This is a genomic window from Sphingomonas sp. BL-S-28, assembly GCF_055521515.1.
The window spans coordinates 2,712,298-2,824,803 of the sequence record NZ_CM145484.1 but is presented as its reverse complement, the minus strand read 5'-3'; the positions used below and the strand labels follow the sequence as shown (position 1 = coordinate 2,824,803).

Genomic DNA, 112,506 nt, shown 5'->3' with positions numbered 1-112,506 from the left:
GCCGAACTAGACCGCAACCCCATCCCGACAGCGGCGGCGGATCGCCTCTCCTGCCGCCGCGCCCGCGGGGCACGTGCAATCGGCCCCGGCCGTGCCCCGCGGGCACCCACCACCTCAGCGCTGCGCTGAGCGCGATGTCGCGCGCTTGGCCCGCTCGCCAAGACAGGACGATCGCACGTGGACGACCTCAACATCATCGATCAGTTCATGACCGCTTTCATCCGCTATATCGACAGCGGCTTCGGGCTGCTTGGCGGCGATGTGCGGTTCCTTACCGCAACGCTGATCGCGATCGATGTGACGCTGGCCGGTTTGTTCTGGTCGCTTGCCGGCGAGGACAATGTGCTCGCCAAGTTCATCCGCAAGGTGCTCTATGTCGGCGCCTTCGCCTTCATCATCAACAGCTTCTCGGCGCTCGCCGACATCATCTTCCATTCCTTCGCGCAGGCCGGGATCACGGCCGGTGGAGGATCGCTCACTGCGGACGATCTGCTTCGCCCCGGGCGTCTGGCCGGCACCGGGTTCACGGCAGCATGGCCGCTCCTTGAGCAGGCCTCGAAGCTCCTCGGCTTCACCAGCTTCTTCAAGAACTTCCTGACGATCGCCGTACTGCTGATCGCCTGGCTGCTGGTGATCCTCGCCTTCTTCATTCTCGCGGTGCAGATGTTCGTCTGCATCATCGAGTTCAAGCTGGTGGGGCTTGCCGGCTTCATTCTCGTTCCCTTTGCGCTATGGAACCGGACCAGTTTCCTGGCCGAGCGTGTGCTGGGGCATGTGGTGAGTTCGGGCATCAAGGTCATGGTGCTAGCCGTGATCGTTGGGATCGGCTCGAACTTCTTCGATCAGTTCACCCAGGCGCTGCAGGGGCAGGAACCCGACATCGGGCAGGCCATGAGTCTGGTGCTGGCAAGCCTCGCGCTCTTCGGCCTCGGCATCTTCGCGCCATCGGTCGCCAGCGGCCTTGCATCGGGAGCCCCGCAGCTTGGAGCGGGCGCGGCTGCAGGTACGGCGCTTGGCGCCGGCGGCATCGCCATGCTGGCAGGGGGAGGGGCCGTTGCCGGCGCGCGTCTCGCCGGCACGGCGCTGGGGGGTATCCGTGCCGGTACTTCGATGGGCAGCAGCGCGGCGGCCGCAAGTTCGGCCAGCCATGGCGGCGGGGCTCATGCAGGGTCGACGGTAAGCCATTCAGCGGTTTCTGGCGCGGCGGACAGTCACGCCGCCCCCTCGACTTCTGGGCCGTCCGCCTCCCCACCTACTTCCAGCGGAGCCGCACCCTCTTCACAATCCGATACTTCGCCGCCTTCATCTTCCGCACCGGGCGCGTCCGCCGAAGGGGGCGAAGGCGTGCCTGCCTGGGCCAAGGTCATGCGCGCCGAGCAGACAGCTCGTCATCGCCGCGACGTCGCCATCCACGCTGTCCAGCAGGGTGATCGCGGTGGCGGCGCAACCACTCCCGACATCAGCGAAAGGAACGACTGACCCATGCGCTTCAAACGCAGCGTCCAGCTCTATGGGCGCACACCGCTTCCCGAAACGCCCTTCCAGCGCGCCGCGCAGCTTTGGGACGAACGGATTGGCTCCGCCCGTGTCCAGGCCCGGAACTGGCGGATCATGGCCTTCGGTTGCTTCGGCCTTTCCTGTGGGATGGCGGCAGGCCTCATCTGGCAGTCGCTCCAGAGCAGGGTGGTGCCTTATGTCGTCGCGGTGGATAGGCTTGGTGAGCCCCACGCTGTCAGTAAAGCCGAGGCTGGTTATCAGCCGACCGATCCGCAGATAGCCTGGGCCTTGTCCAAGTTCATCGGACATGTGCGCGGGCTCTCGCTCGATCCGGTGATCATGCGCGATGGCTGGCTTGAAGCCTATGACTTCTCGACCCAGCGCGGCAGTCGGTTCCTCAGCGAATACGCGAGGGGCTCAGGCGCGCTAACGGGGCTCGGCGAGCGGACAGTCTCGGTCCAGGTCACCAGCGTGGTTCGGGCCTCGAACAAGAGCTTCCAGGTCAAATGGATCGAGAACGCGTTCGAGCGCGGCAGCGCGGCCGGCACCAGCCACTGGACCGCGATCCTGACCATCGTCCAGCAGGCACCGCGCGACAGCGAGACCCTGCGGAAGAACCCGCTCGGTATCTATGTCGATGCCATCGACTGGAGCCGGGAGCTCGATGTGCCTGGTCCTGGCGCCGCAGCGACACCGGCAAGCTCTGTCCGAGAGGAGGCTGCTGCCGCCCCATCCGTTCTTGCCGATCCCAATCCCAATCCGGAACAAGTCAAGGAGGTACTGCCATGAAGACTTCGCTACTGGCTGCGGCTGCCTTTGCCGTGGGCGTCCATCCGGCAGACTTGCCGGCGCGGGCGAAAGCGCCGACGAGTGCCATGAGCCGCTTCAGCGCCGAACCGTCGCCAACTGCCTGGGTCAATGCCCGCCAAGTCTACCTCTGGTCCGACGGCACCGTGTACCATGCCTATACGCAGCCCGGTATGATCACCGACATCGCGTTGCAGGCGGGCGAGGGGCTGATCGCGGTCGCCGCCGGCGACACTGCGCGCTGGGTGATCGGCGATACCTCCAGCGGAAGCGGCGAGGACAAGCGCACGCATGTCCTGGTGAAACCGTTCAGCACGGGCCTCGCGACCAACATCGTCATCACCACCGATCGGCGCACCTACCATTTGCTGCTGACTAGCCGCCCGAGCGCGGGCATGTCCGCGCTCTCGTGGAATTACCCGCTCGATGAACTGGTTGCCGTGAAGGCTGCGCAAGCCGCATCCGAGGCGGCGAAGCCGGTTGCCGCGGGGCTTGGCGTTGAGCAGCTCTACTTCGGCTACGTGATCACCGGCGATGCGCCGACCTGGGGGCCAATCAGGGCTTTCGATGATGGTCGGCAGACCTTCATTGAGTTTCCGTCGTCAATCGGTGTCGACGAAGCTCCGCCGCTGTTCCTGATTGCCGCCGACGGTACGGCCGAACTGGTCAACTACCGCATGAAGGGACGCTTTTATGTGGTGGATCGCATCTTCAACGTCGCCGAGCTTCGGCTTGGAACGAAGAAGCAACAGATAGTGCGCATCACTCGAGGCGGCGAAGGGAGGGCGCGGCGATGAGCGAGGTGCTGGAAGCAGGCGATGCCATACAGGTTCCGCGCCCCGTAGCGATCTCGCAGGAGGTGCAGTCCGGGCCGAGTGAAATTCCGACGTCCGCGCCGAAGCTCGATCCCGAGACGCTGGCAATTCGTGCCCGCACGCCGCGTGTTACTCGCTTCCGCAAGGAAGTAATCATCGGCGGGAGCGTTCTGGCTTCGATTGCCATTATTGGGATAGCGTGGATTGCGCTGAAGCCGAGGATCATGGGGCACGTCGTGGCGGATAGCATGATGTCCCAGCCGGATCGAAAGCCTGCGGACGACGCGCTGGCCGGGCTCCCCAAGAGCTATGGAGATGTGCCGAAGCTTGGTCCGCCGCTTCCGGGCGATTTGGGGCGGCCGATCCTGAAGGCACAGCAGCGACAGTTGGCCAACCCCAGCATGGAGCCGATTGCCGCTTCACGCGTCGACGAAGCTCAGCAGCGACAAGCAGCAGACCTCAAGGCAGCGAGGCAATCCTCGCTGCTCATTCAGGGAGCGCGCGCACCAGCTGGCACGCCAGGCGTTGCCGCCACGACTGCGCCGGAGGTTTCAATCGGCCCAAGACAGTTAGCGAATAGCGATACATCGAGTTCGGCGGCGGACCGCAAAACCCAATTCGCCGAGAAGCTCGACCAGCGCGGCGATGTAAACCCGCACAGTCTGGCGGCTCCGGTTTCGCCCTATATGGTGATGGCAGGCAGCGTCATCGCAGCCAGCCTCGTCACGGGCGTGAATTCCGATGTGCCGGGGATGGTCATTGCGCAGGTCACGCAGAACGTCTTCGACAGCGCGACGGGTCAGACCTTGCTCATTCCGCAGGGTGCAAGGCTGATTGGCAAGTACGACAGCGTCGTGGCCTACGGCCAGAGCAGGGCACTGGTCATCTGGCAACGCCTTGTGATGCCCGATGGCAAGTCGCTTCGGCTCGACAACATGCCGGCGACCGATCCATCGGGCTACTCGGGCCTCTCGGACCGGGTGAACAACCATACTGGACGGCTGCTCAAGGGCGTCGCGATCGCTACGCTTCTTGGCATTGGCACGGAACTTTCGATAACCGGCGAGAGCGATCTGGTTCAGGCGATCCGGGAGTCCGCTCAAACCAGCGTGTCACGCGCCGGGGATCAAATCACGCAGCGCAATCTCGATATTCAGCCTGCTATCGATATCCGGCCGGGCGCGCCGGTAAGACTTGTGGTGCGGCAGGATTTGGTACTGGCGCCTTGGAAAACGGAGGGTGGACGATGAGCACGATCAAGCTGTCGAAACTGCCGGACAAGACGCCGGTCAAACTTGCGATCATGGTCGCGCCCGAACTTCACCACAGCTTGCAGCAGTATGCGAAAGTCTATGCCGCCGCCTACGGGGACGAGGTTCAGATACCGGAATTGATACCTGCAATATTGATGGCTTTCCTCAATGCGGACCGCGGCTTTCAGCGGCTGAGAGGTCGGAGTTGAACGGGTTAGAGTTCTCGAGGCTGGCCCAGGTCAGCACCGGGGAGGGGGGCAACACAAACCATCCCGAAAGAATTCTACGGCTTTCTGCTGTGCTTGAACGCACGGGTCTGACTCGCTCGACGCTCTACAGGAAAATTCAGGCCGGCACGTTTCCACGTCAGGTTCGCGTCGCCGACCGTTGCACGGGTTGGCGCGAAAGCGCCATTACAGGGTGGCTCAATGATCCGCTGTCGTACTGGGATGGCGAGCCCTAAAAGCGTCGAGCGTTGCGTATGAGGGGTTAAGGGAAATTCGGTGGGCGATGAATGATCTCCCTGTCGCCGCTGGTTTCCAAAGCATCTGAGCGACTGCGATTGGGACTTTTGCGACGGTCGGCTTGCGAGGAAGCGCTGCAGGAAAGCGGCCATTCACGGGCCAGCAGGATCCTCCTGCCGAAGGGCGGCAAAGCAAACTTCGTTGCAGTTGCCGAGGCAACGGCGCGCCCTGAAAGCGCACCGTCCGATGCATGTCCATTGGCCGAACGGGAATCGCTTTGGTATGCGGTGAGTGGTAGAAACAGGATTCGATATCCTCACCGCACCGCCCCTGCTACGGTCAATGTTATGAAAGATTCAGGCGGCGACCCGGGAGGGACAATGAACTGATGCTTGATTTAAACCGTGCGAGAACTCTTCGGATGAACCGACTGACGTGTGTATTGTGCCCAGGGTGGCAAGCGGATGCCGTCCGAGCCTGGATGGTGAACAGCCTCCCCTGTCTGGGTTAATTGTCCGCCGTGGACAATTATCTCACTCTGGCAAGCGCAATTCTGAGGGATGCCCGTCGCCCCATGTCGCCCAAGGAGATTCTTCAGGCCGCATATCAGCGCCAGATTGTGCCAGCAGACCTGTATGGGAAGACTCAGCATAAAACGCTGCAAGCCCGACTGTCCGAAGATATATTGCGTCATAAATCTAAGAGCCAGTTCATGCGAACCGGTCCGGGTCGATTTTTTTTACGCTCTTTCGTAACCGATAAAGGAATCCCAAACCGTTATAAGTCGGAATACAATGGCCCTTTTAGGGCTGACCAACTGCGCAGATTTCTTGTTCCAATTGTTTTGCCTCTGAAGACAGCGATAGTCGACGGCTTTCAAGAATTGGGAACATTGGATGAACTGTTACCCAATCAAATAGAATATGCAGAACTCGCCTCCATCTGGAATGATCCGGATATGATTTTTATAAGGGTGATGGTGGTTCTGCGCTACAATGACGGCATATTCCTATACCGCGCGTCACAGCCGCATGGTGACATTATAGAGTCGACGCTGTCACTTGGCGCAGTAGGATTCGTGAGAATTGAAGACAAATCCCTTTTTTCCAATGATCCATTGGGTTTAAATGAATCTGCACATCGGACGCTCATCGAAAGGCTTCAGTTCGGAGCGGCACAGTTGGATGCGCTACAAGCGCCAAATAGTTCCAAAGATGTTCGTCTCATCGTGGGAGCGATTGAAGAGCAGCGAGCAACTCCCATCATTGCGGTCTATACATTTGTCTGCAGCGAAAATTTCTCATTGCCGGAGGCTCTTCCACCGGAGACTTTAGTTTGGCGAAAATTTCCTATCCAGATCAACAATCTGGATGATCTTGATCCTTGGTCTAGATTTATTGTCGCAAACGAACGAATGCATTCAGCGATAGGGGTTTAAACTCGTCCTTATTCCAGCGCTTCGAATAGCTTGTCGACCGGTAGGAAGCGAAGCAACTCTGCAATTGTCCGCATTCCAATCTTCCGCCACGCATCGTCACCCTTGGATGGATCGGCAACGTCCGAGATGACTCGGAGCATGCTGACTTTTACGTTGAAAGCATCCGCCGCCGCACAGACGCCCCCTGCTTCCATCTCAACGCCCAAGAGTTTGTCTGCGTGTCCTAGCAGTGTTTTGCGCCATTCGTCACTTGCGACAACTTCGTCAGCGCTCGCCATTTCTCCATAGTCAACCGAAGGGCGCCTATCAGCTGGCCAGTCAGCTTTTTCAATAGCGGCGGCGATCCAATCGTCCTTCGGAAAAGCGTCAGATTGCAAAAGAGCCGCCAAAGCCCCGCTCAAAGCATAATCGCGCTGGCGGAATTTAGAGTTTGCTGTCCCTTCCGTATTGTCGATCACTTTCCGTGATGCGAGGTCGACGACCTTTTCGACGCAAACCAAATGACCTTGGGTGACATTTTTCTCGGCGAAACCCCCGCCCAATCCGACGATCAGGATCATCTTAGGCTTTGCTTGCCCTCGTTTTTCCAAATAGCGTGTCACTTCAACGGCGGCGCGGACACGTCCCATCCCTTTTGAGCAGATTACTTCGACAGGATGGTCCCCCAATTTGCCGGTCGCATAAGGCGGAACATGATGCTTTTGAAAGCCTAGTTGCTTGGCTAACACCTCAAGCTCCTCATCCAGCGCGACGAAGAGGGCTAGATCGGCGATTGGTTGGGTCGTCACTTTGGCTACTCGCATTTGGGGCTGAGGCTGAGGCTGGAGCTGTGTTGGTACCGTAGTTGAGATCGAGGCTCTTGAAGTCAATCCATGCTGCAGGACAATGGCTTGTGCAACATCCCCCATCGCGTCCGCTAGCTCAAACAACTCGATGTCGCCTGGGAGATTGAAAACGTTATTGAAGCGTGCGGCGAACTCGCCCCACCTGAAGGAAGATTGGGCGGCAGCCCTGGCGGCGTGAAAGCGAAGTGTCAGCAACGACTCCGCTTTCTCAGCAAGCGCTACATAAGCGTCGATGAAGGCGACGAAACCGGGTTTTTTCCGGAGAGATACCAAGATTGATGCGGGCGCATCAATTAACAAATTCCAAAGAGAGAAGCTGTCGAGAAATGCTTCTAGTCTTTCGAAGCAGAAGGATCGTGGCTTCCGTGGAAGTAAAAAATCCTCAATCATATGCGGCAAACGGGTAAGAGCGACTAATTTATATTCTGCGCAATATTGAGAAAAATAAGTGTGCTGCAGAACGCTCCGCAGCTCACGCTTCGCTTGCAAAGCTGACGGATCCAACATTGGTGAGATAGCAGCCCATGTCAAAGCTGTACTTTCCTGGTTAAGAATGCCGGGAATCCCAGTCAGTTGGTCGATGTCTTTAGCCGAGAGAATCTTCTTGACGGGGTGCCAAATCCTGCGGCCGCGCTCTGCGTCGCCCTCCCAGCCGCTTAAGATGCCTTCCGTAATGTGGCTCTTCCGCCGGATTAGACCTTTGGCATTTTCCCCAAGAAAACCCAGCCGACGATCGCTAAACAAACCAGAATAACGGTCGCGCATTGGCATATAATCACTGCGCTTTTTCTCGGCATAGTCGCTGAGGCTTGCCTCGCGGAGAGGAAATCGGATGAGTGCCGTCTCCAGAAACTCCTTGTAAACCTCCGCCCAACGAAAGGCGACCTCATCCTCTAAAATGAAGCCCGGGGGAGCAAAGCAATGATCTTCGCACAGTATAGCGGCTGCATTGATTGCCCGAGATAGAAGGCGTGGATGGATATTTCCGTAGTGCGCGTCAAAAAGGCCGTAGATTTCCCTACTATCTCTATTCAAAAAATGCAGGAATACATTTGACCTCACTTCTGGAATGGGCCGATAATCGCTGAAACGTGGTCAAAGAGGTCGCCCAAGGTCCCATTGTTGACAAGGGTATGATCGGTTACGAACATGTCGAGTTCGGTCTCAGACCTATGGGTACCATTCTGGTATGGATCAAACTGCTGCCCTCGGCGGCCCAGACGAGTTACACGGTCGTCTTCAGAGGCATCGACCCGAATAATCGTACACCCCAGGGCCTTAGCAAGGGCGTGGTCGGTCGCAAAGCGCAGCGAGTCGATCACGATAGACTCACCTTCGGCTAGATCGTGTAGCGCAGCGCGCAAGAAGATACTGGGATCAATGGGTGTTAGAGCATCATCGAGCATTTGGGTGGAGGCCTTGTCCTCATTCCCGAAGAGCATGCGCGAAATTCGGCGGCAGACCGCGCCCGTCTTGACGATGCGGCATCCAGTCAGGCCGTGCAAGATCTTCGCCGCCTCTGACTTTCCCGACCCACTTTTACCAACCAGCGCAAACCGACGCTCTTGCATCATTTCTGACATAGATAGTCCGAGAATTGCCCGACGATATGCGTTTCGACCACTTTATGATCAAGCCCCCGAACTTTTGATACACGATCAATCAGTCTAAATACAAGAACTTCATAATGCTTAATAATAGGAGGAAAGGACTTAACAGCTTTAGCACTATATCTCAGTGAGAAGGCCAGATGCTCGTTGCTCATCCTGCCGTCCTTTTTCGCAACCACAAAAGCAAGCGCTTGGAGCTTGTCCATCGCCTTCACAAACCGTGCTTCTTTGGTGCGCTGATGTATGACGTCATCAAGATAGTCAGCTTGTAAAGCTGCAGCGGTGGGACTTAGATGACTCAGATACTGCTTCATTGCTTCAAGTTCGGCCAAGTCTTTGCGCACTCTCGCATCAACCTGAAAAGCATGCGACGTTTGACCCCGCCCGTCTTTTCCAACTGGGTCGTAATCCCCGGTGATCATCTCTAGTTTGTCGTGAAGGATCGCAAGGGCGAGCACTCGGCCTAGATCAAGATTTGAGAAGTGGCTCGCAACCATAAGCGCTGCGTCAGCGACACTCCAGCTATGAGCCGCTACGTTTTCTAGCTTGTAGCCGGGTTCGGCATCATCGGCGAGATGGGCGGCGCGCGACTCTTCGCCCCAATGGATCTGATCGAGGTACCGTCGAACCAGTTGGAGATTTAATGCCTCCATGATAGCGTCGATGTCGCGCATAGCGTCAGTGAGCGACGGAGATGCGAATCCGATCGTGTCGGCGGGACTTACTTTAGGAAGAGGTAACACAGTCGCCATTGTTCAGCCCATTGGCATCAAATTAGATTTCGATCTGCTCAGACCCGCCGAATTATCACGACCCCTTCTTGCACAGTCAGCTCAGCATGATGACGTTCTCCCCACGGCAAGTAATATACTTATTTTTCGTGCATATAGCAACTCGCTCCCAGCAACGCTCGACAGCGTCGTTTTAGGTCACGAGGGAGCCCTGCGGAGACGGGCGCGCCGCGCGCCATGACGTGGGCCTATGGCAGGGGGGGGCCCAATTAACCCTTCCTGTCGATTTACAATGGACGTCTCCGATGCTTGCCGGGTGGCAGGCCAGCGCTACAGACTTGCTTTCGAGAGCGAACATGCCCGTAAATACCCAGAAATAGGTGAATTTTTCGGCATCCGACACCGAGTGAGGGTCAGCTATTCCCAAATCGGCTATGGACCGAACATTCGCCTAGCGGAAAAGGCGCCCAGACGAAGGAAAGCTGACAAGCCGCAACTGGGAACATGAAATTGACTGCTGAACGACCGGGAAGGGTCGACGGCGGGGCGGTAGCCACGCGCCCATCCAAGCCGCTCAATTGGGAAATGAGCGCGCCTAGGAGCGCTCAGTCCCCTTATGACTGAGGCTGGGACAAATCCGTCGTTCCCGGCTTGCCACTTGAAGGAATAATCCACGCTCCAGCCTTTGCACGGGCGCCATCGTCGATTGACGGAGGTTGGGCCAGGCGCGGAATGTCGAGTCTTGGTGGCGGCAGTGGCTGTGACGCGCAGTCAGTAAGTATAACCCCCAAGAATCCCCCCTGCTTCCGTAATTCACGGCGTAGAGTTGCCATGTTTCATCGAATGTGATGTCTATGCATTTGGCATAACGCCAGGGGGGACTATCATGATTTCGATTCCGCGCTTGATATCGATAACCGCCTTCTCGATTTTAATTTCGAGTAACGCACATTCTCAAGACTACATACCAATGCCAAAACCAGATTTGAATAAATCTATTGTCAGCAATCTGGGGGTTGCCGGAGTTCCAAATATTGCAGCCGTAGCATCTGGGGCATCAATAAACAAAAGCACAGTTACTCCGGATCCATTTACATGCACTACTCCGCCTACCATGCAGGAGCTGACAACAAATACGACCACCAGGGACATGACTGGTTCAATGGCATTTTCGCTTGGAATCCCCTTGGGAGCAGCGTCGGCAAATGCCAAGTCACGGGTTCTTGTTCAGGACTGGACTCGTTCCAAGCCATGCCTGTCTACGGACGGAACGACGCAGCTGATATATGGTCAAGCTGTTCGAGTTATTGTAAGCATTTCAGAAATTGACGCGAAGGCGACCATGGCGACAATCGCTGCGCAAGCAACTCTGAACGGTAAGGCTAGCTCGATTGAAGGAATGTTGGTCGGCATCACAGATCCTACTGCACAAGCTGCCATGACGGGTTTGCTTGGACCTCTTGATGTTGAGAATTTCAAAGACAAATCACTCGTGGTCAAAAGCGTAGCTGATCAAGTTCTGAGCGGAACTGGCGGCACGGTTCAATTTATCGGCGTTGTACCGCGGAAGACTGATCTTAGTGTTGCAGTTGCCTCTAGTTATGCGCTGCAGCAGATAGCCAACCAAAAATCCTGCACCGAGACTAAAGGGAAATTCCCAGCCGCGTCGCTGCCTGTTGCGAGTGGAATAGAAGTTGTTTATGTTTCTCTTACAGGAACTTGTAGCAGCGATAAGCCAGATGCAGTTGCGAAGGCTACGGCTCAGCAAGCGTTGCTAGGGGTAAAGCTCAGCATGTAATCAAGTGCGCGGCGGAGTTACGGTGTCATGCACTTACTTCGCCGCGCGCCTTCTGTTGAATAGCAAACAGAGGTTTCGACGTTGTTAGGTCGGAGCACCAGCGTCCTCTTTGTCGTGCACTGCCGCCCGACCGCTTAATAGAACGGTTGCAGCGGGAACGGTCATTCATGCGCACGCCGCGAAACGTCCAGAGTTGGTCGGTAGCTGGCTCCGAGTGAGTGTCAGCTATTCCCGCTACCCGACTCCGAACCGGACAGTCGCCTCCCGGCCAGTCGTGGGCATCCAAAACGGGAAACCTGCCGGTCCGCACTTGGGAGCGTAAAATTGGGTGCTGAACGACCGGGAAGGGTCGAATCCGTTCGTCCCATACGCCAACCGTCCATCGCCCCTGCGAGGAACTGCAGCCGGCTGCCAAGCTTAAATGACCAGGTGCCGACCGGGCGCCGTTGCTCCATGGAGGACAAGACATGACGCTCGAAGGCAGGAAAATCGCAATTCTTATCGCCCCTCGCGGGACCGAAGAGTCCGAATTCGTCCAGCCCAAGCAGGCGATCGAGCAGGCAGGCGGCACAGTAACGGTTGTAGGTCTCGAGGAGGGTGAGGCCAAGACCAATAACGGCGATCTGGGCCCAGGTGGCAGCTACAAGGTCGACAGAACTGTAGCGGACGTTAGCGCCGACGAATTCGACGGCTTGATCATTCCTGGAGGTACGGTCGGCGCCGACAGGTTGCGTGCCGACGATGAGGTCATAGACTTTGTCAGCGCCTTCTTCCGGCAGAAGAAGCCCGTGGGCGCGATCTGCCACGGCCCTTGGCTCCTCGTCGAAGCAGGCGTAGTCGAGGATCGCGAACTGACCTCCTATTCGTCGATCCACACTGACATCGAGAACGCAGGCGGCAACTGGACAGATCAGGAGGTGGTTGTCGACGAGGGCCTCGTCACCAGCCGCAATCCCCACGATTTGCCTGCCTTTTGCGCGAAGCTCGTCGAGGAGTTCGTCGAGGGCCGCCAAGCTGACGCGTGAAGCAAGCGGTTGGGCGGGCTCGAAAGCGGACCCTTTGCTGGTGCTGTGAATTTAGCTCGGGAACGGCCAGAATGGGTCGGCTACCGACCCAGCTGAGCTCTGGTTAGCAAGGAAGCTTGTTCGTACCCTTCATCGCGAAGCCCGCCAATTCCTTCACCGATAAGATCAGCTCCTACTCGCTCCTCGGGGGCAGGGGGGTGAGCCCCCGAGGATGGCAATCATTCAAGTTTAAGTTCCAAGTTTTTCGGCGTTTTCAAGATAATCCGCCCACCATACCATCATATTGCGACGGTGGGAGAGGTATCTAGCCGAATTGTATGCCGCTCTCACACCTCGCGAGACATGGGCCAATTGGTGCTCGATCCAATCGGGTTCGAAAAGGCCGCTCTCGTTGAGAACCGTGCTGGCAAGACCGCGAAAGCCGTGCACGGTGGCCTTTCCGCGAAGGCCAATGCGGTACATGATGTCGAGCATCCTGTTTTCGCTAATCGTGAGGGTTTTCGAGTTGGCGACAGGAAACAGATATCTACCGAGCTTCATGTCGCCGGCCCTGAGGTAGACGTTCAGGCCTCGGATGTCTTTCAGCAGCGTAATCGCCTGCGGTGGCAGCGGCACGATATGTTCCGATCGCATTTTCATGCGCTCGCTTGGAATTCTCCAGATCGGCTCGCTGCCGTCGAGATCCTCGAATTCCGACCACTCGGCGAATCGGGTTTCTTGCGTTCGAACCATTGTCAGCATCGTCCAGCGGAGAGCGAGATGGCTCATGCGATCCCCTTGATCGAGGTTGAGCTTTGCAAAGAATGCCGGAAGGTCCTTCGCCGCCACCTTGCTCAAATGCTTTACGGGTTTGGGCCGACCCATGCCGGGTGCCAGGTCTCTGCAAGGATCGCTCACGCACCGGCCGTCGGGAATCGCGTAACGAAAGACCTCGCTGCAGTGATTCTTGACCCGATGGGCCATCTCAACCGCACCTCGTGCTTCGATCGCTCTGAATGCCTCCAGCATTTGCCTGGGAGTGAGCGAGGCAATGGCTTCGCCGCCCACGTACGGGAAGATATCGGCCTCGAGGCGGCGCATGATCACGCCGGCATAGCGAGGCGTCCAACCTGGAAGCCGTTTGGCATACCATTCACGTGCGACCGACTCGAACGTTTCGGTCGGGGGAGCGAAGATCGGTGCCTTGATGCCGTGGCCATCTGGATCGGGCGTTGCGGTAGGCGCCATGCCTAGGGTCAGTTGAGCCTTTATGGCGTCCCGCCAGTCTCGCGCCTGCTTCAGGCTCACTTCGGGATAGGTGCCACCAGAAACGAACTTCTGTTTAGAATCGACCCGGAACGCCAGTCCCCAGGATTTGCGGCCATTTGGATGGATGATCAGGAAGAGGCCGCCGCTGTCCGATTTTTTGTACCTCTCGGCCTGAGGCTTGAGCGCCTTGAGGGCAACGTCCGTCAACATCTGTCATCTCCATCGCGCCTCTCAGGATTGTTGGCCAAGTGTTGGCCCGGTGTTGGCCGGCGCGAATGCCGGCCAACAAACAGCCAACATCGGCGGTGGGCTGCAAGTCCACCCCCTGGGAGGCTCTGGGACGAAAAATCGATGAATTACATGTGCTTAAGAAACGCGCTTGGGCCCTCTTGGGACGCTCTGGGATGTCTTGGAAAAGCGAAATGGTCGGGGAGACAGGATTCGAACCTGCGACATCTTGCTCCCAAAGCAAGCGCGCTACCGGGCTGCGCCACTCCCCGACCCTTCGGTCGTCGATGTTCCGGCGGAGCCGGTGTTCGGCCCAACCTCGGTAATGGTGGGCCCGGCAGGATTCGAACCCGCGACCTAGCCGTTATGAGCGGCCAGCTCTAACCGCTGAGCTACAGGCCCCCGTACCGTTCCCGGCGCCATCGACGTCGCCGGGTGAAACGCCCGTTAGCTTGACGCGGCGCACTAGGCAAGCGCTACGGCGTCCATGATTTCACCAACACTGGTTGGACGCACGCCGCGATGGGCCAGATGCGTGAAAAGCTGGCGCCACCAATCGTATAAAGCTTCAAGATCCCCGATGTTCTGGACATAGGGCGTGTGCCCGGGCGCCAGCGAAGGACTGTGGAAAGAAAATACCAGAACGGGCAATCTATCGTCGATCGCGATGTCCACGCCGCGCAGGGCTTCCTCGACGCTGATTCCCTCCGGCGTAAGCGCGATGCGTTCCAGCAGGCCGGTGCGGGCAAGCACGCCGCGCACTTGCGGCGTGCGCCAAAGGTGCGGGTAGATCACGTTGCCCATCTGCCGCAGCGGGCCCCAGTAAACCGTTGTCAGCGGGAGTTCGAGCAGGTGGCGCTCGGCATCGACCCAGTAGGGGCGCAGCGGATGATCGCGGTAGTTCGCGCCGCCGGTGCTGCTGTAGTCAAACCGGGCGCGGACGGAGCTGTCGATGGCGATGCCGTGCTCGGCCAAAATCTCGTGCGTGCGCGGGCCCAGTCCATACCGCCCGGCGCGATAGATTCGCGGCGCGGTGCCGAATGCCTCGACGATACGGGCATGAAGGCGGCCGAATTTCTCCCGCTCAAGCTCGAACGGCAGGTTGCCGGCGTAGGAATTGAATTCGTTCACGTCCTCGTCGAACGGTGGGCTGACCCAAGGGTGCAATTGCACGCCGATATCGGCGCGGCCAGCGCTGATCGCTTCGCCGATCGCATCCGGTGCGCGGGGCGAATCGGCCACGGGATAATCGACGAGGTAGGTGGGCTTTACACCGAACCCCTCGCAGAACTCCTGGAACTGGCGCAGCGCGGAAACCGTGACCGTGCTGTAACGGTCACGATCGAGCGGCGCGTCCCAGTCGAACTCCTCCTCGGTATCGACGGTGACGATGAAGCGCTGGCCGAAATCGTCCCGGAAACGGGCGAAAGCCTGCGGTTCGGGCGGCTGAAGGAGATTAGGCCCCGACAAGACTGAATTATTCCCCCGATCGGGTCGCATCCGGCAGGGCGACAAGGCTCAGAGCGCGCGGCTCTGCGATGAATGGCTATGGTCTGCGTCCGGTGCGGTCAACCCGGGCAGGCACAGTTCCAGGAAGGAGCCGGCGCGGCGAAGGCTACCGCCGGCGGCAGCGGCCTCTGCAGCGGCCAGGCGTAGGGTGAAGCCGATTCCGAACATGCCGGTGGAAAGCGCGCTGCCACGCTCGGCCGACGGCATTTCGTGAAGGTTGTCATCAACGCGCGCCGCCAGCGAAGCGGGCAGCGCGATGGCGAGGACGATGCCCTGGCGATCGGTTCGATATTCCACGGACAGCACTTCCTCGAACGCGGTCGAGCCCGCCAGAGCGGCGAACAGGCGCCAGACCAACCGCTCCGTTTCCGTACGGTCCAGCGGGATCGGCGGGACGTGTGCAGCGGCGGGGGGCAGGGCGAAGCCGCTGTGGCGCGGCTCGGTCCAGGCTTTCAGTCGATTGACCGTTTCGGCCAGCACCGCGGACAGATCGCATTCGCCTGATTCCAGGCCAAGCACGCCGGTCTCCAGGCGGACAAGGCGGTCCAGTTCCTCAAACCCGGCAAGGATATGGGCGCAATCGCCTGCAATCGCGGCGGCGAGCGCGCGATATTCATGCGGTGCGGGGCCGTAGAGTTGCTGTTGGATGATCTCCGCCGCGACCTGTATCGCATTGGCGGGAGTGCGCAGTTCATGCAGGATCTGGCGCAGCCGATCGGCCTCGCCATCGCCTTGCACGGCGGCACCGACGGCGGCCAGCACGGCGGGGCGGCGCAGGCGCCCGACATAGCCGACAAAGCTGCCGCTGGCGGGATCGAAGCGGGGCACGGCGTCCACCTGCCACGAACCGCGGACGGCCGAGGCGCCGCTGATTTCGATCTGCGCGGCCCGCAGCGGCAGGCGATGGCGCATGGCGGAGGCGATGCCGGCCGGAGCCTCCGCCACCGGCGAAGCGGCGGCATGTTCGCTTTGGCCCGAAAGGTCCAGCCCGATCAGTGACGGTGCATGTACGCCGTCCACCCAGGAGACGCGGCCTAGCGCATCGGTGCTGAAATCGATCGCCGCAGGCGCACGCGGCAGGGCCGGCGCGGCATCGCCGAGCGGCAGGCGTGGGGTTTCGAACGCGCCATCATGGCCGGAGTGGCCATTGCCCAGCGCTTCGCGGGCCTTGCGGAATTCCTCGATGCGGCGAACGATCGCGCCGATGCCGGCTTCGGTATTGGTCGGCGGCGGCGCAACGCCCAGCGAGGCGGCGGCCTGTTCGAACTCGGCGAAGGGCGTTGTATCGGCGGCACGAATCGGTGTGACCGTTTCCGGTATGCGCGGCATTGCCGGTGCGAACTGCGCCGCCGGGATCGCTTCGGGCACGGGAGCGGGTTCGGCGGGTAATGTATTTTCTACAGCGGCAGGCGCCTCTACTTCCAGCAGGTCGTCGAGTTCGAGTGCGTCCGCCGGCGGCAGCGCTCGGTCCTGCACGCCCAGCCGGTCCAGCAGGGAATCGACCTTGGCGCCAAGGTCGCGCCGATGGCGCAGGATGCCGCGTGCGCGGACGGGCAGCGCCGGTATCAGCGTCAGCCAGGTGTCTTCGGGCAGCTTGGCGGTGCGCACTGCGGCCGTGGCCACTTGCGGTTCGGCTTCGGCAAGGCGGGCAAGCAGGCGGGGATTGCTGAGCGGCTGCAGCGGCTGAGCAATCAGTCGCGCGCGGTCCGCAGCAGGGATCACCTTGTCCAGTTCTCGCAGTTGCGCAAAGCCGGCAGCTACCGCCCAGGACCGGGCATTGGCCGGAAGCCGGCCGAGAATATCCACCAGTTGTCGGTACTGGATACGTGCCAAGGCCTCGCCCGTAGTCGGCAGTCGCAACACCGTGGCAAGACGATCGTCGAAATGCATTCAAGCTCCAAACCGGTCCTAACCGCCCATCCGCCAATGGGCCGCCGGACCTCAAGACTCACACTGCTTTGCCCCTCCGGCCACATCCTTAAGGTAAATGGCTTAAGGAGAGGTCACCGGACAGCCACCCGCAAAATTGCCGCCAAACCGCGATCTGCCGCACCATTTGGAACGATGTCTGGCAGCCAGCATAACATCTAGCAAACTGTGCAGACAGGGGAAGTGGACGGATTCTAGGCGTTGCAATGCCGGACGATTACGTTAAGGGATAATAATATTACAGGGGCGCAAGCGTTTTCGAGTGGAAGTTACAGGCCGGACGACGCCGGTGCGCCCGCAAGGAAAGATTCGCATGATCAATCTCGATGAAATCGACCGCCGCCTTCTGGCGGAGCTGCAAAGCGAAGGCCGAATTACCAACGTCGAACTGGCGCAGCGCGTTGGCCTGACGGCGCCGCCGTGCTTGCGCCGTGTGCGCAGCCTTGAGGAATCGGGGATCATCCAGGGTTATCATGCTGACCTTGATGCCTCGAAGCTTGGTTTCACGATCACGGTTTTCGCGCTGGTCAGCCTGAAGAGCCAGGCCGAGGAATCGCTGCGCGCGTTCGAGGACCACATGAAGGGTCTGCCCGAAGTGCGTGAGTGTCACATGCTGAATGGCGAGATTGACTTCATCCTGAAGATCGTCAGCCGCGACCTGCAGAGCTTCCAGGAATTCCTCACCAGCAAGCTGACGCCCGCGCCGAACGTGGATAGCGTGAAGACCTCGCTGACGATCCGCACGGCCAAGAACGTGCCCGGCGTGCCGATGGAGGCCTGAAAGCATCCAACTGGCGCCCGCCGGGCATTTGCCGGTGGCGACGACAAGAAAAGAGCGCCGCGTCCTTTTGCAGGGCGCGGCGTTGTTGCTGGTGGCTGGAAACCTCTGATTGCTGAGGCAGGACAGACACACGTACGAACCGGTTTTCGTGCTGGGGCGCCCCTCGGCAACGTTCATGTGCCGATCTTGGAGCGGTGCTCACTTCGCGACTATGCCGCATCGGCATTCATTCAGCACATCATTTCGGTTCGCGCTGATAGGGGCGAGAAGCTGGAGTGCGTGGCCCGCTCTTAAAGTGTGGCGGCGGCTTCCAGAGCAATCAGGTAGCTCTGCGCGCCGAAGCCCGCGACCGTACCCTTGGCAGCCATGCCGACCCAGGACTTGTGGCGGAATTCCTCGCGCAAGTGTGGGTTGGAAAGGTGAACCTCGATCACCGGAACCTTGATCGCGCGGATCGCATCGTGCAGCGCGATCGAAGTGTGCGTGTAGGCGCCGGCGTTCAGCAGCACGGCATGTACGCCGTTGTCCTCCGCCTCGTGCAGCCAGTCGACAAGATGGCCTTCGTGATTCGACTGGCGCAAATCGATCTGGAAATCGAGCGCTTCTCCGCGATCGACCAGCATGGCGGCAATATCGTCCAGCGTCTGCGAGCCATAGATGCCGGGCTCGCGAAGGCCCAGCCGATTAAGGTTGGGGCCGTTCAGAACATAGACCAGCCTGGCTGCCATTTCGCGAAATTCCCTATGATGTCATCGGCGCGCTGGAGGCGCGCTCGGCGGCGTCCGTCTAGCGCAGATGCGCCCGAACTGCCAAGCGGTCGGCAGGCGTTCAGCCGACGGGGGCGGGCTTTTCACCGACGCGGAACGGGCCGTTGTCGATGGGGGTAAGCGGCGTTACCGGCGCCAGGGCGGCCGGCGGAGCAGGGGCGGCGGGGGCGGGACCGGTGTCGACAGGAACGGACCCGGCCTGGGCTGCCTGGTCCTTATGATCCTGCTGATCCTCCGAATCGTCCTCAGCGTCCTCATCTCCGCCGTAGAACTTGGCGAGTTCGGCGGATTGCCGCGCCTTTTTCTCGGCCGAAGTCGCGCGGGCGGCGGATTCGTTGGCCGCCTGCGCCTCAGCCTTGGCTTCGGCAAGCTGCTGCTCAAGCTCCGCCTCGCGGCTCTGGCCGCACCCGGTCAGCACCAGCAACGATGCCGGCGCAAGCAGTATCGATCGCACGACATTCCGAAACACGCAGACGCTCCTCGCAAGGCGGCATCCCAGCCGCTCGCGAGGAGGTCTATCAGGCAAGCGTTAGCGGAATGTTAGCGATCGGAACCCTTGGTCTTGCCCCATTGGCGCATGGCCGAATAGCCGAGGTAGCCGGTGCCGAAGAGCGCATAGAGCGGTTCGGGGATGCCATTGAGATAAGTCGTCATGGCGCCGGCGATGGCTTTTGCAGTCGCAGGGCTGAAGGCGCCGATCAGGCCCATCGGCAGCGACCACAACAGCAGGATATAGATCACGTAGAGAAAACTTGGCCGCGCGCGGCTGGTCCAGGGATCGGCCGCATTGGCTTCGGCGACGATCGCGGAAAGGCTGGTTTGCAGCAGATCCAGTTCCTGCGTGTTCTGCAGCTTCAGGAGTTCCAGCTTGGCGCGGTCACGCGCGTCGGGATCGGGAATGACCTTGTCGATGATCTTGGTGACGGGGGCTATCAGCGAATCGAGCAGGGGCATGGCAGGCACTCCATTCCGGATTGTTGCCTGCATTCAGATAACCAAATCGGTTCATGTAGGAAAATGGCAGACAACGCCGTCGTTGATGCGCGCGAGGAGCCGCTCCCCGAAGGGAAGGATTGCTATTCGACGATTTTGGAAAATTGGTCGGGACGAGAGGATTCGAACCTCCGACCCCCACACCCCCAGTGTTGTGGTCCTGTACAGTGCCGAGCGGGATTGCAAGCGACTCGCCTTGATTTCCCGTCAATCCACTTCCCGGCGTTCCCTTAATGTTCACGGAGGTTCCCGCTATCGTGATTGCTAGGTGATTGCTGGTAGGGTTCGCGGAGTGGCAGAGGGCAAGCTGAACAAGCGAACGATCGATGCGCTTGAGAAGGCCGAGCGGGATCAGTTCCTGTGGGATGAAGACCTCAGCGGATTTGGCCTTAAGGTGACGCCGGCGGGCGCGAAGGTTTTTCTCTATCAGTACCGGCTGGGCGGGCGCGGCAGCAAAACCAAGCGTTGGACGATCGGCCGATATGGTGCGCCTTGGTCGCCGGCCCAGGCCCGCGCGGAGGCTGAGCGGCTTTCGATCCTTGTCGCGCAGGGCATCGATCCGCAGGCCGAGAAGAAGGAGCGCGAGCGAATCAGGAACACGAAGTCGTTCGAGGCTTACGTGGAGACGTTCGCGGCCGGCTATCTGGAGCCGAGCTGGGGCAAGTCGTGGCAACAGGCCAAGCGGATCCTGGAGCAGCACGCGGTGCCTGTCCTGACGGACAAGCCGCTCCCCGAAGTGCGTGCGGAGCATATCCATCAGCTGCTCGACAAGTTGCGCGACCGGCCTGGCCTCCAGCGATCGACATGGGCGGTCCTCAGCTCGCTGTTCCGATGGGCGGAGAAGCGTGAGGACATCGAGAAGTCGCCCATGGGCAAGATCGATCCTCCGGCGGGGGCAAAGGCTCGTAAGCGCGTCCTTTCGCCTGATGAACTCGTGGCGATCTGGAAGGCGAGCTCCAGTCTGGACGATCCCCGCGGCGCGCTGGTCCGCCTGCTGATGATCACGCTCCAGCGCCGCAGCGAGGTGGCCGGTATGTCATGGAGCGAGCTGTCGAAGGCAAAGGCGCTCTGGCACATCGAGGGTGAGCGCACGAAGAACGGCCTCGATCATCTGGTGCCCTTGAGCGGCTTGGCGCTGGCGGAGCTTGAAGCGATCGGCTGGCCGGCGAAGGCCAAGGGGCTAGTCCTGCCGTCCTCGACAGGAATGACGCCGGTTTCCAATTTCAGCGATATGAAGGCAGCGCTCGACAAGGCGATGCTGGGTGTCTTGCAGGGGATGGCCGATTCGCGAGCGGCCGATGAGCAGCCGGCAGAGAAGGTGGCGCTCGTACCGTGGCGCCTTCACGATCTCCGGCGCACGGGGACGACCAACCTCCAGGCGCTAGGTTTCCAGATCGAGGTGACGGAGCGCGTCATTAACCACCATCAAGGCGGTGAAGCATCGGGCATCCGAGGCATCTATAATTTGCATGACTACTACGAGGAGAAGGCGAGGGCGCTCAATGCATGGGCGCAGCACCTTCAGGCTTTGATCGATGGCGCCCCGGTGGCGTCGAACGTGGTTCAGCTCGCGTCCGCGCGGGCGTGAGCAAGGTGGGCGGCTAGGGTAGCTCCCGAACGGCTGGTTTATCCGCCCGGCCTGCCGCCCACGGACTTCAGCGGATCGCACTGGGAGGTGCGGCGTGATCAATTGGAATGACCAAACGAGCTGGGAGTGTGTTGTCCCAGGATATATCGGCGTACCGGATATTTTCGAGGCTCTGGGCCGCAAGATTTTTGCCGATGAATGGAGCGGAATGGAGAGGCAGGTCATTCGTCCAAAACCTCTGCCGAAACCAGCTGAGATTTACGAGCCTGTCGAGGAGCCTCTCTACGAGACGCGATACGATCCATCTGCGAAAGGCTCGACTCCTCCCCCGGCAAAGCACCGCGTCGCCGACTATGTTCTTTACAACACGCATCTCGAGCGCGCTTCAAAGCTCATCGGCGTGAAACACCTCAACAACCACGCGCTGTCCTTCCAGCAGTGGAGTGAAGCTTACCGAGCTTTTGAAAATGAGATCAAAGCTTGGGAACAAGCGGCAGTGCGGCGACGCAAAATCTTCACCTGGATGCACCGGCGAGCGGCGGCGGGTAATCTCGGATTTTGCACATTCGACGAGACAAATGGGACCTTTCCCGAGGTGCCGAGGGATTTATGGAATTGCCGCGAGGAGGTCGCAAATGCGCGGTTTTTGCGCGGGGCCATCAGTTATGTCTTCGCGTTCATGCCCCCGCCCAGCGATCGCAAAGAGCTTAGCTTTTACAACGAAACTTTTGGGTTGGACCTCTATGCGTCGGACGCGAATGTAATCGAACTGCTGAGGAACACGATCGTCGAGAATTTGCCTGACGAGCAGGCTGAGGTCGACCTCTCGAAACTCAGGGTAGAAATGCTGCTCAAAGCTGCAGAAGCCAAAGAGCCATCCGCCGGTACCAGGGAATTCGGTTCAACTCCCAGTTCGGATTCGCCACCGGAGGATTCCAGGGAAGGAGCACCAGATGAACGCCAAGGGGCTTCACCTCGCGGCCGCCGTCGAAAATGGAACTGGGACTCTCTACTGGGGGATTTGATCCGGATCGCTGATGAAGACGGCTTAACGCATTTCGCTTCGCAGGCAGATGTGGAACGCTGGGCCGCGGATTGGTTCGCCGGTCGTAATGATGGAAACGCTCCGTCTGAGTCCAGCATTCGGGACAAAATTGGCCCAATCTTTAGGGCGCGCGACATGAACAACGCTCGCAAGAAGGCCGAAAATTGAAGGCCTGAAATAGCCGCTTTCGAATTACCGGCCTTTCAGGCCGATCTCGATCGAATGCCAAGCCAAACATCCCTCCAACGCCCTCGCAATCACGCAGGGTAATGGAGGCAATATGCTCAAACTGCATACGGAGAAGGAGGAGGCAGCTCGCCTCAACTTGGCGCCAAAGACGCTTGCGAACCAGCGCTGCCGTGGAGACGGCCCCCCGTTTCTCAAGGTCGGCCGGTTAATCCGCTACGATCCGCGAATGACCGATGCATGGCTCTCAGAGCGCGTGCGTCAATCCACGTCGGAAGCAGCGTGACTCGTCATGCGCAGCACCGCACGGGCTGCGTCGCCCCATAAGACGCGAAAGGCCCGCACCGTTGGCGCGGTGCAGGCCTCCACAAATTTCCTCTACAGCAGCACTGATGAGGATAATCTGATCGGCCAGAAGGCGCAACGGCTCGTTCGCCTCTTCGGCCTTACTGACAGCCGCGCGCGCACCCTCGCCGCCCTTGCATGGGGAGGCGCACATGGCTGATACTTTCACCACGCCACGGTCCGCCGCGCTCGCGCTCCTCAACTCCAATCAGCATCTGACGCGCAAGGCAGGCTCGTTCCTCGGCCAAACCGCCGTCGATCCCAAGCCGCTTACCCAGGCGCAGTCAGAATGGCTTGCGACGCTTTTGGAACGTGCCGGGCTTCCGGGCCTCGGAGAAGGAGATCGTTCGTGATGCACGATCCCATTTACCCGGACACCCCAGGCCACAGGGGCATCGATACGTCCGCGGAGGCGGCTGATGCGATCGATATAGCAATTGGACGACTTCAGCGGATCGCTTTGACCGCCATCCGCGCCGCCGGCGGGCGCGGGCTCACCACCAATGAGCTAGTGCGTGTCGTCGGCATCCATCGAGACACAATTCAGCCGCGGACGAGCGAACTTCGCGAGCGAGGGCTGATCCGAGACAGCGGCGCCCGTCGCAGGAACCTGAATGGCAAGAAGGCGATTGTCTGGGTGGCCAACCCCGCACGCAAAGGGGCGGCACGATGAGTGAAAACAACTTCGTTCATGGTCGCGCCTCTCGCTCAGATCTTGATCGAGCAATGGCAAACGCGGCGCCGCATCTTAAGCCAATCATCAAAGCGGTTCGGGATGCGGGCGCGGGTATGATGTTCGTACCGCAAGGCACATGCGCATTCCGCCTGCCCGGGAAGGGTCGGCAAGCCGCAATCACGATAATTGGCGACGACATGCACCAAGCATTCGGCCCCGAGGGTTTCCATATGCCATCGCTCCGCCGCGCCATCCGCAGCGCTGAATTGTTTGCGGTCGTTTCGAGCGCGCCACCTGCGAAGCTCTATGAGGCCGTTGCGATCACCACGACGGCAACCCGTCGAAATGCACTGCTTGTCGAGACGCGCCCAGAGCACGAAATCCAGTGGGTCAACCTGATCCGCAAGCTGGCACCAGGTCGTCCGCTGTGCCTCGCCACTATACAGGGAGGTCACGCATGAGGTCTGCGGAAAACACCGGCGGAGCCCGCGGTGGTCAGCATGACATCGAAGCGATCAAACGCGATCACGGCGTCAAGGCCGTCGCTGAATGGGCGGGCGTCAAGCTCCTGAAGTCGGGCGATGAATGGAAGGGCCTGTGCCCTTTCCATCAGGAGCGCTCGCCGAGCTTCACGATCTACGAGGACGGCGATCGCTGGCATTGTTTCGGCTGCTCAAAGGGTGGCGATGTCCTCGATTTCGTGCGGGAGTGGCGCGGCGGCGATTTGCGAGACGCCGTGACATTCCTCGCGCCATCTGCGGTGCCGGTGCCTCACACCGCTCGCGCTGCGCCGGCGGAAAAGCACGCAGTCTTCCTCAAATCCGGGCAGGCGATCGTCTCGACGTTCGAATTCTTCGATGCCGCAGGTGAACTTGTTCATCGCAAGCACAGAATCGAACCAGCAGCCGATGGTCGAGACAAGGAATTCCGCTACGATCGGCCTGACGGCAACGGCGCGTGGATTGCCGGGCAAGGCGAAGCGCGGGCGCCATATCGGCTACCTGACCTAATTTCGGCACCCACTGGCCTGCTATTCATGGCGGAGGGTGAGGCGAAGGCTGACAAGTTGGCCTCATGGGGGCTGTTGGCCACATCCTTGAAAGACTGGCGCGTGGACTTCGCACCCTTTGTCGCGGGGAGGCGCGTAATCGTCCTGCCCGACAACGACAACACGGGAGAGAATCTGGCCGGCCGCACAGTCGCGATGCTTGAGCAAGCCGGGGCGCGCCCAGCAATCCTTCGCCTGCCGGACCTTCCGGCCAAGGGCGACATTCTCGACTGGCGTGGCACTCCCGACGAACTGCAGCAACTGGCCGCCTCGCTGCTTGATGAAACTGAAGAGTGGCCCCAGCCAGTCGACCTGTGGGCGCGTTTCCAAGAGCCTCCACTCCCGACCGGCCTGTTGCCTGAGTTGATCGAGCAGTTTGCCGTGCGCCAAGGCGCTATTATGGGAGCCGATCCGGCTGGTCTCGCAATGGCCGCGCTGACCGTCTGCGCAGCCGCCATACCGGACAGCATCGGCTTGCAGGTGAAGCGCAACGACCCGACGTGGCGAGAGAACGCACGGCTATGGACCGCACTCGTTGGGCCGCCAAGCCGCAAAAAGACGCCGATTTTCAAGGCGGCCCTCGCACCTCTGCGGTCGATCGATAACGGCCTCATGCGATCCTACATGCAACAGAAGCAGGACTTGGACGCATTGCCGGCCGCTGAACGGAAGGTTGCGCCCCAACCCAAGCAGCGTCGCGTGCTCATATCCGATGCGACGGTGGAGGCAGCTCAGGAAGTGTTGCGAGATTCCCCTGACGGGGTTTTGTCGGAACAGGACGAGCTCTCGGGCTGGTTTGGCAGCATGGACAAGTTCACGCCCGGCAAGGGCTCCCAGGCAGACCGTGCATTCTGGCTGAAGGCTTTCAACGGCGGCGCCTACAACATCAACCGGATCGGGCGCGGGGCATTCCAGATCCCGAACCTGTCGATTTCACTGCTGGGCGGCATCCAGCCGGAACCTATCCGCAAGCTCGCTGCCGACACCGTGGATGACGGCTTGGTGCAGCGCCTCATCCCGGTCATCCTGCGCCACTCTCAGGTGGGCAAGGACGTGCCTGCCGACAACGTGGTGGCAACCTACGACGCGCTCGTTCGTAAGCTCCACCTTATGCAGCCCATGACGCGGCCAAGGCATGGGCAGAACGATCGAGTGATGCCCGTCCAGTTCGGGTACGGTGCCAAGGAGATCCGTGAACGGCTGGAACACGAGCACCTCGAACTCGTGGAGGCGCTGGAGAGCGTATCTCCCAAGCTGGCTTCCCATTTCGGCAAGTACGACGGACTGTTCGCCCGTCTCTGCCTGCTCTGGCACTGCATCGAGCATCCGGAGGAGGGCGTACCCCGCATGGAAATCAGCAAGGAGACCGCGGAACGCGTTGCGCAGTTCATGGCTGAATTTATCCGTCCGAGCGCGGTGGCGTTTTACGCTGGCCTGCTTGGCATGTCTGCCGGGCATGAGGATCTTGTCGCTCTGGCGTCGCTCATCGTTGCCAAGGGGCTGGACGAAGTGAGAGCGCGCGATGCGCAGAGCTCGACACAGTCGTTCCGGTCCATGACGGCGGACCAGTTTCGCGTGCTGTGCGAAAAGCTGGAGGCCTTCAGTTGGTTAGAACGTCGGGAACCCGGTCCAAAGAGTTCGACCCCGCGCTGGGTCGTTAATCCTCGTGTCCATCAAGCCTTCGCCGATCGCGCTGAACGAGAACAGGAACGCCGCTTGGCGGCCAAGAAAGCCCTTCGTGATGCCTTGGGGGGGTAAGTTGCTGTCAGTTGCTGCTTGCGCGCGTGAGATACAAAAAATGTTTGGGTCTGTTTCTAGGTGGGCAGCAATTATCCGCATCGCGCGCGCAAGCAGCATCTATCAGCAACTTGAGGCGGGATCGGGTTTGCGATGCGGGATGAGCCGTTTGGCTCTTCCAAACGCGATGGCATGCTACTTCGCTTGCGCAGGCCCTGACTCTCGCTAATCGTAGCCAGGCGCAGAAACGGGGGGCGACATGCGTTCGAAGATTTTGTGTGCGCTGGCGTTAGCGCTGGCTACGGTGCCCGCAGGTCTCGCAGTTGCGAAGTCGGTCACCAAGGAGTTTCAAGAAGCCTGGTCCGACCGTGAGCAGCGCTATGCAAGCCACTTGAATGCGGCGAAGGCAGAACTGCCCGCCGCGATGACGGCGTTGAATGCGGCAGGAAACGACGAGGCATCTACGAAGGCCAATCTCGACCGGGTGCTGCAAGCGACGTTCGACCTCGGGTATAATGGAGCCCGAGCCCAGATCGTGAGCGATGCGCGGGCGTTTATGGACAAGAAGCCATCCGCTGAGCGCGCGCAACTTTGGCTACAGGACCAAGCTGACCAACTGCGGGATCGCGCGCATTCCGCCGATGAAAAGGCAGCAGCGCTGAAGGGCCAGAAGCTTGGGCAAAATGGGGCAACCACCCAATCGATGCTCAAGAATATCGGGATGGCAGTGTTCGAGGCGGCGACGGTGAAGGGTATGGCCGACGAGCTGGGTCTGATCGACCAAAACCTTGCGATCTACTATCCCGCGAAGAATGCGGAGGATCAGCGCAAGCGCGAGGCGCGCGCGGCGATCTTGGGCGCCATCGGTCAATCGATGCAGGCGAGCGCAAACCAAGGCTGGATGGCTACCTGCACGCGCACGGGCCCGACGACGACCTGCATGGGGAATTGAGAACGCTTCTGATGCCTGAACCAACGGAAGAAGAAAAAGCCGACAATCGGGCCTTCGCCTCGGATGTCGTCACCACCATGCAGGCAGCCCATCTCACGCTGACCGGCCTAACTGTCGAAATGGCGAAGTGGATCCAAACGTCCCTTTTGGCGATAAACGGCGCTGCCGCGATCGCGACATTCCCCGTCCAAATTCCTGTCGGCTTCAAGCTCGCGGCGTGCACGTTCTTCATCTCAGGAGTCCTGCTTGCACTGCTAGGAGGACTTCTCCAAATCCGCGCCATAGGCCGAATGTCCAACCGGCTGGGTGAGGCTCTCGGTTATTGGATCTCAGTCAAGCAAGACGGATGGCGGCTAGATGAGTTAGAGGCCGCTCATGACCTCGAAAAGGTCGAGAAGAAGCACATGCTGATCCCCCAGATAATTGGGTGGGGATCCGTGGTCGCATTCGTGATCGGCTGCATGCTTACAGGCGCCGGCGCCCTTCAATCTACACAGTGACGACCCGACGCAGCACGATCGCGTCATTCTCGCCCATCGGGCCATACTGGGCCTCATACGCGCCGATCGCGGCGTTGCGTGTCTGGCCGGCATGTTGGAACACACGATGCCAACGCCGGCCAACCGGTGGGTTCATGGTGACTTCAAGCGCCTCAATCCGGCGGATGTGGTTGTTCATCAGTTTGCCCTTTCCTTTGGCAGCCCCTTCGAGCGGCCATCTACCTGTTTGAGAATTTGCCCCCAGACAGCCGATTTCTCGGTGTCATCGCCGCCGGTCGCGAGGAGCCAGGCAGAAATATCCGCCTCGCGGTCCATCACAGTATCCACGAGCGCGTCATCGAATATTTGCTTTCCCTGCGCCTCAAGCGCCTGAACGCGCCGCCTCAGAATGTTCATGCCTTTGCTTCCAAGGCAGTGATCCTCGCTTCCAGATCGCCGGCCTCGACGAGCGCCTTATGTGCCGTCAGCAGCGCCATGACGCGGCCGGCCTCATCGGGAGTGACCTCGCCATCAGAAACCGCCTGAAGCAGCGCCGAAGATGCCGAGACCGTATCAGCAGCCGTCTTGATCGGCGGGAGGTCGAACGAGATCGGCGCGTCCTTCCTGGGAGGGGCTATTCGATCCAAGCACAGGCGCATTGCGGTAGTATCGCCAGCAAGAGCGAGATCGATCGCCTTACGGGTCAAGGCCTCGTGCTCGCCCGCCAGCATCTCTTCCATCGCGCGCGTCGCTGCGTTTCGAGTTCCAGGTTTCTTACCGGCGGGATTGCCCGATGCACCGGGCGCGAATGTACCATTGGCATTCCTTCCGCCCTGATGCTCGCCAGCTTTTGCAGGATCCATTTCAGCCAACGAGACCCTCCGGTCCTGCCATCATATCGGCTTGGTACGAAACGCGAACAATGGTATCGATCGGCCCATGGCAGACATCGGCACAATCATGTTTGGCAAGGCGATGCTTCTGTCGGCGCTGGCGTGCGGAGCCGAGCGTTATCAGGCTTACAAGGCGAAACGCCGCGCTGCCGGCGTGGTTCTTCGATACGATCCGAAGCGAGACACCCATTACGACCCGCTCCTCCGGTTTGAGCGCCGGGCAAAAGTCGTGCTGCGCGTGGCCGGCATCGCCTTCGCCCTGTACGCCATATTCGTCGTCGCCGTCCTCATTGGGCCGCCGCTAGCGGCAAGGCCACCGGGATAAAGCTTCGGCCGAACATGCCGCCGTACTTGCGCCGGGACGTACTCAGCGCGCCGCGGTAAATGTCATCCAGGGCGCGAGCATTGGTCAGCGCAAGCAGCGTATCACCAGGCGACAAGTTCAGGGCCATATCGGAGATCTGCCCCGCCTTGGCTGCTGCTTTCTTTCCAAAGCCGAGACTCGCGTAATCGCCAACCTTGTTCCCGAGGAGCCGGCGCAGAGCCGTCATCGTGGGCGCTCCGGTCACAGCGGTTTCAATGCCACCTTCGACCAGCGGCCGCAGAAATCCTTCATCCGCAAACGCACGATCCGCCGCCTGCCGCTCAGCCGTCATCGAGTTGCCGATCAGACTGTTCGACGTGTTCGCCATGCGTAGCTCGGCGTCCCGCTGGGCCAGCAATCGCCCAGTGGCATCGTCGCCGTAGAGCGTGGAAAGGCGCTGTTCCATCGCGGGGGTGTTGATCGTGCGGTATGGGTTCGTGCTGTTCGACAGCTCATTTGCTCCCTGCACGAGCCGGTCACGAGCGCCCAGGCGCATCATATCGAGACGCTCAGGGGTTTGGCGGCCGACCTGAATGGCGAGCAGATCGGGCTGCTCCGTCAGAGCTTGGCGGCCTAGGTAGAGGGCCTCCCGCTCCCCGGCAGGCCCAGCATAGGTGGCTCGTGCCTGTCCATAGGCTGGATTGAGGCGGTCCATTTCCCCGAGAAGCCCGCGCAGCACACCATTCTGGCTATTCCCCATCTCGTCGAGATTGAGCTTGCCAGTAATCGGGTTGCGGTATTGCTCCAGAACGTCGTCCATGCCGCGCTTCGTATAATCGAGCGACTGCGTGGTGTACGTCGGGACCGATGCCGGAGCGCCGGGCGTTGGCGCCGCGTTCAATCGAGCCTCAGCATCGCGTAGCCCTTGGCGAGCCTCAGCGATGCGTTGCTGTCCAGCCGCGACATCATATCCTGCGGTTCCCCGCTCTGCCTTATACGCTGCCTGAGCCTCATCGAGCGCATTGCGGGCCATCAGGTGCTGGGCGATGGCGTCATTCGGCATGGGATTGAGCACCACATTGCCGCTATCGTCGAGCGCAAAGCCTAGTTCGGTAGGAGAGCGCCTCTCATTGGCCGCGATAGTGCGCGACCGACCAATGGCTTGCCGCCCGAAAGGCGTGTTGAGCAGGCTATCAAGTTCAGGCGTCGCCGGAATAGGGGTTGCATATGCCTGATCGTACAGGGGCCCAGCCTGAGCCCGCGCGCGCGCCGCAATGTCGTCGGCGCGCTGCGGCACGTTATCGAGCGGTCCAAGGTTATCCGATACAGCGCTCCTGAAGCGATCGATCTGGCCGAGATTGCGGCGCTGGAGGGCATCCCTCGCTTCGCCCGCGACAGTGGGGTTGCGGCGAATAGCCGCACCCGTGAGTGACGCAGCTTCAGGCGAAACGTCTGCCAAACTCATCGGCAGGCCGAGTTCCTGGGCATTGCGAAGGGCTGAGGTTGTGCTCTCAAAATCAGGAAGAGCGTTCATGATAGCGCGCTGGCCGGGATTGAGCGTGTCCTTGGTTGTCAGGTTGCCTGCGAACCGACCGAGACCTCGCCCCAGGAGACTGGCGCCCACTCCGAGCCCGGCCGACCAGTACGGATCCTGCCCCTGGTTAGCTCCGTAAATGCCCGAATAGACGGCATCGGTGGCAAGATCGCGCGCGAACTGGGCTTTGGCCCCGCCGCCGAGCAAGGAAGGTAGTGCGCGCTCAGCACCGGCGCGGCCAAGCATACCAAGGCCTTTGACACCCCCAACCGAGCCGCCAATTTCGCCAAGAGTGTAGGCGATGGGATGTGCGTCTACGAGGGCCCGAATGTGCTGCCCGCCCGTGAGTTGATCCAGACGATCGACAACGCCTGCTGTCCTCGCGTTCGCCCAGCCTGCGGCCGCCGCACCGACCGGATTGCTTACCGCGTTGTTGCGTTGCTGCTGCCACCAAGACAGCGGCACCGTTTGCGTCGGGATATTGGTGTTGATCTGGCCGCCGTTTTGCAGGGCATTTATCGTCGCTTCGGCGTACCCCGCGAGGCCAGGCCCAGGCTTGGCACCGTACCGTCCATACAAATCGGTGACGAATCGGCTGAGGTCATCGGCTTTGATTTTTCGGCCGTTTTGCTGGATGTACGTATCCAATTCAGCCTGCATCTGGGGGTTGACGGGCAGGGACTGCTGCGTCGCCCCAAACGGAGCCGCACCGGGCGATCCGCCAGGCGTGGTAAAGGTCTGCTGCCACACAGAAGGAGGTGCGCCGCTGCCACCGTTGCCTCCGCCCCCAGAGCCATTGCCCGGGCCGCCCTTGGCAGTCAGCGGCAGCAATGAAGGAAGCTTGCGCTTCGGATCGATGTCGCCTTCCAAGTCCGTGCCGCCGGCCGCGTTGTAGGCGCGATGGTACAGGTCGATGACGCGCTGGACGTTGGCCTGATACTGCTCGTCGCTCTGTCCGGGATCCAGATTGGAAAGGCTGCTTGCCAGCGCCTGGAAGTCGGAGTTCGAAAGCGGCGTAAGCGGGTTCTTCCCGCCATTCTGCGCCGACATTTCCATGATACGGGTGAGAGCGCCGGCGTTCTTCAGCGTCTCGTTGTCCTGCGCGAGATCGTATGCCGGCGTGCCCTTGAAATAGCCCGCAACACCAGATCCGAAGCCAGTCGTGAACCAACCATTCTGCGAGCGATCGATCAGGGAACGGGCGAGCTTGATCTTGTCGATCGCCTCGGCGCGAACGGACGCCTTGTCCTGATCCGCCTTCCCCCGGTTCGGATCGGCCGGTCCGCCAGGGATCGCTTCATAGCTTCCATTGGGAAGCAACCGGTAACCCGCCGGTACTTGGGAAGGTTGCGGCTTCAAGGAACCATCAGGGTTGTGCGTCGCAAGCCATTCACGCCGCTTTTGATCGGCTTCTGCAGCCGCAGCAGCGGCCGCCTGTTCCTGAATTCTCTGATCCTGAACCCGGCGATCTTCCTCGGCTTGCTGCTGGGGTGTTAGCGGCAGTGGAGTGACCGAGTAGGGTTGTGCCGGAGCCTGCCCGACAACGCGAACCTTACCGTTGCCGAGTTCCTCGTATTCCACGCCGTCATGGGTAAAGCGGGCCATTACCGGGCTCCCAGTCGATTGATGATGTCATCGCCATATCGGCGCGTCTTCGGTCCCCAGCCCTTTCGATCCGGGCCGGCGAAGTAGTAGTGGGCGGAAGCGCGGGGATCGCGGCCTGAACCGCCAGCCTCCCAAGCCTCTCTCACAGCGGCACCCGTCAACTGGTCCTGATACCAGCGCGCATCGGACGAATTCCCCGCAAGCAAATCCGGTCGGTACGGCAGCTTCAGGCGCGCCGAGAGAACACGAGCCGTGTCAGGCATGATCTGGCCAATACCCATCGCACCGGATCCACCAGAATTCGCGACACCGTAGCGGCCGCCGCTTTCTTGCCCGATGATCGCCTGCTTGAATTGATCGTATCCGATCGCATCAGGGGCGAAAGGACTACGGGGCACGCGGCCCCGCACCTCCTCGATTGCTGAGGCGCGGATCGTCAACGATGTCACCGGTCCTGGGCAGCGAGTTCGTCTGCAACGGCGCTGCATCAACGTAGGGGTTCGTCGAGGTAATCAACTGCCCGTTCGAAACAAGCTGCTTCGGCGCGCGATCCGTGAAGATCAAGCGCGGCTGGCCATCAGGTCCGAGCTCCCACTGATTGCCGGCGTTGTCTTCAAATCGATACGGCTGGGCGGTCGACGGCTTGGGATTTGCGCGCTCCCACATCTGTTTGCGCTGCCAGTCATCCCATTCTTGCTGCCGCTGCTGTTCCGCGAGCTTCTGCTGGCGCCGTTGCTGGAACGCACTGTTCACGAAGTTTGCGGTGTTATGCTGGCCGGAAAAGGCATCGCCGATAGCGCCGAGCGCTAATGCGACGCCATCTTGCCAGCGGAACTTGCCACCTTCCAGCCATCGCTCTGGCCTTGCTTGCGCCGTTCCCGCTGCAACAACGCCACCGGATAGCTGGGGCAAGCCAAAGCTGCTGCTGTCAGATGCGCCCGCCGAGCCGCCAGCGCCGAGCTGACCGAACATACCGGCACGGATAGGAGAAGACGCGCCTGTGCCGGCGAAAATGCCAGGGATGCCCGCTATGGGCATGGTGCCCAATGACGCGTCCGGATTCATCATGGAGTAGGCCATCAGACATTCTCTCCCAGAAGGGGAACCGCCGGCGCAAGTTCGCGGGCCAATGTCGCGGCCTTGGCACTGGTACTGGCGCTCAATCCCAGCACCATTTCATGAGCCTCAATCACGCCCGCATCCGCGAGCCGCGATGCAACTGCGAGCAATTCGCCATCTACGCTGTCGGCCCAATCCGCGTGTTCGGGGTGCTCATGCGCGTAATCCGAGACACAGCCGAGCGCGGCCATGAGCAAACCGGCCTCGGCCTCACCACCGATCGCGGCCCCCAACCTGGCGAACGTCAGCCCTTCCATGAGAGCAAACGCATCGTTGTTGGAGCGGAACAGTGTGATGCCGGTCACCGCCAGTTCCCGTAGCGCCGCGATGTCGCCACGCGCAGCGCGAGGCAGCAGTGCGTAGTCCGACGACACCTCGACTTTTGGGGCAGCGCTCACTGAAGCCCCACCTTCTCGCGCACCATGGCGCGGAGGTATTCTGAAACGGAGCAACCTGCGAGGCGAGCGCGCTCCGATAGGGCTGCGACTACGACCTCATTCGCACGGAAGTTGACGTGCACATTCTGCATTTTGGACCTCGACTGTCATCTCGACGTTGAGTGACGCGAGCGTATTACAGAAGGCCTCTAAACACAAGGAAAACTGCGGATTTTGCAGCTTTTGTTCTCGGAATGTATCTCAGGGATACAGCGCGAAAGGGCAGGAAATTGCGGGAACGTCACAGGCATAACAAAACCGGTATCGTTCCGACCTTGGATCTGGCGCTTTGTCGCGCCACGACTGTTGGGGGGATTCTGGGCATTCAAGTGTCCTCGTGGAGGTAAATCCGCAAAGAGCACTCATGCGCTGATGCCGGGCGATTTTGCACGATCGGTCAACACGTTACGGCTGAGCCCGATTTCGATCTTTTCATTTAGCGATTGGAAAGGGATGCACCCATAGACCGCACCCTCATTCACAACCTAGGGGGGCAAAAATGGGCTCATTTTCGATCTGGCACTGGATGATCGTCGTAATCTACGTCACGACGATCTTCGTCTACTTCAGGTCGCTCGCGCGGATTTTGAAGCGCATGGGATATAGCGGCTGGTGGAGCCTGATCTCTATCGTGCCGATCGCTAACCTGATCGCAGTGTGGATGCTTTCGAAGGCCCAATGGCCTGGGATCGATCGCGGGGGCTACGACCGTGTGTTCGATTGATTGGTGTGGCTTCACGTGGGACGCATTTGCTACACTGGCCGGTGCGGCAGCGACCTTGGCCGTGGGCATCGCTGCCGTCCGGGGCGCGACGAGAGTTGGATTAAAGCAACTCGAAGTCACTCAGAAGCAGACCGAGATCGCAGGTCGGCAAGCAGGTATCGCCGACCGGCAAGCCGATATTCTCGCGCATCAGGTTGAAGTCCAGCGCGCAACCTTGCGCGCCGAACTGTTTGAGCCACGCATGGCGGTCTACAAGGCGTGCCAAGCCTATATGCACGACGCGATTGGAGCAGGACTAGACGAAGCCGGGTCGGCAGTTGTCGCTGATGAGCTGGCAACGCAGCTTGAGCAAGCTCGGTTCCTGTTCGCCGGAAAGGTTCGAGATCAGCTTATCGGTATCGCCGAGGAAGCCGATACGCTCTCGGACGAACGCGAAACCCTCGTCAATCTCCGTGAAGTTCGCTCCCACGGTGATCCCGAATTGGTGGATCAAATCAACCATGTTCGGGTATTGAGGGCCGAATTGCGGAACAAACTCGCCGGGCTGGCGGACGCAATGGGCGAAGATATGAAGCTCTTTATTCCGCGATCGGATGCAACACCGCCGAGCGAATAACGCTCGGTGGAAGCACATCGAAACGGCTATCTGGTTTCCGGCGCTGGCAAACCGTCCAATAACACCGACGTGTCTGCCAGCCGCTTGATTTTGAGCGAGGGATTAGCTCGGATCCCAATGTGTGCGAGCTGTCCCGATTTCTTCTCGCCAGACAGGACTACGCCGCCAGCAATGATCGAGCTCTGTCCTTCGGCAAATCCCCAAGAATGCTGAGGCGTTTGGAAACTATCCAGCCAGCAAGCGAACGCCTGGCCCACCCGTCTTTGAAGGCTTACCGGCGTCAATCAACTCGACACCGGCAGCGGTGAATGCGCTTCGGATCGCTTCAAGCGTCTCTGCCTGCACGGGCTCGCCCAGCTCAAACCGGGCTGCCGTTGCGCGACCGATCTGAGCCTCCGCCGCAAGCTGAGTAAGGGACCAGCCAAGGCCAGCACGCGCCATCTTAGATTGCTCAGGTGTCATCGTGATAACCATATTATCACGTACCGTTTGACGCAACGCCAATCGACTGATAACAATGTTATCACCTTTCGAGAGAAAGGCGGCCAGCCGGGAAGGTGGAAGCTCCCACAACTGGCCTGATCACAACCCTTGGAATGAAAGGGAAACGACTATGACCGCCACTATCACTCGGCGTGCGCTTGTCAAAGCTGCGCCTGTCGTCGCTGTCAGCGCATTGCTTGCCACCCCCACCATCGCCCAGAACTTCCGCGCCGACGCTGAATTCTGGCGCGCGCATTCGAAGTGGGCTCAGATCCGAGCGGCGTGGGACGCCGACAAGGATCCGGACGAGGACGCCGTGCTTGAGCGCTGGGACACGATCGAGGCGGAAGCATTCCGTCAACTGTTTGCGATCCCCGTTATCACTGCGGCGGCGATCCTGGCGAAGCAGAAGGCAGCTCACTACGACAATACCTGGCCTGAACTCTTTGCGCTCCAGGCGATTGAAGCAGACCTCACGGCACTCGCAGCGCGGGAGGCAGTGTGATGATGGCCACCACCTTCGATGCCGCACTCGCCAGCTATCGGGACCGCCGGACAGACTATATGCGCATCTGCGCAGCCGGCGACGATGCCGCCAGTAGGTCCGCCGGCACCGCGTGCGACCAAGCTCTAGGGGCGAATGATCGCTGCCCCGTCCGGAACGGTGGCGGATCTGGCGACCAAACTCGAAACAATGCTGATCGAATACGAAGACAGCACGTGGGACGAGGACCGTGTGCGTGCGATAGCCGAAGATGCCCGCCGACTGGCGTCTCCGCGCGACACATGGAATGCCCTCATCGAGCGCTTCACCTTTGTGCAGTCGGCTCAGCCGGTAACCGATGAACTCATCGATGAAGCAGGCGAACTCATCGAGCGCATCATGGCAATGCCCGCGCCTGACGCCAGTGCCGCTCGCTGGAAACTCGACTACATCCTCGACACGACGGGTGGCTCGAATGCCTGCTACAGCGCCGACTATCTCGAACAGATGTTTGCCGATTACCGACACTTCCTGACGCCACCGGATCTGATCGGGTCGTGGCAATCGGCAATGCGGACCCACCAAGCTGCGCGGGCGGCAGAGGATTTGCACCGCGCCACGAAATGGCGCGCGGCCTATGAGGCGGGTGCGCTGACCAGCGAAACGAACGATGCAGAGGCGGAGCTTGTTCGGCTCCAGGACCTCAGGATTGCCGCCGAGGAAGCGGTGATCTTCATGCCCGCGCCGTCTTTGGTCGAGGCTAACTGGAAAATAGCCTTCTCCCGCGAGCGCTGGGCCGAAGAAACTGAATGGCCGAAAGAATGGTGGGATGCGGTCACAGCCGATCTCCACCGCTTTGCGCGGGAGGCGTGACATGGCAACCCAGCTCACGTTCGACGCGCCAGGCTGGCTATCTCGCTTCCAGGCAGCCGGCGGAGCCTACGCTCTGACGGGTGAGCATCTTCACCTTTGGCCTACACCCGGCTCTTGCACCCCAGAAGATCGGACCAAGGCCTACGCAATGGTGGCGACTCTCGCGCCTGATCAGCGACAACATCTGGTCGAGCATCTTCGCGCAGATGTTACGGTGGAGGGCTGATCATGGCCCTCCTGACCGTCACCACAGCCGGCCTGCGCCCGCTGCCGTTGGGGCTTATCTCGCAGTCACTCCCGTTACTATCCCGCGGCGAACTCGAGGATGTGATCGAGCGCTTGATCGACGAGCTGGACCGCCGCGACGGTGATCCAGATCTCGAAGATGCTCACGATGCTGAAGACGATTTCCTCCTATCCGACCGTGCGTTGGGTTGCGGGCGCATCGACGGCATGGGGTGTTCGATCAGCGATCCCGGCGGCCAATGCGACGAGGATGGCTTCAACACAGCTCTCGGCCACGGTCTCAATCGCGGATCCGGCTGCCAAATCAGTGACGCAGGAGAGTTCAGCTTTTGAATCTCGAACCGCTACTGCCGTTCCCGGGCGCCCTGGCTTCACGGCCGGGGCGTTTCGCGTTGGACTCGCCACCGCACGATTTCGCCACCAGCCTCGCGATGTCCAACGCGCATGCCGACGCCGGATGGTGGCTGGAACTCTACCGCAAGGCGTTCCCGACCATGGTAAGCGCGGTCTCGGTTCGGGATGACGGCTGGGCTCAGCGCGGCGGGATCGATCGCGTCATCACCCTCGCATGCGGTCGAACCCTTACCATTGATGAGAAGGTGCGATCCGCGGAATGGCCTGACATTCTCTTGGAGCAATGGAGCGATGAGGAACGGCGCACACCCGGTTGGGTGCAGAAGCCATTGGCCTGCGATTTCATCGCGTATGGGTTCGCGCCGTCGAAGCGTTGCTATCTGCTGCCGGTCGTTTTTCTGCAGCGCGCCTGGCGTCTAAATGGCCGCCAGTGGCTTGCCCGCTTTGGACAGCGGCGCGCACAGAACGTCGGCTATGTGAGTACCAGCGTGCCTGTGCCGTTGGGGGAACTGGCCCAAGCGCTGTTGCAGGCGATGTTGGTGGAGTGAAATGCCCCTAATTAATTGGTTTGCTTGTGCCCAGCATCACAACATTGCGCGTCGGGGGCGGACTCGCGGCAGTTCTGGCGGCCTCGACGCTACCAAATACGGCTATGGGATCCATTTTGTGCCGATTGAACACGTCGACCGGAATCGGAGGATCGTTGAACATCGCCGTGAGTGACGACATCTGATCGTCGAAGCGCCCTTGAACTAGGTTCTTGGCGACTGGAACCTGCCTCCGAACGCGATCAAAAACTTCTCTCTGGAATTGAAGACGATGCGTAGCCGCAGCCAGGCGAATGCCATTCTCGCTGTCGACGCCGAACAGGAGATCGGAATGCCAAGCTGCGCCACCGATCTCCTCTGCAACGTAGACATGCGCCATAGTCCTGTTGCGGAGCTTGACCAGAATCTCGTGATCCTGGAGCTGCTCAGGGGTTAACTTGTGTGCAATTTTGATGGCACCGCGCGCTCCTTTCCCTGAATCCGCGCTGGTAGCCCGCTCGTAGAGGGTAATGGCAGTTCGTAGCAGAGCAGCTTCCGTCGCCATACGCGTCGTAGTACCCCCCTTCCGAGGGCTCGGCAAAAGCTCTTCAAGAGCGCCAATGCACGATTCAGCTTCCGACAAATCGGCTACGCAGGATTGTGCCACCAACACCTTCGCGATTTGGGATGACAGCCGCTTGTAAGTAGGTAGGGTTGCCAACTCAGTCGCGAGAGACCGAAGATCGATAAAGATCGGAAGGTTCTGCCCCGAAGCGCCCAATACCGTTGGCATGATCAGCCGAACATCGATCTGTGCCGTTCAATTTCTCGAACGTCCAGACGCCTCCGAAGGAAATCGAGCAACTGGCGCCCAGCTTCCGTTGGAGCCGATCCATGGCCTTTGCACTTCCCGCAGTTCAGGCTTGCGCGCATCTCCCCATATGCCGCCGGCGGGGAGTCGCCGCTTCCACCGCAGGCATCGCAAGGCTCTTCAAGCAACGGTAATTCCGGCGTGCTGTCGTTCATTTCGTTTCCCTCTGCTTCCCACCCCGTAATGTTGTCAGATCGCTACTCGTGCCGCGATTACAAAATTGAAATCGTGGCATCTTCGCGTTTTGCGCCGATTTTTGTGTTCCTGGCGGCTTGGAAATTAGAATTCGGTCGACACGTTGCCAAGAGAACTATTCCCGAGCTACCGAAGCGCCCGTTAACAGGGGGTAGATTCGTATGCCGGATGCGCTAAGTCGCTGGTGTCTGTTTTGTGATCTTGAAGTCCATTCCGCTGCCCGCCGGGGGCCGCGCGTCATGCTTGATGATTACATTGATGACCTCGTGGCGCGCTCAGATCGCGAGGAAGCATTCCGAATTTATGACAGAGAGAATCGGGTCATGCGCGTGGCCCACGCGCGCCGCCTAGTGCTTCCAAACGGCCGCCCAGGAGTGTCTATGGTGATCACGCTTGGTGACAGGCGAGGGTCGGATCCGTCTTTCGTCCATTTCGAAAGGGGGCATGCGCGTAATCCCGAGAAGCGTGACGGCGAAGTTAAGGGCAGAAGCGCTCACTGTATCATCGAACTGGTTGAAGATGAGGACCACGCGGGCAGGTATCGGATGCTTCTTGAAGAGGCTACTGGGATAGGCCGGACGCCAGTTTCCCGGCTGCTCTCAACTCAGCTGCGGGAGATTTCGAGCGACCGTGACGAGCGTTTCCGCAGTCCAGATACCGGTAACCTCAATCTGGTTCAGCCGACCACAGAGGTATGGCCCCAGAAGTCCCGCGCGATCGCTGACGCCTTAAGCCGAGGGCGGCTTGGCGTCGTCGAGCTTTACGACACTGGACGGGTGCCAGCGTTCGACGAAGTTGTCGGCTTCCAGGTCAAAAAGCGGATTCTTCGGGTCGACGTCTTGCCGGCTGAGGAGGGAGTCCAGGGTGCGCTGGACAGGCTGCGGGCAATCGGGCGTCGGGAAGGATACGCGAACATGAAGGTGAGCTGGCGGCTGCAAGATGGACAGGTTGCATATTCAGACATGCGAACCGATCTGGAGGACATCGGAACGGCTTTGCTTGCTCGCCGCGAATTGGTGAGCGTAACAAGACCGATGTCGGATGCGTCTCATCGATTAATTGATGAGTTTGTTGGAGCCATGGCGGCCCACTTCGACTAAAAGGATTTCGTGGCAAACGGTCAATTTCTGCTGCTGGCGCCAATGCGGTACTGGTCTGTCCAGCACCCCGTGAAACGGCGCTGGGACATTGTCCTCCCGGGCGTCGGTGCGGCTGCGCTGACGGCTGTCCTGCTTGCGTGGCCAGCCGTTCCTTCACCATATGGCAGCGGCGGGTTTCTAGGGAGCTTGCAGAATCTTTTCGCGATCCTGGGCGGATTCTTCGTTTCTGCTCTCACTCTAGTCGCGACGTCGTCGACGCCGGGCCTTCTTCAGCCGCTTGCGGGCACTCCAAGGGTTCGCTTAGCTGGAGAAACTCAGCCTCTCACGCGCCAGCGGTTCCTTGCTCTCCTGTTTGGATACCTCGCGTTTTCATCGTTCGTGCTCTACGCTCTTGGCTTCCTTGCTGTGATGATAGCTCCCGGCATGAAGGCAATTCTTCCGGCGGGTCTTCATATCTGGGCTTCGGCTGCCTTCCTGCTCGCTTACAATTTCTGGCTCTCGCACCTCTTCGTCTCGACGATGATCGGGTTGTATTACTTCACTGATCGATTGCAGAGGCCAGACCCCGAAATCATCCGTGGGGATGGGCGGCGGAGCTGATATAATTCGCTACTAGGCTTACCCTTTCATCCCGCGAATTTCCTTCACAATTACCGATCTGATTCAATCGGATAATCTGCTTCGGGAGCAGATAAAGGCTTTGCGTCGCCCCTCCCGTGCCGTGGTAAAATTTCGCCACGAGACAGGAGGGCGACATGGCAAATCCGTATGCGATCATTTCCTTCAGAGACACCGGGCCGCTGAAGACCTGGGCGGCATTGCGGAGCGCGCAGGCGCATAACTCCCGTGAGAAGCCCATGGCTCACACCACCGGACTTCCGGTGCGGCACCTCATCGGCACCGGCAGGCTCGTTGATGATGCCAAGGCGGCGCTGGTCCGGCATGGCATGGATCCGGCGCGGCTCCGTAAGAATGGCGTGATCGCCTACGAGGCTGTACTGACGGCCAGCGCTTCGTTCTTTGCCGGCATGCGTGGCGAAGAGGGGCAGGCCAAGTTCCGCGGCTGGGTCGCAGCGCAGAAGGAATTCCTGCTGGCGAAGTATGGCGCCAACCGGATCGTGTCACTGGTGCTGCATCTCGACGAAAGCACGCCGCATATGCACGCGGTCGTCCTGCCACTGTCGCTCCGCGCGGATCGGCGGTCGAAATACCCCGCCGAGCACTGGGCGCTTGTTGGTCGGACGATCTGCGGACCGGGCGAGTATGATCGGCTTCAGGACGAGTACGCCAAGGCAATGGAGCCGTTCGGGCTTGTTCGCGGCGAGCGGAAGAGCGGGCAGAAGCACAAGCCGGTCAGGGATTACATGGCCGATTTGGATGCTCAGGCGGCGGCGAACCGCAAGCACGCCGGTGATCTTGCCGCCGAACTGGCGCGCGTCCGGCAGTCGATGTTGAAGGCGGAGGTGGATCGGCGTGCAGTCGCAGCCGAAAAGCAGGCTCTCGCCGCGTCACGTAGCGCCTTGGCCGAGGAGCAGGGTCGGATTGAGGCAGGGCGTGAGGCGCTGAAAGAGGATGAGCGTCGGCTGGATCAGGCGCTCGCTGCGTTCGATCGGTCCCGCACGACGGCGATCCGGTTCATGCAGATGGTGAAACAGTTCCCTGAAAGTCGCTGGTCGGCCGAGACAATGTTGATGGCCGGCGCTGCTCGGGATGTCAGTCAGGCAGGAAGATCAATGCGCCCTGAGGGCGGGGCGCTCATGCAGCAGGCATGGATGCTGCAGCAGAATGGATGGGGCCGCTAGGCAAGTGGGCGTGCACCGTGCTGGCCGAATGCTTTTCAGTCCGGCATGAGGGGAGCGACGGAGGGAAAAATGCTCGGCATGGATAGCGAAGACCTTAGCAAACCAGCGTCGCAGGAAGATTCACCAGCCGTGGGAATGCCGCCCCCTATTGTCACAGCCGAAATGATAAGCTCCGTCAATTTGACGGAAGTTCTTGCCGACGTGGCCAACGATGACAGCTATGCGGTTGAAAGAGCGCTCAATACCGCCAGCCGAGTGGCAACCGACGTCGGAAACGAAAATGAGGCTCAGGTGTTGGCCTTGTTCGCAGGACTGATGTCCATTGCGGTCCAGCCCGATAACGATGCTGCGCCCTTTGCGCCGATGCTGATCATGGACGGCCGACGCAGCATGATTCCGGACGACATTGCAGGCGAGCAATCGGCTATTCTCGCGCAAATTATCGATACGCTGCCGAATGTGCATTTGAGGGCCAAAGTGGGTGACGTGGTCTTCTACAACAGCAGGAAGAATTGGAAGGGCGCGCAGGTAGCCATCAGTGCGTACTGTGAGATCGCGCGGGGCCGGTTGGATGATAGCATTAAACCTCGAGCCTCTAGGCCGGCTGATTCAATTTTTGACGTAATAGAGCCGATCGCTCGCGCCGTCGCGTTAAGTGGGTTGACTTCGAAGAGGGGGAAATTCCCCGCTGACGTGGAAAAAACGCTCCTTGCTTGTTACGCTTCTGCCATTGGCGGCCCGCACTATGCTGTCTTCGTAAAACTCTCAGAGCTTGCGCTCTGGCACGGGATTAAGCCGTGGAATGAAGTTGCGTTAGATGCCGAACAACTCGCGTCGTCAGCGCCATCCGGCACCTATCCCGAGGCCATTAAGCGTGTATGGCTCGTGGCTGCGAGTTGTTACGATAGGTTGGACGATAAGGCCGCCGCCAACCGATGCCGTATCGAGGCGGCTGAGCAGACACTCAAAATGCGAGATGACTCCGACCAGGAGGCCGTCAAAGCTCACTGGACTAAGGCAGCTCTCGGAGAGCTAAGGCATATTCCCGGTACGCAATCGCGAGTTCAACAACTCCGAGACGAGTTGAGGGCGTACCAGTTGGCAGCCCAAGATAATTTCGCATCTTTCTCGACACCAATCGACCTCAGCGAAGATCGCGAGCAGATCGGCACGCTGTTTGCGCAAATCGGACTGCCCGACGCTTTCGTGCAGTTTTCGTTGATGACGCGAGCCCCATCCAAGCTTGAGCTACGTGAAATCGTACTCGATTTGGCGCGTAAATACCCTTTGAGCGCCATGATTTCGGCCAGTTATTACGATTCTGAAGGGCGAGAGGCGGCGCGTTCGCCAGCATATCCTTCTGACGGGGGGCCACCCGAGGAGTGGTTCTGCGCTGAGGCAGCCAAGTACATGGATCTGGTCATGTATCAGCAGGTTCGAGGAAAGATTGAGCCGGCAAGGATCGCGCTTGCGCAGCGGATAGCGATTCAAGAGCGGCACCTGCTTCCGGTCGTTGAGTTGAGCCCATTTGTCCCACCCCAGCGCGAACCGTTATTCGCCCTAGGCTTCGCGAAATTATTTCAGGGCGATTACGCAAGCGCCGCCCACTTGCTGTTTCCTCAACTCGAAAACTCGTTGCGGCACGCACTCATACTTACCAACCGCGATCCCTCAAAAATCGAGCAGGACTTGATACAGGGGGACCGCACGCTCTCAGCATTGCTGGATGTGAATAGAGCGGATCTAGAGGCCATCTTTGGGGAGGATTGCATCCACCTCATCGACATTCTCTTCAGTTTTCGCCCCGGGCCATCGCTTCGCAATGAGATGGCGCACGGGAAGGTGCCGTGGGGTGGATTTTTCCATCATGCCGTTCAATTCGGATGCTGGTTCATCTTCGGTCTGACTTGCTTACCCTTGTTTCGGGTTTGGCGGGAACAAGTGGTTCCCCGCATCGACGAGCAAGCGAGAGAAATTTCTTAGAAGAAGGGAGGATGCGATTCGTCTCAAGGATTGAGCAGGCCAAGCTCTGCTCCCAAATCGGACGCGGTGATTGCTATGTGATTGCTGATACGAAAACGCCGTCTCTTGCGCGGGGCAAGAAACGGCGGATTTCGTTGGTCGGGACGAGAGGATTCGAACCTCCGACCCCCACACCCCCAGTGTGATGCGCTACCAGGCTGCGCTACGTCCCGACCGGAGCGCGGCCTATAGGCACGTCGATCGGATAGCGCAAGCGTCCTTTCGCCACTTTCTTTGCTCTGGTTGCGCCAAGGCTGTGGATGAATTGGCAAGGGCCGAATGCTCTTGAAGTGTTGGCGATCAGGCCCATCTGCCCGTGATCCGGGGGGAGGGCGTTCGTGCGCGCGTTGCCAGCCTTCCGCTTTATTGCTAACCGCGCCCATCCGATGAATCCGGCGGGGGGTTTCGGGGCGGGGCGTGCGGCAGATCCGATGCCCGGATTCGATGTAACGCACTGTTCGCGCCGGAACGAAACGACAAGAAGGCCTTCCATCTCAATGCAAAGCTCGATCATCAACCTGCTTGCCGCCGCCGCGCCCGCGGGCACGCCGCCTGCCTGGATCCAGTATCTGCCCTTCGTGGCGATGGCCGGTATCTTCTGGTTCCTCATCATGCGCCCGCAGATGAAGCAGCAGAAGGAACACCGGAACAAGCTGTCAGAGCTGAAGAAGGGCGATGAAGTGCTGACCGGCGGTGGTTTCGTCGGCAAGGTGCTGCGCGTGGACGACAACTATGTCGACATCGAACTGGCGCAGGGCGTGAAGGTGAAGGCCGTGAAGTCGACCATCGTCGACGTTATCCCGCCTGCCGGTTCCAAGCCCGCCAACGACTGAGGCTTCGGCCCTACATCCTATTGAGAGAAGCCTGAGGCTATGCTCGAATTTCCTACCTGGAAGAAGGCCTGGTATTGGGCGCTGACGCTGTTCTTCAGCGCCTGCGCCCTGCCTTCGCTGGTTTCGCTTTCGCCGAACCTGAACTGGCCAAGCGCACTGCCGAGCCCCAAGATCAATCTGGGTCTCGACCTGGCAGGCGGCAGCCGTCTGCTGCTGGAAGCCAATCGCGATCAGGTCACCCAGCAGCGTCTGGAAGGCATGGAAGAATCCGTGCGCACGCGCCTTGGCCAGGCCGAGCCGCGCATTTCCATCGGTGACGTTTCCAGCTCTGGCGGCAAGCTGAGCTTCACCGTGCGCGATCCCGCGCAAGTGGACGCAGCACGCGAGGCGATCCTGCCGCTGACGTCCGGTGCCGGCCTTTCCGGCCAGCGCGACTGGGACATTACCGTGCAGGACGGCAACCGGTTCATCCTGGTGCCGACGCAGGCGGGTATCGACCTTGCGATCAGCAATGCGATGGAGACCGCCGTTGAAGTCGTGCGCAAGCGTATCGACGCGCTGGGCACCAAGGAGCCCGACATTCGCCGCCTGGGCGGCACCCGCATCGACGTGCAGGTCCCCGGTCTTCAGGACCCGCAGGCGCTGAAGAACCTGCTGGGCCAGACCGCCAAGCTTGAATTCAAGATGGTGGACGAAACCGCCGTGCCCAGCGATCTGGCCAAGGGCATCGTGCCGCCGGGTTCGCAGGTCGTTCCCTGGGCCGATCCCAAGGATCCTGCCGCGCAGGGCGTTCCCGTGATTGCGGTGAAGCGCCTTGGCGGCATCAAGGGCGACGAACTGACCGACGCCAAGCAGGGCTTCGAACAGAAGACCAACGCGCCCGTCGTCTCGATCACGTTCAATCAGCAGGGCGGGGAAAAGTTCGCCAAGCTGACCACCGAAAACGTCGGCAAGCGCTTCGCCATCATCCTTGACGGCAAGGTGCTTTCGGCCCCCAGCATTCGCGAACCGATCCTTGGCGGCGGTGCGCAGATTTCGGGCAGCTTCACGGTCCAGTCGGCCACCCAGCTTGCCATCGCGCTGCGTTCGGGCGCGCTGCCGGTCGACCTCACCGTGGTTGAGGAACGCACCGTCGGCCCCGACCTTGGTGCGGATTCGATCCAGAAGGGCGTCGTCGCCATGGGCGTCGGCACCGTTCTGCTGATGCTGTTCATCTTCCTTACTTATGGCCGCTTCGGCGCCTATGCGAACCTGGCGCTGATCTTCAACGTGCTGATGATCCTTGGCATCATGGCCATGCTGGGAACGACGCTGACGCTGCCGGGCATCGCCGGTTTCGTTCTGACCATCGGTGCCGCGGTCGACGCCAACGTGCTGATCAACGAGCGTATCCGTGAGGAACGCCACCGTGGCCGCCGCGTCGTGCAGTCGGTCGAGCTGGGTTACAAGGAAGCAAGCCGCGCCATCTTCGATGCCAACATCACCAATGCCATTTCGGCGGTGCTGATGTTTGCGTTCGGTTCGGGCCCGGTTCGTGGTTTCGCCGTCGTCCTCATGATCGGCATCGTCACTTCGGTGTTCACCGCCGTCACGATGAGCCGGATGTGGGTTGCGGGCTGGTTGCGTCGCACCCGCCCCAGCGACCTGAACGTATAAAGGTACCGGCGCATGAAGCTCCTAAAGCTTATCCCCGATCACACGAATATCCACTTCCTGCGCTGGCAGTGGCCGTTCTTCATTACCAACCTGCTGGCGATGGCTGCTTCCATCGTGCTGCTGTTCACCCACGGGCTCAACCTGGGCGTCGACTTCGTCGGCGGCCAGATGATCCGCGTGACCTTCGAACATAGTGCGACAGCGCCGGTCGGCGCGCTGCGCAAGAGCGTCGATTCGCTGGGCTTCGGCGAACCGGTGATCCAGACTTTCGGCAAGCCGAACGAAGTCTCGGTCCGCATGAAGCTGCCGGCAGGCGCGGATGACAATCCGAAGCTGGCCGACGGCATGGCACGCCAGATCACCGAGAAGGTGCGCCATGACTTTGCCGATGCCCGTGTCGACGGTGTCGATTCGGTCTCGGGCAAGGTCTCGGGCGAACTGTTCCATACCGGCATGGTCGCGCTCGGCCTCGCGATGATCTGCATCTCGATCTACATCTGGATCCGCTTCGAATGGCAGTTCGCTGCGGGTGCGTTGTTCGCGCTGGTGCAGGACATCCTGCTGACGGTGGGCATGTTCTCGCTGACGCAGATGGAGTTCGACCTCAACATCGTTGCGGCCCTACTGACGCTGCTGGGCTACTCGCTGAACGACAAGATCGTCGTCTACGACCGTATCCGCGAAAACATGAAGAAGTACCGGCGCATGCCGATGAACGAACTGCTCGACCTCTCGGTGAACGAGACGCTGTCGCGCACGGTCGCGACCTCGCTGTCGGTGCTGATCATGCTCGTGTCGCTGCTGCTGCTGGGGCCGGACGTGATCTTCGGCTTCACCGCGGCGATCACGCTGGGCATCTTCATCGGTACCTACAGCTCGATCTTCATGTCCGCGCCGATCCTGATCTGGCTGGGCGTGACCAGCGACAGCTTCGTCAAGACCGAGAGCGAGATCGACCGCCAGGAACGCCTTGCGCGGGAGCGTAGCGCGCGTCCCTGACGCCGGTTCGGCTTGAAATGGATTAGGGGCCATTCCCGGAAGGGAAGTGGCCCCTTTTTCGTGTTTGCCGACTTATTCCGGGATTCGGTGGTAATCCGCCACCCGGTCGAGCGCGAGGCCCAGCACCAGCTTGCCGCTGCGCATCGGCCAGCCCAGCGCCTTTTCGGCGAGGGGGAGCGATTCCCCGGCACAGACCACGCGCCAGAGAACATCCTCCAGTCCGGGGCCAGCGGCCGCGATCGCCCCGTCGAAGCGCGCCTTGGCGGCGATCTGGCGCTCGCCCGGCGTAAGATCCGCAGTGCCCGAGCTGCCGCCGATCCGCACCGGCTCCCAACGCATCGTCACGCGGGGTGACAGTTGGGCACGTTCCCAGTCGGCGCGTAGCAGTTCGCCGGCGGCGAAGCGCCGGTCGCTGAGGTGGCCCCGCGCGTGGAGCCAGGAAAGCGACGATTCGGCGAGATTGACCGTCACGGTACGGCGATTCCGTCTTGCCCTTGCGCCATTGGCCGGACCCTCGCCCGGGGCGGGTCCTTCGCTGGTAAGTTCGCGCTCCACCAGATACTGCTTCATCGATACCTCCCGGTTTGGATCGGAGGGAACTTGCCAAAATGGATCACGTGTAGGAAAGTGGAAACCTAATTGGTTATTCCGGAGCCCGCCTTGATCAACCGCATCCGCGACATCCGCCAGCAGAAGGGGCTGACGCTGGCCGATGTCGCCGCCGCCTGCCAACCAGCGACGACCGCGCAGACCATCGGACGGCTGGAAACCGGAATGCGCACGCTTTCGCTGGGCTGGATGAACCGGATCGCCGCCGCCCTGCAGGTTGAGCCGGAACTCCTACTGCGCAGCGAAACGCGTGATCCGGCGATGATCGTCGCAGTCTTGACGGAGGCCGGGCCCGAAGCACCGCTGGCCCCGCGTGAGGCCGTCCTGCCCAGCGAACTGGCGGCCGACGCGCCGTGGCTGGTGCTGGATGTGGAGAGTTCGGCCGGCGAATACCGCGCCGGAGATCAGGTGTGGATGCGGCAATATCCGCCGGCGCAGGCCATGCGGCTGCTTAACCGCGACGTGCTGGTGCCACGCCCGGCCGGGCGCTTTGCATTCGGCCGTCTGATCGATTGCGCGGGAGAACGCGTCGTGCTCTCGGCTCCGGCTGTCGGGCGGGCGCAAGTCCCTGTGGAACATCCGCAATGGCTGGCGGTTGCGGAGATGCTGGTCAGAAAGCTCTAACTTCTCCCGCATAGAGGCACCTCATGCGCATCCTCTCGATTGCCACGCTGTTTCCCAATCCCGCGAAGCCGTCCTTCGGCATTTTCGTGGGCAACCAGATGCGGGCGGTGGTCGCCAACTGCGCGGTGGACCTTGTGATGGTCAGCCCGGTCGGCGTGCCGCCATGGCCGCTTTCGCGCCGCAAGCCTTACGATGCGCTGGCTGCGCTTCCCGAGGCGAGCGATGCCTCCGGAATCGAAGTGCTCTATCCCAAATTCACGTTGATCCCGAAGATCGGCGGAGACAGCAACCCGGCGCGAATCGCCAAGGCGGTGCTGCCGCTGGCCCGGCAGCTTCATGCAGAGCAGCCGTTCGATCTGGTGGACGCGCAGTTCTTCTTCCCCGATGGCCCCGCTGCCGCCATCGTGGCGCGCGAACTGGGCTTGCCGCTGACCATCAAGTCGCGCGGGGCGGACATCCATTATTGGGGCCAGCGACCCGCGGCGCTGAAGCAGATGCAGCAGGCCGCGCATCAGGCGGCCGGACTGCTGGCGGTGAGCGAGGCTCTCAAGGCCGACATGATCGCGCTGGGCATGCCGGCGGACCGCATCGCCGTTCACTACACCGGCCTCGATCGCGAGCGGTTTCACCCCATAGAGCGCGGCGCGGCGCGCGCACTGGTATCGGCCTTGCCCGATCTCGGCATCTGGTCCGAAGGGCCGCTGATCGTGACGCCGGGCTCCCTGATCCCACGCAAGGGCCAGCGGCTGGTTATCGAGGCTCTGGCGCAGCTTCCCGATGTGCGTCTGGCGCTGGCGGGCGTTGGCGAGGACGAACGTGCGTTGCGCGCGTTGGCCAAGTCACTGGGCGTGGACGATCGGGTGCAGTTCCTGGGGCAAGTGGGGCACGATCTGCTGCCGCACCTGCTTTGTGCCGCTGACGTACTGGTGCTGCCTTCGGCAAGCGAAGGGCTGGCCAATGTCTGGATCGAGGGGTTGGCCTGCGGCACGCCTATCGTCATCCCCGCGATCGGCGGCGCGCGCGAAGTGGTGAAGGACCCCAGCGCGGGCCGCCTTGCAGAGCGCACGCCGGACGCCATTGCCGAAGCCGTGCGCGATATCCTTGCCGATCCGCCCAGTCAGGAACAGGTTTCGGCCAATGTCGCGCGTTTCTCATGGGGCGTGAACGCGCAGAACCTCGTGCGCTTCTGGCGCGCGGTGCTGGAGGGCAGCCCGGTTGGGGGTGCGCCGGAAGGGGAACTTCAGGACGCCGTAACGGCGTCCTGACGCCTTAGAGTCTGTTTGGAAATTCGCGGAGAGCGAATTTCGCGGGACCAGCCCACTCCCCCACCCTACCACCCGCAGGATACTACCAATGGGTGGTAGGGTGGGGGAGTGGGCTGGTCCCGCTCTGAAAATGCCCCCACGGGCATTTTCCAAACGGTCTCTTATCTCCTAAGGGAGCTTATCCCTCGACCTGTTCGGCCAGTTCCAGCCAGCGTTCCTCGGCCGCTTCCTTGTCGCCGCGCGCCTTGTCGATGGCGGCGGAAAGGCTGGCGAACTTGCCGGGATCGCGCGTGTAGAGCGCCGGATCGGCCATGGCCGCTTCGTCGCGGGCGATGGCGGCTTCCAGTTCCTCGATCTTCTTGGGCAGCAGTTCGTAGTCGCGCTGGTCTTTGTAGGACAGTTTACCCTTCTTCGGCGGCGGGGGAGGAGGCGGAGCGGCGCCCTCTGCCTTCGCCTTGGCCTTGCCGGCGCTGGTGCGCTGGCGGCGCTTGGCCTCCCAGTCGGCATAGCCGCCCGCGATCACGTCGATATGGCCCGATCCGTCAAGGCCGAGCGTGACGTTCACCGTGCGATCCAGGAAGTCACGATCGTGGCTGACGATCAGCACGGTGCCATCGTAATCCGCGATCACTTCCTGCAGCAGGTCCAGCGTTTCAAGGTCGAGGTCGTTGGTCGGTTCGTCCAGCACCAGCAGGTTGGAAGTGCGGGCGAACTCGCGGGCGAACAGCAGGCGCGAACGTTCACCGCCCGATAGGGTGCCGACTTTCGCCTCGACAAGGCCCGGATCGAACAGGAAGTCCTTGAGGTAACCCTGGATGTGCTTGCGCACGCCGACCACGTCGATCCAGTCACCGCCTTCGGCCAGCACGTCGCGAATGCGCATTTCGGGATTCATGCGGCTGCGTTGCTGGTCGATGAAGGTGGCGTCCAGCGTGGCCGCGCGCGTCACCTTGCCCTCATCGGGCTGCATTTCGCCCATCAGGATCTTGAGCAGCGTGGTCTTGCCCGAACCATTGGCGCCGACCACGCCGATGCGGTCGCCGCGCTGGATGCGCAAGTTGAAGTCCTTGATGATCGTGCGGTCTCCAAACCGCTTGGTCACGTGTTCGGCGACGATGACCGACTTGGTCTTGCTGTCGTCCGCCACCACGGCCAGCTTCGCGGCGCCTTGCGGGCCCATCATGGAGGCACGCTGGGCGCGCATTTCCCAAAGTTTGGCAAGGCGGCCTTGGTTGCGCTTGCGCCGCGCGGTCACGCCGCGTTCCAGCCAGTGCGCCTCGATCTTCAGCTTGGCGTCCAGCTTGGCGGCGGCACGGGCCTCCTCGGCATAGACTTCCTCTTCCCACGCCTCGTAACCGCCGAAGCCGATGTCGCGGCGGCGCAGGCCGCCCCGGTCCAGCCAGAGCGTGGCGTTGGTCAGGCGGGTCAGGAAGGTACGGTCGTGGCTGATCACCACGAACGCGCCGTTGTAGCGCTGCAGCCAGGATTCCAGCCAGTCGATCGCGGCAAGGTCCAGGTGGTTGGTCGGCTCGTCCAGCAGCAGCAGGTCCGGCTCGGAGGCGAGGGCGCGGCAAAGCGCGGCGCGGCGGCGCTCACCACCCGAAGCGCTCTTGGCTTCGCGCGAGAGGTCCACACCGAGCTGGTCGGCGATCGCTTCGACCTCGTGCCGTTGCGGCGCATCGTCGCCGTGGATCGCGAAATCGAGCAGCGTGTCGAACCCGGTGAAGAACGGATCCTGCTCCAGCGTCACCACGCGCGTGCCGGGCTGGACGGAGCGCGTGCCCTTGTCCGCATCCACGGTGCCGGCGATCAGCTTCAGCAGCGTGGTCTTGCCCGCGCCGTTGCGGCCGATCAGGGCAAGCCGGTCGCGCGGGGCGATGTTGATGTCGAGGTCCTGGAAGAGCCAGCCGGAGCCCTGGATCAGGCCAAGGCCTTCCCAGCTGAGAATTGGTGCAAGTGCCATGGCTGCGCGCCCTACAGGCCAGAGCGGGGGGCTGGCAAGCGACCTCTCACGGTGGGCAGTGCAGCGGAGACTGCAAGACAGGCGTGGGATTCGTGCAACACATTTCAGCCTGTGCCTCCTTCCTGCCACATTCAGGACTTGTTCAAGCCCCGGTGCTTAGGCACGCAAGGCATTATGAAACGCTTCGTCTCCTCCCTTGCAACAGGTCGCGCATCTTTGAGCGCATCGTTGGGTGCGATCGCGGTTGCCGCGTTTGCACTGGTCGTGCCCACGCTTGGCGCGCACGCCGATCCGGGCGGCGATCAGGGCGAGGCACGCCGTGAGCGCAAGGCCGGCAATATCCTGTCGATCCGCCAGATCGAGCAATTGGTGCTGCCGCGCATGGGCGGGATGCAGTATCTCGGCCCCGATTACGATCCGGCCGCCATGGCGTACCGGCTTAAATTCATCCAGAACGGAAAGGTCTATTTCGTCGATGTGGATGCCCGCACCGGCCGCGTGATCGGCCAGTCGCGCTGATTGGCCGGTCGGCGGTTTTCCGCGCTTGCGTTGCAGCGACCGGCCGGATCGCTTGACGCTTTCGGCCTTTCATCCCATTTGCTTCATTCATTTATGCCGCCCAGTCCGGGCACCTCATCGAGGGAGAGACCGATTTGCGCATCCTGATCGTCGAGGATGAACCCACACTCGGCAACCAGCTGAAGACCACGCTGGAACAGACCGGCTATGCCGTCGACCTTTCGACGGATGGCGAGGATGGACATTTCCTTGGCTCCACCGAAGATTACGACGCCGTGATCCTCGACCTTGGCCTGCCCGAGATCGATGGCCTTACCGTGCTGGGCATGTGGCGCCGCGAAGGGCGTGACTTCCCCGTGCTGGTACTGACCGCGCGCGATTCCTGGTCCGACAAGGTGGCCGGTCTTGACGCCGGCGCCGACGACTATCTGGCCAAGCCGTTCCAGACCGAGGAACTGATCGCCCGCCTGCGTGCGCTGATCCGCCGTGCTTCGGGCAATACCTCCAGCGAACTGACTGCGGGCGATGTCCGTCTCGACACCCGTTCGGGCCGCGTCACGCTGGCCGGTGAGCCGGTGAAGATGACCGCGCAGGAATACAAGCTGCTGTCCTACCTGATGCATCACAAGGGCAAGGTGGTCAGCCGCACCGAACTGATCGAGCATATCTACGATCAGGATTTCGACCGCGATTCGAACACGATCGAGGTCTTCGTCACCCGCATTCGCAAGAAGCTGGGTGCCGATGTCATCACGACGATCCGTGGTCTTGGCTACAGCCTCGACGATCCCGCAGAACCCGGCCGCGGCTGAGGATCGCGTGGCTGAAGGGGCGGCGGAGGCCGCCGCCGAGCCCGTGACTGCCGATCCCGCGCAGCAAGGTTCGCGCGCGCGTTTTCCGCGTGAGGCGTCCACGGGTTCGCTCGCCCGGCGCATGATGCTGATCGCGGCGGGATGGATTTCGATCCTGCTGCTGGTCGGCGGGCTGGCGCTGGATCACACGCTGGCCGGCCTCGTCACCCGCAATTACGACGAGCAGCTGGGCTACATGCTCACAGGCATGATCGGATCGGCAGAGATCGGGCCGGACGGCGAGGTGTTCTTCAACCGCCCGCTGGGCGACCAGCGCTTCCTTGAGCCGAATTCGGGCCTCTACTGGCAGATTCGCGGCAAGGGGCATGAGGATTTCCCGTCGCGCTCGCTATGGGATCGCAGTCTGGACGTGCCGGCCGATCATTTCGACGCGCAGCCGCATGTGTACGATTCGGGCCAGTTCGCTGGCGAGCCGCTGCGCGTGATGGAACGGTCCATCATTTTGCCGGGCAGCAACACCAAATGGATGTTCACGGTCGCCGCCAGCCGTGCCGACCTGGACGAGCAGATCAAGATGATCCGCGCGATCCTGTTCTACAGCTTCGTGGCGTTGGGCTTTGGCCTGCTGCTGATGGCTGGGATGCAGACGTGGTACGGCCTGTTCCCGCTGCGGCACGTGCGCCGCGCCATCCAGAAGCTGCGCACCACCGGCTCGGCACGGGTCCACGACGCGCTCCCGCGCGAGGTGGAGCCGCTGGTGGAGGAATTGAACGCGCTGCTCGCCCATAACGAGCGGCAGGCAGAGGAAGCACGCACCCATGCGGGCAACCTGGCCCATGCATTGAAGACCCCGCTGACCGTGGTGATGAACGCAGCGACGGCCAAGGCGCCCGATCTGGCCGATACCGTGATCCGGGAAGCGGCGGTGATGCGCCGTCAGGTGGACCATCACCTTGCGCGGGCGAGGGCGGTTGGCCGCCGCGCCGTGGGGCAATCCCGCGCGGATGTCTGGCCCAGTCTGGAAGCCGTGCTGCGTGCGGTGGAGCGGCTTTACGATCAGGCGCGATTCGATCTCGATGGCAATCACGATGCGGTTGCGGCGCTGGAAAAGCAGGACCTTGAGGAGATTCTCGGCAACCTGATCGAAAACGCGGCCAAGTATGGCGGTGGCAGCGTCTTTGTCACGGTGGACGCGGTGCGCGATTCGCGCCTGTGCGAAATCTGGATCGAGGACGACGGCATGGGTATTCCCAAGGCCGAACGCATTCGCATATTCGATCGCGGTGCGCGATTGGATACCGGCAAGCCCGGCACCGGGCTGGGGCTGGCCATCGTGCGCGACGTCGTGGAAATCTACGGTGGAACCGTGGAACTGGACGAGAGCGAGGATCTTGGCGGCCTGCTGGTAAGGCTATGCCTGCCGCGCGCGGTCGCGTGATATCTTTCGCTCGAATCCGGTGACTGATATCTCTGGCCTGACATAATTCAGGCGCAAAATCCGGTGGAACCGGTGTCGGCGGCAGTTGCGGAAGTGGTCGTTCGCTTCCATGGCGCGGGCTCAGTAATCGAGGATACCCCCCTAATGACCGATTCCGTTACGATCACGCTGTCGCCCGATGAGATCGAAATGATCGTCGATGCTCTGGAAGCCGATCTGGAAGGCTACGTCGAAGCCGCCAAGGAAGCGCGCGAAGACGGCAACAAGGAAGACCTTGAGACTTTCGCCGAAGCCGCCACGCGCATCCAGGCGCTGATGACGCGCCTTCAGGATCTCGTTGAGAATTGAGCCTGCCGGAGCGGGATGGCGCTGAGGCGGCATCCCGCTCGAATTTCAAAGGTTCGGGCGGCTCTGGGAGCCGCGGCGTTCAGCCCGCCTTCGCTCGCTCGTGATGGCGGATCACTTCATCGATGATGAAGCGGATGAACTTCTCGCCGAAATCGGGATCCAGCTGCGCATCTTCCGCCAGCTTGCGCAAGCGCACGATCTGGCGCTCTTCACGGCCCGGATCCGATGCGGGCAGGTCCTTTTCGGCCTTGTACGCGCCCACGGCCTGCGTGATCCGAAATCGTTCGGCAAGCATGTGGATCAGCGCGGCATCGATATTATCGATGCTGGCGCGGAAGGAGGCCAGGACGGGGTCGGTTGCGGGCGTGGTCTCGGTCATCGGATCGGTCCGCTAGCACGGCTTGGCGGGCGGTTCCAGTCCACGCGGGGATATGGGGCCAATCGGATCGTTTGCCCGTATCGTGGCATTCGCTCTTGCCTAAATGCCTGCAAACGCGCAATGCGCCGAACCGATGAGTGCCGATGTCATTCCCCTGCGCACGCGCGGATCGCAGCCTTCCCTGGCCCCTATGCTGGCGCTGACCGCGCCGGGCATGAACAGCGTCAACGCGGTCATCCTTGACCGCATGCAAAGCGAGATCCCGCTGATTCCGGCTCTGGCCGGCCACCTGATTTCGGGCGGGGGCAAGCGTATGCGCCCCATGCTGATGGTCGCTGCGGCAGAGCTGTGCGGCTATCAGGGTAACCGCCACCATAAGCTGGCGGCAGCGGTGGAGTTCCTCCACACCGCCACACTGCTGCATGACGACGTCGTCGACGGTTCGGACATGCGTCGTGGCAAGGCCGCCGCGAACATCGTTTTCGGGAATCCGGCGACGGTGCTGGTGGGCGATTTCCTATTCACGCGCGCCTTCGAACTGATGGTGGAAGACGGAAGCCTCAAGGTTCTGAAGGTCTTTTCCAAGGCCAGCTCGATCATTGCCGAGGGTGAGGTTGACCAGCTGACCGCGCAGCGCCGGATCGAGACGAGCGAGGAACACTACCTCCAGATCATCGGCTCCAAGACCGCTGCGCTGTTCGCCGCCGCCACGCGCATTCCGGCGATCGTTGCCGAAAAGAGCGAGGCGGAGGAACTGGCGCTCGATTCCTATGGCCGTAACCTCGGCATCGCGTTCCAGCTGGTGGACGATGCCATCGACTACGATTCGGAAGCGTCCGAATCAGGCAAGGACAAGGGCGACGACTTCCGCGAAGGCAAGATGACGCTGCCCGTCATCCTGGCTTACGCGCGCGGCAACGCCGAAGAGCGCAAGTTCTGGGAAGAAGCCATCGCCGGTTTCCGTACCGAGGACGAAGATCTTGCCCACGCGGTCGAACTGATCAACCGCCATGGCTGCGTGGAAGCGACGCGGGAACGCGCGCGGCTCTATGCCCAGCGTGCCTGCGATGCGCTGTCGATCTTCCCGGCCGGTGCCGCGCGTGATGCGATGTGCGAGGCGGTCGAGTTCGCGGTGGCCCGCCGCTACTGATTGGGCACGCCGGCAGGGGCCTCGGCAACTTGGCCGAGGCTCAATCGATGCCTGCGAGGTACTGTTGCTCACAAGTATCCAGCGGCACTTGTGGTGAACGCGCTCAAGAAGATCGCCAGTCTATTTGGTTGATACTTGAGGAAAAGATAGTTAGCCTTCGCGCCATTACGTATTCCTGTGAAGGAGACGTTGATGGGCTGGCTACGTTACGTCTTGCTACCCTTTGCCGCCGCAAGCGCGGCTGCCTCGCTTCCGTCGGCGGCGCAGGCACGTGACGATCTGACATCTTCCGACGCCGCCCTGCCAGCCATGGACTTCGGCGTTTCTGCAGACGGATTGGGGCAGGACGACGGTTCGGCTGTCGCGAATCCCGCCTCTGCTGCGCCTTTGCCCGGCCGCAAGGGCACGCACTGGACGATCATCGTCAGCCCCTATATCTGGGGCGCATCGCTTGGCGGTGACCTTGGCCTGGCCGGCCTGCAGGGCAATGCCCATCTGCCCTTCGGGGATATTTTCAAGCATCTCGACATTGCGGCGATGGGCAATGTGGAATTCATCAGCGGCCGCTGGGGCGGCTATATCGATGCCCAGCATGTGAAGACGTCGCAGACGGAACAGGTGCTTTCGCTGCCGGTCGATCTCTCCATCCGCACCACGCGCGTGGCGGGCGGCTTCTATTACAAGGCATGGAGCATCCCGCTTTCGGGCGAAACCGCCTTCGGCGTGTCGCGCAATATCTCGTTCGAACCCACGGCCGGGCTGCGGTGGACCGATCTGAAGGCGGACGCCGCCGTCGATCCGCTGGCGGTGCAGATCTCCAAAGGCGCGGACTGGGTCGATCCCTTCGTGGGGCTCCGCATCAATGCGGATTTGTCCAGCCACTGGAATCTCTTTGTTCAAGGCGATGCGGGCGGGTTCGGGGCGGGATCGGACATCAGCGTAAATGCCGTGGCCTTGGCCGGCTATCGCACCCATGTGTTCGGCCAGCGGACGATCCTGCGAGCCGGCTATCGCTTCATCTACGAGAAGTACGACCAGGAAGACTTCACCGGTCGCGGTCGTTTCATCTGGGACATGCAGCAGCGTGGACCCCTGATGGGATTGTCGATGTTCTTCTGATTTTTACCGTGAACAGGAGCCCCCGCATGTTCCCCATTTCCGCATCGCGCGCCACGTCCAGGTTCTTCCGTCCGATCGGCGCGCTGGCGCTTTCGGCCATGTTGATGGCGGGCGTAGCGGCCGATGCCTGTACGCGTGCCGTGTACCTGGGACCCAACGGCAACATCATCACTGCCCGTTCGATGGACTGGAAAAGCGACATCCTGAGCAATCTCTGGATCCTGCCGCGCGGCATCGCCCGCAGCGGGGAGGCCGGGCCCAATTCGATCAAGTGGACGTCGAAATATGGCAGCGTGATCGTCAGCGGCTACGACGTTTCCACGACCGATGGCGTCAACGAGAAGGGGCTGGAGGCGAATGTGCTCTGGCTGGCGGAATCGGAATATCCGCACTTCGACGGCAAGGGAAAGCCGGGGCTGACGATCGCCGCTTGGGCGCAGTACATGCTAGACAACTTCGCGACGGTGGATGAGGCGGTGACGGCGCTTCAGAAGGAGCCGTTCACGATCGTTACCGACAATGTACCGGGCGAGGATCGCCTGACCACGCTGCACCTTTCGATGTCGGACGCGACGGGGGATAGTGCCATCGTCGAATATATCGGCGGCAAGCAGGTGATCCACCATGGCCGGCAATATCAGGTCATGACCAATTCGCCGCATTTCGACCATCAGCTCGCGCTGGCCAGCTATTGGCAGCAGATCGGCGGCACGGTCATGCTGCCGGGCACCAATCGCGCGTCCGACCGGTTTGCCCGGACGATGTTCTACATCAATGCGATTCCGAAGGATGAGGATCCGAACAAGGCGCTGGCCAGCGTGTTTTCGGTGATCCGCAATGCCTCGGTCCCTTACGGGATCAACACGCCGGAGGAGCCCAATATCTCCTCCACCCGCTGGCGGACGGTGTTCGATCACAAGCGCCAGCTTTATTTCTTCGAATCGGCGCTGACCCCGAACACCTTCTGGGTGGACCTGAAAAAGATCGATTTCTCCAAGGAAACCGGGAAGGTGAAGACACTGGATCTGGGACCGAACCAGGACCACACATTCTCTGGCGAAGCATCGGGGCAATTCGTTGATCACGCGCCGTTCAAGTTCCTTGGCCTGAGCGGCTGAGGCGCAACGCCTGCGCCATTCGGGCAACACATCCGGGCCGCAATAAAACGGCAACAAGCCTGCAATTGCGGCGCACCTTCCTCGCGTCTATCCAGACCGCGTGATGCCCACCGAATCCGAGCTGGCGCCCACCGGCTATCAGCCCGGGTCGCCGCGCCAGCGCTTAATCTCGTCGCTGCTTTCAGCAGCCATACTGGTGATCGCGCTGCTGCTGGCGATCACCCAGACGGGTCTTGTCCCGGCGCTGGTGAAGAAGACATCGGCGCTTACGACATTCGATGTGGTTGATCACGAAAAGGAACAGGGCGGCGATACGCCGCAGCAACCCAAACAGCAGCAGGCCAAGCATACCGAGCACAAGGCGGTCACGCCCGTCATCGCGCCGGACAAGCCGGTGGAAAAGCCGGCGGCTGCGCAGAAGCAGGCATTCACGTTCCTGCATATGTCCAGCAACGATTTCGCCGCCACCGATATCGGCAAGATGAAGGGCGATTCGTCCTCTTCGGGCGATCAGGCCGCCGGCGGGTCAGGTGGAGTTTACGGCCCGGGGGAAGGACCTGGCGGGGTCGTTCTTTATAACGCTGCCTGGTACAAGGAGCCGACCGACGCCCAGCTGGCCGGCTATCTGCCGAACCGTGGTCCGCAGTCCGGCTGGGGCGAGATCGCCTGCCAGACCCAGCCGCACTACAAAGTGGACAATTGCCAGATCCTGGGAGAATCGCCGCGCGGATCGGGCTTTGGCCGGGCGGTTTTCAATGCGGCTTGGCAGTTCGAGGTGCAGCCCCCGCGCATCAACGGGAAGCCGCAGATCGGCACTTGGGTGCGTATCCGCATTACCTACGGCGTGCGCGGCATCTCGCTTTGAAAGGAACTCAGGCGGCGCTGAACGCGCTGCGCTGATCAGCGCCATAGCGTTCCAGCAGATCGGCCAGCGGCATCGGCATGCCCAGGTGATAACCCTGCGCCAGCGTGAAGCCTGCGATGCGCGCGCTGAGCATCTGTTCCTCGGTTTCGATCCCTTCGATCACGCAATCCAGCGAAAGCGAACGGGCAAGGTTGCGGATCGCGGCGATCAGTCGGCGGCCGCGCGACTCGTCAAGACGCGGTGCGAAGCTGCGGTCTATCTTGACCATGTCGAGCGGAAGTTGGTGCAGCGAGGAAAGGCTGGAATAACCGGTGCCGAAATCGTCCAAAGCGACACGCGCCCCGATCTCGCGCAGGCCTTCCAGTGCGTCCCGCGCGCTGTCGAACTTGGCAATCAGCGAGGTTTCGGTGATTTCGAAGATCAACCGCGTGGGCGTGCCGCCGGACCGTTCGGTCAGCGCGATCAGCGCAGCCACGGTTTCGGCATCGGCGATGTCCTGCCCGGAAAGGTTGAAGCACACATGCATCGAATCCGGCAGCCTGACGAGCGCGGCAAGGGCCTGCTGAAACAGCGCGAGCGTCACTTCGCGGGCGCGGCCGATGCGTTCGGCCGATGCGATCAGCATTTCCGGGGCGACCGCGCCCAACGTCGGCGAAGTCCAGCGAGCAAGGCATTCGACGCCCATGGGAGCGCGATTTTCGGTCGCGACGATGGGCTGGTAGACCATGGAAAGTTCACGCGACAGGTCGGCCGTTTGCAGCGCGGCATCCAGCGCCTGCTCGGTGCGGATCATGCGCTCCAACTCGCTGGAGAAGCGAACGCATTGGCCGCGCTTCTCGTTCTTGGCGTGATAAAGTGCGAAGTCGGCGCGGTCGAAAAGTTCGTGCGCACTGCGGCCGCTGCCGGGGAAATCGGCAAGGCCGGCTGAGCAGCCGACGGCCACGACGATGTCGCCGATCCGCGCGGGCCGACGCACTTCCATGCAGAGCGCTTGCGCCACCGCTTCGGCTTCGGTCCAGCCGCCTTTGACGATCAGGCCGAATTCGTCGCCGCCAAGACGCGCGATCACGGCATTGTCGGGGCACTGCGCCAGCATGCGTTCGCCGAGCACCTGCAGCAGGCGATCGCCCTGCGCATGGCCATAAGTGTCGTTCACCGGCTTGAAGCGGTCCAGATCGATCAGGCCCACGTAGAACACTTCGTCAGCGGCGGCGTTGACCAGCATCGATTCGAGGCAGCCGAAGAAATGGCGGCGGTTGGGCAGGCCCGTCAGCGCGTCGGTTTCCGCCAGCCGGGCATTTTCCGCCCCCAGCGCCTGCGCCTGCCGGCGTTCGCTGGCCAGCGCGCGCTGTGTGGTTTCCAGCGCGATGAACGAATCGTAGGTGTCGCGAAGGATCTTGAGGATCACCAGGGTGACCAATGCGATGTTCACTGCGATGGCCACGCGCACCAGCGGCCCCATCAAAACGCTGTAGACCAGGAAGATACTCAGCACCGTCACGCAGATCAGCAGCGCGGCGGTGGGCAGGAAGGTCAGGCAGAACACGCAGCCCAGTACGGTTACCGCGACGAAGGTGGCGACATGCCCGTGTTCGTAGGCGCCGCCGTACTGGTCCAGCGTCAACGCCCATCCCACGAATGCGAGCGAGATCATCACCGCCAGCCAGGTGGTGCGCCGCATCCGGTGCTGCGCGATCTCGCAATCGAAGTCGGCTGCGGTGGTAGGGCGCATCCAAGCAATCATGCGCACGATGCAAAGCGCGATCAGAATCGCGGGAATTGTGAGCGTGAGATAGCCCGGGGCAAGAGCGCGATGCGTGTAGGCTAGGATGCCGGCATTTACCGACAACAGGCCGTAAAGCGGTGGAATCCGCTCTCGCAGGCGCAGGTATTGCGCGACCGGCAAAGGAAATTGGCCGGCACGGTAGGACTTGGCGGGGCTGTTTTCTGCTTCTTGCAACGTCATGAACTCCGACAGCCACGGTTAGGTAACAATCGTTGAGGAAGAGTGGATGGCGGCAAAAATTTCCTCCGACTTGGCGATATCTACATAAGGCCGGGTGAGGGTGGCGAAGCCGGCGGATGACTCCTAAGGAAGCATGGGTGAGCGAGCTTCCGATCCATTCCGTGCTTCCCGAAATGCTGGCGGCCCTGCGCGCAGGGCCGCGCGCCGTGCTGATCGCGCCGCCCGGCGCCGGCAAAACAACCGCGTTGGCCCCGGCGCTTTTGGCGGAGCCCTGGTGCACCGGCACGGTCATCCTGCTTTCGCCCCGCCGCGTGGCCGCCCGCGCCGCTGCCGAACGCATGGCCGCGCAACTGGGCGAGCAGGCGGGCGAGACGATCGGCTATGTCACCCGCCTTGATGTCAAACGCACTGCGCGCACGCGTGTGGTGGTGATGACGGAGGCGATCTTCGTTGCGACAATCCTGGCCGATCCGGAGCTTTCGGGCGTTTCGGCCGTACTGTTCGACGAAGCGCACGAACGCCATCTGGACAGCGACCTTGGGCTTGCCCTTGCAGTGGAGGCCGGGGAAGTCCTGCGCGAGGACCTGCGGATCGTCGTCATGTCGGCAACGATCGACGGTGCGCGATTCGCCCGCCTGCTGGGGGCGGAAACGCCGGTGATCGAAAGCGAGGGCAAGGCCTGGCCGCTCGCGTTGCGCTGGCTGGGCGCGGCGCCGGACTTGCGGACAGAGGATGCGATGGCATCGGCGATTCTCACCGCATGGCGGGAGCAGGAGGGGGACATCCTCGCCTTCCTTCCCGGCGTTCGCGAGATCGATCGGGTGGCGGAAAGGCTGGCGGAGCGGCTTCCGCAAGCCTTGGTCCTGCCGTTGCACGGCCAGTGTGAGCCGGCCGCCCAGCGCGCGGCGATTCGCCGCGATGCGGAGGGACGGCGGCGAATCGTGCTGGCCACGGCGATTGCCGAAACCTCGCTGACGCTGGACGGCGTTTCGGTCGTCGTCGACGCCGGGCTGTCGCGGCGGGCCGAGTTCGACAAGGCGGCGGGCGTCACCCGGCTGGTTACGCATCGCGCCAGTCGCGCCTCTGCGGCGCAACGTGCCGGTCGCGCTGCCCGTCAAGGCCCCGGAGTTGCCTATCGCCTGTGGGAAGAGGCTGCGCATCCAGGGCGGCCGGAATTCGATCCGCCCGAAATGCTGACCAGCGATCTGGCGCCGTTGACGCTGTCGTTGGCGCAGTGGGGGGCGGGCGATCCGGCGGCCATGGCATGGCTCGATTCGCCGCCGGTGCCTGCGCTGGATGCCGCCCGGCGCCAGCTGGAAGCATTGGGCGCGCTCGACGGCGAAGGGCGGATCACCGATTTCGGCCGGAAGGTTGCCGGCCTGCCGATGGATCCGGCGCAGGCGGCGATGATCCTGCATGCCGCCGAACTGGGTGCGGCCGGGGCCGCAGCGAAACTGGCGTTGCTTTTGCAGGAACGCGGGCTGGGCGGCCGAAGCGAAGATCTGTCGCAGCGCCTGTCTCGCTGGGATGGAGACCGTTCGCCGCGTGCCGAAGCCTCGCGCAAGCTGGCGGCCGGCTGGGCAAAGCGTGCGCGTGCTCTGGTCAAGGCTCCGGAGCATGGCGAGGACGTTCCGGCCGGCGTACTGCTGGTGCTCGGCAGGCCGGACATGCTGGCGCGGCGCCGCGATGCGAATGGCGAGAACTGGCTCTCGGCCGGGGGCAGGGGCTATGTGCTCGATCCGGCGTCGCCGCTCGCCACGCGCGAATGGATGGTAATTGGCGATGCGCAAGGGCAGGCGCGCGGCGCGCGGATCCTGTCGGGCGCGACACTCGAATCGATCGAGGTGGAGCAATGGCTGTCCGATCGGATCGAGCGTCGCTCCGTCTTGCGCTGGAACGAATCGGAAGGCCGCGTGGAAGCACGGCTGGAGCGGCGCATCGGTGCGATTACGCTGGCATCCGGCCCCGATCCGTCGCCCGATCCAGCGGCGATTGCGGCATTCCTGCTCGAACGCGTGCGGGAGAAGGGGCTGGATCTGGTGCCGTTCGGCAAGGGTGCCCATGCCTTGCTGCGCCGCGCGCGTTATGCCGGGATCGACGCGCTGTCCGAAGAATCGCTGCTGGCCGATCTCGACGACTGGCTGGGGCCGCTGCTGGGCCGCCGCCTCGACGCGATCGACAAAGCGGCGCTGGGCGACGCACTGCGAAATCGCATGACCTGGGACGATCAGCAGACGCTGGAAAAGCTCGCGCCGCCGGAATTTCGCAGTCCGGCCGGGACCAGCCATGCCATCGATTACGAGGATGAGGGCGGGCCCAGCGTGGAAGTTCGCGTGCAGGCGCTGTTCGGGCTGGACCGTCATCCCAGTTTCGGCCAGCCGCCGCAGCCGCTTTTGCTGAAGCTGACGTCACCCGCTGGCCGCCCGATCCAGACCACGCGCGACCTGCCGGGTTTTTGGCGTGGATCGTGGCGCGATGTGCAGCGTGACATGAAGGGGCGCTATCCTCGCCACCGTTGGCCGGACGAGCCGTGGACCGAAGATCCCAGCCTGAAGACCAGAAATGCATTCGAAGCATCCCGCGGGAAATGATTTGCGCTTGATTCTCTCCCCGATTCGACGGCAAAGCGCATTCCCATGAGTGCACGCATCTATCAGCGCCCGAAGAACGCCATGCAGTCCGGCAAGGCACTGCTGGATCAGTGGATCCTCGAATTCGTCCCGGCGGAGGCGAAGAAGCCCGATCCCCTGATGGGGTGGGCCGGTTCCGGCGATACGCAGCAGCAGGTTACGCTGAAGTTCCCCACCGTGGATGAGGCGAAGGCCTATGCCGCGCGCTACGGTATCGAAGCCGAAGTGCACGCCACGCCGCCGCGCCGTCTGAAGATCCAGGCATACGCCGACAACTTCCGTTGATCGCACGCGCCTTAGGGCGCTCGTTTTTGCAGCAATCGGCCCGCGTTTCCGCCAATGGAAACGCGGGCCGATGCCGTTACAGGCCATGCGATTTTCCTGCGATCCGGGGCTGGACAAACCGACAATGCGCCGCCATATGCCCGCCCGGGAGTCGGGTGGACGTTTGCGTTCGCCAACTTGGTCAGGTCCGGAAGGAAGCAGCCACAACGGATTGCGGCGGGTCGCCCGGCTCCTTCTTCACACATCGCGAAACACCCCCCTCTTGCGGGGTTCCATGCCGCCGAAACGCGGCATTTTTTGTGCGCGGCTGTGGAGCAAATCGCTTTCCTCCTGACAATTCCGGCCCCAGCCCCTAGTTTGTCACGCGATGGACGATTCACGCGACATGTTCGGCGACAGCCCGCCCTGGAACGACGGGGACGAGGAAGAGGCCGCACCGACTTCGGCGGAAATGGAAGCTGCCGGGCAGGTGTCCATGTTCGGTGACCCCGAACCGGCGCCGGAATCTGCGGCGGAAGAGCCCGTTGTCGAGGAGGCCGAGCCCGAACCGGCGGCTGTTGCCCCGGCTCCCGCCGCCACGCCGACTGCGCCGAAGCCTACCGCGCCGGCCGGCACCGCCGCGCAGCCCTATCGCGTTCTGGCGCGCAAGTATCGTCCGCAGAGCTTCGGCGAACTGATCGGCCAGGAGGCGATGGTCCAAACCTTGGCCAACGCCATCAAGCGCGACCGGCTGGCCCATGCCTTCCTGATGACTGGCGTGCGCGGGGTCGGCAAGACCTCGACCGCGCGCCTGATCGCCAAGGCCCTGAACTGCATCGGCCCGGACGGGCAGGGCGGCCCGACCATCGATCCATGTGGCCAGTGCGAGCCTTGCCGCGCGATTGCCGAAGGCCGCCATATCGATGTGATCGAGATGGACGCCGCATCGCACACCGGCGTGGACGACGTGCGCGAGATTATCGAGGCGGTGCGCTACGCGGCCGTTTCGGCGCGCTACAAAATCTACATCATTGACGAAGTCCACATGCTGTCTCGCAATGCATTCAATGCTTTGCTGAAGACTCTTGAGGAACCGCCGGCGCATGTGAAGTTCCTCTTCGCGACGACCGAAGTGGACAAGCTGCCGGTCACGGTGCTGTCGCGCTGCCAGCGTTTCGACTTGCGCCGCATTCCTGCGCCGATGCTGGCCGAGCACTTCGCCAAGGTCTGCGGACTTGAAGGCGTGGAGGCCGAGGGGGAGGCACTGGCGATGGTCGCCGCTGCCGCCGAAGGCTCCGTGCGTGACGGTCTTTCGATCCTGGATCAGGCCATCGCCCATGCCGATCTCGACGGTGAAGGGCAGGTCCGTGCCGACAAGGTGCGCGACATGCTGGGCCTTTCGGACAAGAGCGTACAGCGCAAGCTGATCGCGGCGATTTTGGACGGCAAGGGCCCGGATCTGCTGGAGCTTGTGTCGCACCAGTTCGCGCTGGGCGTGGAGCCGATCGCCATCCTGCGCGGGTTGATGGACCTGATCCACCGCGTCGCCGTGGCGCAAGTTGCCGGTTCCGCGCACGATGCTCACTCCGCCGAGGAGCGCGAGGCGATCGAGGATTGGGCCAAGGCGCTGAAGGCCGGGCAGGTCCACCGCATCTGGCAACTGCTGCTCAAGGGTCATGACGAGGTCAAATCCGCGCCCGATCCGCTGGTCGCCACGCAAATGGCGTTGCTGCGGATCCTGCACGCGGCGGACATGCCCGATCCGGGCTCTCTGGTGAAGAAGCTGGAAGACCTTGCCGCGCGCGCGCCGGTTGCGCCGCCGGTCGTCGATGCCGCTTCCGCTCCGGCGGGCGCCGCGCCTGCTGCTGCAGTTGCGCCGGCGGTTTCGGCCCGGCGCTGGGAAGAACTGGTCGAAGACGTCGAGCATGCCGGCGAACTGTCGACCGCGAACACCATGCGCATGCAGGTGCGCGTCGTCGAACTGGGCTCCAGCCTGTTGCGCTACACGCAGCCGCCGGGTTTCAGCGAGGATATCGCATCGGTCCTGCGCGCCAGCCTGTCGAAGGCGACCGGCGAGCGTTGGGAAGTGTTCAAGGTCAGTGAAGACGGCGCGCCGACGCTTGTCGAACTGGCCGAAGCGAAGAAAACGGCCGAAAGCGATGCGGTTAGCCAGCATCCGCTGGTGGTGGCGACCAAGGCTGCGTTCCCGCAGGCCGAAGTGATTGAGGATGAACGCCCGCTTGCCGTTGGCGGCGGTGCGCGCAATTGGAGACGTTGAGATGAAGTCCATGGAAGAGATGATCCAGGCGGCGCAGCAGGCCGCCGAGACCATCCAGAAGCAGATGAACGAGACCCAGAACAAGCTGGACTCGCTGGAAGTCGAAGGGCTTTCGGGCGGCGGTCTCGTCAAGATCCGCTGCTCGGCCAAGGGCCGCGTCATCGGCGTTGCGATCGACGACAGCCTGATGGTTCCCGGCGAAAAGCAGATGCTGGAAGACCTCGTCGCCGCTGCCTACAACGACGCGCGCGTCAAGGCGGACTCGGTTGCTAACGAGGAACTGGCCAAGGCCCAGCAGGGCATGGGCCTGCCGCCGGGCTTCAAGCTGCCGTTCTGATCCGGAGCCGGTCGATCCCCAGGAATTCTGCGCTGCGGATCGGATGGCCCGAACAATAGTGACGCCGCCTCGGGAAGGTGCCGCGACTGTTTCGTGGCCGTTCCCGGGGCGGTGTTTTTTCCACTCGTGATGTTTGTGCGGCGATGACGGAGCAATGCCCGAGCGATGTGGTGCGGCCCGGCGTCTCATTTTCGGAACAGCTTCCATCCCGGAAACATTCGCTTGGTTGCGGATTTTCTAACCGGACAATAGGGATTACCGTGGAGGCGAAAGGCAAGCGCTTCCACAGTCTTTCGCGGCTATTCCATTGCGTGTTTCGCGATTGACCCCATATCTATCGCAAATGGCTGGGAGTCCGAATGGGCTTCAGCTCGTATAGAATTGGATATGCTCTTGAACCTGCTTCCGTTGCTGCCCCTGCGCGATATCGTCGTGTTTCCCGGCATGGTCGTCCCGCTTTTCGTTGGTCGCGAGAAATCGGTGGCCGCGCTGGAAGCGGCGATGGCGGGGGAAAAGGATATCTTCCTGCTCGCCCAGCTCGACCCTGGCTGCGACGATCCCGAACGGGATGACCTCTACGACACCGGCGTGATCGCCAGCGTCCTGCAACTGCTCAAGTTGCCCGATGGCACCGTCCGCGTGCTGGTGGAAGGGCAAGAGCGCGCGCGCCTGAACGGCCTTCAGGCCGAGCAGAGCGCCGAGGGCGAGATGCTGGTCGCCGAAGTCGAGCGGATCGAAGCCGATACCGCCGAAGGCACCGAAGTCGCCGCGATGATGCGCTCTGTCGTCGAACAGTTCGGCGAATATGCGAAGCTCAACAAGAAGCTGTCGCAGGATGCCGGTGAACAGCTGGGCGATATCGACGATGCCGCGCGCCTGGCCGATACGGTGGCCGCGCAGCTTTCGGCCAAGGTGGCCGACAAGCAGGCCGTCCTGTCCGAACCCGATCCGCTCAAGCGGCTCGAAATGGTCTATTCCTTCATGGAAGGCGAACTCGGCGTCCTGCAGGTCGAGCGCAAGATCCGTGGCCGCGTGAAGCGCCAGATGGAGAAGACCCAGCGCGAATATTACCTGAACGAACAGCTCAAGGCGATCCAGTCGGAGCTGGGCGGCGGCGATGGCGAAGAAGCCAATGAACTGGCCGAACTTCAGGAAAAGATCGAAAAGACCAAGCTTTCCAAGGAAGCGCGCGAAAAGGCGACTGCGGAACTGAAGAAGCTGAAGTCGATGCAGCCGATGAGCGCCGAGGCGACCGTCGTGCGCAACTATCTCGACGTGCTGCTGGGCCTGCCCTGGGGCAAGAAGAGCAAGCTGAAGCGCGACATTTCCGAGGCGCAGACGATCCTCGACGCCGATCACTATGCGCTCGACAAGGTCAAGGACCGCATCGTCGAGTATCTGGCCGTGCAGGCGCGCACCAACAAGCTGAAGGGGCCGATCCTGTGCCTCGTCGGCCCTCCGGGCGTCGGCAAGACCTCGCTCGGCAAGTCGATCGCCAAGGCGACCGGGCGCGAGTTCATCCGCCAGTCGCTGGGCGGCGTGCGTGACGAGGCCGAAATTCGCGGCCACCGTCGCACCTACATCGGCTCGCTGCCGGGCAAGATCGTCACGAACTTGCGCAAGTCGGGCAAGTCCAACCCGCTGTTCCTGCTCGACGAGATCGACAAGCTGGGCCAGGATTTCCGCGGTGATCCGGCTTCGGCGCTGCTCGAAGTGCTCGATCCCGAACAGAACGCCAAGTTCCAGGATCACTATCTGGAACTCGACATCGATCTGTCGGACGTGATGTTCGTCTGCACCGCGAACAGCCTGAACCTGCCGCAGCCGTTGCTCGATCGCATGGAGATCATCCGCCTCGAAGGATATACCGAGGATGAGAAGGTCGAGATTGCGGAGCGCCATCTGGTCCGCAAGCAGGTGGAAGCGCACGGGCTGAAGAAGGGCGAATTCACGCTGACGCAGGACGGCCTGCGCGACCTGATTCGCTACTACACCCGTGAAGCCGGCGTGCGCACGCTGGAGCGTGAGATTGCCAAGCTGGCGCGCAAGTCGCTGCGCCAGATCCTTGAGGGCAAGACCAAGGAAGTGGTGATCACGCCCGAAAACCTGGCCGATTTCGCCGGCGTGCGGAAGTTCCGCCATGGCGTGGGCGAGGAAGAGCATCAGGTGGGCGCCGTTACCGGCCTTGCCTGGACGGAAGTGGGCGGCGAACTGCTGACGATCGAAAGCGTGACCGTGCCCGGCAAGGGCGCGATCAAGGCGACCGGCAAGCTGGGCGAAGTGATGAACGAGTCGATCCAGACCGCGTTCAGCTTCGTGCGCGCCCGTTCGCCCGCCTATGGCATCAAGCCTTCGGTCTTCAACAAGAAGGACATCCACATTCACCTGCCCGAAGGCGCGGTGCCCAAGGATGGTCCCTCGGCCGGTATCGGCATGGTCACATCGATCGTTTCGACGCTGACCGGCGTGCCGGTGCGCAAGGATATCGCCATGACCGGCGAAGTCACCCTGCGTGGCCGCGTGCTGCCGATCGGCGGCCTGAAGGAGAAGCTGCTGGCAGCGCTGCGCGGCGGCATCACCACCGTGCTGATCCCGGAAGAGAACCGCAAGGATCTGGCCGAGATCCCGGAGAACGTGAAGCAGGGGCTGGATATCATTCCGGTCAGCCACGTGGACGAAGTGCTGGCCAAGGCGCTGGTCGATCCGCTCACCGCGATCGAGTGGACCGAGGCGGACGAACTGGCTGCCGCTCCTCCGCAGACTCCGGCTCCCTCCGCCACGGCGCATTAACGTTCGCCACGGCGCACTGAGCCGATCTGAATAAGGGATAAGAAAAGGGCGCCGTCGATCCGGCGCCCTTTTTCGTGGCCGCTCAAACTTCTGAAACGTGTCGGTTTTGCCGCCATGGCTCGTCCGGCGTTATCCGACGCGGGGAGTTTGCGGACAATAATTGATGGGAAATTTGCAGATTGCAGGTAAAGGGCCGCGTAACTTCGGGCCTGCAATGCGGATTGATCTCCCCACTCTCTACTTCCTTGCCATCGGCACATTGGCTCTCAGCGCGGCCATGACGCTGTGGGAGCGCCACGCGCGGCCGATGCGCAGGAAGGACCTCGGCGTCCTCGCAGCCGGTTATGCGATGCTGGCTGCCGGGTGCCTATTGGCAATGGCCCGAACGATGTTGCCCGGTGCCCTTGGCGCGGGTTTGGCCAATATGGTCATGCTGGGCGGCTATCTCCTGATATTCCGAGGTGTAGCGGGTCTGGGAGGCCGGAAACGCGGCGCGATCTCGCTGGCCATTCTGGTTTTTCAGGCGCTGGTCTGGGTGTTGATAGGCATGCGTTGGCAGGGCGTCGTCTGGAACTACGTCAGCGCATTTCCCATTGCCCTGGTCAACGTGCTGATGGCGCGAGACCTATGGACAAACGGGCGCCTTCGCCTCTTGCGATCGCATGGTATCGCGCTTGCCTTCATCATCATGCACGCGCTCTTTTATATGGGCAGGGCGTTCGTTCTGCCTTTCGCGGTGCCGGTGTTCGGGCCGCAGATGCTCGCGATTTCAAGCGTGTTCACGATGTACGAGGGCGTACTCTATTCGGTTGGCCTGCCGATGGCGCTGATGGCTCTGCTGCGAGAGGAAGCTCACGATCAATTGCTGAAAGCGTCGCGCACGGACTATCTGACCGGACTGGGCAATCGGCGTTGGTTCTTTGAAGAAGCAGAACAACATATCCGCGATACGCCAGCGGATGCGCGCACCTTTTTGCTCGCTTTCGATCTCGATCATTTCAAGACCATCAACGATCGGTTCGGCCATGCGACCGGCGATGAAGTGCTCAAACTGTTCGCGAGCTTCGCCAGACGCGTCGTAGGGGCGGATGCGATCCTTGCGCGAATCGGCGGAGAGGAATTCGCCGCATTGCTGGCCAGCGAGTCCGGCGAAGCGGCGTCATCCCTGGCGCAACGCGTGGTCAGCGGCTTTGCGGAGATCGATGTCGAAGGGGTGGACATCAAATCGACGGTCAGCATCGGCATCGCCGAACTGGGATGCGACGGGGACGATCTTGCGGATCTTCTGTCGGCCGCCGATGCCGCACTTTATCGGGCGAAAGTCAGCGGGCGCAATCGCGTAGAGCCAGCCTAGTATCCCGACCCCGGCGGTCTACGCAATTCTGATGAATTGACGTTCCGCAACCCAAAGGCGCATCTTCGGCCGAAAGCGGCGTGAGGGCCCCATGGCGACGACGGCGGACGCACATGTTCCGGTAGAGCTAGCACCCGTGCGCGGGCGGCAGCGGATCGAGAGCCTCGATGTGCTGCGGGGCATCGCGATCCTGGGCATCTTCTACATGAACATTCCTTTAATGGGCACGAACCTGTCTTCGTGGATGCCGGATCCTCGGCGCCTGTCATGGGAACCGGCCGATCAGGCGACATGGGCGGCGATCCGCATCTTCTGGGACGGTACCCAGCGCGGCCTGTTCGAATTCCTGTTCGGTGCCGGGGTGCTGGTCTTCACGGCGAAGGCGATGAAGCCGGACGATCCGGTGGCCGTTGCGGACTTGTTCTATCGCCGCAATCTCTGGCTGATCCTGTTCGGCCTGATCGATATCTTCGTGGTCCTGTGGATCGGCGATATCCTGCTGGTCTACGGGCTTTCCGCATTGTTCCTGTTCCCGTTCCGCAAGCTGCCGCCGCGCACGCTATTGGCGATGGGGCTGCTGTTTGCGCTGGTGAGTGCCATCGGCTGGCCAGGAGGCGGCGGTCTGGTCGGCTATGGCGAGCGGGTGGACCTGCTGCGGGAAGCCTCGCGCATTGAGACGAAGGAGCAGACGGGCGCGAAGCTGACCGAGAAGGAGAGCGAGGCGATCAAGGAATTTCGCAAGAAGCAGGCCGCGATCGACCTTTCCAAACCTATTCCGAAAGAGCGGCAGGAGAAGATCGAAGCCGAGCGCAAGGCGTTCAACGGCACGCCTCTCGATATGGCGCAGTTCAACTGGAGCACCTGGAACAAGGTGTTCGGCGCCGGGGGCGGCACGTTCTTCGGGGTGTTGGAAGCGGTCTGCGCGATGTTCATCGGCATGGCCCTGTTCAAATGGGGCGTGCTGCAGGGAGCGCGATCGGCACCGTTCTATCTGGTTCTGGCGATCTGCGGCTATGCGGTGGGATGCGGGCTGCGGGTCTGGGGTCTGCACGAAATCTTCCGCTTTACGCTGGAGCCCAAGATCGGCTGGATTACCGAGGAGTTTGCCCGGCTTTGTGTGACGCTGGGGCACGTCGGCCTGTTCAACCTGCTGTTACTCACGCGGCCGGGCCGATTCCTTCTGGCACCGTTCAAGGCGGTGGGCCGCATGGCCTTCACCGTTTACATGACTACCAGCGTCGTGATGATCTGGTTCGTCTTCGCACCATGGGGGCTGGGATGGTGGGAGCGGTTCGGCTGGTTCCACCTGATGGTGCTGGCAACCGCGTTCAACCTGCTGATGCTGGCACTGGCCAACGTCTGGCTGCGCCTCTTCGTCAGCGGCCCGCTGGAGTGGGTATGGCGTTCGCTATCCTACTGGAAGCGTCAGCCGTTTCTGCGGCGCAAGGGACAGGCGTTGGCCCCGCCCGCGCCCGGTGGAGAGACAGATGCCGTCTTGCCGGCGTGAAGGTTATTCCGTTTCTCGCGTCATGCTGAAACGGTAATTTTCGGTCGTTATACAATCTCTTTGCGCAAGCGGTTTGCGCAGTCTCTTGCCATGCCCGCGCTGTACCTGTAACGGGCCGCTTCCCGCGGCGCGTCCTTGCCTCGCGGGTTTTGCATGAAGGATCTTGAAATGGGTTACCGGGTTGCCGTCGTCGGCGCGACCGGAAATGTCGGCCGCGAAATGCTCAACATCCTCGCCGAGCGTGAGTTCCCCTGCGACGAGATCGCAGCGGTGGCTTCGTCGCGTTCGACCGGGACCGAGATTGAATTCGGCGAAACCGGCAAAATGCTCAAAGTAAAGAACATCGAGCACTTCGATTTCACCGGTTGGGATATTGCGCTCTTCGCCGCAGGCTCCGAACCGACGAAGATTTACGCGCCCAAGGCCGCTGCCGCAGGCTGCGTGGTGATCGACAACTCATCGCTCTACCGCATGGATCCGGACGTGCCGCTGATCGTGCCGGAAGTGAACCCGGACGCCATCGACGGCTACAAGGCGCGCAACATCATCGCCAACCCCAACTGCTCCACCGCGCAGATGGTCGTGGCGCTGAAGCCGCTGCACGACAAGGCGAAGATCAAGCGCGTCGTCGTTTCGACCTACCAGTCGGTTTCCGGCGCGGGCAAGGCGGGCCTGGACGAACTGTTCGAACAGAGCCGCGCGATCTTCGTCGGCGATCAGGTGGAAGCGCGCAAGTTCACCAAGCAGATCGCTTTCAACGTGATCCCGCACATCGATGTCTTCCTCGACGACGGTTCCACCAAGGAAGAGTGGAAGATGGTGGTCGAAACCAAGAAGATCCTCGACCCCAAGATCAAGATCCAGGCGACTTGCGTTCGCGTGCCGGTCTTCGTCGGCCACTCGGAATCGCTGAACATCGAGTTCGAGAACGAGATCTCGGCCGAGGAAGCGCAGGACATCCTGCGCGAGTCGCCGGGCATCATGCTCGTCGACAAGCGTGAGGACGGTGGCTACGTCACCCCGGTCGAAGCCGTGGGCGACAGCGCTACTTACGTCAGCCGCGTGCGCGAAGACCCGACCGTCGAGAACGGTCTGGCGCTGTGGTGCGTTTCGGACAACCTGCGTAAGGGCGCTGCCCTGAACGCGGTGCAGATCGCCGAACTGCTGGGCCGTCGTCACCTCAAGAAGGGCTGATGCGGCGGGCTTCGGCCTGAACTCAAGCAAAAAGGTCCGCGAGGCGCAGGCTTCGCGGACCTTTTTTGTTTGGCTGCACTTTTCAGGTACGATCCATCGCAACCTAGAGCAGTTTTCGACCCGACTGCGTCGGATCGACTGCTCTAAGTTTTTCGTTTGGCGCATTTTCCGAGTCATCAGGTGATTCCACCTGATTAGAAAATGCTCTAAGCGTTTGGTCCCGCTATTTCGCGGGCTCGGACACATTCTCAGGCAAGGCCAGCACTTCCAGACCCTGCGCCGGATCGAGATAGCGGCGGGCTTCGGCCTGAACATCGACAGCCGTCAGGGCCGAAAGCCTATCACGCGCGCGATTGAAGCGGTCGATACGGTCCGCCTCGGTCTGCGCGCGGTCGACGAGCGAGAGCCAGCCGCCATTGCTCTTGAGCGCGTTCTGGTAGCTTTCCAGCAGGGGTTGGCGCGCACGCTGCAGTACGTCGTCGCTGATCGGCGCCTTGCGTAGCGAAGCCATGACCTCGTCGATCGCCTTGCGCGTGGCGGGCACATCGGCCACGTCGACGGAGGCGACGACGGCGAAAGTGCCGTATCCCTTCCAGTGACGCGACAAAGAGACCCCTGCCGAGGGCGAATAGGCTTTGCCCAGTGCTTCGCGAAGGCTGTCGGTCAGTTCGATCCGCACCACGCGTTCCAGCAGTTGCAGCTTTAGCGTCTCGACGGGATCGGCGTCGTCGCGGGTCGGCCAGGTCACGCGCAGCAGTGCCTGATCGGCCGGACCGGTGTGGCGCACCACGCGCGGCTTGCGGTCGGCGGTAAACGTTCTGGGCGGCTGATCGTCGTAAGGGCGGAAAGCGGGCTCACGCGCGGGCAGGGCGCCCAGAGTGCCGGCCACCATGGCAATGGCCTTGTCCTCATCCACGTCGCCGACCACGCCGATCTCGATCGCGCCGTGCTCCAGCCGATCGCCGATATCCCGGTGCAGTTTGGCATAAGTCAGGGCGCGGTAGTCTTCCACTTTGCCAAGACTGAAACGCGGATCGTCGTCGGAAACGATCGCGCCCAGATCGGCCTGCATGGCCGACCCCGGCGTGGCGCGAAGGCGCGCGAAGTAATTGTTGATCTGCTGGCGGTACTGCACTTCGCCTTCTGGCCGGAAGCCGGGATCGGTGATCATCGCCGTCAGCAACTGAAGCTGCAGCTCAAGATCGCGCGGCGTGGTGCCGGCCTGCGCGATAAAGCTCGCCTCGCCCGTGGAAAGCCCGAAGCCCAGCGTATGGCCGGCCATGATCGTATCCAGTTCATCGCGGCTGTGCTTCCCAAGGCCGCCTTCGTCCATATAGGGCACCATGTCGGTGGCGCGCGGGTTCTCGCGCGTGTCCAGCATGTCACCGCCGTCGATGGCGATGCTCACATCCACGCGGTCCTTCACGATGTCCGTATGCTTGAGGTTCAGCATCACCCCGTTGGCAAACCGCACCTCACGGATGCCCAGCACCGGATCGCGGGTGTCGGAAACGACCGTGCCGGGCTTGCCGAAATCGGTATAGGCGAATGCGGCGACGGCGCCGGCCTGGTCGGCTGGAATCGGCGCGCGCATCGCTTGCTGCCAGGCGTCCCGGATTGCCTTTTCGCTACCTTGCGGCGGGGTGCGCCCTTCGAAGCGGATCAGCGGCTTGTCCAGCGCCAGTGCCTCCCGCTTCATCGCGCCCAGCACGGCATCGGGGGTGATCTGCGGGGCGAAGGCGGTGAAACGGTCCAGCACGGACTGCGGAGTGCCGGGTACCTGACGGTCGTCCACCAGCGCCAGCGCGGCGGCCGCCAGCGCGGCATTGCTGCGGGTATTGGCCGATCCTGCTGCATCGGTAAGCGCGGTGCGGAGCTGCGCCACCTGTTCGGCAATTTCCGCCTCGCTGAAGCCGTGGGCCAGGGCGCGGCGATATTCGCGCGCGGTTGCGGATAGGCCGGCAGCCCATTGACCATCCACACTGTCGATGATCAGACGCGTGGAACGGGCGGCCTTGAACACATCGCCGGTGCCGAATCCGGCGCCCCGGAACGGCGGCTCCGCCGAACGCGACAGGCGCTGGAGCCGCCGGTTTACAATATCGTAGCCGATCGAGCGGAGCAGATTTTCCTGCCGCTGGGCCACGCTGTCCGGCTCATCCAGCCATTTGCCGTTACGCTGGATCACCAGGCGTTCGGAAAGCGCGGGATCGATCCAGATCGCGCTGCGGCCCTTGTCCTTGGCATCGACCGGGCCGGCGCCGGGCTGCGGCTCTGCGGTGCGCGGCTGCCAGTTATCGAACCGGGTGCGGATGGCGGCTTCCACGGCATCGGCGTCGAAATCGCCGATCACCACCAGCGTCGTATGCGCGGGCACGTATTCGCGCTCGTAGAAGGCGCGAATCGTTTCTGCGCTGGCAGCGTTCAACGTCTCGGTAGTGCCGATCGGGAAACGGCGGACATAGCGCGAGGCGGGATAGAAGAAGCCGGAGGAGGCCACGCTGTTGCGGTAAGCGAACGTGTTGCGATCGCGCATTTCGGAAAAGATCACGCCGCGCTCCCGGTCCACCGCCGCTTGCGAAAGTGTGAGTTCGCTGGCGGTTTCGCGCATGAGCATCAGCGCGGTATCCAGCAGGTGCGTGTCCGCGCGGGGCAGGTCCAGCTTGTAGACGGTGCGTTCGAACGTGGTGGAGGCGTTGGTGTCGGCGCCGAAGGCCAGCCCCTCACGCTCCAGCAGCGGCACCATCTGCCCCTCCGGCACATGGGTGGATCCGTTGAAGGCCATGTGCTCCAGGAAATGGGCGAAGCCCTGCTCCGCATCGGTTTCGTCCAGCGATCCGGCGGAGACTTCCATACGCACCACCGCCGTGCCCGCAGGCGTTGCATTGTGGCGGATGACATAGCGCATGCCGTTGGCCAGCCGGCCGAAGCGAAAGTCCGGATCGACCGGGACGTCGCTCTTTTCGAAAGCCCAGCTGGTATCGTCGGCAGGCGGGGCCGATGCCTCCTTCGCGATGGCCGGGGCCGATACCGTCAGGAGAAGCGCGGTGATGAGGATCGTTCGCATGGAGCACCAATGTCCGAGCAAGCTTCTGATAACAAGGGCGCGGTGTGCGGGGCACCGCCGCTTTTGTGAAGTTAGAGCAGTTTTCGACCCGACTGCGTCGGATCGACTGCTCTAAGTTTTTGGTTTGTCGCATTTTCCGAGTCATCAGGTGATTCCACCTGATTAGAAAATGCTCTAAAACGCAAGAAAGCCCGGCGCACCTTGCGGTGGCCGGGCTTTCCCGTGCATCGATTATCCGGCCTTACTTGCCGCGCAGCTTGCGGTGCTTGGACAGATCCAGAACCTCGCTGGGTTCGTTGTCGTCCTGCAGCAGGCCAAGGCGGCGGGCCACTTCCTGATAGGCCTCTTCCTCACCGCCCAGATCGCGGCGGAAGCGGTCCTTGTCCAGCTTTTCGCCGGTGTGCATGTCCCACAGGCGGCAGCCGTCGGGGCTGATTTCGTCCGCCAGGATCACGCGGCTGTAGTCGCCGTCCCAGATGCGGCCGAATTCCAGCTTGAAGTCGACAAGGCGGATGTTGATCGCCGCGAACATGCCGCACATGAAGTCGTTCACGCGGATCGCCATCGCCGAGATGTCCTGCATCTCTTCGTTGGTGGCCCAGCCGAAGCAGGCGATGTGCTCTTCGGCGATCATCGGATCACCCAGCGCGTCATCCTTGAAGTAGTATTCGATCAGTGTGTGCGGCAGCGGCTCACCCTCGGGGATGCCGAGGCGCTTGGAGATCGAACCGGCGGCCACGTTGCGCACCACGACCTCGATCGGGATGATTTCCACCTGGCGGACCAGCTGTTCGCGCATGTTCAGGCGGCGAATGAAGTGGTTCGGCACGCCGATGTGGTTCAGGCGCGTGAACACGTACTCGCTGATGCGGTTGTTGATCACGCCCTTGCCCTGGATCGTGCCCTTCTTCTGAGCGTTGAACGCAGTGGCATCGTCCTTGAAGTACTGGATCAGGGTGCCGGGTTCGGGGCCTTCATAGAGGATCTTGGCCTTGCCCTCGTAGATCTGGCGGCGACGGGACATGCGTGTTCGTCCTTAGATGGGTAAAAGAGCAAGCCCCGGCGCGGGGGCATCGCTATGCGATTGCGCGGCCGGGGCGTTCGAGCGCGCATATAGTTCAATGGGGGGCAAAAGCAAACCGGCTTGGCCGGAATGGCGGTTGGAATGCCGCAGGAGGCAATACGGCAGCGGCGCAAGGAAGCGATCGCCAGGGGATTGCCGGCGGCGAAGCGGCGGATTACCGATCGCTCGATCCCCGGTTTTCAGGGACTTGAAAGGCCACGGCGACAATGCCCGTCACGATCCACGCCCTTACCGGCGATGAAATTCTGGCCGCGCTGGACGATCTGGCACGGCTGCGGATCGCGGTCTTTGCCGAGTGGCCCTATCTCTACGACGGCGACGCGGGATACGAGCGGGACTATCTTGCCGCCTTCGCGGCCGCACCGCAGGCGATTCTCGTGGCGGCACGGGATGGCGGCAGGATCGTCGGCATGGCCACGGCGTCGCCGCTGGCCGCGCAGGAGGCCTCTCTGCGGGCGCCGCTGGAACGCGCCGGGTACGACGTTTCGAGGGTGTTCTATTTCGGCGAATCGGTACTGCTGCCGGCATGGCGCGGGCAGGGCATCGGTCATGCCTTCTTCGATCACCGCGAAGCGCAGGCGCAAATCTGCGGCGCCAAGGATGCCGCTTTTGCCGCCGTCATCCGCCCGGCGGACCATCCGGACCGGCCGCAGAGCTATCGCCCGCTGGACGCCTTCTGGCGCAAGCGCGGCTACGCGCCGATATCGGGGCTGACTTGCGCGCTGGCGTGGAAGGACCATCGCGATACGGAGGAGACGACGAAGGCGTTGCAGTATTGGATGCGGTGTTTTTAATCCGCGATGGCGGCGACCAGATTGCGCGCGGCCGCATCGACCTGTTCCCAGGTGGTGACGAAACCTTCGGGCCCGCCGAAGTAGGGATCGTCCACGTCGCGTCCTTCAAAACCTGGTACATGATCGAGCATCAGCGAGAGCCGGGCGCGGTGCGACCGGGGCGCCAGCCGTTCGAGATTGGCGAAATTGCTGCCGTCCATCGCGATGACGTGGTCGAACCGTTCGAAGTCGGCCGGCGTCACTTGCCGTGCCCGATAGGCGGAAATGTCGATGCCGTGGCGTAAGGCTTCGGCCTGGGCGCGCGGGTCCGGTCCGTTGCCGATGTGCCATGATCCGGTGCCTGCCGAATCGATGATCAGTTCCATCCCCGCCGCCGTCGCTTGCCGGCGCATGGCCGCTTCAGCCAGCGGAGAGCGACAGATGTTGCCAAGGCAGACGAAAAGGAAGGACGGATAAGCGCTCATCGCTCTCGCCTACCTCCGGGACGCGGGCGGCTCAACAGTGAATGCCCGCTCACACCGTGCTCGCTATCTCCGCCGCCAGCAGTTGGACCGTTGAGCGCACATCGTTGGACAGGAACGGCTTGCCCAGCATCGGCCGCCGCGCATGCGCAGTGGGCAAATGGCTGCGGTCGTACCCGCTCACGAAGGCGAAGGGGATCGACCGGGCAGCCAGTTCGTCGGCAACGCAGTCGATCTTTTCGCCATTGAGGTTGCCGTCCAGCAGCGCCAGATCGGGCGCACCTTCGCGGATCAGGGCCACCGCCTGGTCGCAAGTGTTGGCCGGCCCAAGGGGGACTGCGCCCGAATCCTCGATCTCCATCATCAGTTCCATCGCCACCAAGGGTTCGTCCTCGACAACGAGAATACGCAGCGTGCCGGGATTGGGGGATGCTGCGGGATCCGGATTGCTGGCAGGAGCCGAAGGGCTGTGGTCATCGGGCGGCAGCGCCAAGGGCAGCACGAGATGCCAATGCACGCCGTCCGGAGCGAAATTGGCGGAGATCTGCGCGCCGTCGGCCGTCATGCTGCTTTGGATCAGGGTCGATCCGAAACCGCGCCGTTCGGGCGCGATCACGGGCGGGCCGCCGCTTTCGCGCCAAGCGAAGTCCAGCACGCCGCCGACATAGTCCCAAGTAAGGGCAACGATGCCGATTTCGTTCGAAAGCGCACCGTATTTGTGGGCGTTCGTGGTCAGTTCGTGAAGGATCAGCGAGAAGCGCAGCGCCAGTTCCGGCGGCAGATCGAGATCGGGGCCGGAAAGCCGCAGGCGATCCTCGCTGACCGTGCCGATCGCCACCTGATCGGCGATCAGGCGTCGCAGCCCGGCCGCTTCCCACGTGGTGGCGCTGAGCAAGGAGTGCGCGCGGGCCAGGGCTTGAAGACGGCCGGTGAAGGCCCCCTGGAAGACTTGCGGCGAAGGGGCGTGGCGCAACCCCTGAGAGGCAATGGCCTGCACGGTGGCCAGCGTGTTCTTCACGCGGTGGTTCAGCTCGCCGATCAGCAGGCGCTGCGTTTCCTCCGCGCGGTGGCGGGCGGTAACGTCGAGCAGTTCGATCATTACCGTGGCGGGGCGCAGGCCGGTTCCGGCGAGCGAGGAGCAGTACCATTCGCCCTCGCGCAGTGCGCCGTCGGCGCGCAGATAGCGATGCTGCTGCATCTCGCGCCGGTCGCCCCCGCCCAGCAGGGCGCGCATGTTCTCCAGGAAATGGCCGCGCTCGCCCTCCACAAGGAAGGGGGCGTCCTCGACCCGGATGCCCAGCATGTCTTCGGCGGCAAAGCCGATCTCGCGCTCGGCGCTGCGATACCAGCTGACCACCCGCAGGTTGGCGTCGATCTCCAGCACGGCGAGCGGCGAATTGTCGCCATGCGCGCGCAACCGGCCGAGCGCGAGGCCGAGTTCGTCGCGCTGGCGGGCGATCTCGCGCCGCTGTCGGGCGAGTTCGACGAAAACCGCGACTTTCGAATTCAGCTCGGTAATGTCCAGCGGCTTCAGCAGGTAATCGACCGCGCCGGTCTCATAACCGCGGAACTTGCGCCGCTCGTCGGTGGCGACGGCGGTAAGGAAGATGATCGGAACCCCGCGCGTGCGTTCCGTCCCGCGCATCAGTTCGGCCAGCTCGAAACCGTCCATGCCCGGCATCTGCACATCGAGCAGGGCCAGCGCGAACTCTTCGCGCAGCAGCACTTCCAGCGCGTCGAAGCCAGAAGGCACCGTAACCAGTTCGATGCCCGGCTGGTCCAGCGCGGCTTCCAGCGCGACGAGGTTCTCCGGCACGTCATCGACGGCGAGGATCTTGAGGGGCTCATTCAGCAAAAGCCATCTCCTCTGCCTGAAGGCTGGTACGTCGCCAGATCTTTTCCAGCGGTGCGAAATCCGCAAAGCTTTCGCCTTCGGCGGAGAATTGCACCGTCTCCTTGGATCCCAATCCCAGGAACCCGCCGGGGGGAAGCGAACTGGCGAAAAGCCCCAGCGCGCGGTCCTGCAGGGCCCGGTCGAAATAGATCAGCACGTTGCGGCTGGAAACAAACTGCACTTCGGAGAACACCGCATCGCTGGCAAGGTTGTGATCGGCAAAGACCGCCCGCTTGCGCAAGGTGGGGTCGAAACGGGCGACGCCGTAGCTGGCGGTGTAGTAGTCCGACAGCGATCCTTGTCCACCCGCTTCGCGATAGTTGCGCGAGAAGCCGGCGAGCCGGTCGATCTCGTAGACCCCGGCCTCCGCGCGGGCGAGGGCGGCGGGATTGATGTCGGTACAATAGAACAGCGTGCGTTCGCCAAGGCCTTCCTCGCGGAACAGGATCGCCAGCGAATAGAACTCCTCGCCATTGGCGCAGCCCGCGACCCAGACCTTGATCGAGGGCCAGGTGCGCAAGTGCGGGATCACCTGTTCGCGCACCGCCCGGAAATATTCCGGATCGCGGAACATCTCGCTCACCTGAATTGTCAGGAAGCCGATCAATACGTTCAGACTGTCGGGATCGTGGAGAATCCGGTCAAGCAGGCTGGATAAGTGGGGATAGCCGAAATGCGATTGCGCCCGCTGCAGGCGGCGCAGCAGAGAGGCGCGCGAATAGTCGCGGAAATCGTATTGATAGCGCCGCCAGATCGCCTCCACCAGAAGGTCTACTTCAAGCTCTTCCAGCGCCTCCCCTATCGGGCCTGCCACCGGCCTGCCGCTCGCTTTCATCGTGGCATCCACACGCGTACGAGGCTGAGCAGCTTGTCGATGTCCAGCGGTTTCGAAAGGTAGTCGTTGGCGCCGGCCTCAAGGCATTCCAGGTGGTCGCGCTCCATGGCCTTGGCGGTCAGCGCGATCACCGGCAGGCCCTTCCACTGCGCGTGCTTGCGGATTTCGCGCATGCAGGCGAGGCCGTCCATCTCCGGCATCATCACATCCATCAGCACCAGATCGACCGGCGGACCGTCACTGTCCGCCGCGCGGGCCAGTTCGTTCAGGGCTTCGATCCCGTTGCGGGCGATGCGGACCGATACGCCGTGCGGTTCCAGCACCGAGGTGAGCGCGTAGATGTTGCGGATGTCATCTTCCACCACCAGGATCTGGCGGCCTTCCAGCGCCGCGTCGCGGCCCAGCGCGCGGGCCAGCAACTGCTGCTTTTCCTGGGGCAGTTCGGACACGACCTGGTGGAGGAACAGCGTCACTTCGTCCAGCAGGCGCTCGGGGCTCTTGGCGCCCTTGACGATGATCGACTTGGAGTAGCGACGCAGCCGCATCTCCTCTTCCTCGGAAAGCTCGCGGCCGGTGTAGACGATCACTGGCGGGAAGCCGACGCTCTCATCGTGGGAGAGGCGCTCCAGCAGGTCCAGCCCCGACATGTCCGGCAGGTTTAGGTCCAGCACCATGCAGTCGAAGGTGTCGGCGGCCAGCCGTTCCAGGCAGTCGGCGGCGCTTTGCACGTCCACCGTTTCCACGTCGCGCGAGGCGAGAAGATGATGGATCGCTTCGGCCTGGCGGGCATCGTCCTCCACCACCAGCACGCGCCGCAGGCGCTGCGCCATCCGCGCCTCCAGCCCTTCCAGCATGTCCACCAGCGTATCGCGGCTGACCGGCTTGAACAGATAGCCCACTGCTCCGCTCGCCAGCGCGGCATGATCATCGTGATCGGCGGAGACGATGTGCACCGGGATATGGCGCGTGCGCGTGTCGCGCTTGATCCGGTCCAGCACCGAAAGGCCGGTGTGATCGGGCAGGTGCATGTCCAGGATCACGGCCTGCGGCAGATACTGCCGCGCCAGCAGGGCACCTTCGTCCGCCGTGCCGGCAATCAGGCACTGGAAGCCCACCTCATGCGCAAGGTCGGCAAGGATTCGTGCGAAGGCCGGATCATCCTCCACGATCAGGATCACGCGAGAGGTGCCGGACAGCGTTTCGCGATCGTCCTGGGGCACGGGTCCGCGACGCGCGGCGGCAGGCGCGGCCATCGGCGCGGGGGCAGGGGCGGCTGGGCGGACGGGGAAGGATTTTTCGTCCTGAGAAAGCGTTTCCGGCAATTCCAGGGTGAAAGTGCTGCCCTCGCCGGGTGTGCTTTCCAGTGAGATGGTGCCGCCCAGCAAATGCGCCAGCTCGCGCGAGATCGAGAGGCCGAGGCCGGTGCCGCCATACTTGCGGGCGATGCCGCCATCGGCCTGGCGGAAGGCTTCGAAGATCACGTCCTGCTGTTCCGCCGCGATACCCGGCCCGGTATCGCGAACGGCAAAGGCGATGCGCCCAGTCGGCGTCCGCGTGACGGCCAGAGACACTTCGCCGCTGTCAGTGAACTTGATGGCGTTGGACAGGAAGTTCTTCAGCACCTGTTCCAGCCGCAGCGGATCGGTGTGAACGGCTTCGGGAACATCGGTCGAGACAGACAGGGCGAGAGACAGGTTCTTTTCGGAAGCGGAAGGCGCAAAGGCACCTTCCAGCTTGGCGAGAAGGGTGTTCACGCCGACCTGCTGCGGTTCCAGTTCGAGGTGTCCGGCCTCGATCTTCGAAATGTCCAGCACATCGTTGATCAGCGTCAGCAGATCGTTTCCGGAGGATTCGATGGTTTCGGAAAACCGCACCTGCTCCTCGGTCAGGTTGCCGGCGCGATTGTCGGCCAGTAGCCGGGCCATGATAAGCAGCGAATTGAGCGGCGTGCGCAGCTCGTGGCTCATGTTGGCCAGGAATTCGCTCTTGTAGCGGCTGGCCTGTTCCAGTTCCTCCGCCTGGCTGCGCAGCTGCGTTTGCGAGCGGGCAAGCTCGTCGCGCTGTGCCTCCAACGACTGGCTGTGTTCTTCCAGTTGCGAATTGAACCTTTCGAGTTCGGCCTGCTGTTCCTCAAGCTGCGATTGCGAGTGCATCAGCAGCTTGCTCTGCGCTTCAAGCTCGTCGTTGGTGGCGCGCAGTTCCTCGCTCTGGTTCTGCAGTTCTTCCGCTTGCTGCTGCGTTTCCACCAGGAGTTGTTCCAGCCGTGCACGATACTTCGCGGCGCGCAGCGTAATGCCCAGCGATCCGGCAACGAGGTCCAGGAATGCCGCCAGGTCCTGCGGGCGAGATGTCGGAGCGTCCAGAAAACCCAGTTCGATCACGCCATTGACCTGCCCGTCGGCCTGCGTCGCCCCCATCACCAACCGCGCGGGAGTGGCGCGGCCAAGCGAGGAGCCGAAGGCAAGGTAGCCGTGGGGCACATGGTCAATGGCGGCGGTGCGGCCGGTGCGGGCCACTTCGCCCAACAGGCCTTCGCCCGGAACGATCCGTTCGGGCAAGTCCGCGCCCGCCGGTACGCCCCAGGTTCCGGTCTTGTGAAAGCCGCCCTCATCATGGACGTAGATCGCGCCGGCGATGGCGCCAAAGCGTTCGCCCAGAAAAGCGAGGGCCCGGCCGCTCAGTTCGTCCAGTGGAATGCTGCCGGCCGTCGCCCGCGCCAGATCGTTCTCACTCTCCCGCATCCATTGCTGGTGCTGGTTGGCGTTGCGGTAGCGGATCAGCATGAAGCCAATGCCCGCGATCAGCAGGTTGGTTAGCCCCGACAGCGATCGATTGGTCATGGCCACTTCGGGGCCGAGGCCCTGAGGGGCGATGAAATAGGCCAGAAAGGCGCAGCCCACACCCGCGACGGCGGCCAGCAGCGGCGTCACCGGTCGCCGTGCGACATAGGCGATCACCGTGGGCAGCAGATAGAGGACGCTTACGCCCGTTCCCAGAGGAATGGTGATGTCGAGAACGAGGCAGAGCCCCAGAACGGCCAGAATGATGAGTGCGAGCTGAGCCTGCAGGTTGAAAATCTTGGGCGACGCCATCTTCGATCTCAGGGGCGAATGGATAGAGCGGGCCGTGTTTTCCCCCATCACGTACGGCCCCCGGATCAGGTCCTAAACCGCCGATGGCGTAATAGGTTCCCGCCGGAATCGCCAGGCCCGTGGTTAATTTCGCGTTTCCCGCGATTGGGAAGACTTCGTGGAGGAAGGACGCCGTAGACCCACGCAGGGTTTCCTTAAGTAATGTCATCTAAGGAAGTCGCTGAATCCTGCCGAGTTCCCTCCAGTACGACTGGCCAAGCGATGCGTCATCTCAGAAACCAGATTCAACGCCTGATCCGCGACACCGCCGGCAACATCCTGCCGCTTGCTGCGGTAGGCATGGTGGTTGCAGCCATGGTCGTCGGCTCTGGCATCGACATCAGCCGCAACTACAAGGCGCGCAACCAGCTTCAGGCGGCCTGCGACGCCGGTGTGCTGGCCGGGCGCCGAACGGTGACGACCAACGGGTTGGACGCCACCTCAATAAAGGCGGCGCAGGACTACTTTGCCACCAACTTCGACGACAACGGGCAGGAAACTACCGGCACGGTATTCACGCCCAGTTCGACCGACAACGGGCAGACCGTGCGTGGCGTGGCGTCCACCACGTTGAACACGTTGGTGATGCGGCTGTTTGGCTTCAACACGTTCAACATCAGCGTTAGCTGTGCCTCGTCGATGAGCGTGGGCAACGCCGACGTGATGATGGTGCTGGATACGACCGGGTCGATGAACACCGTGCTGTCGGGCAGCCAGACCCGCATCCAGGCGCTGCGAGCGGCCATGAAGAACTTCTACACGACGCTCTATTCCGCGACTTCGGCCAGCACGGCCCGCGTGCGCTATGGCTTCGTGCCGTACAGTTCCACAGTGAACGTCGGGCGACTGCTCTATGCGCTGAATCCCAGCTATCTGGCGGATAGCCATGCTTATCAGTCCAGGCAGTGGTCTACGAGCAAATCGGCTTTTCTCTACCAACCCGTTTCCTACGACACCAGTGTGTTCAAAACCTTCGCGTCCGTAAACACGCCCACCGGCAACAACGGCTCCATGGAGTCGTCCACCTGGGATGGGTGCATCGAGGAACGGGCGACCACCAAGGATTCGAAATTCAGCTATTCGTCGACTACCGGATATTCGCCTGCGGGCGCGCGCGACATCGATATCGATTCGGCGCCGACCACGAATATCGATACGAAATGGTCGCCCCAGTGGTACCAGATCACCTATGTTCGTGGCGCGAACGCGTACCGCAACACGTCGAACTGGACTACCGGCACCACCACCCAAGGCACTGAGGTGACTGAATATTGCCCGGTGAAGGCGCAGCTTCTGACCACGATGAGCCAGACCGACTTCAATGCCTATGCGGACTCTCTGGTAGCGGTCGGCGGTACCTATCTGGACATCGGCATGATCTGGGGCGGACGCCTAATCTCGCCGGACGGTATCTTCAGCGCCAACGTCAACACTGCGCCATCGAACAGGGGTGAAGTGGCGCGCCACATCATCTTCATGACCGATGGCGATATGGATACGTCCAACTCTTCCACTTCGGCATGGGGGATTGACTGGTGGGATAAACGCGTGACGCAGGATGGTTCGAAAGACACAGCGGATGCAGTACATACGCAGCGCTTCCGGGCTGTCTGCGATGCCATCAAGGCCAAGGGCGTGCGCATCTGGGCCATCGCCTTCACGTCCAGCCTTTCCAGCGACCTTACCTACTGCGCGTCGGAAAACAGTTCCTACACCGCAAGCGACTCGGACGAACTCAACGACGCCTTTCTGGAAATCGCCAAGCAAATCGGCGAACTGAGGATCACGCAGTGAGCGCGGCGGGTTTCATCGCTTCGCGCCGCCGTGCGGCCCTTCGCAATCTGGCCCTTCGGCTGTGGAAGGATCGTCAAGGATTGGCGGCGGTGGAGTTCGCAATGGCTGCGCCCGTGCTGATCCTGCTGCTTGTGGGCATCTTCGACATTGGCCACATGGCCTACGTCAACGCCGTGCTGCATGGCGCGGTGGAGGATGCGGCTCGTAACGGTACGCTGGAGACGGCAAACACCACGACGCTGGACCAGAACATACTGGCGGTCGTGGGCCGCGTGGCGCCCGGCGCCACCATAGCTACGACGCGTTCCAGCTATTACGACTTTACCGACATTGCCCGCCCAGAGGCCTGGAACGACAAGAACAACAACGGCACGTGCGACAATAACGAAGCTTATGTTGACGAGAACAAGAACGGCCGGTGGGATGCCGATATCGGCCAATCCGGTAACGGCGGTCCAAACGACGTCGTGCTCTACACGGTGAAGGCCACCTACAAGCCGCTGTTCCCGATTCCCGGTCTGACCAACCCGAACCAGACGCGCACGCTGACGGCGACTACCGTCCGCAAGAACCAGCCTTACGGGCAGCAAACGGACTACGGTTCGGCCGCGGGGGTCTGCAAGTGAGCGCGCGGGTTTCGTATCTGCGCGCGGTGCGCCTTCGCATCCGGTGGTTCGCGCGGCGGCTTTGCCGCGACAACAGCGGCGTCTCGCTAATGGAATTCGCGCTGGTCCTGCCGATCCTGATCACTTTGGGACTCTACGGTACCGAGCTTGCCTACATGGCTATGGTTCGGATGGAAGTTTCCCAACTTGCAACTTCCGTGGCGGATAATGCCTCCCGTCTCGGTCAGACCGACAACTCTGCGGTTGCGCCTTCCGTCAAGGAATCTGACGTGAACTCCATCATGTCCGGCGCCCTTACGCAGGGCAGCTCATTCAACTTCGGGGCGAATGGACGGATTATCCTTTCCAGCTTGGAGAGGAAATCGTCAACCAGCCAATATATCCACTGGCAGCGCTGCCGCGGCAGCCTGGCACGAAGCTCGGCCTACGGCCCGGCGAACACGACGCTGACCGGCATGGGTAAAACCGGCCATACCATTAAGGCCGTTGCCAATTCAGCGGTGATGTACGTCGAAATCTATTATGCCTATCAGCCGCTGTTCGGAAACATGTTTGTCAAGAACGCGGTCTTCTATCAGGAAGCCGCATTCCTGATCCGTGACGACCGCGACATTACAAGCGGCATAACCGGGACCGGCAGCCAATCCCTCTGCACCTGAACTTGCTACTGGTGGATGAAGAGCGGCTTCTGGCGTCGTTTCAAAGTGTTGCGGCCCAGTCAATTTGCTGCACCAGCTGGCACACGGGTTTGCAATCGTTGCTTCATGCCCCCATGGTCCTTCCGCGATAGCGAAGGAGTTTGGGTTTGGAGTCAGTTTCGGTTGTTTTGTTTCTGCTGCTGGCGGTGGTCGTCAGTGGTGCGATTTCACGGATGCTGCCATGGTCGGTGCCGACACCGCTGGTGCAGATCCTGCTGGGCGGCGTGATCGGGCTTTCGACGTCCTATCGCGTGTCGCTCAATCCCGAACTGTTCCTGCTGCTGTTCCTGCCGCCGCTGCTGTTTCTGGACGGCTGGCGCATTCCCAAGGACGAACTGTTCAAGGACGTTTCCACCGTCGTGGAACTGGCGCTGGGGCTGGTATTGACGACGGTGATCGGCATGGGCCTGTTCATCAACTGGATGATCCCGGCGATGCCGCTTGCAGTGGCCTTCGCGCTTGCTGCGGTAGTTTCGCCTACCGATCCGATCGCCGTTTCGGCCATTGCCGCGCGCGTACCCATCCCCAAGCGCATGATGCATATCCTGGAAGGGGAATCGTTGCTGAACGATGCGTCCGGCCTCGTCTGCCTGCGGTTCGCGGTGGCGGCGGCGTTGACCGGCACGTTTTCTGCCGGCGATGCCGCGCTCAATTTTCTGTGGGTGGCGGGCATGGGCCTTGTCATCGGCGTGGCGGTCACGGTGGTCGTTTCGCGCGCGAAGGCATGGGTAACCCGGCGCTGGGGGGAGGACACCGGCTCCCAGATCTTGGTCAGCCTGCTGATCCCCTTTGGCTCCTACATGCTGGCGGAGGAATTCCACGCGTCCGGGATTCTCGCCGCTGTGGGCGCGGGGGTGACGATGACTTTCGCCGAAATCTCCCGCCAGGCGATGGCGGTTACCCGCATGCGTCGCAACTCGGTGTGGGACACGATCCAGTTCACGTTGAACGGCATCATCTTCGTGCTGCTGGGCGAACAGCTTCCCGGCATTCTGGCAGGGGCAAAGCGCACCGTTGCCGTTACCGGGCATACCGAACCGGGCTGGCTGGCGCTTTATGTCGTGGCGATCGTGCTGGGCCTTGCCGCCCTGCGCTTCATCTGGGTGTGGGTCTCGTTCAAACTGACCATCCTGCGCAAGCGGCAGGCGCAGACGGACTTGCGCAGCCCGAACTGGCGGCTGGTCGCCGCGATGTCCTTCGCAGGCGTACGCGGCGCCATCACTCTGGCCGGCGTGCTGACGCTGCCGCTGGTCATGAGCGATGGAGCGCCTTTCCCGGCGCGCGACCTGGCGATTTTCCTTGCGGCCGGGGTAATCATCGTCTCGCTGGTACTGGCCAGTATTGCGCTTCCGGTCCTGCTCAAGGACCTGACGATGCCGTCCGAACCGTCGAAACAGGCGGAGGAGGATGCAGCGCGCGTGTCCACGGCGGAAGCGGCCATCAGGGCGATCGAGCGCCACCAGCACCATCTGGCGGAGGTCCACGGTGAGGCGGATCGCTATGCTGCGGCCGGCGGACGGGTCATGGACCTCTATCGCGAACGGATCGAAGGGCTTAGCGAGGACGAGCGGGATGCCGTTCGCGCGCAGGAACGCCTGTTCCGCGATTTCCGCCTCGTCGGCCTGAAAGCGGAACGTTCGGAACTGGCGGAACTGATCCGCAATCGCCGCGTCGGAAGCGAAACGATCCGCAAGCTTACGCGCGAACTCGATCTGTCGGAAACGCGCCTGCGAGGGTAAGTGGCAATAGCGCTCTGAAACAAGAAGGGAGCGGACCGGCGTCCGCTCCTTTTCCTAATCTTAAACGGCCAGAATTTACTCGGCCTTTTCCGCCTTGGCGCGGGGGGCGCGGCGCTTCGGCTCAGCAGCAGGCGCGGCCTTGCCGGTAGCCTTCTTGCGTCCACCCTTGTTGCCCAGCCCGATTTCAAGCGCGATCGCCTTGCGCTTTTCCGCGTAGTCCGGCGCGATCATCGGATAGTCGGCGGGAAGGTTCCAGCGTGCGCGATATTCCGCAGCGGTAAGACCATGCTCCGAACCGAGGTGGCGCTTCAGCGTCTTCAGTCGCGCGCCGCATTCGAGGCAGGCAATGCTGTCCGCCTTGACAGAAGAACGAACGGAAACGGCAGGTGTCCGTTTCTCTTCCACTTCTTCGTCCGGCTGGCCCAGCTTCGCCAGCGAGCCGTAGACCGACTGGATCAGCCGCGGCAATTCGTCCGGAGTGACGGGGTTGTTGGCGACATGCGCGGTGACGATGTCGGCGGCGAGTTCAAGAAGAGCGACGTCTGCCATGATTTAACCTGTTGCCCGAATTTTTTGTTGATGCGATTTCATAGAACAATCATTCCGGGCAGGATTAAGCAAGTCGCACAACCTGCTTTCCGGCATCTTTTCTGCACCGCGTACGTTTTTGAAACACCCTGCATCGTTTTTGTAGGCGTTACGCGCGTTAACATTTGCTGCCTGCGCAAATTTACGACAGCATTGGCCAAGAAATTCAGACGCGTGCGGTCAAAGCGCAGCACGCTGCCTGTTGCGGACTTTGAACATTTACGCATTTGTTAATGCGTTTGGAGCCGGCTTGAAATCGCCTGAGAGACGTTTGAAAATTCGCGAAATGCGAATTTTGCGGCACCGGCCCTCTCCCCCACCCTACCACCCATCGGTAGTATCCTGCGGGTGGTAGGGTGGGGGAGAGGGCCGGTGCCGCCTCAAAAATGCCCCTGCGGGCATTTTTCAAACGGACTCTGAGGCCCGCTTGGCGGCCGCCTAACCGGCCCCCGCTATCTCGAAATAGACGGTCCGATCCCTCCAAAGGCGATTTAATGTCTTCGAATGAAGGCCGAACATTTCGTTGCACCGTGTTATCCTGATTTCGATACGTGCAAGGCTCGGGGGGCGGGCTGTGCTGGCGGAGGCCGGAGGCATGAGTAGTCATGCGGAAAACAGGCGGATAGGGACCGGGAGGATGCGTGAGGCATCGCACTGGAATTTTCCAGGGCTGACGCTGGCCCGCAACACATTGCTGGTTACCGATCCCAATCGGCTGATCGCTCTTGGCCGACTGATAACCGCATGTTTTGCCATCCTGGCGATTTACCTGGATCCGACGCGCCCCGGCCGGTCACTGCCCGAAGCGCGACATGTGCTGGCCTTCTATCTCGCCTTTTCGATGATATTGCTGGTGACGCCGGTTCGCCGACCGGTGGACAGCCCGATCCACTTTCTGTTCCATGTTGCCGACACCGCGATCCTGGGCTGGCTGGCTTTCCTTACGGACGAACTGACCAGCCCGTTCTTCTCGTTCCTGCCCTTCACGTTGATGGCGATGACGGTGCGCTGGGGCTTCGTCGGCGCGGTCATGGGCGCATTGATGTTGGAGATCGCGCTGTTCGCGGTGGGTATTCCCGATACGCTGGACGGCGAATCCGAAATCAACGTTTTGATCGCGCGATCGACCTACTTCCTGCTTTCGGCCGTCATGCTCGGCTATTTCGGCGCTTATCGCGAGAGCAGCCGCGAACGGCTGACGCGGCTCGCCAAATGGCCGATGGAACGTGCCCTTGGCAGCCGCCGCGCCTGGCTGGGCGAGTTGTGCAGCCACGCCGGGGGCGTAACCGGAAGCCGCCACATGATGGTCGTCTGGCGCGAACATGACCGGCCCGATGGCGTCGTCGCCGCCTGGAATGGCGACGGTGTGGCGCTGGCCGATCTGGAGAATTCGGTGCTCTGGGACCGGGTTGAGGTGGATCGAACCGGGGTTTTCGATCGGGGTGAGGGGCGTGTGCTCACGCGGGGCGAGGCCGATATCTTCGCTGCGCTGCTCGATCATCTTGAGCTGCCGTCGGTGCCGGTACGCGACTTTGCAGTGATGGCGGGCTTTTCCGGTCTGCGCTTTCGCGGATCGATCCTGATTGCCGATCCCGATTGCCGCCCGGAAGATGCTGCGCTGCTGTGCGACATCATCGCCACGCGGGCGGGTTCCGAACTGGAGCGGATCGACCTTGTCGCCCGCCATGCCGACAATGTCCGGGCGGAAGAACGCAATCGCCTGGGGCAGGACCTGCATGACAGCGTGCTGCAGGACCTGACGGCGACAAGCCTGAAACTGCGCGCCCTGGCGGCGCGGGCCGGGGCTTTGTCGCCGGAAGATGCCGAACGGCAGGTGCGGGAGATCGAGGATCTGGTGACCGAACAGCAGCGCCGCATCCGCCGCTTCGTGGAAGACCACCGGGAAGCGCGTGCCGAACGCGCGGTAGACGTGGCGGACGAACTGCGCCGACAGGCGGAATTGCTCCAGCGCAAGTGGGGCGTGGCGGTTCCGTTCGACTGGCACGGCGCGCCGCTTCACCTGCGCCGCCGTACCGTGGAGGATATCGTTCAGCTCGTTTCGGAGGCGACCTCGAACGCGGTGCGACATGGATCGGCATCCAGCGTGCGGTTGCGGGCCGGGCATGAAGGCGGGGCGATGCACCTTACGCTGGTGGACAACGGTACCGGGCTTTGCGCTTCGGGCGGGCAGGGTTCCGTCTCGCTGCGCGCGCGGGTGCTGCAATTGGGAGGATCGATGTTCCTGAACAACGGTACGCCGGGGCTGGAGGTGACGATGGTGATCCCGGTCAGGGAGATGGCGGCATGAACAGGCGCGTCGTCGTGGCGGACGATCACCCGCTGCTGCTGCGCGGCCTTGCCGACTTGCTTCGCGCCACGGAGGGTATCGAACTGGTCGAAGCCGCCGGCAGCGGAATCCGCGCGCTCAGCGTGATCCGCGACCAGCGGCCGGATATCGCCATTCTCGATGTGACGATGCCCGATGTCGGCGGCATGGCGATCCTGAAAGTGATTCACGAGCAGGACTGGCCGGTGCGGGTCATCTTCCTGTCGGCAACGATGAGCGGCAGCCAGATCGCGGAGGCTCTGTCGCTGGGGGTCTGGGGCTTGTTGCTGAAGGACTACGCGGCCCATTCGCTGGTCGATTGCCTGGGCGAGGTGGGGGCCGGGCGCAAGTGGTTGCCCGAAGATCTGGTCGCCCGGGCGCGGGAAGACAGCGGCATCGACATTCCGAAAGCCATCGCCAGCCTGACACCGCGTGAACGGGAAATCAGCGAACTGGTCTGCCGGGGTTTTTCGAACAAGGCGATTGCGGCTTCAGTAGGCTCAACCGAGGGTACGGTCAGCATCCACTTGCACAATATCTACCGTAAGCTGGGCATTTCCAGCCGAACCACACTGGCCACGCTGTTCGTCCGCCATGTGGAGGAGCGTTCGTGAGCGTGACGACCGCGGAGCCGGCGGGTTGGCGCGGACAATGGCTGCGCGTCTTGCCGGGCGTGGTGCTGGGCGGGGTGTTTCTGGCGCTGCTGTGGAACACGGTCGACATGGCCCACGTAGCCGCGCTGATGGCCCGCGCGGCATGGCCGCCGCTGGTGCTGGCCTTGCTGGCCTATGCGCTCGATTTCGTGCTGCGCGCGGCACGGTTTCGCTTCCTGCTCGACCCTGAGCGGGACCATGGCCTGACCCTGAAGGCCACCGTCGCGCCCTTTGTCGCCAGCTTCGGCATCAGCGACGTCTTGCCGCTGCGTCTGGGTGACGTGTTTCGCGTCTGGTGGTTCCATCGCCGCTTCGGATTGCCGGCCGGGCTGGTAGTGGCGGCGATGATCGTGGAGCGGGTGCTGGATCTTGTCGCCATTCTGGTGATTGGCGGCGTGGCGCTATGGCTGGTCGACGCGCCGCTCCCGCATGAGGCGATGATGCGGCTGCGTTTCGCGGCAGGCATCGTCGTGCTGCTGAGCGTGGGCGTGCTTGCCGTGCCAGCCCTTGCCGCCCGGCTCGCCGACAGTCTGGCGCGGCGCTATCCGCATCGGTTGGTGTCGCGTCTTGCCGAGGCGGCGCGGTCGGTGGCGGACGCGGTGCGGGCGATCGGCGAAGTGCGGCGCATGGCGCGGATGTTGCTGCTTTCCATTGGGCTTTGGTTGTTGGAAAGTTTGGTGATGATCGGCGCCTGGCTCAGCCTTGGCGGAGCAGCGGACGCCTGGCTGAAGCCGCTTACCGCCTTCGCAGTGGCGACGCTGGGTACGCTGGTTCCCGCTCTGCCAGGGCACTTCGGATCGTTCGAGGTGTTCGGTGTGCTGGTCTTCGTGGCGCTGGGCATTCCGGCCGAACCGGCGACGGCGACGATCCTTGTCGCCCATCTGGTGCTATGGCTGCCGACAGCGCTGTTCGGGATCGCGTGGCTGCTGCTGATGCGGGGGCGCCTGCTGCCGCAGCGGGCAGCGGCTCCTTCAGCCCATGTCGCGTAGGATCGGGGCGAAGACCGGGTCTTCGTAATCGCGAAAGCTGGCTGCCCGCGCATGGGGGCGGCGAGAGCGGAGCAGGGCGCGCGTGCCGGCCGCCGTGGCGGCGCGCACATCGCGGTCCATCCGATCGCCGATCACCAGAGTTTCGCGCGGGGTCGCTCCCGCGCGGCCCATCAGCGCGCGCAGGCCGGAAGGATCGGGCTTGAGCCGGCCAATGCCGTCGTCTCCTGCCCAGATTGCATGATCGGCGGCCAGGTTCAGCGCCGCCAGCTTGGCCGTGACGGGAAAGTCGGACCACACGGCAATCGTGCGCCCGCTGGCACGGATTGCGGCGAACAGCCGGTCTATCCCGCGCGCCTTGTAACGGGGCAGGTGGGGTAGCGGCCGCCGTTCCATCCATTCTTCCACCAGCGCGCGCACTTCGCGTTCGGGCCGGTCGCAGAGTTGTGCGGTAAGGCGGTATTGTTCGGTCGCGAAGTCGGCGCTGCCGCTGCCTTCGCCCAGCTTTTCGCGCACCTGCCTGAAGTGGCGCAACGTTCGCAGGGTCCGCGTGCTGCGGCCGCGCAGGCAGTGCAGCCCCAGTTCGCGCGCCATGGCCAGCCGCAGCGGCGGCTGGTCGTAGAGTGTGCCGTCAAGGTCGAACACGACCAGTCGCACGCCCTCCCAGGCGATGGCCACCGTCACCGGCGCAGCACGCGCCTGACGTTCTTGTAGACGAACCGCACGGTGGCATCGGCAATGCCGCGTCCCAGCACATCGTCAAGCGCGACGATCAAGCGGTCGATCTGCTCCTCGGTCACGACGTAGGAGGGCATGAAGTGAATAAGGTCGCGCGCGCCGGGCTGGAAATGGGCAAGGATCCCGTGGCGTTCGAACAATTCACGCGTCAGCGCGCCGACAAGCACGGTTTCCCAGGTGACGAACAGGCTGTTCTTGCGGATGTCCACCAGCTTGGCGGCCATCATTTGTCCGAAATTCAGTTCCACGGCCTGGAAGCAGCCCTTGCCGCGCAGCGAGACGATGCAGCGTGGATATTTGTCGCGCAGCCTTTCCAGCCCGGCACGCAAGTGCGCGCCCATTGCTTCCGCGCGCTCGATCAGGCGCTCTTCCGCCAGCACGTTCAGCGCCTCGATCGCGACCGCGCAACTTTCGCCTAATGCAGCGAAGCTGGCGCTGTGCAGGCTCGGGTTGCGAGTGTCGCCATAAGCCTTGTCGAACAGCGCCTGCGAAGTGACCATCGCGCCCATCTCGCGCTTGCCGCCGCCCAGGGTCTTGGCCAGCGTGACCACGTCCGGCACCCCGTCCTCGTGCTGGAACGCGCAAAACCGGCCGGTGCGTCCCATGCCGACTTTCACTTCGTCGAAGATCGTCAGGATATCGGCGGCGCGGCATGTGGCGACCAACTGGTCGAAATAGCCCGGCGGCGGAGTCTCGCATGACGTACCGCGCAAAGTCTCGATCATCACGGCAACGATCGAATTATCCCGGCCGCCTTCGCGCTCGATCGCTTCGCGCACGGAAGCGATGTCGCCATAGCGGCAATAGATCACGTTTTCTTGCGGGACACCGGTCAGGAAGCCACCCTGCACATCGGTGGCCGTGGTCACCGAAAGCGGGCCATGCGTCTTGCCGTGGAAGGCGCCCTGCATGCAGAGGAACTTGGTCTTCCCTTTCGGGCCCTGCACGCGCTGGCACAGCTTCATTGCCGCCTCATTGGCCTCCGCGCCGGAAACGGCGAGGAATGAGACGTCGAGCGGTTCGGGCAGGAAACGCGCGATGTTGTAGCCCAGCGCGCCTTGCAGTTTGTGCGGCGCGATCCTGAGGCTGTCGGGAACCAGTTCGTCATGGCAGCGGCGTTCGGCGGCGATGATGCGCGGGTGGTTGTGACCCAGACCGAGCACGCCGAAACCGCCCGAAAAGTCGAGTATTCGGCGCCCATCGCGCAGCACGATCTCGCAGCCTTGGGCGCTGGCGATGTCCATGTCGCGCAGGCCGAGTATCGCGTAGACCTGCAGCATGTAGCGATTGAGATGGGCGGAATAGAGTTCCATCGCCCGTTCGTTGTCGAGCGCCAGAGCATCGTCGAGCGTCAGCAGGCGGCGAGTCAGTTCCCGGTCCCGCCGGGGCGTCTCGATCTTCGAATAAGCCGTCACCCGCCGCAACTCCCTTTGCCGGTAAGAGACGGAAATCTTATACGGATCACGGCAGCGACAGTATCTAAAAGACCTTATAATCCCGAATAGCCGGGCGCCGGAACCGCGATCTCCATTGGTATCATTCGAAGGGATGCGCGGGTGTTCAGTCGGCCAGCATGGCCTCCATTGCCGGGCTGAGCAGTTCGCCGGGCACGCCGTCTTGCAGAGTGACGAAGCGTGCCGCGATGCCGCGGCGGGCGGCAAGGCGCGGCCCTGCCACGGGGCCGAGCACGGTCAAGGCTGAGGCCAGGGCATCGGCCATCATGGCGCTGGGGGCGATCACGCTGACGGCAGCGATGCCGTTGGCGGTGGGCCGCCCGGTGCGCGGGTCTATCGTATGTTCGCCGCGGCGATAGTTGCCGGAAGTCGCCACGGCAAGGCCATGCAGCGCGATGCGCAGCGGCATTTTGGGCAGGCCGGGCGGCGTTTCGAGATCGACCCACCAGGGCTCCCCATCGGGACGGACACCGCGCCCGACCAGTTCGCCGCCGATTTCCACCAGGGCATGGCCGATGCCCATTCCGGCCAGCAGGTCTGCCACGGCATCGACGGCATATCCCTTGGCGATGCCGGAGAAGTCCAGCGCCAGCCCCCCCGGCTGACGGAGGCGCCGTGTCTCCGGTTCCCAGGCCAGTCGTGCGAAGCCGGAAGCGCCCCGCGCGGCGTCGATGGCCCGATCGTCAGGCAAAGGCTGCGGGCCGGGCGGGCCAAAGCCCCAGAGGTTCACAAGGTGGCCGATGGCCGGATCGAAGGCACCCTCGCTCGCCTCGGCAACGGCAAGACCGGCGTGGATCACGCGGGCGAAATCGTCGGGCAAAGTTGCCCAGCTTCCCGCCGCTGCCCGGTTGAACCGGCAGAGCAGGGATTGCGGCTCCCAGTGGCTCATCTGGCCGATGATGCCGTCCAGCCGGGCCTGAACGGCTGCGTGAACTTCCGCCATGGAACGGCCGCGGGGCAGGGCAAGGCGCAGGCTCCATGTCGTGCCCATCGTCTCCCCATGCATTTCGCCGACCGCGATCGAGGGATCGCAGTCGGCGAAAACGGTTTCGTCGATATGCGCGGGAAGCGCGATACGCATGATCAGGGCGCCGGAACTTCCAGCGTCGTGGTGTAGCTCATCCGGCGCTGCGTCGCCCGCGGATCCGAAGCGTGATCGTCGGTCGCGGTGACGTTCAGCCAGTAGACGCCGGCGAAGGGCCACTTGACTTCGACAGTGCCGTCCGCCGCGGTGGTGAGGGTGAGCGCATGCTCGCCATCGCGGAAGCGCTTGCCGCCGGCCACCACAGTGACGGTCAGGCCGCTGGCCGGCTTACCGTCGACCAGAAAGCGGAAGCGGGCCGGTTCGTTGGCCACCAGATCGTCGGGATGGGTTACCGGATCGAACTCCAGGCCCTTGCCGGTGGGTTTGAGCACGGTGGTGGTGGGTTCGCCGGCCGTCACGAAGAATTCGTTGCGGCTGCTCGTTTCGGTCAGCTTGATGTCGGTGGCTCCGGCCGGGATTTCAGCCGCGCTGGCCACCGATTTGCCCGGTGCGAAGCCGCCGGGGGCACCCGCAGGACGCTCGCCGCCTTCGGGGCCGCCAGGACGCGGGCCTTCGGCCGGCGCACCCGGACCACGCGGCGCCATGCCCGGGGCACCTGCCGGCGGTCCGCGACGGCCGCCGACGCGCCAGGTCTCTCCATTCAGGGTGAACGTGCCGCCCAGATTGCTGGAAGCGGTGCCGATCTTCCACGTGCCGGCCTTGTCGATCTGCACGTCGAACATCGCGCGATAGCGCCCGGTTGCGGGGTTCTGGATCTGGCCCTTGCTGCCGTCCGGCTGGGTAACCTGGATCTGGTCGGTCTGCATCGGGAAGTGGTCGGGATCGAACAGGTCGTTGGAAACCGCCGCGTCGACCGTGACCCAGCCGTCGGTGCCGGCCAGCGTCGTTACCGATGGCAGCAGCCACTGGCGGTGCGCGGACGCAGTGGAGGGAATGGCGAGAAGCGCGGCCGCAGCGAGCAGCCCGGTTGCATAAGCCTTCATGTCTGTAAAACCCCCGTTTATCGAGAAAGCGTGACGGCGCCGAGTTCGGTCTTGCCGGTGGCGCGGGCATTGGCGGCAGGAACCGAGATCGGCAGGGTGACGAGTTCGCGCCCGCCCGTCTCACGCGCGGCTTCCACGTTCAGCACATAGGCGCCGGGCTTCAGGTCGTGCGGAAGCGGAATCGTCTGTGCGCCCGGGCCGCGGGTGGCGCCGCTGACGCCGTCGGCGGGCAGGGCCATGCTGCGGCCGCCCTTGCGCCACCAAGCGCGCAGGTCAGCCAGCCACTTGGTGCCCGGCTCGTTGCCCTTCTTCTTGAGATCGTACCACACGGCGATGGTGCGCGGCGCGCCGCCGCCAACCGGTTCAAGCCACACGGCGACGTAAGGCTTGTGGTATTCGGCAACCTTCAACTGCGGAATGGTCACGGTGACGGTTGCTGCAGAGGCGGGAACGGCAACTGCACCGCCAAGCAGGATCATGGAAGTCAGACGCATCGGTGGATCCTTCAATGGATGAATAAGATCGCGAGCACGACCGGAAGGGCCACACCCGCAAGAACGATCGGCCAGGTGGACGGGCGGTGGCGCGCGTGAACCTGGAGGAGGAAGAGGCCGGTCACCGTGAACAGGATGCAGGCGACCGCGAAAACATCGATGAACCAGAACCAGGCAGAGCCGGAATTGCGACCCTTGTGCAGGTCGTTGAGATAGGAAATCCAGCCGCGATCAGTCACTTCGGACGTGATCTTGCCGCTGGCCCGATCGATGCTGACCCAGGCGTCGCCGCCCGGCCGCGGCAAGGCGACGTAGACTTCGCTGTCCGACCATTCGCCGGGCTTGCCGCTGGCATCCAGGCCGACGGCATCGCGCACCGCAGCCGCAACGGGCGCGGGCAGGGGGGCATCGTCGGTCTTGGCTGTCAGCGCGGCAAGCAGTGCGGGCGAAAGCTGGCCATTGGTGTCGTGCACCTGGGGATTGGCGGGAATCGACGCGGCATGGTTCAGCGTGATCCCGGTCACCGCGAAAAACAGCATGGCGGCAAGCGAGATCGCGGCACTGATCCAGTGCCATGTGTGCAATTGCTTGACCCACCAGTTCCGCCACTTGCGCGACTTCTTGCGGGGAAGGGTCTTCGTTTCGTCAGGGTTCACAGGAAGAATGCCCGGTCAGGAATGGGTGCGATTTCTCGTTGTTGAGAGGCATTAGCAACAGAGCCCTTATCACATTGCCGCGATTGCGCCAGAGCCTTCTTGCGTCGCGAGCGATAACCTCTGAGCCACGCCTCGCCGCGCATCACCAGCAGCAGGAAAAACAGAGAAATTTCATCGCTGCGGCGTGCGAGTCAGACACGATGCGGAAATCATCTCGACGACGGCCCTTGTCGCAGCTATGAGAATGACTCGCAATAGCCGGGATGGATCGACCATCTCGCAGGGGAAATCAGATTTTGACTGGACTGGCTTCGATTCCGCAATCGGCCCCGTTCCCGCACGCGGAAACCGCCATTTTTCGCGGTGTTGGGGAAGTGGTCGCGATGCCGCAAGCGGCTGCCGCAACCTGGCAGGCGGCGGGGCGCTATGGTGAAGGGCGCCGTGCGAATCTGCCGGCCGTTGTCGCTTCGATGGCAGTCGTGGCGGGAGTGCTGGCGACGATCCTGGCGATGAACGTGGTGGACTTCAAAAAGCCCCTGCGCCAGCGGATTGTCGTTGCGGACCTTAGCGCGCCTGTGCCGCCTCCGCCTCCGAAGGCTCAGCCCAAGCCAGTGCTGCCGCCGCCGCCTTCGCCGGTGGTCGCCCCGCCGCCCCCGATCATGGTCGCAACCAATCCGCCGCCGATTTTCACGTCGCCCGTGCCTGTGCCCGCACCGGTCATGGCGACAGTGGCATCTGCACCGATCAGCGCGCCTGTTTCCGCGCCGGCACCTGCAGCACCTGCGCCGCGCGTGGAGAATGCGGGGGACCTGTCATCCAAGATGATCGCCGCTGAGCCGCCGCGTTATCCGCTCGATTCACGCCGCAAGCACGAACAGGGCACCGTCGTACTGGCGCTGCTGCTTGGCCTCGACGGCCGCGTGGCCGACATTTCCATTTCGAAAAGCAGTGGATCGGATCGGCTCGACCGGGCGGCGCTTTCGGCGGTTCGCCGCTGGCGCTGGTCTCCCACAACGCGCGATGGGGCGCCGGTCATGGTGCGCGGGCTCGTCGAAATTCCCTTCGTGCTCCAGACCTGACAGTGCCGCCACTCGGTTTGGCGAGGCGGAAATCATAAGGCCGGCGACGACGATAAGGATCGCCGCCGACCGGAATGGTCAGGCTTGCGCGGCCTTTTCGCGCATCCATCCGCTGATTGCGTAGATCGCGAAGCCGATCAGGTTCCACACCGCGAAGAATTCGATCGTGCGCAATTGCAGGCTGGTGAACAGGTAGGCACAGCCAAGCACGGTAGCCGGGGCGATGACCCATACCAGCGGCGTGACGAACGGGCGCTCCAGTTCCGGCGAGCGGCGGCGTAGCACCATCACCGCAATGGCGGTGGCGATGAAGGCGGCCAGCGTGCCGGCATTGGCGAGCGAGGCGATCTCATCCAGCGGCATCAGGCCGGAGATCACGGCGGCGACCAGCCCCGTCAGCACGGTAACCGCCACCGGCACGCCGCGCCGGTTGACGGTGGAGAGACGCTTCGGAAGCAGCCCGTCGCGTGCCATGGCGAAGAACACGCGGCTTTGGCCGAACATGAACACCATGATGACGGTGGGCATGGCGATGACGGCGGCCATGCCGATCAGCGCGGCGGCGGCGGGGTGGTTCAGGCTTTTCAGCACATAGGCCAGCGGTTCGGGGCTCGGCGCGAAAAGCGTGAAATGGACGGCGCCCAGCGCGGCAGCGGCCACACCGACATAGACCAGCGTGCAGATCACCATGGAGCCGATGATGCCGATGGTCAGGTCCCGCTTCGGGTTCTTCGCTTCCTCAGCCGCGGTGGAGATCGCATCGAAGCCGTAGAAGGCGAAGAAGATGATGGCCGCCGCCCCCATCACGCCGAACTTCTTGCCGTCGATATCGGTGGCGCCGAAGCCGAAGGGCGCGAAAGGCTGAAAGTGCGCAAGGTCGAAGGAGGGCAGGGCCAGCGCCACGAACGCGGCCAGTGCGATCATCTTGATGATGACCAGAATGAAGTTCAGCGTCGCACTTTCACGCGTGCCGGCCAGCAGCACGCCGGTGACGGCGAGGGCGATGAAGATCGCGGGAACGTCGATCACGCCGCCTGCCAGCAGCGAATCCGGCACGCCCCAGCCGGCTTGCCGGATCAGGCCGGAAGCATAGCCGGACCAGCCGACCGACACGGCCGAGCAGACCAGCGTGTATTCGAGGATCAGGCTCCAGCCGATCACCCAGGCCAGCGCCTCGCCAACCGCGACGTAGGAATAGGTGTAGGCGCTGCCGGCCTGCGGCGTCAGGCTGGCCATTTCGGCGTAGCACAGCGCTGCGCAGGCACAGACCGCGCCGGCAATCGCAAACGACAGCACCACGGCAGGGCCGGCGAGGCCCGCAGCCACGCCGGTCAGGGTGTAGATGCCAGTGCCGATGATCGCGCCGACGCCTAGCGCCATCAGGTGCGGCCAACCGAGCGATTTCTTCAGGCCGCTGCCGGTCTGTCCCGCCGGGACGAGCGGCTTTCGCCGGGTCATGAAGTTCATCGCTGCCTCTCTACCGTGGTTTTTTGATCGCCGGCAGGCAGCAGGATTTGGCGAGGAACGCAAGGTATGATTGCGCCCCTCACACAATTTATTACGCGGTGGTTGTTCTTTATTGCGCGGCTTTCGTGGGTTAAGGCCGCAGTACCCAGCCGCCGTCGACATGGATCGTCTGCCCGGTGATCCATGCGCCCGCTTCCGAACAGAGCAGCAGCGCGGTGCCCACCAGTTCGTCCGGTCCGCCGCGCGCCCTGAGGGCGCAGGTCATGTTGAGGAACTGGATGAACGGCGAATCGTCGGGCACCAGCATCTTGCCCGCGTCCGAGGTGACGTTACCGGGGGCAATGGCGTTGCAGGTGATGCCTTCCTTGCCGAACTGCTTGGCCAGCGTCGTCGTCAGGCCCACGAGTGCCAGCTTGGTGATGCCGTAGAGCCCCGTTGCCGGGAACGCGCCGCCCGAAGTCTGGTTGACGATCCGCCCGCCGCCCCGCTCACGCATCGAGGGTATGACCGCGCGGGCGCAGAGCAGCGCGCCGTTGAGGTTCACCGCGAAGGCCTTGTTCCAGGCATCGAGGCTGACCGTTTCGCAATTGTCGTAGCTGACGTCGACCATCAGCGCGGCATTGTTGATGAGGATGTCGACGCCGCCGAACGCCTCCTTCGCGGCGGCCGCCATGGCGAGGGTGGAAGCTTCGTCGGAAACGTCCACTTGCACGCCTATGGCCTTGCCGCCTGCCGTGACGATCTCGTCCGCGACGGCTTTCGCCCCGTCACCATTGAGGTCAGCGACCACGATCGATGCGCCGGCATTGGCGAGGCCCAGCGCATAGGCGCGGCCGATGGAGTTGCCGCGCCCGCCCGCGCCGGTGACGACGGCCACTTTGCCGTCGAGGCGGAACTGATCGAGAGAAAATGCCATTGATATGTCTCCTGTCAGCCTGCCGTGATGCCCGCGTCGAGCGAGAGGCAGGCGCCGTGAAAGCCACGACCGGCGGGGGAGGCGAGCAGCACGACAAGGTCGGCCACGTCCTCCACCTCGACCTGCCCGCGCAGGCCGGAAAAACGCTTGAGCAGTTCGAAGTCGCAATTCTCGGGTGGGGTGAAGTTGGTCGCGATGTTGGTGATCATGCCGCCGGGCGCGACGGCGTTGATGCGGATGGGTTTCTTCTGGAATTCCATCGCCATGGCCTTGGTCATGCCGACAAGGCCCCACTTGCTGGCGCAATAGGCGGCGGCATAGGCCTCCCCGATGTAGGACGCGCAGGAGGCGACATTGACCACCGCGCCGTTCGCTTCCAGCAGGTGCGGGATCGCCGCTTGCGAGAGGAAGAACGGTGCGTTGAGATTGACGTCGATAGTGCGTTCGTACCGCGCCTGCGGCATCTGCGGCGTGTTGGCGAGGTAGATCAGCCCGGCGACATTGCAGAGCGCGTCGAGGCGGCCGAATTTCTCCACCGCATGGGCGATGACGGCATGGCAGGCGGCAGGATCGGACAGATCCGCCACTTCGCTCCCCACCTTGCGGTCGTGCGGGGCGAGCAGCTGCGTGGTTTCGGCAAGGCCGGCCTCGTTCACGTCCACCAGCCAGAGGTCGCAGCCTGCTTCTGCCAGTTTCATCGCGGTCATGCGGCCAAGACCTGAGGCTGCGCCGGTGACGACGGCGGCCTTGCCCGTCATGTCGAGGGTTTTGAAGATCACGCTCATTTCGTCGGTTCCGTTTGGTTCAATGCGGCGTCGAGGAAGGGATCGGCGGCTCGCGCCAGTGCGTTGTCGGGGTTGGTGATCGCACCCAGCAGGTCGACATCCTTGCGCAGCAGCTTGCCGCCATGGGCAAAGGCCGAAGGGCTTGGCAGGCGGGCATAGACTTCGAAGCCGAAGCTGCGCCCGCTGGAATGGCGGACGAGATCGGCCAGCGCCGCGCGATCGATGTCCAGCGCATCGCCCAGCGAAAGTGCGGCATGGGCAAGGCCCATATTCGCCGCCATCAGCGCATTGTTGACGATCTTGGCGCGCTGTCCGGAACCGACTGGCCCCAGCAGCACGGCCTTGCCCGCAAAGCTTTCCATCACCGGGAGCGCCTGCGCAAAGGCCGCCTCGCTGCCGCCACACATGACGGTGAGCGTGCCCGCCGCCGCGCCTGCGCCACCGCCGCTGACGGGGGCGTCGAGCAGGACGATGCCGCGCGTTTCCGCCTGCGCCGCCAGTCGCTCGCAGGTCTCAGGCAGGATCGTGGAATGGATGACGAGGACGCTGCCGCGCTTCATCGCCGGGATCAGCTGCGCGCAAATCTCCGTAACGCCCGCGTCGTCGACCACGCAGACGCCCACGTGATCGCAGCGTTCGCCCAGTTCGGCGACCGATGCCGCGCGAAGTGCCCCCTTGGCGACGAGATCGTCCGCCGCTTCCGGTCGCCGGGCCCAGACGGTGAGTTCGTGGCCCGCCGCCAGCATCCGCTCCGCCATCGGTGCGCCTTGCGAACCAAGGCCGATAAATCCGGTCCTAACCATGCCAGGGGAGCCCTTTTGTGACCTTGTCGATCATTTCCAGCACCACGCCTTGAATGCGCGAGGCTTTCGGCCAACCGGCATGGGTGCCGTATTGCAGGCAGAATTCCAGCATCTCCGCGGGTTGGCAGTTGCCACTCGCCATGGCGGCGTGGATGTGGCTGCGGATCGGGATTTCGGCGCCGGATTCGCACACGCCCACTAGCGTGATCCAGCGGCGCGAAGGCTCGTCGAGGCCCCGACGGCACCACATCTCTCCAAAGACGAAGTTGTTGATGCCTTCCAAATAGGGTGTGGCCGGCGGGCCGGGCGCGAAAGTCATGACTTTCGCGAATTCGTCATGCCCGCGCTGGCTGCGTGCATCCGGATCCCACGGTTCCGGGCAGATCGGCGGTACATCGGCCGGCGGTAGGCCGAGTTCATTGGCGACCCGCGTTACCGCACGGTCCAGCTTTCCGCCATTACCCCAGCCGGCGTAGACGGCGAGGTGCAATGCCGCCTCGCGCAGTTCGGCAAGGCTAATCGCCTCGGTCTTCAGCGCACCGCGCACGAAATCGTCGATTTGACTGTCCTGCAATCCACAGGTCACCGCGCTGGCGATGGCGACCAGAAAACGCGGGCGGCGCGGCAAGCCGGGACGGGTCCAGACTTCGGCGAAGACGAAATCGCGCCAGGATTGTTCGAACAGCGTCGCCGGCTCGCTGGAGGCGCGCGCGGTGACTTCGGCTTCGGTCGCAAGGCCGCGCATGGCGCGGTCGGCGGGGTCGTGCAGTGCCATTGCGGTCTCCTCAGTCCTGAAGGTTGACCCAGACGTTGCGGACCTGCTGGAATTCGCGCAGGCCCTCGATCCCGCCGAGGCGGCCGTGTCCGGAATGCTTCATGCCGCCGAAAGGTACGCAGGGCGTCATTGCCTCCCCCGATCCGTTGACCTGCACCTGCCCGGCCATCATCCGCTCGGCGACGCGGTGCGCGCGGGTGAGATTGGTGGTGTGGACATAGGCGCCAAGGCCGTAGTCGCTGTCATTGGCGAGTGCGACGGCCTCTTCCTCACTGTCGAACGGGGTGACGACGAGGACCGGACCGAACACTTCGTTGCGGGCGATCTCGCTGGTGGGAGCAACCCCGGCGAGCACGGTGATCGGATAGAAGTACCCTTCGCCGTGATCGCCTTCCATCCGGGCGCCACCGCAGAGCACTTCGCTGCCTTGTTCGGCACCGCGACGGACCATGCCGTCGATCCGGTCCAACGCAGTCTGCGAGATCACCGGGCCCATGAAAGTGTCCATTGCGAAGGGATCGCCCACCTTCACATGCGCGGCCATGGCCTTCAGCATCTGGAGATAGGGTTCGTAGATCGCCCGCTCGACAAGCAGGCGGGTGCCGTTGACGCAGCCCTGTCCATTGGCGCTGACGGCCCCGGAAAGCCCACGCTTGGCGGCGGCCTGAAGGTCCGCATCGGCGAAAACCACGACTGCCGACTTACCCCCGAGTTCGAGGCCCACGGGCTTGAGCGTCTCTGACGCGCTGGCGAGAATCTTCTTAGCGGTGGCGCCGCTGCCGATGAATTCGATCTTGTCGATGCCGGGATGGCTGACCATCGCCGCGCCCACGTCCGGTCCGCCGGTGACGAGGTTGACTACGCCTGCCGGGAAGCCGGCCTCGTGGATCGCCTCCATCAGCTTCATCAGCGACCACGGCGCCAGTTCGGGCGCTTTCAGCACCACGCAATTGCCGGCGGCAAGGGCGGGGGCCATGACCATCGTGGCGGCGAACAGCGGGCCATTCCACGGCACGATGATGCCGACGGTGCCGTAAGGCTCGTACATCACGTAATCGTGCGCCGGGCCGCCCCAGGTGGAGACGGTGCGGCCGTCGATCTTGTCCGCCCAGCCGCCGAAATAGCGGAACTTCTGCGCGGCATCGAGGCTCATGTGGCCGCCCGCGATCAGGATCGAGCCGTTTTCGGCCGTGAGCAGCGGGCTCATTTCCGCAGCCTTGGCCTCGATCACGGAGGCAAGGCGGAACATCAGATCGCGGCGCTTGTCGCCCGGCAAGGCGCGCCATGCGGGCTGCGCGGCCTTGGCGGCGGCAACAGCGCGGTCTACGTCCGCCGGGCTGGCCAGGCGGATCTCGCGGGTTACGCGGCCGGTGCCGGGGTAGACATGGCCCCAGTCGGCGCCGCTGCCGGATCGTGCGCGTTCGTCGCCAATGACCAGCGAAATCTCGGGAAACGCCGAGATGTCGGGATGTTGGAAGCCCATCCTCGTTCCATTCCTCTCCAGTGGCGACGCTTGGGGCCGCTCGGTTGTGGGTGAACGGTATGAGGGCAAATATACGTGGTCAATTGACTTGAATTTGCCGAAAATACGCCGAAAATGTCGCTGAAATCGGAATACTATGCATAGTATTGGAGGGGCGGATGGAACGGGCGCGCGGACGGCGCAGGGGAACCAATCTGGTGGCGCGCACGACGGAGACCTTGCGCGACCGAATCTTCGCCTGCCCGCCCGGCACGTTGCTGGGGGCGCTGCACCAGCTGGCGCGCGAACTGGAGGTGGGAATCGTCACGCTGCAGCAGGCGGCGCGCGTGCTGGAACACGAAGGTCTGCTGGAAGTGCGGCGCGGCCCCGGCGGCGGCTATTACGGCGCACGGCCGGACGATGCTGCGCTGGAGCGGTCGCTATCCTCTTACATGCGCATGCATCCGGCAGGGTATCAGGAGGCGCTGGACATGACCTCGCTGCTGTTCACCGAACTGGCGACGGCGGCCGCGCGGTGCACCGATCCGTCCTTGCTGGCGCGATTGAAGGCATTGGGCGAGGAGACGGCCCATTGCCGCAGCATGGCGGAGTTCGGTCAGTTCGAGGAAGCGTTTCAGGAACTGTTGTTCCAGATGGTCCGTCGTCCGCTGTTCGAGATGTTGACCCGCGTGACGCTTCATCACGCATCCGGTGAAGGGGCCACTGTGGTGGAACTGGCCGGGATCGGCGTCGAAAGCTGGCGGCAGGGGCGGCAACGGATCATCGCTGCCATTCTGGCCGGCGATCCGGACCTGGCGCGGTTCGAGGCCAATCGCCAGAACCGGGCCGTGGTCATGGCACATCGGGGATGAAAAATCCCGATTCGGGCCAAAATCGGCTCCGAGTCGCGGTCAGACGGCGCGCAAAAAGTCAAAGTCTCCAACCGCGCCAGCCGCTTGCTGGCCGGGGAAAAAATCTTTGATTGAACGCAAAATATAGCGTTCTTCCCTAAGGGAATTCAGTTAAGATCGTTTGTGCAGATCAACAGGGGCCGTTTGGCATATGTCAAAAGATGCACGTATTTATTCGATAGATGGTGGCGTACTTCCTGCACAATCCGACGCAAAAAGCTTGACGGATCAACTCGATGAAATTCTGAAGCTGCTGCATGCCGAGTTTCCGGAAGCAGCTGCGATAAGCCTCGATTTCAACGGCAAGCTTCATGTGCACATCGATGTTCGCAAGGGTGAGGACGTTCCACTTCTGGAAGCTCGTCTTTCATTGCTGGAAGGCGGTCGGTTTACTCAAATCGCCCGCGGCGCAACGCCGGGTCATCCATTTTCGCACCGCATCAGCGCGCTGATTGCCGAGTAAGCTTGCAGAGCATCGGGGCGTCGCGCCGAACGACGACGCCTGAAAGAGATACAGGGAGTTTTGTGAGCCATACGCGCTTTCCCGCGAAGGGAAGGAAGGATGCCTGCAAGGCAACGCTCGCCTTCTTGAGGGACGGCCGCCAGATTCCGTCCATCGGCTTTACAGCGCGGGCAGTGATTGCTCCGCGAAGCCCCACCCGCGAAGCGATCCGGCGCGATCGATCAGTGTGGCGGCATCGTCGATCGAGTAAGGATGGGCGTTCTTCATACCATCCAGTTCGTCCCAATCGATCGGCACCGCCACCGGTGCGCCGGCCCGCGCACGGGCGGAATAGGGCAGGACGGCAGTACTGCCGCGCTGATTGCGCAGCCAATCGATGAAGATCCGGCCCTTGCGCTTGGCCTTGCTCATCGTCGCGACATAGCGGTGGGGCTGTGCCTGGCTCATGGCTTCGGCAAAGCGATGCGCGAAGTCCTTGTGCGCGTCCCAGTCATGGTCCGGTTTTAGCGGCACGACCACATGGACGCCTTTTCCGCCGGACAGCATGGCAAAGCTGACAAGGCCCAGATCGGCAAGCTGGCCGCGGATTTCCTGCGCGGCCTTGCGGCAATCGGCGAAGTCCAGGCCCTCGTCCGGGTCCAGATCGAAGATCATGCGATCGGGCTTTTCCACCGCATCGGCGCGTGATGCCCAGCCGTGGAATTCGATCGTGCCCATCTGCACGCAAGTGAGCAGACCCTCCACATCGGAGAGATAAAGGTAGTCTTCCGTCTCGCCGCCCTTTTCGCGGATGGCAACGTGGCGGACGTGGGAGCCGAAAGCGCCGCTGTCATGCTTCTGGAAAAAGCATTTCTTGGCGCGCCCCTGCGGGCAGCGGACGAGGCTAACCGGGCGGTCCGCCGCGAAAGGCAGCATCAGCGCGGATACGTCGGCGTAGTAGTCGGCCAATTGCCCCTTGGTCTGGCCGCTTTCGGGAAAGAGCACGCGGTCGGGGTGTGAGATGGCGATGGTCGGTTTCGCATCGGGCATGGGCTGGGCCTTCTCCTGCGTGACGTTACCGGCCGCCTTGTCTCCGCGCAGGCCCAGAAAGCTGGCGTGGCGCACGCGGCCTTCGCCGGTAAACTCCGCAAAGGCGATCTCCGCGACCAGCTTGGGCGTGAGCCAGGTGACGCCGCGCGCCTCTGCCTTGTCCACCTCCAGCGCCGGAGTTTTGCGTTCCAGCTTGGCCATGCGCGCGGCAAGGTCTTCGAATATCGCGCCGTCGAACCCCGTGCCCACCTTGCCGCGATAAATCAGCGACTTGCCTTCGTACTGCCCCAGCAGCAGCGAGGAAAACGGCCGTCCTTTCGCGCTCGATCCGGACCAGCCTACCACCACGAATTCCTGACGGCGCGAGCACTTCACTTTCACCCAATTACGGGTGCGGCGGCCGAGATAGGCGGCGTCTACGCGCTTGGCGATCACGCCTTCCTGCCCCGCCGCGCACATCGCGCGGTACAGCCTTTCGCCGGCACCGATCACATGGTCCGCCACGACGATCGGCGGTGACGCTTCGGCAAGCAGGGCTTCCAGCCTTTCCTTGCGTTCTATCTGCGAGCGGGTGGTCAGATCCTCGCCATCGATTTCGAGCAGGTCGAAGGCATGGAATTCCAGCGCGTCGTTCGGCCCCTGCGCCCCGTGCCCGCGCTTGAGCACGGATTGCAGCGAGGAAAAATCGGGATTGCCGTCTTTCCCGCGCGCGATGATTTCGCCGTCGATCAGCGCCGGCGGCAGGTCCAGCGCGGCAAGGGCTGCGGCGATCGGGCCGAACTTGTCGGTCCAGTCCAATCCGCTGCGCGTATAGACGGCCACGCTGTCACCCGCCGCGGCGATAAGGGCGCGATAGCCGTCGAACTTGATTTCGTGCATCCACTGATTGCCGGTGGGTACATCGTCCACCAGCGTGGCCAGTTGCAGCTTGCGGAATTTCGGCGGCCTTGGTGCCGGTGCGGGCCGGCGCTTTGGCGATTTGATCTTGGCTTCGGCATGTTCGGCCGCCTTGGCCATGGTTTCGGCGAAGGCCTTTCCCTTCTTGCCGGCAAGGGACTGGGTGCCGGCCTTGTCGCTCTCGATCTCGGCCATGGAGCGGCCGGTCAGCACGCTGGTCAGCCCCTCGTCGACCAATTTGTCGCCCGCGACCACATGACCGTCGGCAACCTTGCGCAGCAGCCAGTTCTCGCGCTTTTCGCCGGGGCGGCCCTTCATGCGGACCAGCAGCCATTCGCCTTTCATCCGCTCACCATGGAGGCGGAAATGCAGGTGTCCGTCGTCAAGGTCTGCCGCGGACTTGCCCTCGATGGGTTCCCATGTGCCCTTGTCCCACAGCATGACGGTGCCGCCGCCATATTCGCCTTGCGGAATGCGTCCTTCAAAGCCTGCGTAGGAGAGCGGATGGTCTTCGGTGCGCACGGCCAGTCGCTTGTCTTCGGGATCGGCACTGGGGCCGCGCGTTACCGCCCACGATTTCAGTACGCCGTCCACTTCCAGGCGGAAATCCCAGTGTAACCGCCGCGCCGCATGCTTCTGCACGATGAAGAGATTGCCGGCGGCGCTGCGTTCGGCCTTGCCGGCGGGCTCCGCCGTCTTCGCGAAATCGCGCTTGGCGTTGTAGGTGGCCAGCGGATCGGTGGCAGACTTGCGCGTCGCCACGGATCAGGCCCGCTTGCGCCTTGCCGGCGCGGGCGACTTGGGCGTGCTCGGCTTCTTCGCGGGCGTCTTTTTTGAAGGCGCTTTCTTGGCAGCCGCCTTTCCGGCCGAACCGCCTTCGCCGACCGACTTGCGCAGCGCGGCCATCAGGTCGATCACATTGCCCTTGCCGGCGGCGGCCGGCTCCTCGACATCCTCCAGCACGCGGCGGTTGGACTTCGCCTTGGCCTTCCTGTCGATCAGCCGGTGGAGCGCGTCGATATATCGGTCGTGAAACTCGGCCGGGTCGAACCGCGCGGTCTTTTTCTCGATCAGCGTGGTGGCCAGATCCAGCAAGTCCTTGTCGGGCTTCGCATCGCCGATGTCGCGGAAATAGCCCTGCGCCTTCTTCACCTCATCGGCATAGCGCAGCACTTCCAGCACCATGCCATGGCCGCAAGGTTTCAACGAGACCAGCTGCTCGCGCCCCCGCACCGCCAACTGTCCGACACCGACCTTGCGACTGGCGCGAAGAGCCTCACGCAGGACCACATAGGCCTCTTCGGCCAGATCGTCGGCCGGGACGACGAAATAGGGCTTTTCGTAATAGAGTACGTCGATCTCGTCGGCTTCGACGAATTGCACCAGTTCCAGCGTGCGGCGGCTTTCGATCCGCACCGCCTCGATCTCTTCCTCGTCCAGCAGGACGTAGTTGCCCTTGGAAATCTCGTAGCCCTTGAGGATCTCTTCCCGGTCGACCGGGCCGACTCCGGGGGCGACCTTTTCATAGCGGATGCGCTTGCCGCTGGGCTCGTGGATCTGGTGAAACTGGATCGCCGCGCCCGACCGGGTGGCCGGATATATCTCCACCGGGATCGAGACCAGCGCCAGTCGGATCTGTCCCTGCCAATACGCGCGTTCGGCCATCGCCCGGTCCTTTCGGGGGGATAAGCCGCCAGGGTGGTCGGGGGTTCCCGGTGCGATTGGGGGCAAGGATTGCCCCACTGTCGCGGATCCATCACCAAACGGTAATCTTCCATGCGCAAAGGAAGCTTTTTCAACGACCGCTATGGCCATATGGGCCATGCCGGCTATGCAGGCTGCTGATGAGTGCATTGCTTGTTCTTGCCGCCGC

General features: G+C 62.5%; 108 protein-coding genes, 3 tRNA genes and 1 other RNA gene (2 of these 112 cut by a window edge). 65 read left to right on the top strand and 47 right to left on the bottom strand.

Going from position 1 to position 112,506, the window contains the following annotated elements; all coding sequences use genetic code 11:
* From trbJ to ACZ1JC_RS21985, 8 genes are all read left to right on the top strand, one after another.
* Positions 1–10: the 3' portion of a P-type conjugative transfer protein TrbJ gene (trbJ, locus tag ACZ1JC_RS22020; protein WP_465138135.1), read on the top strand. Its footprint begins 767 nt before the window's first position; 10 of the gene's 777 nt are visible here — the last part of the coding sequence; its start codon lies off the left edge, out of view; the stop codon is at positions 8–10.
* Positions 11–177: 167 nt separating this feature from the next.
* Positions 178–1,479: a P-type conjugative transfer protein TrbL gene (gene trbL / locus ACZ1JC_RS22015; protein ID WP_465138136.1), complete on the top strand. Its 1,302-nt coding sequence runs from the start codon at positions 178–180 to the stop codon at positions 1,477–1,479.
* Between the two features lie 3 nt (positions 1,480–1,482).
* Entirely contained in the window at positions 1,483–2,286 is an 804-nt protein-coding gene (gene trbF, locus ACZ1JC_RS22010; protein ID WP_465138137.1) for a conjugal transfer protein TrbF, read from the top strand.
* Positions 2,283–3,101 carry a P-type conjugative transfer protein TrbG gene (gene trbG, locus ACZ1JC_RS22005; RefSeq protein ID WP_465138138.1) on the top strand — a complete coding sequence of 273 codons (819 nt, stop codon included), beginning with the start codon at positions 2,283–2,285 and terminating at the stop codon, positions 3,099–3,101. The genes trbF and trbG overlap by 4 nt, the downstream gene beginning before the upstream one ends.
* A complete protein-coding gene (locus tag ACZ1JC_RS22000) occupies positions 3,098–4,369 on the top strand; it encodes a TraB/TrbI/VirB10 family type IV secretion system protein (RefSeq protein WP_465138139.1) in 1,272 nt (423 codons plus the stop codon). The genes trbG and ACZ1JC_RS22000 overlap by 4 nt, the downstream gene beginning before the upstream one ends.
* Complete coding sequence (locus ACZ1JC_RS21995; protein ID WP_465138140.1) at positions 4,366–4,581, top strand: DUF2274 domain-containing protein; 216 nt, start codon at positions 4,366–4,368, stop codon at positions 4,579–4,581. Before ACZ1JC_RS22000 ends, ACZ1JC_RS21995 begins: the two co-directional genes overlap by 4 nt.
* Positions 4,578–4,835: a helix-turn-helix transcriptional regulator gene (locus ACZ1JC_RS21990; protein ID WP_465148452.1), complete on the top strand. Its 258-nt coding sequence runs from the start codon at positions 4,578–4,580 to the stop codon at positions 4,833–4,835. The genes ACZ1JC_RS21995 and ACZ1JC_RS21990 overlap by 4 nt, the downstream gene beginning before the upstream one ends.
* A gap of 521 nt (positions 4,836–5,356) precedes the next feature.
* On the top strand, positions 5,357–6,274 hold the full coding sequence (locus tag ACZ1JC_RS21985) for a winged helix-turn-helix domain-containing protein (protein ID WP_465138142.1): 918 nt from the start codon (positions 5,357–5,359) through the stop codon (positions 6,272–6,274).
* 8 nt (positions 6,275–6,282) lie between these two features.
* Here ACZ1JC_RS21985 and ACZ1JC_RS21980 read toward each other — a convergent pair whose 3' ends face one another.
* From ACZ1JC_RS21980 to ACZ1JC_RS21970, 3 genes are read right to left on the bottom strand one after another with little or no spacing between them, the layout of a single operon-like run.
* On the bottom strand, positions 6,283–8,181 hold the full coding sequence (locus tag ACZ1JC_RS21980; RefSeq protein WP_465138143.1) for a 5'-methylthioadenosine/S-adenosylhomocysteine nucleosidase family protein: 1,899 nt from the start codon (positions 8,179–8,181) through the stop codon (positions 6,283–6,285).
* Positions 8,178–8,702, bottom strand: coding sequence for a P-loop nucleotide/nucleoside kinase family protein (locus ACZ1JC_RS21975; protein ID WP_465138144.1), 525 nt, complete (start codon positions 8,700–8,702; stop codon positions 8,178–8,180). The genes ACZ1JC_RS21980 and ACZ1JC_RS21975 overlap by 4 nt, the downstream gene beginning before the upstream one ends.
* Positions 8,690–9,403 carry an HD domain-containing protein gene (locus ACZ1JC_RS21970; RefSeq protein ID WP_465138145.1) on the bottom strand — a complete coding sequence of 238 codons (714 nt, stop codon included), beginning with the start codon at positions 9,401–9,403 and terminating at the stop codon, positions 8,690–8,692. Before ACZ1JC_RS21970 ends, ACZ1JC_RS21975 begins: the two co-directional genes overlap by 13 nt.
* A 943-nt stretch (positions 9,404–10,346) precedes the next feature.
* Between ACZ1JC_RS21970 and ACZ1JC_RS21965 the strand changes: the two genes are divergently transcribed.
* Positions 10,347–11,258, top strand: a complete 912-nt coding sequence (locus ACZ1JC_RS21965) for a hypothetical protein (protein WP_465138146.1) — start codon at positions 10,347–10,349, stop codon at positions 11,256–11,258.
* Between the two features lie 467 nt (positions 11,259–11,725).
* Positions 11,726–12,283, top strand: a complete 558-nt coding sequence (locus tag ACZ1JC_RS21960) for a type 1 glutamine amidotransferase domain-containing protein (protein WP_465138147.1) — start codon at positions 11,726–11,728, stop codon at positions 12,281–12,283.
* 228 nt (positions 12,284–12,511) lie between these two features.
* Here the strand turns inward: ACZ1JC_RS21960 and ACZ1JC_RS21955 are convergent, their stop codons facing one another.
* The 5 genes from ACZ1JC_RS21955 to ACZ1JC_RS21935 all read right to left on the bottom strand — a co-directional run bounded on the left by ACZ1JC_RS21955 (position 12,512) and on the right by ACZ1JC_RS21935 (position 17,158).
* Entirely contained in the window at positions 12,512–13,741 is a 1,230-nt protein-coding gene (locus ACZ1JC_RS21955) for a tyrosine-type recombinase/integrase (RefSeq protein WP_465138148.1), read from the bottom strand.
* Positions 13,742–13,954: 213 nt separating this feature from the next.
* Positions 13,955–14,031 (bottom strand) — tRNA-Pro (locus ACZ1JC_RS21950).
* A gap of 54 nt (positions 14,032–14,085) precedes the next feature.
* Positions 14,086–14,161: transfer RNA gene (locus ACZ1JC_RS21945), tRNA-Ile, on the bottom strand.
* 63 nt (positions 14,162–14,224) lie between these two features.
* The gene (locus ACZ1JC_RS21940) at positions 14,225–15,229 is read right to left on the bottom strand and encodes a polysaccharide deacetylase family protein (RefSeq protein WP_465138149.1); all 1,005 of its coding nucleotides are present in this window, start codon (positions 15,227–15,229) and stop codon (positions 14,225–14,227) included.
* Between the two features lie 48 nt (positions 15,230–15,277).
* Positions 15,278–17,158 (bottom strand): histidine kinase, encoded by a 1,881-nt coding sequence (locus ACZ1JC_RS21935; RefSeq protein WP_465138150.1) that lies wholly within the window; start codon positions 17,156–17,158, stop codon positions 15,278–15,280.
* A gap of 352 nt (positions 17,159–17,510) precedes the next feature.
* On the opposite strand from ACZ1JC_RS21935, the gene ACZ1JC_RS21930 reads away from it, so the two are divergent.
* Entirely contained in the window at positions 17,511–17,978 is a 468-nt protein-coding gene (locus tag ACZ1JC_RS21930; protein ID WP_465138151.1) for an Lrp/AsnC family transcriptional regulator, read from the top strand.
* Positions 17,979–18,268: 290 nt separating this feature from the next.
* Here the strand turns inward: ACZ1JC_RS21930 and aroQ are convergent, their stop codons facing one another.
* The 3 genes from aroQ to ACZ1JC_RS21915 all read right to left on the bottom strand — a co-directional run bounded on the left by aroQ (position 18,269) and on the right by ACZ1JC_RS21915 (position 19,699).
* Positions 18,269–18,706: a type II 3-dehydroquinate dehydratase gene (gene aroQ, locus ACZ1JC_RS21925; protein ID WP_465138152.1), complete on the bottom strand. Its 438-nt coding sequence runs from the start codon at positions 18,704–18,706 to the stop codon at positions 18,269–18,271.
* A 100-nt stretch (positions 18,707–18,806) separates the two neighbouring features.
* A complete protein-coding gene (locus ACZ1JC_RS21920; RefSeq protein ID WP_465138153.1) occupies positions 18,807–19,214 on the bottom strand; it encodes a hypothetical protein in 408 nt (135 codons plus the stop codon).
* Positions 19,215–19,285: 71 nt separating this feature from the next.
* On the bottom strand, positions 19,286–19,699 hold the full coding sequence (locus tag ACZ1JC_RS21915; protein WP_465138154.1) for a holin family protein: 414 nt from the start codon (positions 19,697–19,699) through the stop codon (positions 19,286–19,288).
* Positions 19,700–20,030: 331 nt separating this feature from the next.
* On the opposite strand from ACZ1JC_RS21915, the gene ACZ1JC_RS21910 reads away from it, so the two are divergent.
* From ACZ1JC_RS21910 to ACZ1JC_RS21870, 9 genes are all read left to right on the top strand, one after another.
* Entirely contained in the window at positions 20,031–21,326 is a 1,296-nt protein-coding gene (locus tag ACZ1JC_RS21910; protein ID WP_465138155.1) for a tyrosine-type recombinase/integrase, read from the top strand.
* A gap of 94 nt (positions 21,327–21,420) precedes the next feature.
* Entirely contained in the window at positions 21,421–22,539 is a 1,119-nt protein-coding gene (locus ACZ1JC_RS21905; protein ID WP_465138156.1) for a hypothetical protein, read from the top strand.
* A gap of 310 nt (positions 22,540–22,849) precedes the next feature.
* Positions 22,850–23,062, top strand: coding sequence for a hypothetical protein (locus ACZ1JC_RS21900; protein WP_465148453.1), 213 nt, complete (start codon positions 22,850–22,852; stop codon positions 23,060–23,062).
* Positions 23,055–23,255, top strand: coding sequence for a hypothetical protein (locus tag ACZ1JC_RS21895; RefSeq protein ID WP_465138157.1), 201 nt, complete (start codon positions 23,055–23,057; stop codon positions 23,253–23,255). The genes ACZ1JC_RS21900 and ACZ1JC_RS21895 overlap by 8 nt, the downstream gene beginning before the upstream one ends.
* The gene (locus tag ACZ1JC_RS21890; RefSeq protein WP_465138519.1) at positions 23,255–23,575 is read left to right on the top strand and encodes a hypothetical protein; all 321 of its coding nucleotides are present in this window, start codon (positions 23,255–23,257) and stop codon (positions 23,573–23,575) included. The genes ACZ1JC_RS21895 and ACZ1JC_RS21890 overlap by 1 nt, the downstream gene beginning before the upstream one ends.
* Positions 23,572–24,039 carry a hypothetical protein gene (locus tag ACZ1JC_RS21885; RefSeq protein WP_465138158.1) on the top strand — a complete coding sequence of 156 codons (468 nt, stop codon included), beginning with the start codon at positions 23,572–23,574 and terminating at the stop codon, positions 24,037–24,039. The genes ACZ1JC_RS21890 and ACZ1JC_RS21885 overlap by 4 nt, the downstream gene beginning before the upstream one ends.
* On the top strand, positions 24,036–26,384 hold the full coding sequence (locus ACZ1JC_RS21880; RefSeq protein ID WP_465138159.1) for a DUF3987 domain-containing protein: 2,349 nt from the start codon (positions 24,036–24,038) through the stop codon (positions 26,382–26,384). The genes ACZ1JC_RS21885 and ACZ1JC_RS21880 overlap by 4 nt, the downstream gene beginning before the upstream one ends.
* 238 nt (positions 26,385–26,622) lie before the next feature.
* Positions 26,623–27,315, top strand: a complete 693-nt coding sequence (locus tag ACZ1JC_RS21875; protein WP_465138160.1) for a hypothetical protein — start codon at positions 26,623–26,625, stop codon at positions 27,313–27,315.
* Between the two features lie 11 nt (positions 27,316–27,326).
* The gene (locus ACZ1JC_RS21870; protein WP_465138161.1) at positions 27,327–27,815 is read left to right on the top strand and encodes a hypothetical protein; all 489 of its coding nucleotides are present in this window, start codon (positions 27,327–27,329) and stop codon (positions 27,813–27,815) included.
* Here the strand turns inward: ACZ1JC_RS21870 and ACZ1JC_RS21865 are convergent.
* From ACZ1JC_RS21865 to ACZ1JC_RS21855, 3 genes are read right to left on the bottom strand one after another with little or no spacing between them, the layout of a single operon-like run.
* Entirely contained in the window at positions 27,805–27,993 is a 189-nt protein-coding gene (locus ACZ1JC_RS21865; protein ID WP_465138162.1) for a hypothetical protein, read from the bottom strand. The two genes, ACZ1JC_RS21870 and ACZ1JC_RS21865, sit on opposite strands and share 11 nt — an antisense overlap.
* The gene (locus ACZ1JC_RS21860) at positions 27,993–28,211 is read right to left on the bottom strand and encodes a hypothetical protein (RefSeq protein ID WP_465148454.1); all 219 of its coding nucleotides are present in this window, start codon (positions 28,209–28,211) and stop codon (positions 27,993–27,995) included. Before ACZ1JC_RS21860 ends, ACZ1JC_RS21865 begins: the two co-directional genes overlap by 1 nt.
* Positions 28,208–28,657, bottom strand: a complete 450-nt coding sequence (locus ACZ1JC_RS21855; RefSeq protein WP_465148468.1) for a DUF5681 domain-containing protein — start codon at positions 28,655–28,657, stop codon at positions 28,208–28,210. Before ACZ1JC_RS21855 ends, ACZ1JC_RS21860 begins: the two co-directional genes overlap by 4 nt.
* A gap of 76 nt (positions 28,658–28,733) precedes the next feature.
* On the opposite strand from ACZ1JC_RS21855, the gene ACZ1JC_RS21850 reads away from it, so the two are divergent.
* Positions 28,734–29,012: a hypothetical protein gene (locus ACZ1JC_RS21850; RefSeq protein ID WP_465148455.1), complete on the top strand. Its 279-nt coding sequence runs from the start codon at positions 28,734–28,736 to the stop codon at positions 29,010–29,012.
* On the opposite strand, the gene ACZ1JC_RS21845 is transcribed toward ACZ1JC_RS21850, so the two are convergent.
* Genes ACZ1JC_RS21845 through ACZ1JC_RS21825 form a run of 5 tightly spaced genes read right to left on the bottom strand, consistent with a single transcriptional unit; the run spans position 28,975 to position 33,778 of the window.
* Positions 28,975–32,130 (bottom strand): hypothetical protein, encoded by a 3,156-nt coding sequence (locus ACZ1JC_RS21845; protein ID WP_465148456.1) that lies wholly within the window; start codon positions 32,128–32,130, stop codon positions 28,975–28,977. The genes ACZ1JC_RS21850 and ACZ1JC_RS21845 overlap by 38 nt on opposite strands.
* Positions 32,130–32,528 (bottom strand): transglycosylase SLT domain-containing protein, encoded by a 399-nt coding sequence (locus tag ACZ1JC_RS21840; RefSeq protein WP_465138166.1) that lies wholly within the window; start codon positions 32,526–32,528, stop codon positions 32,130–32,132. Before ACZ1JC_RS21840 ends, ACZ1JC_RS21845 begins: the two co-directional genes overlap by 1 nt.
* Positions 32,518–33,210, bottom strand: coding sequence for a hypothetical protein (locus ACZ1JC_RS21835; RefSeq protein WP_465138167.1), 693 nt, complete (start codon positions 33,208–33,210; stop codon positions 32,518–32,520). The genes ACZ1JC_RS21840 and ACZ1JC_RS21835 overlap by 11 nt, the downstream gene beginning before the upstream one ends.
* The gene (locus tag ACZ1JC_RS21830) at positions 33,210–33,647 is read right to left on the bottom strand and encodes a hypothetical protein (protein ID WP_465138168.1); all 438 of its coding nucleotides are present in this window, start codon (positions 33,645–33,647) and stop codon (positions 33,210–33,212) included. The genes ACZ1JC_RS21835 and ACZ1JC_RS21830 overlap by 1 nt, the downstream gene beginning before the upstream one ends.
* Positions 33,644–33,778 (bottom strand): plasmid mobilization protein, encoded by a 135-nt coding sequence (locus ACZ1JC_RS21825; protein WP_465138169.1) that lies wholly within the window; start codon positions 33,776–33,778, stop codon positions 33,644–33,646. Before ACZ1JC_RS21825 ends, ACZ1JC_RS21830 begins: the two co-directional genes overlap by 4 nt.
* 407 nt (positions 33,779–34,185) lie before the next feature.
* Between ACZ1JC_RS21825 and ACZ1JC_RS21820 the strand changes: the two genes are divergently transcribed.
* The 6 genes from ACZ1JC_RS21820 to ACZ1JC_RS21795 all read left to right on the top strand — a co-directional run bounded on the left by ACZ1JC_RS21820 (position 34,186) and on the right by ACZ1JC_RS21795 (position 38,014).
* Positions 34,186–34,410 carry a hypothetical protein gene (locus tag ACZ1JC_RS21820; RefSeq protein ID WP_465138170.1) on the top strand — a complete coding sequence of 75 codons (225 nt, stop codon included), beginning with the start codon at positions 34,186–34,188 and terminating at the stop codon, positions 34,408–34,410.
* Positions 34,397–35,026 carry a hypothetical protein gene (locus tag ACZ1JC_RS21815; RefSeq protein WP_465169076.1) on the top strand — a complete coding sequence of 210 codons (630 nt, stop codon included), beginning with the start codon at positions 34,397–34,399 and terminating at the stop codon, positions 35,024–35,026. The genes ACZ1JC_RS21820 and ACZ1JC_RS21815 overlap by 14 nt, the downstream gene beginning before the upstream one ends.
* A gap of 613 nt (positions 35,027–35,639) precedes the next feature.
* A complete protein-coding gene (locus ACZ1JC_RS21810; protein ID WP_465138172.1) occupies positions 35,640–36,014 on the top strand; it encodes a hypothetical protein in 375 nt (124 codons plus the stop codon).
* 135 nt (positions 36,015–36,149) lie between these two features.
* On the top strand, positions 36,150–36,866 hold the full coding sequence (locus ACZ1JC_RS21805; protein WP_465138173.1) for a hypothetical protein: 717 nt from the start codon (positions 36,150–36,152) through the stop codon (positions 36,864–36,866).
* Positions 36,867–37,094: 228 nt separating this feature from the next.
* Positions 37,095–37,445, top strand: a complete 351-nt coding sequence (locus ACZ1JC_RS21800; protein WP_465138174.1) for a hypothetical protein — start codon at positions 37,095–37,097, stop codon at positions 37,443–37,445.
* Positions 37,442–38,014 (top strand): hypothetical protein, encoded by a 573-nt coding sequence (locus tag ACZ1JC_RS21795; protein WP_465138175.1) that lies wholly within the window; start codon positions 37,442–37,444, stop codon positions 38,012–38,014. The genes ACZ1JC_RS21800 and ACZ1JC_RS21795 overlap by 4 nt, the downstream gene beginning before the upstream one ends.
* A 7-nt stretch (positions 38,015–38,021) precedes the next feature.
* Here ACZ1JC_RS21795 and ACZ1JC_RS21790 read toward each other — a convergent pair whose 3' ends face one another.
* Together ACZ1JC_RS21790 and ACZ1JC_RS21785 are read right to left on the bottom strand one after the other, a co-directional pair.
* Positions 38,022–38,558: a hypothetical protein gene (locus ACZ1JC_RS21790; protein ID WP_465138176.1), complete on the bottom strand. Its 537-nt coding sequence runs from the start codon at positions 38,556–38,558 to the stop codon at positions 38,022–38,024.
* Between the two features lie 230 nt (positions 38,559–38,788).
* A complete protein-coding gene (locus tag ACZ1JC_RS21785) occupies positions 38,789–39,019 on the bottom strand; it encodes a hypothetical protein (RefSeq protein WP_465138177.1) in 231 nt (76 codons plus the stop codon).
* 420 nt (positions 39,020–39,439) lie between these two features.
* Here ACZ1JC_RS21785 and ACZ1JC_RS21780 point away from each other — a divergent pair, with 420 nt between their 5' ends.
* From ACZ1JC_RS21780 to ACZ1JC_RS21765, 4 genes are all read left to right on the top strand, one after another.
* Positions 39,440–40,159, top strand: coding sequence for a hypothetical protein (locus ACZ1JC_RS21780; RefSeq protein ID WP_465138178.1), 720 nt, complete (start codon positions 39,440–39,442; stop codon positions 40,157–40,159).
* 9 nt (positions 40,160–40,168) lie between these two features.
* Positions 40,169–40,759, top strand: coding sequence for a hypothetical protein (locus tag ACZ1JC_RS21775; RefSeq protein WP_465138179.1), 591 nt, complete (start codon positions 40,169–40,171; stop codon positions 40,757–40,759).
* A 155-nt stretch (positions 40,760–40,914) separates the two neighbouring features.
* Positions 40,915–41,961 carry a plasmid recombination protein gene (locus ACZ1JC_RS21770; protein WP_465138180.1) on the top strand — a complete coding sequence of 349 codons (1,047 nt, stop codon included), beginning with the start codon at positions 40,915–40,917 and terminating at the stop codon, positions 41,959–41,961.
* Positions 41,962–42,030: 69 nt separating this feature from the next.
* The gene (locus ACZ1JC_RS21765; RefSeq protein ID WP_465138181.1) at positions 42,031–43,944 is read left to right on the top strand and encodes a DUF4209 domain-containing protein; all 1,914 of its coding nucleotides are present in this window, start codon (positions 42,031–42,033) and stop codon (positions 43,942–43,944) included.
* A gap of 135 nt (positions 43,945–44,079) precedes the next feature.
* Here ACZ1JC_RS21765 and ACZ1JC_RS21760 read toward each other — a convergent pair.
* Positions 44,080–44,156 (bottom strand) — tRNA-Pro (locus ACZ1JC_RS21760).
* Positions 44,157–44,480: 324 nt separating this feature from the next.
* On the opposite strand from ACZ1JC_RS21760, the gene yajC reads away from it, so the two are divergent.
* The 3 genes from yajC to secF are packed head-to-tail and all read left to right on the top strand — an operon-like array spanning position 44,481 to position 47,471.
* A complete protein-coding gene (gene yajC / locus ACZ1JC_RS21755; RefSeq protein ID WP_465138182.1) occupies positions 44,481–44,816 on the top strand; it encodes a preprotein translocase subunit YajC in 336 nt (111 codons plus the stop codon).
* 39 nt (positions 44,817–44,855) lie between these two features.
* A complete protein-coding gene (secD, locus tag ACZ1JC_RS21750; protein WP_465138183.1) occupies positions 44,856–46,472 on the top strand; it encodes a protein translocase subunit SecD in 1,617 nt (538 codons plus the stop codon).
* A gap of 12 nt (positions 46,473–46,484) precedes the next feature.
* Entirely contained in the window at positions 46,485–47,471 is a 987-nt protein-coding gene (gene secF, locus ACZ1JC_RS21745; RefSeq protein WP_465138184.1) for a protein translocase subunit SecF, read from the top strand.
* A 72-nt stretch (positions 47,472–47,543) separates the two neighbouring features.
* Here the strand turns inward: secF and ACZ1JC_RS21740 are convergent, their stop codons facing one another.
* Positions 47,544–48,041 carry a DUF6456 domain-containing protein gene (locus ACZ1JC_RS21740; RefSeq protein WP_465138185.1) on the bottom strand — a complete coding sequence of 166 codons (498 nt, stop codon included), beginning with the start codon at positions 48,039–48,041 and terminating at the stop codon, positions 47,544–47,546.
* A 90-nt stretch (positions 48,042–48,131) separates the two neighbouring features.
* Between ACZ1JC_RS21740 and ACZ1JC_RS21735 the strand changes: the two genes are divergently transcribed.
* Both ACZ1JC_RS21735 and ACZ1JC_RS21730 read left to right on the top strand, forming a co-directional pair.
* Positions 48,132–48,704, top strand: a complete 573-nt coding sequence (locus tag ACZ1JC_RS21735; RefSeq protein ID WP_465138186.1) for a helix-turn-helix domain-containing protein — start codon at positions 48,132–48,134, stop codon at positions 48,702–48,704.
* Positions 48,705–48,727: 23 nt separating this feature from the next.
* Positions 48,728–49,969, top strand: a complete 1,242-nt coding sequence (locus ACZ1JC_RS21730; RefSeq protein ID WP_465138187.1) for a glycosyltransferase — start codon at positions 48,728–48,730, stop codon at positions 49,967–49,969.
* Positions 49,970–50,147: 178 nt separating this feature from the next.
* On the opposite strand, the gene ACZ1JC_RS21725 is transcribed toward ACZ1JC_RS21730, so the two are convergent.
* Positions 50,148–51,932 carry an ABC-F family ATP-binding cassette domain-containing protein gene (locus ACZ1JC_RS21725; protein WP_465138188.1) on the bottom strand — a complete coding sequence of 595 codons (1,785 nt, stop codon included), beginning with the start codon at positions 51,930–51,932 and terminating at the stop codon, positions 50,148–50,150.
* 174 nt (positions 51,933–52,106) lie between these two features.
* Here ACZ1JC_RS21725 and ACZ1JC_RS21720 point away from each other — a divergent pair, with 174 nt between their 5' ends.
* The 4 genes from ACZ1JC_RS21720 (at position 52,107) to ACZ1JC_RS21705 (ending at position 55,049) form a co-directional block, all read left to right on the top strand.
* Positions 52,107–52,451 (top strand): PepSY domain-containing protein, encoded by a 345-nt coding sequence (locus ACZ1JC_RS21720; RefSeq protein ID WP_465138189.1) that lies wholly within the window; start codon positions 52,107–52,109, stop codon positions 52,449–52,451.
* Positions 52,452–52,585: 134 nt separating this feature from the next.
* Entirely contained in the window at positions 52,586–53,263 is a 678-nt protein-coding gene (locus tag ACZ1JC_RS21715) for a response regulator (protein WP_132385684.1), read from the top strand.
* Positions 53,264–53,384: 121 nt separating this feature from the next.
* Entirely contained in the window at positions 53,385–54,701 is a 1,317-nt protein-coding gene (locus tag ACZ1JC_RS21710) for a sensor histidine kinase (RefSeq protein ID WP_465138520.1), read from the top strand.
* Between the two features lie 144 nt (positions 54,702–54,845).
* Positions 54,846–55,049, top strand: a complete 204-nt coding sequence (locus ACZ1JC_RS21705) for a hypothetical protein (protein WP_465138190.1) — start codon at positions 54,846–54,848, stop codon at positions 55,047–55,049.
* Positions 55,050–55,128: 79 nt separating this feature from the next.
* On the opposite strand, the gene ACZ1JC_RS21700 is transcribed toward ACZ1JC_RS21705, so the two are convergent.
* On the bottom strand, positions 55,129–55,428 hold the full coding sequence (locus tag ACZ1JC_RS21700; RefSeq protein WP_465138191.1) for a chorismate mutase: 300 nt from the start codon (positions 55,426–55,428) through the stop codon (positions 55,129–55,131).
* Between the two features lie 133 nt (positions 55,429–55,561).
* On the opposite strand from ACZ1JC_RS21700, the gene ACZ1JC_RS21695 reads away from it, so the two are divergent.
* From ACZ1JC_RS21695 to ACZ1JC_RS21680, 4 genes are all read left to right on the top strand, one after another.
* Entirely contained in the window at positions 55,562–56,578 is a 1,017-nt protein-coding gene (locus ACZ1JC_RS21695; RefSeq protein WP_465138192.1) for a polyprenyl synthetase family protein, read from the top strand.
* A 192-nt stretch (positions 56,579–56,770) separates the two neighbouring features.
* Entirely contained in the window at positions 56,771–57,697 is a 927-nt protein-coding gene (locus tag ACZ1JC_RS21690; RefSeq protein ID WP_465138193.1) for a hypothetical protein, read from the top strand.
* Positions 57,698–57,723: 26 nt separating this feature from the next.
* Entirely contained in the window at positions 57,724–58,815 is a 1,092-nt protein-coding gene (locus ACZ1JC_RS21685) for a linear amide C-N hydrolase (protein WP_465138194.1), read from the top strand.
* 103 nt (positions 58,816–58,918) lie between these two features.
* On the top strand, positions 58,919–59,680 hold the full coding sequence (locus ACZ1JC_RS21680) for a hypothetical protein (RefSeq protein ID WP_465138195.1): 762 nt from the start codon (positions 58,919–58,921) through the stop codon (positions 59,678–59,680).
* Positions 59,681–59,687: 7 nt separating this feature from the next.
* Here the strand turns inward: ACZ1JC_RS21680 and ACZ1JC_RS21675 are convergent, their stop codons facing one another.
* Positions 59,688–61,646, bottom strand: coding sequence for a putative bifunctional diguanylate cyclase/phosphodiesterase (locus ACZ1JC_RS21675; RefSeq protein ID WP_465138196.1), 1,959 nt, complete (start codon positions 61,644–61,646; stop codon positions 59,688–59,690).
* A gap of 137 nt (positions 61,647–61,783) precedes the next feature.
* Here ACZ1JC_RS21675 and hrpB point away from each other — a divergent pair, with 137 nt between their 5' ends.
* The 9 genes from hrpB (at position 61,784) to ACZ1JC_RS21630 (ending at position 74,000) form a co-directional block, all read left to right on the top strand.
* Positions 61,784–64,237, top strand: coding sequence for an ATP-dependent helicase HrpB (hrpB, locus tag ACZ1JC_RS21670; protein WP_465138197.1), 2,454 nt, complete (start codon positions 61,784–61,786; stop codon positions 64,235–64,237).
* Between the two features lie 45 nt (positions 64,238–64,282).
* A complete protein-coding gene (locus ACZ1JC_RS21665; protein WP_465138198.1) occupies positions 64,283–64,561 on the top strand; it encodes an ETC complex I subunit in 279 nt (92 codons plus the stop codon).
* Positions 64,562–64,705: 144 nt separating this feature from the next.
* An RNA gene (ffs, locus tag ACZ1JC_RS21660) (signal recognition particle sRNA small type) lies at positions 64,706–64,800 on the top strand.
* 128 nt (positions 64,801–64,928) lie between these two features.
* Positions 64,929–66,818 carry a DNA polymerase III subunit gamma/tau gene (locus ACZ1JC_RS21655; RefSeq protein WP_465138199.1) on the top strand — a complete coding sequence of 630 codons (1,890 nt, stop codon included), beginning with the start codon at positions 64,929–64,931 and terminating at the stop codon, positions 66,816–66,818.
* A 1-nt stretch (position 66,819) separates the two neighbouring features.
* On the top strand, positions 66,820–67,155 hold the full coding sequence (locus ACZ1JC_RS21650; RefSeq protein ID WP_395395359.1) for a YbaB/EbfC family nucleoid-associated protein: 336 nt from the start codon (positions 66,820–66,822) through the stop codon (positions 67,153–67,155).
* 387 nt (positions 67,156–67,542) lie between these two features.
* On the top strand, positions 67,543–69,945 hold the full coding sequence (lon, locus tag ACZ1JC_RS21645; protein WP_465138200.1) for an endopeptidase La: 2,403 nt from the start codon (positions 67,543–67,545) through the stop codon (positions 69,943–69,945).
* A 163-nt stretch (positions 69,946–70,108) separates the two neighbouring features.
* Positions 70,109–71,299, top strand: coding sequence for a GGDEF domain-containing protein (locus ACZ1JC_RS21640; protein WP_465138201.1), 1,191 nt, complete (start codon positions 70,109–70,111; stop codon positions 71,297–71,299).
* A gap of 91 nt (positions 71,300–71,390) precedes the next feature.
* On the top strand, positions 71,391–72,806 hold the full coding sequence (locus ACZ1JC_RS21635) for a DUF418 domain-containing protein (protein ID WP_465138202.1): 1,416 nt from the start codon (positions 71,391–71,393) through the stop codon (positions 72,804–72,806).
* 168 nt (positions 72,807–72,974) lie between these two features.
* Positions 72,975–74,000, top strand: a complete 1,026-nt coding sequence (locus tag ACZ1JC_RS21630; protein ID WP_465138521.1) for an aspartate-semialdehyde dehydrogenase — start codon at positions 72,975–72,977, stop codon at positions 73,998–74,000.
* 223 nt (positions 74,001–74,223) lie between these two features.
* On the opposite strand, the gene ACZ1JC_RS21625 is transcribed toward ACZ1JC_RS21630, so the two are convergent.
* Together ACZ1JC_RS21625 and purC are read right to left on the bottom strand one after the other, a co-directional pair.
* Positions 74,224–77,067: a M16 family metallopeptidase gene (locus tag ACZ1JC_RS21625; protein ID WP_465138203.1), complete on the bottom strand. Its 2,844-nt coding sequence runs from the start codon at positions 77,065–77,067 to the stop codon at positions 74,224–74,226.
* A 241-nt stretch (positions 77,068–77,308) separates the two neighbouring features.
* Positions 77,309–78,091, bottom strand: a complete 783-nt coding sequence (purC, locus tag ACZ1JC_RS21620; RefSeq protein ID WP_465138204.1) for a phosphoribosylaminoimidazolesuccinocarboxamide synthase — start codon at positions 78,089–78,091, stop codon at positions 77,309–77,311.
* A gap of 266 nt (positions 78,092–78,357) precedes the next feature.
* Here purC and ACZ1JC_RS21615 point away from each other — a divergent pair, with 266 nt between their 5' ends.
* Positions 78,358–78,945 (top strand): GNAT family N-acetyltransferase, encoded by a 588-nt coding sequence (locus tag ACZ1JC_RS21615; RefSeq protein ID WP_465138205.1) that lies wholly within the window; start codon positions 78,358–78,360, stop codon positions 78,943–78,945.
* Here ACZ1JC_RS21615 and ACZ1JC_RS21610 read toward each other — a convergent pair.
* Genes ACZ1JC_RS21610 through ACZ1JC_RS21595 form a run of 4 tightly spaced genes read right to left on the bottom strand, consistent with a single transcriptional unit; the run spans position 78,942 to position 85,227 of the window.
* Positions 78,942–79,409: a low molecular weight protein-tyrosine-phosphatase gene (locus ACZ1JC_RS21610; protein ID WP_465138206.1), complete on the bottom strand. Its 468-nt coding sequence runs from the start codon at positions 79,407–79,409 to the stop codon at positions 78,942–78,944. The genes ACZ1JC_RS21615 and ACZ1JC_RS21610 overlap by 4 nt on opposite strands.
* A 49-nt stretch (positions 79,410–79,458) precedes the next feature.
* Entirely contained in the window at positions 79,459–81,261 is a 1,803-nt protein-coding gene (locus tag ACZ1JC_RS21605; protein WP_465138207.1) for a response regulator, read from the bottom strand.
* Positions 81,251–82,135: a CheR family methyltransferase gene (locus tag ACZ1JC_RS21600; RefSeq protein WP_465138208.1), complete on the bottom strand. Its 885-nt coding sequence runs from the start codon at positions 82,133–82,135 to the stop codon at positions 81,251–81,253. The genes ACZ1JC_RS21605 and ACZ1JC_RS21600 overlap by 11 nt, the downstream gene beginning before the upstream one ends.
* Complete coding sequence (locus tag ACZ1JC_RS21595) at positions 82,132–85,227, bottom strand: response regulator (RefSeq protein ID WP_465138209.1); 3,096 nt, start codon at positions 85,225–85,227, stop codon at positions 82,132–82,134. The genes ACZ1JC_RS21600 and ACZ1JC_RS21595 overlap by 4 nt, the downstream gene beginning before the upstream one ends.
* Positions 85,228–85,488: 261 nt before the next feature.
* Between ACZ1JC_RS21595 and ACZ1JC_RS21590 the strand changes: the two genes are divergently transcribed.
* The 4 genes from ACZ1JC_RS21590 (at position 85,489) to ACZ1JC_RS21575 (ending at position 90,123) form a co-directional block, all read left to right on the top strand.
* Entirely contained in the window at positions 85,489–87,060 is a 1,572-nt protein-coding gene (locus ACZ1JC_RS21590) for a pilus assembly protein TadG-related protein (protein ID WP_465138210.1), read from the top strand.
* Positions 87,057–87,686, top strand: coding sequence for a TadE/TadG family type IV pilus assembly protein (locus tag ACZ1JC_RS21585; RefSeq protein WP_465138211.1), 630 nt, complete (start codon positions 87,057–87,059; stop codon positions 87,684–87,686). The genes ACZ1JC_RS21590 and ACZ1JC_RS21585 overlap by 4 nt, the downstream gene beginning before the upstream one ends.
* Positions 87,683–88,345 (top strand): TadE/TadG family type IV pilus assembly protein, encoded by a 663-nt coding sequence (locus tag ACZ1JC_RS21580; RefSeq protein WP_465138212.1) that lies wholly within the window; start codon positions 87,683–87,685, stop codon positions 88,343–88,345. The genes ACZ1JC_RS21585 and ACZ1JC_RS21580 overlap by 4 nt, the downstream gene beginning before the upstream one ends.
* A gap of 146 nt (positions 88,346–88,491) precedes the next feature.
* Positions 88,492–90,123: a Na+/H+ antiporter gene (locus ACZ1JC_RS21575; protein WP_465138213.1), complete on the top strand. Its 1,632-nt coding sequence runs from the start codon at positions 88,492–88,494 to the stop codon at positions 90,121–90,123.
* A 75-nt stretch (positions 90,124–90,198) separates the two neighbouring features.
* On the opposite strand, the gene ACZ1JC_RS21570 is transcribed toward ACZ1JC_RS21575, so the two are convergent.
* A complete protein-coding gene (locus ACZ1JC_RS21570) occupies positions 90,199–90,672 on the bottom strand; it encodes a Ros/MucR family transcriptional regulator (protein WP_465138214.1) in 474 nt (157 codons plus the stop codon).
* Positions 90,673–91,348: 676 nt separating this feature from the next.
* Between ACZ1JC_RS21570 and ACZ1JC_RS21565 the strand changes: the two genes are divergently transcribed.
* From ACZ1JC_RS21565 to ACZ1JC_RS21555, 3 genes are read left to right on the top strand one after another with little or no spacing between them, the layout of a single operon-like run.
* The gene (locus tag ACZ1JC_RS21565) at positions 91,349–93,019 is read left to right on the top strand and encodes a sensor histidine kinase (protein WP_465138215.1); all 1,671 of its coding nucleotides are present in this window, start codon (positions 91,349–91,351) and stop codon (positions 93,017–93,019) included.
* Positions 93,016–93,651 carry a response regulator gene (locus ACZ1JC_RS21560; RefSeq protein ID WP_465138216.1) on the top strand — a complete coding sequence of 212 codons (636 nt, stop codon included), beginning with the start codon at positions 93,016–93,018 and terminating at the stop codon, positions 93,649–93,651. The genes ACZ1JC_RS21565 and ACZ1JC_RS21560 overlap by 4 nt, the downstream gene beginning before the upstream one ends.
* Positions 93,648–94,679, top strand: a complete 1,032-nt coding sequence (locus tag ACZ1JC_RS21555; RefSeq protein ID WP_465138217.1) for a lysylphosphatidylglycerol synthase transmembrane domain-containing protein — start codon at positions 93,648–93,650, stop codon at positions 94,677–94,679. Before ACZ1JC_RS21560 ends, ACZ1JC_RS21555 begins: the two co-directional genes overlap by 4 nt.
* Here ACZ1JC_RS21555 and ACZ1JC_RS21550 read toward each other — a convergent pair.
* The 6 genes from ACZ1JC_RS21550 to ACZ1JC_RS21525 form a co-directional block, all read right to left on the bottom strand.
* Positions 94,662–95,360 (bottom strand): HAD family hydrolase, encoded by a 699-nt coding sequence (locus tag ACZ1JC_RS21550; RefSeq protein ID WP_465138218.1) that lies wholly within the window; start codon positions 95,358–95,360, stop codon positions 94,662–94,664. The genes ACZ1JC_RS21555 and ACZ1JC_RS21550 overlap by 18 nt on opposite strands.
* A complete protein-coding gene (locus tag ACZ1JC_RS21545) occupies positions 95,357–96,829 on the bottom strand; it encodes an aspartate aminotransferase family protein (RefSeq protein WP_465138219.1) in 1,473 nt (490 codons plus the stop codon). Before ACZ1JC_RS21545 ends, ACZ1JC_RS21550 begins: the two co-directional genes overlap by 4 nt.
* 145 nt (positions 96,830–96,974) lie before the next feature.
* Positions 96,975–97,949, bottom strand: coding sequence for an FAD:protein FMN transferase (locus ACZ1JC_RS21540; protein ID WP_465138220.1), 975 nt, complete (start codon positions 97,947–97,949; stop codon positions 96,975–96,977).
* A gap of 2 nt (positions 97,950–97,951) precedes the next feature.
* Positions 97,952–98,896 (bottom strand): DUF4198 domain-containing protein, encoded by a 945-nt coding sequence (locus ACZ1JC_RS21535; RefSeq protein ID WP_465138221.1) that lies wholly within the window; start codon positions 98,894–98,896, stop codon positions 97,952–97,954.
* Between the two features lie 17 nt (positions 98,897–98,913).
* On the bottom strand, positions 98,914–99,390 hold the full coding sequence (locus ACZ1JC_RS21530) for a DUF2271 domain-containing protein (RefSeq protein ID WP_465138222.1): 477 nt from the start codon (positions 99,388–99,390) through the stop codon (positions 98,914–98,916).
* An 11-nt stretch (positions 99,391–99,401) separates the two neighbouring features.
* Positions 99,402–100,046 (bottom strand): PepSY-associated TM helix domain-containing protein, encoded by a 645-nt coding sequence (locus ACZ1JC_RS21525; RefSeq protein ID WP_465138223.1) that lies wholly within the window; start codon positions 100,044–100,046, stop codon positions 99,402–99,404.
* A gap of 296 nt (positions 100,047–100,342) precedes the next feature.
* Between ACZ1JC_RS21525 and ACZ1JC_RS21520 the strand changes: the two genes are divergently transcribed.
* Positions 100,343–101,125, top strand: coding sequence for an energy transducer TonB (locus ACZ1JC_RS21520; RefSeq protein WP_465148458.1), 783 nt, complete (start codon positions 100,343–100,345; stop codon positions 101,123–101,125).
* Between the two features lie 78 nt (positions 101,126–101,203).
* Here ACZ1JC_RS21520 and ACZ1JC_RS21515 read toward each other — a convergent pair whose 3' ends face one another.
* The 6 genes from ACZ1JC_RS21515 to ACZ1JC_RS21490 form a co-directional block, all read right to left on the bottom strand.
* Complete coding sequence (locus ACZ1JC_RS21515) at positions 101,204–102,592, bottom strand: amino acid permease (RefSeq protein ID WP_465138225.1); 1,389 nt, start codon at positions 102,590–102,592, stop codon at positions 101,204–101,206.
* A 130-nt stretch (positions 102,593–102,722) separates the two neighbouring features.
* A complete protein-coding gene (locus ACZ1JC_RS21510) occupies positions 102,723–103,508 on the bottom strand; it encodes an SDR family oxidoreductase (RefSeq protein WP_465138226.1) in 786 nt (261 codons plus the stop codon).
* A 14-nt stretch (positions 103,509–103,522) separates the two neighbouring features.
* On the bottom strand, positions 103,523–104,293 hold the full coding sequence (locus ACZ1JC_RS21505; RefSeq protein WP_465138227.1) for an SDR family NAD(P)-dependent oxidoreductase: 771 nt from the start codon (positions 104,291–104,293) through the stop codon (positions 103,523–103,525).
* Positions 104,290–105,096: an NAD(P)-dependent oxidoreductase gene (locus ACZ1JC_RS21500; RefSeq protein WP_465138228.1), complete on the bottom strand. Its 807-nt coding sequence runs from the start codon at positions 105,094–105,096 to the stop codon at positions 104,290–104,292. Before ACZ1JC_RS21500 ends, ACZ1JC_RS21505 begins: the two co-directional genes overlap by 4 nt.
* Positions 105,089–105,871 (bottom strand): carboxymuconolactone decarboxylase family protein, encoded by a 783-nt coding sequence (locus ACZ1JC_RS21495; RefSeq protein WP_465138229.1) that lies wholly within the window; start codon positions 105,869–105,871, stop codon positions 105,089–105,091. Before ACZ1JC_RS21495 ends, ACZ1JC_RS21500 begins: the two co-directional genes overlap by 8 nt.
* A gap of 10 nt (positions 105,872–105,881) precedes the next feature.
* The gene (locus tag ACZ1JC_RS21490) at positions 105,882–107,354 is read right to left on the bottom strand and encodes an aldehyde dehydrogenase family protein (RefSeq protein WP_465138230.1); all 1,473 of its coding nucleotides are present in this window, start codon (positions 107,352–107,354) and stop codon (positions 105,882–105,884) included.
* 197 nt (positions 107,355–107,551) lie between these two features.
* Here ACZ1JC_RS21490 and ACZ1JC_RS21485 point away from each other — a divergent pair, with 197 nt between their 5' ends.
* Positions 107,552–108,205 carry a FadR/GntR family transcriptional regulator gene (locus ACZ1JC_RS21485; protein ID WP_465138231.1) on the top strand — a complete coding sequence of 218 codons (654 nt, stop codon included), beginning with the start codon at positions 107,552–107,554 and terminating at the stop codon, positions 108,203–108,205.
* Between the two features lie 190 nt (positions 108,206–108,395).
* Entirely contained in the window at positions 108,396–108,707 is a 312-nt protein-coding gene (locus tag ACZ1JC_RS21480; protein ID WP_465138232.1) for a hypothetical protein, read from the top strand.
* A 159-nt stretch (positions 108,708–108,866) separates the two neighbouring features.
* Here ACZ1JC_RS21480 and ligD read toward each other — a convergent pair whose 3' ends face one another.
* Positions 108,867–111,395, bottom strand: coding sequence for a DNA ligase D (ligD, locus tag ACZ1JC_RS21475; RefSeq protein ID WP_465138233.1), 2,529 nt, complete (start codon positions 111,393–111,395; stop codon positions 108,867–108,869).
* 3 nt (positions 111,396–111,398) lie between these two features.
* Positions 111,399–112,298, bottom strand: coding sequence for a non-homologous end joining protein Ku (gene ku / locus ACZ1JC_RS21470; RefSeq protein WP_465138234.1), 900 nt, complete (start codon positions 112,296–112,298; stop codon positions 111,399–111,401).
* 179 nt (positions 112,299–112,477) lie between these two features.
* Between ku and ACZ1JC_RS21465 the strand changes: the two genes are divergently transcribed.
* A protein-coding gene (locus ACZ1JC_RS21465; protein ID WP_465138235.1) for a hypothetical protein crosses the window boundary here: on the top strand, positions 112,478–112,506 show its start. 784 nt of this gene lie beyond the right edge of the window; 29 of the gene's 813 nt are visible here — the first part of the coding sequence; it begins with the start codon at positions 112,478–112,480; its stop codon lies off the right edge, out of view.

Coding starts and splice junctions, on each gene's coding strand:
- trbF (WP_465138137.1), top strand. CDS start 1,483: ATGCGCTTCAAACGCAGCGTCCAGCTCTATGGGCGCACACCGCTTCCC.
- trbG (WP_465138138.1), top strand. CDS start 2,283: ATGAAGACTTCGCTACTGGCTGCGGCTGCCTTTGCCGTGGGCGTCCAT.
- ACZ1JC_RS22000 (WP_465138139.1), top strand. CDS start 3,098: ATGAGCGAGGTGCTGGAAGCAGGCGATGCCATACAGGTTCCGCGCCCC.
- ACZ1JC_RS21995 (WP_465138140.1), top strand. CDS start 4,366: ATGAGCACGATCAAGCTGTCGAAACTGCCGGACAAGACGCCGGTCAAA.
- ACZ1JC_RS21975 (WP_465138144.1), bottom strand. CDS start 8,702: ATGTCAGAAATGATGCAAGAGCGTCGGTTTGCGCTGGTTGGTAAAAGT.
- ACZ1JC_RS21970 (WP_465138145.1), bottom strand. CDS start 9,403: ATGCGCGACATCGACGCTATCATGGAGGCATTAAATCTCCAACTGGTT.
- ACZ1JC_RS21965 (WP_465138146.1), top strand. CDS start 10,347: ATGATTTCGATTCCGCGCTTGATATCGATAACCGCCTTCTCGATTTTA.
- ACZ1JC_RS21960 (WP_465138147.1), top strand. CDS start 11,726: ATGACGCTCGAAGGCAGGAAAATCGCAATTCTTATCGCCCCTCGCGGG.
- ACZ1JC_RS21955 (WP_465138148.1), bottom strand. CDS start 13,741: ATGTTGACGGACGTTGCCCTCAAGGCGCTCAAGCCTCAGGCCGAGAGG.
- ACZ1JC_RS21935 (WP_465138150.1), bottom strand. CDS start 17,158: ATGCATTTCGACGATCGTCTTGCCACGGTGTTGCGACTGCCGACTACG.
- ACZ1JC_RS21930 (WP_465138151.1), top strand. CDS start 17,511: ATGATCAATCTCGATGAAATCGACCGCCGCCTTCTGGCGGAGCTGCAA.
- aroQ (WP_465138152.1), bottom strand. CDS start 18,706: ATGGCAGCCAGGCTGGTCTATGTTCTGAACGGCCCCAACCTTAATCGG.
- ACZ1JC_RS21915 (WP_465138154.1), bottom strand. CDS start 19,699: ATGCCCCTGCTCGATTCGCTGATAGCCCCCGTCACCAAGATCATCGAC.
- ACZ1JC_RS21900 (WP_465148453.1), top strand. CDS start 22,850: ATGCGCAGCACCGCACGGGCTGCGTCGCCCCATAAGACGCGAAAGGCC.
- ACZ1JC_RS21895 (WP_465138157.1), top strand. CDS start 23,055: ATGGCTGATACTTTCACCACGCCACGGTCCGCCGCGCTCGCGCTCCTC.
- ACZ1JC_RS21890 (WP_465138519.1), top strand. CDS start 23,255: ATGCACGATCCCATTTACCCGGACACCCCAGGCCACAGGGGCATCGAT.
- ACZ1JC_RS21885 (WP_465138158.1), top strand. CDS start 23,572: ATGAGTGAAAACAACTTCGTTCATGGTCGCGCCTCTCGCTCAGATCTT.
- ACZ1JC_RS21880 (WP_465138159.1), top strand. CDS start 24,036: ATGAGGTCTGCGGAAAACACCGGCGGAGCCCGCGGTGGTCAGCATGAC.
- ACZ1JC_RS21875 (WP_465138160.1), top strand. CDS start 26,623: ATGCGTTCGAAGATTTTGTGTGCGCTGGCGTTAGCGCTGGCTACGGTG.
- ACZ1JC_RS21870 (WP_465138161.1), top strand. CDS start 27,327: ATGCCTGAACCAACGGAAGAAGAAAAAGCCGACAATCGGGCCTTCGCC.
- ACZ1JC_RS21865 (WP_465138162.1), bottom strand. CDS start 27,993: ATGAACAACCACATCCGCCGGATTGAGGCGCTTGAAGTCACCATGAAC.
- ACZ1JC_RS21860 (WP_465148454.1), bottom strand. CDS start 28,211: ATGAACATTCTGAGGCGGCGCGTTCAGGCGCTTGAGGCGCAGGGAAAG.
- ACZ1JC_RS21855 (WP_465148468.1), bottom strand. CDS start 28,657: ATGGATCCTGCAAAAGCTGGCGAGCATCAGGGCGGAAGGAATGCCAAT.
- ACZ1JC_RS21850 (WP_465148455.1), top strand. CDS start 28,734: ATGGCAGACATCGGCACAATCATGTTTGGCAAGGCGATGCTTCTGTCG.
- ACZ1JC_RS21845 (WP_465148456.1), bottom strand. CDS start 32,130: ATGGCCCGCTTTACCCATGACGGCGTGGAATACGAGGAACTCGGCAAC.
- ACZ1JC_RS21835 (WP_465138167.1), bottom strand. CDS start 33,210: ATGGCCTACTCCATGATGAATCCGGACGCGTCATTGGGCACCATGCCC.
- ACZ1JC_RS21825 (WP_465138169.1), bottom strand. CDS start 33,778: ATGCAGAATGTGCACGTCAACTTCCGTGCGAATGAGGTCGTAGTCGCA.
- ACZ1JC_RS21820 (WP_465138170.1), top strand. CDS start 34,186: ATGGGCTCATTTTCGATCTGGCACTGGATGATCGTCGTAATCTACGTC.
- ACZ1JC_RS21810 (WP_465138172.1), top strand. CDS start 35,640: ATGACCGCCACTATCACTCGGCGTGCGCTTGTCAAAGCTGCGCCTGTC.
- ACZ1JC_RS21805 (WP_465138173.1), top strand. CDS start 36,150: ATGATCGCTGCCCCGTCCGGAACGGTGGCGGATCTGGCGACCAAACTC.
- ACZ1JC_RS21800 (WP_465138174.1), top strand. CDS start 37,095: ATGGCCCTCCTGACCGTCACCACAGCCGGCCTGCGCCCGCTGCCGTTG.
- ACZ1JC_RS21790 (WP_465138176.1), bottom strand. CDS start 38,558: ATGGCGACGGAAGCTGCTCTGCTACGAACTGCCATTACCCTCTACGAG.
- ACZ1JC_RS21785 (WP_465138177.1), bottom strand. CDS start 39,019: ATGAACGACAGCACGCCGGAATTACCGTTGCTTGAAGAGCCTTGCGAT.
- ACZ1JC_RS21780 (WP_465138178.1), top strand. CDS start 39,440: ATGGTGATCACGCTTGGTGACAGGCGAGGGTCGGATCCGTCTTTCGTC.
- ACZ1JC_RS21770 (WP_465138180.1), top strand. CDS start 40,915: ATGGCAAATCCGTATGCGATCATTTCCTTCAGAGACACCGGGCCGCTG.
- ACZ1JC_RS21765 (WP_465138181.1), top strand. CDS start 42,031: ATGCTCGGCATGGATAGCGAAGACCTTAGCAAACCAGCGTCGCAGGAA.
- yajC (WP_465138182.1), top strand. CDS start 44,481: ATGCAAAGCTCGATCATCAACCTGCTTGCCGCCGCCGCGCCCGCGGGC.
- secD (WP_465138183.1), top strand. CDS start 44,856: ATGCTCGAATTTCCTACCTGGAAGAAGGCCTGGTATTGGGCGCTGACG.
- secF (WP_465138184.1), top strand. CDS start 46,485: ATGAAGCTCCTAAAGCTTATCCCCGATCACACGAATATCCACTTCCTG.
- ACZ1JC_RS21740 (WP_465138185.1), bottom strand. CDS start 48,041: ATGAAGCAGTATCTGGTGGAGCGCGAACTTACCAGCGAAGGACCCGCC.
- ACZ1JC_RS21730 (WP_465138187.1), top strand. CDS start 48,728: ATGCGCATCCTCTCGATTGCCACGCTGTTTCCCAATCCCGCGAAGCCG.
- ACZ1JC_RS21725 (WP_465138188.1), bottom strand. CDS start 51,932: ATGGCACTTGCACCAATTCTCAGCTGGGAAGGCCTTGGCCTGATCCAG.
- ACZ1JC_RS21720 (WP_465138189.1), top strand. CDS start 52,107: ATGAAACGCTTCGTCTCCTCCCTTGCAACAGGTCGCGCATCTTTGAGC.
- ACZ1JC_RS21710 (WP_465138520.1), top strand. CDS start 53,385: ATGATGCTGATCGCGGCGGGATGGATTTCGATCCTGCTGCTGGTCGGC.
- ACZ1JC_RS21705 (WP_465138190.1), top strand. CDS start 54,846: ATGACCGATTCCGTTACGATCACGCTGTCGCCCGATGAGATCGAAATG.
- ACZ1JC_RS21700 (WP_465138191.1), bottom strand. CDS start 55,428: ATGACCGAGACCACGCCCGCAACCGACCCCGTCCTGGCCTCCTTCCGC.
- ACZ1JC_RS21695 (WP_465138192.1), top strand. CDS start 55,562: ATGAGTGCCGATGTCATTCCCCTGCGCACGCGCGGATCGCAGCCTTCC.
- ACZ1JC_RS21690 (WP_465138193.1), top strand. CDS start 56,771: ATGGGCTGGCTACGTTACGTCTTGCTACCCTTTGCCGCCGCAAGCGCG.
- ACZ1JC_RS21685 (WP_465138194.1), top strand. CDS start 57,724: ATGTTCCCCATTTCCGCATCGCGCGCCACGTCCAGGTTCTTCCGTCCG.
- ACZ1JC_RS21680 (WP_465138195.1), top strand. CDS start 58,919: ATGCCCACCGAATCCGAGCTGGCGCCCACCGGCTATCAGCCCGGGTCG.
- ACZ1JC_RS21675 (WP_465138196.1), bottom strand. CDS start 61,646: ATGACGTTGCAAGAAGCAGAAAACAGCCCCGCCAAGTCCTACCGTGCC.
- ACZ1JC_RS21665 (WP_465138198.1), top strand. CDS start 64,283: ATGAGTGCACGCATCTATCAGCGCCCGAAGAACGCCATGCAGTCCGGC.
- ACZ1JC_RS21655 (WP_465138199.1), top strand. CDS start 64,929: ATGGACGATTCACGCGACATGTTCGGCGACAGCCCGCCCTGGAACGAC.
- ACZ1JC_RS21650 (WP_395395359.1), top strand. CDS start 66,820: ATGAAGTCCATGGAAGAGATGATCCAGGCGGCGCAGCAGGCCGCCGAG.
- lon (WP_465138200.1), top strand. CDS start 67,543: ATGCTCTTGAACCTGCTTCCGTTGCTGCCCCTGCGCGATATCGTCGTG.
- ACZ1JC_RS21640 (WP_465138201.1), top strand. CDS start 70,109: ATGGGAAATTTGCAGATTGCAGGTAAAGGGCCGCGTAACTTCGGGCCT.
- ACZ1JC_RS21635 (WP_465138202.1), top strand. CDS start 71,391: ATGGCGACGACGGCGGACGCACATGTTCCGGTAGAGCTAGCACCCGTG.
- ACZ1JC_RS21630 (WP_465138521.1), top strand. CDS start 72,975: ATGGGTTACCGGGTTGCCGTCGTCGGCGCGACCGGAAATGTCGGCCGC.
- ACZ1JC_RS21625 (WP_465138203.1), bottom strand. CDS start 77,067: ATGCGAACGATCCTCATCACCGCGCTTCTCCTGACGGTATCGGCCCCG.
- purC (WP_465138204.1), bottom strand. CDS start 78,091: ATGTCCCGTCGCCGCCAGATCTACGAGGGCAAGGCCAAGATCCTCTAT.
- ACZ1JC_RS21615 (WP_465138205.1), top strand. CDS start 78,358: ATGCCCGTCACGATCCACGCCCTTACCGGCGATGAAATTCTGGCCGCG.
- ACZ1JC_RS21610 (WP_465138206.1), bottom strand. CDS start 79,409: ATGAGCGCTTATCCGTCCTTCCTTTTCGTCTGCCTTGGCAACATCTGT.
- ACZ1JC_RS21600 (WP_465138208.1), bottom strand. CDS start 82,135: ATGAAAGCGAGCGGCAGGCCGGTGGCAGGCCCGATAGGGGAGGCGCTG.
- ACZ1JC_RS21595 (WP_465138209.1), bottom strand. CDS start 85,227: ATGGCGTCGCCCAAGATTTTCAACCTGCAGGCTCAGCTCGCACTCATC.
- ACZ1JC_RS21590 (WP_465138210.1), top strand. CDS start 85,489: ATGCGTCATCTCAGAAACCAGATTCAACGCCTGATCCGCGACACCGCC.
- ACZ1JC_RS21570 (WP_465138214.1), bottom strand. CDS start 90,672: ATGGCAGACGTCGCTCTTCTTGAACTCGCCGCCGACATCGTCACCGCG.
- ACZ1JC_RS21565 (WP_465138215.1), top strand. CDS start 91,349: ATGCGTGAGGCATCGCACTGGAATTTTCCAGGGCTGACGCTGGCCCGC.
- ACZ1JC_RS21560 (WP_465138216.1), top strand. CDS start 93,016: ATGAACAGGCGCGTCGTCGTGGCGGACGATCACCCGCTGCTGCTGCGC.
- ACZ1JC_RS21540 (WP_465138220.1), bottom strand. CDS start 97,949: ATGCGTATCGCGCTTCCCGCGCATATCGACGAAACCGTTTTCGCCGAC.
- ACZ1JC_RS21535 (WP_465138221.1), bottom strand. CDS start 98,896: ATGAAGGCTTATGCAACCGGGCTGCTCGCTGCGGCCGCGCTTCTCGCC.
- ACZ1JC_RS21530 (WP_465138222.1), bottom strand. CDS start 99,390: ATGCGTCTGACTTCCATGATCCTGCTTGGCGGTGCAGTTGCCGTTCCC.
- ACZ1JC_RS21515 (WP_465138225.1), bottom strand. CDS start 102,592: ATGAACTTCATGACCCGGCGAAAGCCGCTCGTCCCGGCGGGACAGACC.
- ACZ1JC_RS21510 (WP_465138226.1), bottom strand. CDS start 103,508: ATGGCATTTTCTCTCGATCAGTTCCGCCTCGACGGCAAAGTGGCCGTC.
- ACZ1JC_RS21505 (WP_465138227.1), bottom strand. CDS start 104,293: ATGAGCGTGATCTTCAAAACCCTCGACATGACGGGCAAGGCCGCCGTC.
- ACZ1JC_RS21500 (WP_465138228.1), bottom strand. CDS start 105,096: ATGGTTAGGACCGGATTTATCGGCCTTGGTTCGCAAGGCGCACCGATG.
- ACZ1JC_RS21495 (WP_465138229.1), bottom strand. CDS start 105,871: ATGGCACTGCACGACCCCGCCGACCGCGCCATGCGCGGCCTTGCGACC.
- ACZ1JC_RS21490 (WP_465138230.1), bottom strand. CDS start 107,354: ATGGGCTTCCAACATCCCGACATCTCGGCGTTTCCCGAGATTTCGCTG.
- ACZ1JC_RS21480 (WP_465138232.1), top strand. CDS start 108,396: ATGTCAAAAGATGCACGTATTTATTCGATAGATGGTGGCGTACTTCCT.
- ku (WP_465138234.1), bottom strand. CDS start 112,298: ATGGCCGAACGCGCGTATTGGCAGGGACAGATCCGACTGGCGCTGGTC.